107 protein-coding genes (1 of these 107 cut by a window edge) are annotated in these 110,869 nt (G+C 66.9%); 62 read left to right on the top strand and 45 right to left on the bottom strand.

The features are described 5' to 3' along the window. Positions 1–79: 79 nt before the first annotated feature. From ACPEH8_RS06595 to ACPEH8_RS06630, 8 genes are all read right to left on the bottom strand, one after another. Positions 80–409: a polymorphic toxin type 15 domain-containing protein gene (locus tag ACPEH8_RS06595; RefSeq protein WP_423666343.1), complete on the bottom strand. Its 330-nt coding sequence runs from the start codon at positions 407–409 to the stop codon at positions 80–82. Positions 410–604: 195 nt separating this feature from the next. Next, positions 605–904, bottom strand: coding sequence for a PAAR domain-containing protein (locus tag ACPEH8_RS06600; RefSeq protein ID WP_082316333.1), 300 nt, complete (start codon positions 902–904; stop codon positions 605–607). A 283-nt stretch (positions 905–1,187) separates the two neighbouring features. Next, the gene (locus tag ACPEH8_RS06605) at positions 1,188–2,843 is read right to left on the bottom strand and encodes a phosphoethanolamine transferase (RefSeq protein ID WP_423666345.1); all 1,656 of its coding nucleotides are present in this window, start codon (positions 2,841–2,843) and stop codon (positions 1,188–1,190) included. A gap of 93 nt (positions 2,844–2,936) precedes the next feature. After that, the gene (locus tag ACPEH8_RS06610) at positions 2,937–3,347 is read right to left on the bottom strand and encodes a diacylglycerol kinase (RefSeq protein ID WP_313159795.1); all 411 of its coding nucleotides are present in this window, start codon (positions 3,345–3,347) and stop codon (positions 2,937–2,939) included. Positions 3,348–3,458: 111 nt separating this feature from the next. Next, positions 3,459–4,712 (bottom strand): HAMP domain-containing sensor histidine kinase, encoded by a 1,254-nt coding sequence (locus ACPEH8_RS06615; protein ID WP_313159787.1) that lies wholly within the window; start codon positions 4,710–4,712, stop codon positions 3,459–3,461. A gap of 25 nt (positions 4,713–4,737) precedes the next feature. Then, positions 4,738–5,433 carry a response regulator transcription factor gene (locus ACPEH8_RS06620; RefSeq protein ID WP_017354813.1) on the bottom strand — a complete coding sequence of 232 codons (696 nt, stop codon included), beginning with the start codon at positions 5,431–5,433 and terminating at the stop codon, positions 4,738–4,740. A 139-nt stretch (positions 5,434–5,572) separates the two neighbouring features. Further along, positions 5,573–6,520: a hypothetical protein gene (locus ACPEH8_RS06625; RefSeq protein ID WP_153164871.1), complete on the bottom strand. Its 948-nt coding sequence runs from the start codon at positions 6,518–6,520 to the stop codon at positions 5,573–5,575. A gap of 134 nt (positions 6,521–6,654) precedes the next feature. Then, entirely contained in the window at positions 6,655–7,218 is a 564-nt protein-coding gene (locus ACPEH8_RS06630) for a fasciclin domain-containing protein (RefSeq protein WP_423666347.1), read from the bottom strand. A 226-nt stretch (positions 7,219–7,444) separates the two neighbouring features. Here ACPEH8_RS06630 and ACPEH8_RS06635 point away from each other — a divergent pair, with 226 nt between their 5' ends. Beyond that, positions 7,445–7,840, top strand: coding sequence for a hypothetical protein (locus ACPEH8_RS06635; protein ID WP_017354810.1), 396 nt, complete (start codon positions 7,445–7,447; stop codon positions 7,838–7,840). Here ACPEH8_RS06635 and ACPEH8_RS06640 read toward each other — a convergent pair. Further along, positions 7,837–9,252, bottom strand: coding sequence for a PLP-dependent aminotransferase family protein (locus ACPEH8_RS06640; protein WP_423666349.1), 1,416 nt, complete (start codon positions 9,250–9,252; stop codon positions 7,837–7,839). The genes ACPEH8_RS06635 and ACPEH8_RS06640 overlap by 4 nt on opposite strands. Before the next feature lie 121 nt (positions 9,253–9,373). Between ACPEH8_RS06640 and ACPEH8_RS06645 the strand changes: the two genes are divergently transcribed. Beyond that, entirely contained in the window at positions 9,374–10,237 is an 864-nt protein-coding gene (locus ACPEH8_RS06645) for a DMT family transporter (RefSeq protein ID WP_423666351.1), read from the top strand. 4 nt (positions 10,238–10,241) lie between these two features. On the opposite strand, the gene ACPEH8_RS06650 is transcribed toward ACPEH8_RS06645, so the two are convergent. Continuing rightward, complete coding sequence (locus tag ACPEH8_RS06650; RefSeq protein ID WP_017354807.1) at positions 10,242–10,541, bottom strand: putative quinol monooxygenase; 300 nt, start codon at positions 10,539–10,541, stop codon at positions 10,242–10,244. A 249-nt stretch (positions 10,542–10,790) separates the two neighbouring features. On the opposite strand from ACPEH8_RS06650, the gene ACPEH8_RS06655 reads away from it, so the two are divergent. The 3 genes from ACPEH8_RS06655 to arcD all read left to right on the top strand — a co-directional run bounded on the left by ACPEH8_RS06655 (position 10,791) and on the right by arcD (position 16,515). Then, positions 10,791–12,269 (top strand): SulP family inorganic anion transporter, encoded by a 1,479-nt coding sequence (locus ACPEH8_RS06655; RefSeq protein ID WP_423666353.1) that lies wholly within the window; start codon positions 10,791–10,793, stop codon positions 12,267–12,269. Positions 12,270–12,438: 169 nt separating this feature from the next. Next, complete coding sequence (locus ACPEH8_RS06660) at positions 12,439–14,979, top strand: methyl-accepting chemotaxis protein (RefSeq protein ID WP_136005275.1); 2,541 nt, start codon at positions 12,439–12,441, stop codon at positions 14,977–14,979. A 111-nt stretch (positions 14,980–15,090) separates the two neighbouring features. Beyond that, positions 15,091–16,515 (top strand): arginine-ornithine antiporter, encoded by a 1,425-nt coding sequence (gene arcD / locus ACPEH8_RS06665; protein WP_166473475.1) that lies wholly within the window; start codon positions 15,091–15,093, stop codon positions 16,513–16,515. Positions 16,516–16,554: 39 nt separating this feature from the next. Here the strand turns inward: arcD and arsB are convergent, their stop codons facing one another. Together arsB and ACPEH8_RS06675 are read right to left on the bottom strand one after the other, a co-directional pair. Continuing rightward, positions 16,555–17,628 carry an ACR3 family arsenite efflux transporter gene (gene arsB, locus ACPEH8_RS06670; RefSeq protein ID WP_017354803.1) on the bottom strand — a complete coding sequence of 358 codons (1,074 nt, stop codon included), beginning with the start codon at positions 17,626–17,628 and terminating at the stop codon, positions 16,555–16,557. Beyond that, positions 17,625–17,951 carry an ArsR/SmtB family transcription factor gene (locus ACPEH8_RS06675; RefSeq protein ID WP_136005267.1) on the bottom strand — a complete coding sequence of 109 codons (327 nt, stop codon included), beginning with the start codon at positions 17,949–17,951 and terminating at the stop codon, positions 17,625–17,627. Before ACPEH8_RS06675 ends, arsB begins: the two co-directional genes overlap by 4 nt. 42 nt (positions 17,952–17,993) lie before the next feature. Between ACPEH8_RS06675 and arsH the strand changes: the two genes are divergently transcribed. Together arsH and arsC are read left to right on the top strand one after the other, a co-directional pair. After that, positions 17,994–18,734 (top strand): arsenical resistance protein ArsH, encoded by a 741-nt coding sequence (gene arsH / locus ACPEH8_RS06680; RefSeq protein WP_017354801.1) that lies wholly within the window; start codon positions 17,994–17,996, stop codon positions 18,732–18,734. After that, positions 18,731–19,177, top strand: coding sequence for an arsenate reductase (glutaredoxin) (arsC, locus tag ACPEH8_RS06685; protein WP_423666355.1), 447 nt, complete (start codon positions 18,731–18,733; stop codon positions 19,175–19,177). Before arsH ends, arsC begins: the two co-directional genes overlap by 4 nt. 129 nt (positions 19,178–19,306) lie before the next feature. Here arsC and ACPEH8_RS06690 read toward each other — a convergent pair whose 3' ends face one another. Then, complete coding sequence (locus tag ACPEH8_RS06690) at positions 19,307–19,696, bottom strand: DUF2628 domain-containing protein (RefSeq protein WP_017354799.1); 390 nt, start codon at positions 19,694–19,696, stop codon at positions 19,307–19,309. A gap of 192 nt (positions 19,697–19,888) precedes the next feature. Between ACPEH8_RS06690 and ACPEH8_RS06695 the strand changes: the two genes are divergently transcribed. The 6 genes from ACPEH8_RS06695 (at position 19,889) to hemC (ending at position 25,994) form a co-directional block, all read left to right on the top strand. After that, complete coding sequence (locus ACPEH8_RS06695; protein ID WP_153164817.1) at positions 19,889–20,065, top strand: hypothetical protein; 177 nt, start codon at positions 19,889–19,891, stop codon at positions 20,063–20,065. Positions 20,066–20,607: 542 nt separating this feature from the next. Beyond that, positions 20,608–22,515 (top strand): glucans biosynthesis glucosyltransferase MdoH, encoded by a 1,908-nt coding sequence (gene mdoH / locus ACPEH8_RS06700; protein WP_423666357.1) that lies wholly within the window; start codon positions 20,608–20,610, stop codon positions 22,513–22,515. A 41-nt stretch (positions 22,516–22,556) separates the two neighbouring features. Then, a complete protein-coding gene (locus tag ACPEH8_RS06705; RefSeq protein WP_017354796.1) occupies positions 22,557–23,231 on the top strand; it encodes an alpha/beta hydrolase in 675 nt (224 codons plus the stop codon). Between the two features lie 4 nt (positions 23,232–23,235). Beyond that, positions 23,236–24,282 carry a sensor histidine kinase gene (locus tag ACPEH8_RS06710; protein ID WP_017354795.1) on the top strand — a complete coding sequence of 349 codons (1,047 nt, stop codon included), beginning with the start codon at positions 23,236–23,238 and terminating at the stop codon, positions 24,280–24,282. Beyond that, entirely contained in the window at positions 24,251–25,021 is a 771-nt protein-coding gene (locus ACPEH8_RS06715; RefSeq protein WP_192813850.1) for a LytR/AlgR family response regulator transcription factor, read from the top strand. The genes ACPEH8_RS06710 and ACPEH8_RS06715 overlap by 32 nt, the downstream gene beginning before the upstream one ends. A 61-nt stretch (positions 25,022–25,082) precedes the next feature. Further along, positions 25,083–25,994, top strand: a complete 912-nt coding sequence (gene hemC, locus ACPEH8_RS06720; protein ID WP_287253198.1) for a hydroxymethylbilane synthase — start codon at positions 25,083–25,085, stop codon at positions 25,992–25,994. A gap of 141 nt (positions 25,995–26,135) precedes the next feature. On the opposite strand, the gene ACPEH8_RS06725 is transcribed toward hemC, so the two are convergent. Next, entirely contained in the window at positions 26,136–26,912 is a 777-nt protein-coding gene (locus ACPEH8_RS06725; protein WP_017354792.1) for a DUF481 domain-containing protein, read from the bottom strand. Positions 26,913–27,030: 118 nt separating this feature from the next. Beyond that, positions 27,031–27,654 (bottom strand): LolA family protein, encoded by a 624-nt coding sequence (locus ACPEH8_RS06730; RefSeq protein ID WP_017354791.1) that lies wholly within the window; start codon positions 27,652–27,654, stop codon positions 27,031–27,033. An 88-nt stretch (positions 27,655–27,742) separates the two neighbouring features. On the opposite strand from ACPEH8_RS06730, the gene ACPEH8_RS06735 reads away from it, so the two are divergent. Beyond that, positions 27,743–28,708 carry a helix-turn-helix transcriptional regulator gene (locus ACPEH8_RS06735; RefSeq protein WP_017354790.1) on the top strand — a complete coding sequence of 322 codons (966 nt, stop codon included), beginning with the start codon at positions 27,743–27,745 and terminating at the stop codon, positions 28,706–28,708. Between the two features lie 133 nt (positions 28,709–28,841). Further along, positions 28,842–29,636: a MetQ/NlpA family ABC transporter substrate-binding protein gene (locus ACPEH8_RS06740; RefSeq protein WP_166473473.1), complete on the top strand. Its 795-nt coding sequence runs from the start codon at positions 28,842–28,844 to the stop codon at positions 29,634–29,636. 36 nt (positions 29,637–29,672) lie between these two features. Here ACPEH8_RS06740 and glpK read toward each other — a convergent pair whose 3' ends face one another. From glpK to ACPEH8_RS06755, 3 genes are all read right to left on the bottom strand, one after another. Beyond that, a complete protein-coding gene (glpK, locus tag ACPEH8_RS06745; RefSeq protein ID WP_017354788.1) occupies positions 29,673–31,181 on the bottom strand; it encodes a glycerol kinase GlpK in 1,509 nt (502 codons plus the stop codon). A gap of 47 nt (positions 31,182–31,228) precedes the next feature. Next, positions 31,229–32,722, bottom strand: a complete 1,494-nt coding sequence (gene glpD, locus ACPEH8_RS06750; RefSeq protein ID WP_423666359.1) for a glycerol-3-phosphate dehydrogenase — start codon at positions 32,720–32,722, stop codon at positions 31,229–31,231. Between the two features lie 145 nt (positions 32,723–32,867). Further along, positions 32,868–33,503, bottom strand: coding sequence for an OmpW/AlkL family protein (locus ACPEH8_RS06755; protein ID WP_423666361.1), 636 nt, complete (start codon positions 33,501–33,503; stop codon positions 32,868–32,870). Positions 33,504–33,694: 191 nt separating this feature from the next. Between ACPEH8_RS06755 and ACPEH8_RS06760 the strand changes: the two genes are divergently transcribed. The 4 genes from ACPEH8_RS06760 to lpdA all read left to right on the top strand — a co-directional run bounded on the left by ACPEH8_RS06760 (position 33,695) and on the right by lpdA (position 38,326). Further along, positions 33,695–34,216: a DNA-deoxyinosine glycosylase gene (locus ACPEH8_RS06760; RefSeq protein ID WP_153164813.1), complete on the top strand. Its 522-nt coding sequence runs from the start codon at positions 33,695–33,697 to the stop codon at positions 34,214–34,216. 212 nt (positions 34,217–34,428) lie between these two features. Further along, positions 34,429–35,829, top strand: a complete 1,401-nt coding sequence (gene aceF, locus ACPEH8_RS06765) for a dihydrolipoyllysine-residue acetyltransferase (RefSeq protein WP_423666363.1) — start codon at positions 34,429–34,431, stop codon at positions 35,827–35,829. A 44-nt stretch (positions 35,830–35,873) separates the two neighbouring features. Next, complete coding sequence (locus tag ACPEH8_RS06770) at positions 35,874–36,500, top strand: hypothetical protein (protein ID WP_136005238.1); 627 nt, start codon at positions 35,874–35,876, stop codon at positions 36,498–36,500. A gap of 17 nt (positions 36,501–36,517) precedes the next feature. Beyond that, a complete protein-coding gene (lpdA, locus tag ACPEH8_RS06775) occupies positions 36,518–38,326 on the top strand; it encodes a dihydrolipoyl dehydrogenase (protein WP_287251493.1) in 1,809 nt (602 codons plus the stop codon). A gap of 550 nt (positions 38,327–38,876) precedes the next feature. Here the strand turns inward: lpdA and ACPEH8_RS06780 are convergent. After that, positions 38,877–39,686 carry a hypothetical protein gene (locus tag ACPEH8_RS06780; RefSeq protein ID WP_026070584.1) on the bottom strand — a complete coding sequence of 270 codons (810 nt, stop codon included), beginning with the start codon at positions 39,684–39,686 and terminating at the stop codon, positions 38,877–38,879. A gap of 540 nt (positions 39,687–40,226) precedes the next feature. On the opposite strand from ACPEH8_RS06780, the gene ACPEH8_RS06785 reads away from it, so the two are divergent. The 9 genes from ACPEH8_RS06785 to ACPEH8_RS06825 all read left to right on the top strand — a co-directional run bounded on the left by ACPEH8_RS06785 (position 40,227) and on the right by ACPEH8_RS06825 (position 47,452). Further along, positions 40,227–40,595 (top strand): hypothetical protein, encoded by a 369-nt coding sequence (locus tag ACPEH8_RS06785; RefSeq protein WP_026070583.1) that lies wholly within the window; start codon positions 40,227–40,229, stop codon positions 40,593–40,595. Positions 40,596–40,626: 31 nt separating this feature from the next. After that, complete coding sequence (atpB, locus tag ACPEH8_RS06790; protein WP_017354884.1) at positions 40,627–41,457, top strand: F0F1 ATP synthase subunit A; 831 nt, start codon at positions 40,627–40,629, stop codon at positions 41,455–41,457. A gap of 66 nt (positions 41,458–41,523) precedes the next feature. Then, positions 41,524–41,826 (top strand): F0F1 ATP synthase subunit C, encoded by a 303-nt coding sequence (atpE, locus tag ACPEH8_RS06795; protein ID WP_017354883.1) that lies wholly within the window; start codon positions 41,524–41,526, stop codon positions 41,824–41,826. Between the two features lie 111 nt (positions 41,827–41,937). Continuing rightward, the gene (locus tag ACPEH8_RS06800) at positions 41,938–42,408 is read left to right on the top strand and encodes a F0F1 ATP synthase subunit B (RefSeq protein ID WP_017354882.1); all 471 of its coding nucleotides are present in this window, start codon (positions 41,938–41,940) and stop codon (positions 42,406–42,408) included. A 3-nt stretch (positions 42,409–42,411) separates the two neighbouring features. Continuing rightward, a complete protein-coding gene (locus ACPEH8_RS06805) occupies positions 42,412–42,939 on the top strand; it encodes a F0F1 ATP synthase subunit delta (RefSeq protein ID WP_017354881.1) in 528 nt (175 codons plus the stop codon). A gap of 44 nt (positions 42,940–42,983) precedes the next feature. Beyond that, positions 42,984–44,531, top strand: coding sequence for a F0F1 ATP synthase subunit alpha (atpA, locus tag ACPEH8_RS06810; RefSeq protein WP_017354880.1), 1,548 nt, complete (start codon positions 42,984–42,986; stop codon positions 44,529–44,531). Between the two features lie 78 nt (positions 44,532–44,609). Continuing rightward, entirely contained in the window at positions 44,610–45,473 is an 864-nt protein-coding gene (gene atpG / locus ACPEH8_RS06815) for a F0F1 ATP synthase subunit gamma (RefSeq protein WP_017354879.1), read from the top strand. A gap of 38 nt (positions 45,474–45,511) precedes the next feature. Beyond that, the gene (gene atpD, locus ACPEH8_RS06820) at positions 45,512–46,918 is read left to right on the top strand and encodes a F0F1 ATP synthase subunit beta (RefSeq protein WP_423666365.1); all 1,407 of its coding nucleotides are present in this window, start codon (positions 45,512–45,514) and stop codon (positions 46,916–46,918) included. 111 nt (positions 46,919–47,029) lie between these two features. Then, a complete protein-coding gene (locus ACPEH8_RS06825) occupies positions 47,030–47,452 on the top strand; it encodes a F0F1 ATP synthase subunit epsilon (protein WP_017354877.1) in 423 nt (140 codons plus the stop codon). A gap of 63 nt (positions 47,453–47,515) precedes the next feature. Here the strand turns inward: ACPEH8_RS06825 and ACPEH8_RS06830 are convergent, their stop codons facing one another. Further along, positions 47,516–47,899: a GtrA family protein gene (locus ACPEH8_RS06830; protein ID WP_136005233.1), complete on the bottom strand. Its 384-nt coding sequence runs from the start codon at positions 47,897–47,899 to the stop codon at positions 47,516–47,518. An 85-nt stretch (positions 47,900–47,984) separates the two neighbouring features. Here ACPEH8_RS06830 and glmU point away from each other — a divergent pair, with 85 nt between their 5' ends. Further along, positions 47,985–49,349, top strand: coding sequence for a bifunctional UDP-N-acetylglucosamine diphosphorylase/glucosamine-1-phosphate N-acetyltransferase GlmU (glmU, locus tag ACPEH8_RS06835; protein ID WP_423666367.1), 1,365 nt, complete (start codon positions 47,985–47,987; stop codon positions 49,347–49,349). Positions 49,350–49,386: 37 nt separating this feature from the next. On the opposite strand, the gene ACPEH8_RS06840 is transcribed toward glmU, so the two are convergent. From ACPEH8_RS06840 to ACPEH8_RS06870, 7 genes are all read right to left on the bottom strand, one after another. After that, the gene (locus ACPEH8_RS06840) at positions 49,387–50,727 is read right to left on the bottom strand and encodes a sensor histidine kinase (RefSeq protein WP_017354874.1); all 1,341 of its coding nucleotides are present in this window, start codon (positions 50,725–50,727) and stop codon (positions 49,387–49,389) included. Further along, positions 50,724–52,064, bottom strand: a complete 1,341-nt coding sequence (locus ACPEH8_RS06845; protein ID WP_017354873.1) for a sigma-54-dependent transcriptional regulator — start codon at positions 52,062–52,064, stop codon at positions 50,724–50,726. The genes ACPEH8_RS06840 and ACPEH8_RS06845 overlap by 4 nt, the downstream gene beginning before the upstream one ends. A 79-nt stretch (positions 52,065–52,143) precedes the next feature. Next, positions 52,144–52,554 (bottom strand): PDZ domain-containing protein, encoded by a 411-nt coding sequence (locus tag ACPEH8_RS06850; protein WP_153164809.1) that lies wholly within the window; start codon positions 52,552–52,554, stop codon positions 52,144–52,146. 1 nt (position 52,555) lies between these two features. Continuing rightward, the gene (locus tag ACPEH8_RS06855; RefSeq protein ID WP_026070580.1) at positions 52,556–53,776 is read right to left on the bottom strand and encodes an ABC transporter permease; all 1,221 of its coding nucleotides are present in this window, start codon (positions 53,774–53,776) and stop codon (positions 52,556–52,558) included. A 16-nt stretch (positions 53,777–53,792) separates the two neighbouring features. Then, on the bottom strand, positions 53,793–55,094 hold the full coding sequence (locus ACPEH8_RS06860; protein WP_136005227.1) for an ABC transporter permease: 1,302 nt from the start codon (positions 55,092–55,094) through the stop codon (positions 53,793–53,795). A gap of 7 nt (positions 55,095–55,101) precedes the next feature. Further along, positions 55,102–55,821, bottom strand: coding sequence for an ABC transporter ATP-binding protein (locus tag ACPEH8_RS06865; protein ID WP_017354869.1), 720 nt, complete (start codon positions 55,819–55,821; stop codon positions 55,102–55,104). 46 nt (positions 55,822–55,867) lie between these two features. Beyond that, entirely contained in the window at positions 55,868–57,136 is a 1,269-nt protein-coding gene (locus tag ACPEH8_RS06870; RefSeq protein ID WP_017354868.1) for an efflux RND transporter periplasmic adaptor subunit, read from the bottom strand. A 205-nt stretch (positions 57,137–57,341) separates the two neighbouring features. On the opposite strand from ACPEH8_RS06870, the gene glmS reads away from it, so the two are divergent. Next, a complete protein-coding gene (gene glmS, locus ACPEH8_RS06875) occupies positions 57,342–59,183 on the top strand; it encodes a glutamine--fructose-6-phosphate transaminase (isomerizing) (protein ID WP_017354867.1) in 1,842 nt (613 codons plus the stop codon). Positions 59,184–59,217: 34 nt separating this feature from the next. Here glmS and ACPEH8_RS06880 read toward each other — a convergent pair whose 3' ends face one another. Continuing rightward, positions 59,218–60,051 carry a serine aminopeptidase domain-containing protein gene (locus ACPEH8_RS06880; RefSeq protein WP_166473468.1) on the bottom strand — a complete coding sequence of 278 codons (834 nt, stop codon included), beginning with the start codon at positions 60,049–60,051 and terminating at the stop codon, positions 59,218–59,220. A gap of 360 nt (positions 60,052–60,411) precedes the next feature. Between ACPEH8_RS06880 and ACPEH8_RS06885 the strand changes: the two genes are divergently transcribed. After that, positions 60,412–60,843: a CBS domain-containing protein gene (locus ACPEH8_RS06885; protein WP_017354865.1), complete on the top strand. Its 432-nt coding sequence runs from the start codon at positions 60,412–60,414 to the stop codon at positions 60,841–60,843. Positions 60,844–60,902: 59 nt separating this feature from the next. Here ACPEH8_RS06885 and ACPEH8_RS06890 read toward each other — a convergent pair whose 3' ends face one another. The 3 genes from ACPEH8_RS06890 to ACPEH8_RS06900 form a co-directional block, all read right to left on the bottom strand. Further along, positions 60,903–62,336: a UdgX family uracil-DNA binding protein gene (locus tag ACPEH8_RS06890; RefSeq protein ID WP_153164808.1), complete on the bottom strand. Its 1,434-nt coding sequence runs from the start codon at positions 62,334–62,336 to the stop codon at positions 60,903–60,905. Between the two features lies 1 nt (position 62,337). Beyond that, complete coding sequence (locus ACPEH8_RS06895; RefSeq protein ID WP_153164807.1) at positions 62,338–63,654, bottom strand: putative DNA modification/repair radical SAM protein; 1,317 nt, start codon at positions 63,652–63,654, stop codon at positions 62,338–62,340. 87 nt (positions 63,655–63,741) lie between these two features. Continuing rightward, entirely contained in the window at positions 63,742–64,170 is a 429-nt protein-coding gene (locus tag ACPEH8_RS06900; protein WP_017357231.1) for a VOC family protein, read from the bottom strand. Between the two features lie 139 nt (positions 64,171–64,309). On the opposite strand from ACPEH8_RS06900, the gene ACPEH8_RS06905 reads away from it, so the two are divergent. After that, positions 64,310–64,675, top strand: coding sequence for a hypothetical protein (locus ACPEH8_RS06905; RefSeq protein WP_153164806.1), 366 nt, complete (start codon positions 64,310–64,312; stop codon positions 64,673–64,675). A 53-nt stretch (positions 64,676–64,728) separates the two neighbouring features. On the opposite strand, the gene gloA is transcribed toward ACPEH8_RS06905, so the two are convergent. Continuing rightward, the gene (gene gloA, locus ACPEH8_RS06910; protein WP_153164805.1) at positions 64,729–65,256 is read right to left on the bottom strand and encodes a lactoylglutathione lyase; all 528 of its coding nucleotides are present in this window, start codon (positions 65,254–65,256) and stop codon (positions 64,729–64,731) included. 112 nt (positions 65,257–65,368) lie between these two features. Between gloA and ACPEH8_RS06915 the strand changes: the two genes are divergently transcribed. Next, complete coding sequence (locus tag ACPEH8_RS06915) at positions 65,369–66,481, top strand: PLP-dependent cysteine synthase family protein (protein WP_153164804.1); 1,113 nt, start codon at positions 65,369–65,371, stop codon at positions 66,479–66,481. 118 nt (positions 66,482–66,599) lie between these two features. After that, a complete protein-coding gene (locus ACPEH8_RS06920; protein ID WP_153164803.1) occupies positions 66,600–68,633 on the top strand; it encodes a M3 family metallopeptidase in 2,034 nt (677 codons plus the stop codon). Between the two features lie 17 nt (positions 68,634–68,650). Here ACPEH8_RS06920 and ACPEH8_RS06925 read toward each other — a convergent pair whose 3' ends face one another. Together ACPEH8_RS06925 and ACPEH8_RS06930 are read right to left on the bottom strand one after the other, a co-directional pair. Beyond that, complete coding sequence (locus ACPEH8_RS06925; protein ID WP_423666369.1) at positions 68,651–69,463, bottom strand: SDR family oxidoreductase; 813 nt, start codon at positions 69,461–69,463, stop codon at positions 68,651–68,653. Beyond that, positions 69,454–70,047: a DUF1415 domain-containing protein gene (locus tag ACPEH8_RS06930; protein WP_017357237.1), complete on the bottom strand. Its 594-nt coding sequence runs from the start codon at positions 70,045–70,047 to the stop codon at positions 69,454–69,456. Before ACPEH8_RS06930 ends, ACPEH8_RS06925 begins: the two co-directional genes overlap by 10 nt. A gap of 256 nt (positions 70,048–70,303) precedes the next feature. Between ACPEH8_RS06930 and ACPEH8_RS06935 the strand changes: the two genes are divergently transcribed. The 3 genes from ACPEH8_RS06935 to ACPEH8_RS06945 all read left to right on the top strand — a co-directional run bounded on the left by ACPEH8_RS06935 (position 70,304) and on the right by ACPEH8_RS06945 (position 74,102). Then, positions 70,304–71,770, top strand: a complete 1,467-nt coding sequence (locus tag ACPEH8_RS06935) for a benzaldehyde dehydrogenase (protein WP_017357238.1) — start codon at positions 70,304–70,306, stop codon at positions 71,768–71,770. Positions 71,771–71,784: 14 nt separating this feature from the next. Continuing rightward, on the top strand, positions 71,785–72,912 hold the full coding sequence (locus tag ACPEH8_RS06940; RefSeq protein ID WP_136005211.1) for an NAD(P)-dependent alcohol dehydrogenase: 1,128 nt from the start codon (positions 71,785–71,787) through the stop codon (positions 72,910–72,912). A 98-nt stretch (positions 72,913–73,010) separates the two neighbouring features. Next, positions 73,011–74,102: a helix-turn-helix domain-containing protein gene (locus ACPEH8_RS06945; RefSeq protein WP_423666371.1), complete on the top strand. Its 1,092-nt coding sequence runs from the start codon at positions 73,011–73,013 to the stop codon at positions 74,100–74,102. Positions 74,103–74,258: 156 nt separating this feature from the next. Here ACPEH8_RS06945 and ACPEH8_RS06950 read toward each other — a convergent pair whose 3' ends face one another. After that, complete coding sequence (locus ACPEH8_RS06950; RefSeq protein ID WP_017356422.1) at positions 74,259–74,741, bottom strand: YajQ family cyclic di-GMP-binding protein; 483 nt, start codon at positions 74,739–74,741, stop codon at positions 74,259–74,261. 78 nt (positions 74,742–74,819) lie between these two features. On the opposite strand from ACPEH8_RS06950, the gene ACPEH8_RS06955 reads away from it, so the two are divergent. From ACPEH8_RS06955 to ACPEH8_RS06965, 3 genes are all read left to right on the top strand, one after another. Then, positions 74,820–75,716 carry a DMT family transporter gene (locus ACPEH8_RS06955; RefSeq protein ID WP_017356421.1) on the top strand — a complete coding sequence of 299 codons (897 nt, stop codon included), beginning with the start codon at positions 74,820–74,822 and terminating at the stop codon, positions 75,714–75,716. 142 nt (positions 75,717–75,858) lie between these two features. Next, complete coding sequence (locus tag ACPEH8_RS06960) at positions 75,859–76,866, top strand: methionine ABC transporter ATP-binding protein (RefSeq protein WP_026070826.1); 1,008 nt, start codon at positions 75,859–75,861, stop codon at positions 76,864–76,866. Next, positions 76,863–77,552, top strand: coding sequence for a methionine ABC transporter permease (locus ACPEH8_RS06965; RefSeq protein WP_017356419.1), 690 nt, complete (start codon positions 76,863–76,865; stop codon positions 77,550–77,552). Before ACPEH8_RS06960 ends, ACPEH8_RS06965 begins: the two co-directional genes overlap by 4 nt. A gap of 462 nt (positions 77,553–78,014) precedes the next feature. On the opposite strand, the gene ACPEH8_RS06970 is transcribed toward ACPEH8_RS06965, so the two are convergent. Further along, entirely contained in the window at positions 78,015–78,620 is a 606-nt protein-coding gene (locus ACPEH8_RS06970; protein ID WP_136005205.1) for a lipocalin family protein, read from the bottom strand. Positions 78,621–78,786: 166 nt separating this feature from the next. On the opposite strand from ACPEH8_RS06970, the gene ACPEH8_RS06975 reads away from it, so the two are divergent. After that, positions 78,787–79,095: a hypothetical protein gene (locus ACPEH8_RS06975; protein ID WP_136005203.1), complete on the top strand. Its 309-nt coding sequence runs from the start codon at positions 78,787–78,789 to the stop codon at positions 79,093–79,095. Between the two features lie 68 nt (positions 79,096–79,163). After that, positions 79,164–81,260: a prolyl oligopeptidase family serine peptidase gene (locus tag ACPEH8_RS06980; RefSeq protein WP_017356667.1), complete on the top strand. Its 2,097-nt coding sequence runs from the start codon at positions 79,164–79,166 to the stop codon at positions 81,258–81,260. 179 nt (positions 81,261–81,439) lie between these two features. Here the strand turns inward: ACPEH8_RS06980 and ACPEH8_RS06985 are convergent, their stop codons facing one another. Then, positions 81,440–82,633: a pyridoxal phosphate-dependent aminotransferase gene (locus ACPEH8_RS06985; RefSeq protein WP_153164800.1), complete on the bottom strand. Its 1,194-nt coding sequence runs from the start codon at positions 82,631–82,633 to the stop codon at positions 81,440–81,442. 111 nt (positions 82,634–82,744) lie between these two features. On the opposite strand from ACPEH8_RS06985, the gene ACPEH8_RS06990 reads away from it, so the two are divergent. From ACPEH8_RS06990 to ACPEH8_RS07030, 9 genes are all read left to right on the top strand, one after another. Continuing rightward, a complete protein-coding gene (locus ACPEH8_RS06990) occupies positions 82,745–84,865 on the top strand; it encodes a S9 family peptidase (RefSeq protein ID WP_153164799.1) in 2,121 nt (706 codons plus the stop codon). Positions 84,866–84,925: 60 nt separating this feature from the next. Next, positions 84,926–85,357 carry a YbaN family protein gene (locus ACPEH8_RS06995; RefSeq protein WP_017356664.1) on the top strand — a complete coding sequence of 144 codons (432 nt, stop codon included), beginning with the start codon at positions 84,926–84,928 and terminating at the stop codon, positions 85,355–85,357. 64 nt (positions 85,358–85,421) lie between these two features. Beyond that, the gene (gene lptM, locus ACPEH8_RS07000) at positions 85,422–85,670 is read left to right on the top strand and encodes an LPS translocon maturation chaperone LptM (protein WP_153164798.1); all 249 of its coding nucleotides are present in this window, start codon (positions 85,422–85,424) and stop codon (positions 85,668–85,670) included. Next, positions 85,663–86,514: a diaminopimelate epimerase gene (dapF, locus tag ACPEH8_RS07005; protein ID WP_423666373.1), complete on the top strand. Its 852-nt coding sequence runs from the start codon at positions 85,663–85,665 to the stop codon at positions 86,512–86,514. The genes lptM and dapF overlap by 8 nt, the downstream gene beginning before the upstream one ends. Further along, positions 86,511–87,188 (top strand): DUF484 family protein, encoded by a 678-nt coding sequence (locus ACPEH8_RS07010; RefSeq protein WP_026070861.1) that lies wholly within the window; start codon positions 86,511–86,513, stop codon positions 87,186–87,188. The genes dapF and ACPEH8_RS07010 overlap by 4 nt, the downstream gene beginning before the upstream one ends. A gap of 20 nt (positions 87,189–87,208) precedes the next feature. Next, entirely contained in the window at positions 87,209–88,099 is an 891-nt protein-coding gene (gene xerC, locus ACPEH8_RS07015; protein WP_136005182.1) for a tyrosine recombinase XerC, read from the top strand. Positions 88,100–88,190: 91 nt separating this feature from the next. Beyond that, positions 88,191–88,742: an ATP-dependent protease subunit HslV gene (gene hslV, locus ACPEH8_RS07020; RefSeq protein WP_017356659.1), complete on the top strand. Its 552-nt coding sequence runs from the start codon at positions 88,191–88,193 to the stop codon at positions 88,740–88,742. A 110-nt stretch (positions 88,743–88,852) separates the two neighbouring features. Next, positions 88,853–90,229 carry an ATP-dependent protease ATPase subunit HslU gene (gene hslU, locus ACPEH8_RS07025; RefSeq protein WP_423666376.1) on the top strand — a complete coding sequence of 459 codons (1,377 nt, stop codon included), beginning with the start codon at positions 88,853–88,855 and terminating at the stop codon, positions 90,227–90,229. A 352-nt stretch (positions 90,230–90,581) separates the two neighbouring features. Beyond that, complete coding sequence (locus tag ACPEH8_RS07030) at positions 90,582–91,334, top strand: hypothetical protein (RefSeq protein ID WP_229296487.1); 753 nt, start codon at positions 90,582–90,584, stop codon at positions 91,332–91,334. 176 nt (positions 91,335–91,510) lie between these two features. On the opposite strand, the gene ACPEH8_RS07035 is transcribed toward ACPEH8_RS07030, so the two are convergent. After that, positions 91,511–91,729, bottom strand: coding sequence for a hypothetical protein (locus ACPEH8_RS07035; protein WP_423666378.1), 219 nt, complete (start codon positions 91,727–91,729; stop codon positions 91,511–91,513). On the opposite strand from ACPEH8_RS07035, the gene ACPEH8_RS07040 reads away from it, so the two are divergent. Together ACPEH8_RS07040 and ACPEH8_RS07045 are read left to right on the top strand one after the other, a co-directional pair. Beyond that, positions 91,723–92,232: a hypothetical protein gene (locus tag ACPEH8_RS07040; protein WP_423666380.1), complete on the top strand. Its 510-nt coding sequence runs from the start codon at positions 91,723–91,725 to the stop codon at positions 92,230–92,232. The two genes, ACPEH8_RS07035 and ACPEH8_RS07040, sit on opposite strands and share 7 nt — an antisense overlap. A gap of 691 nt (positions 92,233–92,923) precedes the next feature. Then, positions 92,924–93,307, top strand: coding sequence for a hypothetical protein (locus ACPEH8_RS07045; protein WP_423666382.1), 384 nt, complete (start codon positions 92,924–92,926; stop codon positions 93,305–93,307). Between the two features lie 827 nt (positions 93,308–94,134). Here the strand turns inward: ACPEH8_RS07045 and ACPEH8_RS07050 are convergent. Together ACPEH8_RS07050 and ACPEH8_RS07055 are read right to left on the bottom strand one after the other, a co-directional pair. Further along, a complete protein-coding gene (locus tag ACPEH8_RS07050) occupies positions 94,135–94,710 on the bottom strand; it encodes a CPBP family intramembrane glutamic endopeptidase (RefSeq protein ID WP_313218016.1) in 576 nt (191 codons plus the stop codon). A 230-nt stretch (positions 94,711–94,940) separates the two neighbouring features. Beyond that, entirely contained in the window at positions 94,941–95,609 is a 669-nt protein-coding gene (locus ACPEH8_RS07055) for a TetR family transcriptional regulator (protein WP_017356653.1), read from the bottom strand. Positions 95,610–95,843: 234 nt separating this feature from the next. Here ACPEH8_RS07055 and smeD point away from each other — a divergent pair, with 234 nt between their 5' ends. The 3 genes from smeD to ACPEH8_RS07070 all read left to right on the top strand — a co-directional run bounded on the left by smeD (position 95,844) and on the right by ACPEH8_RS07070 (position 101,619). Further along, positions 95,844–97,022, top strand: a complete 1,179-nt coding sequence (smeD, locus tag ACPEH8_RS07060; protein ID WP_017356652.1) for a multidrug efflux RND transporter periplasmic adaptor subunit SmeD — start codon at positions 95,844–95,846, stop codon at positions 97,020–97,022. Between the two features lie 12 nt (positions 97,023–97,034). After that, complete coding sequence (gene smeE, locus ACPEH8_RS07065; RefSeq protein WP_423666384.1) at positions 97,035–100,169, top strand: multidrug efflux RND transporter permease subunit SmeE; 3,135 nt, start codon at positions 97,035–97,037, stop codon at positions 100,167–100,169. 61 nt (positions 100,170–100,230) lie between these two features. Then, positions 100,231–101,619, top strand: coding sequence for an efflux transporter outer membrane subunit (locus ACPEH8_RS07070; protein WP_136005166.1), 1,389 nt, complete (start codon positions 100,231–100,233; stop codon positions 101,617–101,619). A gap of 22 nt (positions 101,620–101,641) precedes the next feature. Here ACPEH8_RS07070 and ACPEH8_RS07075 read toward each other — a convergent pair whose 3' ends face one another. The 4 genes from ACPEH8_RS07075 to ACPEH8_RS07090 form a co-directional block, all read right to left on the bottom strand. After that, on the bottom strand, positions 101,642–102,067 hold the full coding sequence (locus tag ACPEH8_RS07075) for a low affinity iron permease family protein (protein WP_017356649.1): 426 nt from the start codon (positions 102,065–102,067) through the stop codon (positions 101,642–101,644). Positions 102,068–102,159: 92 nt separating this feature from the next. Further along, positions 102,160–102,492: a hypothetical protein gene (locus tag ACPEH8_RS07080; protein ID WP_017356648.1), complete on the bottom strand. Its 333-nt coding sequence runs from the start codon at positions 102,490–102,492 to the stop codon at positions 102,160–102,162. Positions 102,493–102,550: 58 nt separating this feature from the next. Further along, on the bottom strand, positions 102,551–102,841 hold the full coding sequence (locus ACPEH8_RS07085; RefSeq protein WP_017356647.1) for a hypothetical protein: 291 nt from the start codon (positions 102,839–102,841) through the stop codon (positions 102,551–102,553). Between the two features lie 252 nt (positions 102,842–103,093). Further along, positions 103,094–103,546, bottom strand: a complete 453-nt coding sequence (locus tag ACPEH8_RS07090) for a nucleoside deaminase (RefSeq protein WP_017356646.1) — start codon at positions 103,544–103,546, stop codon at positions 103,094–103,096. Between the two features lie 77 nt (positions 103,547–103,623). On the opposite strand from ACPEH8_RS07090, the gene ubiE reads away from it, so the two are divergent. The 5 genes from ubiE (at position 103,624) to ACPEH8_RS07115 (ending at position 108,795) form a co-directional block, all read left to right on the top strand. Next, a complete protein-coding gene (gene ubiE, locus ACPEH8_RS07095; RefSeq protein WP_017356645.1) occupies positions 103,624–104,385 on the top strand; it encodes a bifunctional demethylmenaquinone methyltransferase/2-methoxy-6-polyprenyl-1,4-benzoquinol methylase UbiE in 762 nt (253 codons plus the stop codon). A 68-nt stretch (positions 104,386–104,453) separates the two neighbouring features. Continuing rightward, on the top strand, positions 104,454–105,314 hold the full coding sequence (locus tag ACPEH8_RS07100) for a diguanylate cyclase domain-containing protein (RefSeq protein ID WP_423666386.1): 861 nt from the start codon (positions 104,454–104,456) through the stop codon (positions 105,312–105,314). A 51-nt stretch (positions 105,315–105,365) separates the two neighbouring features. Next, positions 105,366–107,291, top strand: coding sequence for a M1 family metallopeptidase (locus ACPEH8_RS07105; RefSeq protein ID WP_166473459.1), 1,926 nt, complete (start codon positions 105,366–105,368; stop codon positions 107,289–107,291). Between the two features lie 149 nt (positions 107,292–107,440). Then, a complete protein-coding gene (locus ACPEH8_RS07110) occupies positions 107,441–108,169 on the top strand; it encodes a hypothetical protein (protein ID WP_136005157.1) in 729 nt (242 codons plus the stop codon). Then, entirely contained in the window at positions 108,157–108,795 is a 639-nt protein-coding gene (locus ACPEH8_RS07115) for an HAD family hydrolase (protein WP_423666388.1), read from the top strand. The genes ACPEH8_RS07110 and ACPEH8_RS07115 overlap by 13 nt, the downstream gene beginning before the upstream one ends. A 91-nt stretch (positions 108,796–108,886) precedes the next feature. Here ACPEH8_RS07115 and ACPEH8_RS07120 read toward each other — a convergent pair whose 3' ends face one another. Further along, on the bottom strand, positions 108,887–109,825 hold the full coding sequence (locus ACPEH8_RS07120) for a carbohydrate kinase family protein (RefSeq protein WP_017355499.1): 939 nt from the start codon (positions 109,823–109,825) through the stop codon (positions 108,887–108,889). 275 nt (positions 109,826–110,100) lie between these two features. Between ACPEH8_RS07120 and ACPEH8_RS07125 the strand changes: the two genes are divergently transcribed. After that, positions 110,101–110,869: the 5' portion of a rod shape-determining protein gene (locus ACPEH8_RS07125; RefSeq protein WP_017355500.1), read on the top strand. 278 nt of this gene lie beyond the right edge of the window; 769 of the gene's 1,047 nt are visible here — the first part of the coding sequence; the start codon lies at positions 110,101–110,103; the stop codon falls past the right edge of the window.

Below are 110,869 nucleotides of genomic sequence, written 5' to 3' on the forward strand. Positions count from 1 at the left end.
CCGTCCAACGCTTGATCTCTTCTTCCATCACTTCGCTCATCGGTGTCTCTTTCGGGGAAAGTAACACCTGAGCAGGAAATCAGTGGGTCATTACATCAGCATGCTCTTGGGCAAGTCGCTCCGCTTCCTCCAGCGAACTACCCGACGACCTCAACTCCTTGAACGTTTTAGCTTGGGTCTTCTGTTTAAAGCTTGCTCTTGCAGCCTTGGCAGCCTTCTGATCCCGATTCTTCGGATCAAGCGCCTTTCGCGCCTCAAGGTACTCTTCAACGCTCATATCATTGAGCCCTTGCTCCTGACCTTTCCATTGCCGATCCATCTCCTTGGATTTGGACGCTGGCAGCGTCTGCGGACTGAAGCACAGTGAATCCTTGCGTGGCATGCGCTTGGACAGCCGCTTGGTTGCCACCGTCCTGTTGCCCTCAGGCGTTCGGTTCCCATCACGCTGGCGCCGCTTGCGTGCGCGTCATGCCTTCGCCAAGCCCTTGAAGGCGTCTTCCACTTCCTCCATCACGTGCAGCAACCGCTTGCCGATACGGGCGCCGGTGTTGTCGGCCTTCGCGGCTGCATAGCCAAACCCGCCCGCGCGCCCCCAACTCCACGGTCACGGCGGCCAGCAGATGGAGACCACCACCTGTTTGAGCGGGGGCGAGGCTGTGGTTGCCTGCGCGGTCGTGCCCTTCGCCACAAACCCGGCGGGCGAGGCCATGACGGTAGATGCGGCAGCAGAGCCGCTGCGTGCACCACCGCTGCCGCCTGAGTCCACCGAAACTGTGCTCTGCCTGACCGGCAGTACCTGACAGCCGCAGGCCAGGTAGGCACCGTGCCTGGCCAGAGGCTGGCCATCGACAATGAAGGTCGGGTCGCCCGTGACGATGGGGAAGGGGCCCACCAAGAAAATCACGCACCTGGAGTATCCCCGAAGTACCTGATAAGAGCTTGCGGAACACTGGCCGGAACAATCAGCGCCCTCGCGGCGGTTTCACGGCGGGCAGATCGGGGTGGTAATGCCCGGTCGTCGCCGGCGATTGATGGCCGGCGGCGTCCTGCTTGTCGCCCCCGTTCCCGACGGCAGCTGTGACGCCGCGATGCTTCAATCCGTGCAGGGGGAAACGATCCTGCTGCTCGAGCACGCCCAGGCGGTTATCCGCCTGCGGCGAACGTGACGGCGCAGGTGGCAAGGGCGGTCACGCCCCGGAGCGGCAGCCGGCAAACAGATCAACATCAAGCTGGTAGACACTGCTCCTGACATCGAACAGGCCCAGGACGGCGTGGTAGATGTTGTCATGGCTGTACGGGGTTCCCTCGGCATGGTAACGAAGGCAGGCCAGGTTGAGGTTGGCGTGAAGTGCGAATGCCGGCGAGAACCACATCAACATGGGCACGCGCGTCTGCTCCGGCGGCGCAATGACGTACGGCGTGCCGTGCAGATACATGCCGCGCTCGCCGAGCGACTCGCCATGATCGGAAACGTAGATCATGGCCACGTCCCGCTGGTCCGAATAGCTTTCGAGCATCTCGATGGTCCTGCCCAGCATGCGGTCGGTGTAGCGCAGCGTATTGTCGTACGTGTTGATCAGCGCCTCGTTGGTGCACTTCTGGATCTGATTGCTGTTGCAGGTCGGGGTGAAGACGGTCGCGTCCGGCGGGTAGCGTTCAAAGTAGGTGGGGCCGTGGCTGCCCAGCTGGTGAAGCACGATCAGGGCATCGCCCTGCATGGCATCGATGCGCGCATTGAGTTGATGCAGCAGCACCTCGTCGTAGCAGGTGCCGTCCCTGTTGACACAGTGTTCGGCCACCTTGAGCGTGGGCATGTCATCGGTGGGCACGCGTGCGCACACCCCTTTGCAGCCACCGTTGTTGTTGTTGCGCCAGAGGATGTTCACGCCGGTGCGCTGCAGGATATCCAGCAGATTCTCCTCGGTTGCGGCGCGCACGTCGTCGTACTGGCTGCGTGCCATCCGGGAAAACATGCAGGGCACGGAAATGGCGGTGGCGGTGCCGCAGGATGAGACGTTCCTGAAGGCGATGATATCCCCTCGCTCCGACAGTACCGGATTGGTTTCGCGCGGGTAGCCAGTGAGCTGGACGTTCTGTGCGCGCGCGGTCTCGCCCACGACGGCAATCACCAGTCTCGGCCGCCTGCCGGCGACCATCGCTGGCCGGGTAGCGTCCTCGGCAACGGCCTGCAGCGGTCGTGATACCGTGAGATATCTGCGTTTGAGGTAACCATTGGCATTGCGTACGACGTTGACCGGCAACACCTTGTCCCTGAGCTCACGATTGTTGCGCAGCAGGGAGGCGTAGTCCTTGTAGAACAACATGGACACTACGGTCAGGATCACCAGTGTTGCCACTGCATTGATCAGCATCCAGCCGGCGGTCTTTCCCGCCGATGCGCTGCCGATGCGCAGCGACACCATTGCCGCAGCCGGAAGGACACCGAGCACCACGATGGTGAGCAGCAGGGGAACGGAGAAGTAGGACCCGAGCTCGGCCTGGTTGGTCTCGAAGACGTTCTGCACCATGCTGCGGTCGATCAGCACGTTGTAGTGCAGCATGAAGTACGTGCAGGCGGCGCTGATGATCACCAGCAGCGCCAGCAGGGGCTTGCGCAGATACGGAAGCGCGAGCACCGGCATGAGCAGCAGGTTGAACAGGCAGAAGAAGAACACCGGCAGGCTCAGGGCGAACATCACGCCGCGCAGGCCATCCAGCTCCAGGTGGGTCCATAGCGTCTGCCACAGTGCGATGTTGCCGAGGGTGGTGAAGAACAGTGCGGCTACCCATGTCAGTTGTACCGGGTTGAGTCGCACAGAGGTCAGGCGTTGAATCACGCGCATTCGTCCAATGAATGAAGAGTGCGCGCAGTATCAAAATGCTCGTATCAGGAAGTTGTCAGGAATGACGCGGTGCGTCCCGGTGGTCCGTGTGGATCAAAGCGCCGTGGCGTCCTGTCCCAGCAGGATGGCCATCCACACGGCACCCACCATCATCAGTGCGACGGTTTGTGCTGCACTGCCCATGTCCTTGGCATTCTTGGACAAGGGGTGGCGCTCAAGCGAGATGCGGTCAACGACGGCTTCGATGGCCGAGTTGAGAAGCTCCACGATCAGGCTGATGAAGCTGGCGGCCAGCATCAGCGCACGCTCCACCGGGGTGACATCAAGCAGCAGCGTGCCTCCCATCAGTGCGCCATGCAGAGCCAGGAGCTGCCGAAAGGCGGCCTCGCCGCGCACGGTTGCCAGGAAGCCATCCCGCGAATGAATCAACGTGTGGAGAATCCGGTTGAATCCGGTTCTGCCGTGGCGATACTTGCCGGTTCCGACGGGGTCTGGCGCTTGCATCTGCTTCTCATCAAGGACGTGATCGAGGCAGATCATTGAGAAGGCGGCGTCAGGAAGCTGTCAGGACCGGCGCGGCATGGCGCGCTTTCCTGGCCGCGCGTGGACGCGCGGCTATCGGCTCTGCGCTGCTCCGTGCCCGGTGCCGGACATGTCCACGGTAAATCGACAGCCGGTCTGCAAGCTTTCGACCGCCATGTGCCATCCCAGGTGGTCCACGATCCGCTGCACGATCGACAGGCCAAGCCCTTCGCCACTCTCGCGCAGGCTGGGCGCGAAACGCTGGAACTGCTGCGGGTCGATGCTGGGTGGCAGGCCCGGGCCGGTGTCGGCAATGGCCAGTGTGGCACCCTCGACGGCGATGCGTATTTCGCCCTGATCGGTGTACTGGCATGCATTGCGCAGCAGGTTCCAGACCACGCTGCGCGCCAGTTCGGCATTGGTATGGATGGACGGCGCCTGTGGCGCATCCAGCCGCACGGTCACCGGCTTTCCCGCCAGCCAGGGGTGGCAGCGCGTCATGCATTCTTCGATCAGCGGGCGTAGTGGCACGTCTTCCTTGGCAAGGCGCTGCGGGTCGCGCGAGAGCAGCAGCAGGCAGGTGAGCTGGCGCTGCATCTCCTGCGTGGTGCGCACGATGCGCTCGCCACTCGCTTTCAGGTGGCTGTCGTCGGGCAGCTGGTGAACGATGGTCTCCGCTGCCCCGGAGATGACGGCCAGTGGGGTGCGCAGTTCATGGCTCGCATCGCCCACGAAGCAGCGTTCGCGCTGCAGAAACTGCTCCGCCTCGTCGCTGTGCTGGGCAAAGGCGCGTGCCAGCACCCCGATCTCATCGCGCGCATCCTGGAACGGGAAGGGGGTCTGCTTGCGTTGCACCGCATCGGCCAGAAGGGTGATCGGGGCGATGACCCGCGCCGCGGTCAGCCGTCCGATCCAGAACGCGCACAGGATGCACAGCAGAATGACCACCAGCGCATAGCCGTCAATCACGTGCTCCAGGTACTGGTAGCGCTCTGCATCCTGGCGGAGGTAGTAGCGCTGGCCATCGCCGTCGAACACCAGCAGGTGCCAGACGTCGGGCGGGTCGGCGCTGTAGTAGCCCGGTGCAAACCTGCGCAGGTCATCGGGTACGCTGCGGCTGTCATAGAGCTGGCTGCCGGGGGAGAGGGTTGGCGTCGTGCCGTTGGCGAGCTCCGACTGCAGCCGATGCATCTCGTCGTGCAGGCTTCTGGAGATGACGTATGCGCGCAGTTCGTCATAGTCCAGCTGCTCGGCGGCGACCACAAACCCCATGACGGCGACCATCAGCAGCACGAACGACACGATGATGCGCACTCTGAGCGTCATCTGGCGGTAGATCGCTTTCATGGTGGCAACGGGCCTCCCTGCATGGTCATTCCGGGGCGGGCGTCCGGGGCGCGTTCAGACGCCAGCCGATGCCATGCACCGTTTCGATGAGCGGATTCGCAAACTGCTTGTCGGTGTGCTGGCGGAGCTCGTGGATGTGCGTCCGCAACGCACCGCTTTCCGGCGGATGGTCGCCCCAGAGCAGGTATTCCATCTCCTGCTTTCTCACCACGTCAGGCGCGGCACGCATCAGGCACAGCAACAGCTTGTGGGTGCTCGGAGTCAGCGTGATGGTCTGGCCCTGCCGCCACGCCTGAGGCGCCCGGGTGTCCACGCGCAGGTCCTGCCAAGTGAGCGTGCCTTGGACGTTGCGGCCCTGGGCACGGCGGACGAGCGCCTGGATGCGCGCATCGAGCTCCTTCAATGAGAAGGGCTTGACCAGGTAGTCGTCCGCACCCTGCGCCAGGCCCTGCACCCGGTCGTCCACCGGGTCGCGGGCGGTCAGCATGATCACCGGCACGGGATTCTGGAATTCCTCGCGAAGCTTCTGGCACAGCGTCATGCCGTCCAGTCGTGGCAGCATCAGGTCCAGCAGGATGGCATCGTAGTCATTCTGCGTGGCCAGGCGCAGGCCGGTGGCGCCATCCCGTGCATCGTCCAGCACATAGCCCAGTGGCTCCAGGAAGCCGTACAGGTTGGCCACCAGCTCGGGGTTGTCCTCGATGATGAGCAGGCGTGTCATGGGGCATCGGCATCCTGGGGCAGAGGGGAACTGTGCGGGATCGGCGCAGGGTTGCCAAGCGTCGCCGGACCCTGCCGCTGAGGGGACGTCGAACGCGTACCTGTCGACAGGGCGCGCACCGCCGTGGACGTCGTTCGGATCAGCGCAGGTAGCCGGATCGTTCGATCACTGCGTCCACTGCCTGCACATCGTCATAGCGCAGCTCCAGCAACGTCGCGATCGCTGTGGCCTTGTCCGGCTGCGCGGCGTAGTACGCGCTCGCGATGCGGTATCCCACGTAGTACCCCAGGTCGCTCACCCCGAACCGGTTGTTGCTGCTGTTGTACAGCCAGTCGCGGTAGTCGTTCCCGCGCCGGTCGGCCTGGAACCGTGCCTTCAGCTCGGCCTCGTGTGCCGGCCCGTACACGTACAGCGGCAGATCGGGCTTCTTCCCGGTGACCAGCTCGGCCACCAGCTCCGCCACGCCTTCGCGCAGTGCGTACTGGGCGAGGGTATCGCCGGCCTCGGCCTGCTGGGTGTGGATGTACTCATGGATGTTGTTCTGCCCGTTGTTGTGGAACGGCTGAGATGCATAGAAGGTGCGCAGCCGGGTCTGCAGAGGCTCGGGAAGCTCCGAGACATCGACGCTGTCGTCGCCCAGGGCGAGTTCGGCGCCAATCAGCACCTTGTCGTCAAGCGTAGTGCCGCCGGTGCGCAGCACGCCGATGGCGTAGGTGATGCCCGCTGGGCGCAGGGCGGGGTACAGGCGGCTGAGTGTGGCCAGATCGGCCTCGAGTGGGGCGGTGGCGGCGAAGGCGCGACCGGTCAGCGGGCGTACCGACGCCCAGTAACGCGGCCAGGCATCAATCGCTGCGACGTACTGGTCGTCGGTGTAGCCGCGCGCCCGCATCAGGGCATGCAGGCCGGGCGTGCCCTTGCCGATGTAGAGCGTGTTGATCAGCGCCTTCCTGCGCACCGGATCGGTTTCGGCACGGATGGCGTCGTACGCGATCCAGAAATTCGCGATGTCGCGTGTCTCCACCTGCGGCGCGGCGGCCGTGGCTGCCGGCACCGTGCCTGCAGCCAAAAGAGCCACGAGCATCCACATCCATGCCTTCATATCGGTCGCCTTGTGGTGATATCCAAGGTTGGATGCAGAAGGCGGTGAGAAGGTTTACACGTCGGCCCCGGTAACGCCGACCCGCAGCGGGCATTCCCGTGAATGCCCGCCCGGCCGTGCGGTTACTTGGGCATCAGCACGCTGTCCACGACGTGGATGACGCCGTTGGACTGGGTAACGTCGGCGATGCTGATCGCCGCCTTGCCGCCCTTGGCATCCACCACCCAGAGCTTGCCATCATGCAGCTTGATGGTCAGCGGCTCGCCTTGAACGGTCTTGAGCGTTGCCGTGCCGCCGTGCTTTCTGGCGTCGGCGGTGAGCTGCATGGAGGTGTAGGTGCCGGGGACGACGTGATAGGTGAGGATCCTGGTCAGGTCGGCCTTGTGCTCGGGTTTGACCAGGGTATCGACGGTGCCCGCCGGCAGTTTGTCGAAGGCGGCGTTGGTGGGCGCAAAGACGGTGAAGGGGCCTTTGCCGTTGAGGGTGTCGACCAGACCGGCGGCCTTCACGGCGGCGACCAGGGTGGTGTGATCCTTGGAGTTGATGGCGTTCTCAACGATGGTCTTCGTCGGGTACATCGCCGCGCCGCCGACCATGACGGTGTCGGCGGCAATGCTGAGCAGAGGGGTGGTGCCGAGTACGGCGAAGCTGGCGGCGATGGCGATGCGTTGAAGAAGAGCGTGCATGGTGCTTCTCCTGATCTGGTGTGCCCTCGGGATGAGGGGTACTGAAGGTACGCAGCGGGCAGGCAAGCGGATGCACGTGGGAGCGACTGTTTCCAGCGGACCGGTGCCATGTACCCGTTATGCGTATTCAGATTCCTTGGTCGTGGCGTCGCTCTAGAATGGACGAACCGCCCGGTGGCGGGATCAGCCGCATAGGGAGCGTGCGATGCGTGTGGGCAGACGTTCATTGACGCAGTTGCGTGCAGACCGCGATGCGCTTCAATACGCGATCGATGTGGAGGCGGCGCGGTTGGCGGCGCAGCAGACACCGGCCGACCGTTGCGCGGAGGCCTTGATGCCGCTCACGTCGCGACTGGTCGAGATCCGCCATCAGATTCTGCTGAAGACGCCCGCGCGCGAATTGATGGCCCGCTGCCGCGAACTGGAGCGGCTCACGTCGGCGCCCGGAAGGCGCTCGGCGACCGGACACTACGCGCTGGAATCGGAGCTGCGCGACCTGCACCTGCATTTCAGCCATCCCCGGCGCCGGCCGCTGACGCTGAAGGTACTGATGATCTTCGTGGCCGTTGTCGCCGCGATGGTCTTTCTGCCGCGCCTGATCGTGGACTGGCTGGTGGGTTAGTCCCCGGCGACGGCGCGCGCGTCTGCGGGCCGCTCCCGCAGCGCCCGGCGCAGCACGTCGAAGATGCGCGGGTCCTGCGCCTGGGCGGCATTGAAGCGCAGCAGCCCACCCGCGCTCAGCGATGGACTGAACGCATTGCCCGGCGCAAGCACCACGCCGTCGGCCAGGCAGGTGCGCGCCAGGGTGGCCGCATCACGGCCGTCGGGCAGGTGGCACCACAGCAGCATCCCCGCCTGCGGCACCAGCCAGGGGCGGATGCCCAGCGCGGCCAGCCGCGCCAGGGTGTGCGCGCGTGCTACGGCCAGGCGGGTACGGATGGACTCCACATGGCGGCGGTAGCCGCTGTAGGTCAGCGCGGTGTGCAGGATGTCGGCGGCCAGGCGCCCGCCGCCGAAGCTGGTGGCGATCTTCAGGTCGGCCAGCTGCTCGATCCAGTCGCCGCGTGCGGCGATGAAGCCGCAGCGCACCGCCGCCGACAGCGTCTTGGAGAAGCTGCCCACCTGGATCACCCGTGACAGCCCATCAAATGCGGCCAGGCGCGGTGCGGGCGTGTGCTCGAAGTCCGCGAACAGATCGTCCTCGACGATCACCAGGTCGCTGTGCTCGGCCAACGACAGCAGGCGGTGCGCGGTGGCCGGCGACAACACCGCACCGGTCGGGTTGTGGATGCCCGAATTGGTGATGTACAGCCGTGGCGAATGTGCTTCCAGTGCGGCGGCGAAGGCAGCCACGTCCGGCCCGTTGGCGGTATAGGGCACGCCCACCACCTGCACCCGGTGCGCCTTGAGCAGTGCCAGGAAGTTGAAATAGCACGGGTCATCGATGAGCACGGTGTCGCCGGGTTCCAGCAGGAAACGGCAGATCAGGTCGATCGCGTGCGATCCCGATTCGGTCAGCATGATCTGCTCGGGTGCGGCATCGATGCCGTGGCCGGCCAGGCGCCGCGCCAGCAGTTGCCGCAACGGCGGCAGCCCAAGCGGGGTGGCGTAACCGGCCAGTGCCGATGCGCTGCTGCGCGCGGCATGGCGCAGGCCACGGCGGATCCCGTCCACGTACATCCAGTCGTCGGGCAGCCAGCCGCAGCCCGGTTTGAGCACGCTGGCGTCCTGCTCCAGCGACTGCCGCGCCAACCACAGCGGGTCCACCTGGCGATCGCGCGGCGGCCCCATCTCGGCCAGCGCCAGCGGTGCCACCGGCCCGATGACGTAGAAGCCCGAGCCGGGCCGGGCCACGATGAGCCCTTCGGCCGCCAACCGCTCGTAGGCCTCCACGATGGTGGACACCGACAACTGCAGTGCCCGGGCCTGGGCACGCACCGAGGGCAGGCGCATGCCGGGCAGATAGGTGCGCGCGGTGATCTTCGCGCGCACGGCGGTCATCACCGCATCGATGCGGGTGGCGGGCGGCGTCATCGGTGTGTGCATTCCGTAGGGGAGGTCAGGGCATAACAGTTACGTCGAAGTGTACTGGACTGTCTCTGGGGGAAGGCCGGGTCGGCGTGATCCACTGGCCGTCCCCTACAAGGATTGGACGATGGACAACGCGACACGCGGCTGGATGAACGGGTTGATTGGCGTGGTGATCTTTGCCGGCTCGCTGCCGGCCACCCGTGTGGCAGTGGCGGATCTGGACCCGCTGTTCCTGACCGCCGCGCGCGCCAGCATCGCCGCCGTGCTCGGGTGGGCGCTGCTGCACGCGCTGGGCCAGCGGCGACCGGCCGCAGCGGTGTTGCCTGCGCTGGCGGTCGTGGCGTTGGGCGTGGTGGTCGGATTTCCGCTGCTCACCGCCTTGGCGCTGCAGCATGTGTCATCGGCGCACTCGATCGTGTTCCTCGGGCTGCTGCCCCTGAGCACGGCGGTGTTCGGCGTGCTGCGCGGCGGCGAGCGGCTGCGCCCCGCGTTCTGGGGGTTCTCGCTGCTCGGCAGCGTGGTGGTGGTTGGCTACGCGCTCGGCAACGGTATCGAGGCTTCGCTGCAGGGCGACCTGCTGATGCTGGCAGCAGTGGTGGTATGCGGGCTGGGGTACGCCGAAGGGGCGCGGTTGGCGCGCACGCTGGGTGGCTGGCAGGTGATCAGCTGGGCGCTGGTGGTGTCGCTGCCGCTGATGCTGCCGCTGATGCTGCTGCGCTGGCCGGCATCGTTGGCACAGGTGGGCGCGCCCGCCTGGTGGGGGCTGGGCTACGTGTCGGTGTTCAGCATGTTGATCGGTTTCATGTTCTGGTACCGCGGCCTGGCCCAGGGCGGGATCGCCGCCGTCGGCCAGCTGCAGTTGCTGCAGCCGTTCTTCGGCCTGGCCCTGGCCGCGCTGCTGCTGCACGAAACGGTGAGCCCGATGATGCTGGTGGTCACGCTGTGCGCGGTGGCCTGCGTGGCGGGCGCCCGGCGGTTCGCACGCTGAGGCGTCAGCCGCTGACCAGGCCGTGCCCGCCCACCGGGGCGGTCTCGAAGCGCTCGCCGAAGCCGGTGATCATCGGGCGCGCCTGGGCGATGGCCGCCTGTACGGCCGGCAGGGCGAGGGAGGCGCGGTGCAGGTCGGCGCTCTCCCATGCCTCGGTGATCCAGATCGCGTCCGGATCGGCCGGGTCGGTGGCAACCACGTAGCTCAGGCAGCCGGGCATGGCGCCGGTACCGTCGAGAAGAATCGCGATCACCCGATCGCGCTCGCCGGCCGCAGTCTTCATCTTGCCGATCAATCCGTACATGGTGCACTCCTAAACAGGTCCGGCGCCCATGCTGGGCATGCGGGCGGCACAGGTCAACGCCCGCCGCATTGAGGGGCTGGCGGCGCTGCGGTATCCTGCGCGCCGCTTTCGCCTCCGGGCCGGACCTGCTGTGATGACGCCACCCTGACAACGCGCTGACGACGCGCCCGTGCCAGTGCCGGGTCCAGGGAGTGCCTTGTTTCCATCACACAACGCGCCGCGCGCCGCGCCGGTGCGTGGAGTTTTTTCATGTCCGTTTCCTATCCGCTGCGCCAGCAATGGCTCGGCAATATCCGTGGCGACCTGCTGTCCGGCGCCGTCGTGGCACTGGCGCTGATCCCCGAAGCGATCGCCTTCTCGATCATCGCCGGCGTCGACCCCAAGGTCGGTTTGTACGCGTCGTTCTGCATCGCGGTGGTCACCGCCATCGCCGGCGGCCGCCCCGGCATGATTTCGGCGGCCACCGGCGCGATGGCCCTGGTGATGGTCGACCTCGTCCGCGACCACGGCCTGCAGTACCTGCTGGCTGCGACGATCCTGGCCGGCCTGCTGCAGGTGGTGGCCGGCGCATTGAAGCTGGGGGCCCTCATGCGCTTCGTGTCGCGTTCGGTGATCACCGGTTTCGTCAACGCCCTGGCCATCCTGATCTTCCTGGCGCAGATGCCCGAGCTGATCGGACGGTCCTGGCAGGTATGGGCGGTGTGCGCGGCCGGGCTGGCGATCATCTACCTGCTGCCGCGGCTGACCCGTGCGGTGCCGTCGCCGCTGGTGGCGATCGTGGTGCTGACCGTGCTGTCGATCGGATTTGGCTGGGAGGTGCGCACGGTCGGCGACATGGGCGCACTGCCGGACAGCCTGCCGACGTTCCTGTTCCCGGATGTTCCGTTGACCTGGGACACGCTGCGCCTGCTGCTGCCGGTGTCGGCGACGCTGGCGGTCGTGGGTCTGCTGGAGTCGATGATGACCGCGCAGATCGTCGAGGACATGACCGACACCCCCAGCCAGCGCAACCGCGAATGCGCCGGACAGGGCCTGGCCAACATCACTGCCGGGCTGTTCGGCGGCATGGGCGGCTGCGCGATGATCGGGCAGTCGGTGATCAACGTGTCCTCGGGCGGGCGCGGGCGGCTGTCGTGCCTGGTCGCCGGTGTGCTGTTGCTGCTGCTGGTGGTCTATGGCGCCCACTGGGTGCGGCAGATTCCGATGGCCGCGCTGGTGGCGGTGATGATCATGGTCAGCATCGGCACCTTCCATTGGCGCTCGTTCCAGGAACTGCGGCTGCACCCGAAGAGCTCGTCGCTGGTGATGGTGGCCACCGTGGTGGTCACCGTGATCACCCACGACCTGGCCAAGGGAGTGTTGACCGGGGTGCTGCTGTCGGCGCTGTTCTTCGCGCGCAAGGTGGGGCGCATGCTCGATGTCCACGCCGTCGCGCAGGCCGATGGCAGCTGCACCTACACCGTCGCCGGGCAGGTGTTCTTCGCGTCGGCCGGGCAGTTCGCTGCCAGCTTTGATCTGCAGCATGTTCCCGCGCGCGTGGTGATCGACCTGTCGAACGCGCACTTCTGGGACCTCAGCGCGGTGGCTGCGCTGGAACGGGTGGTGGCCAGGCTGCGTGCGCATGGCGCGCAGGTCGAGGTCCGCGGGCTCAATGCGGCCAGCCAGACCCTGGTCGAGCGCCTGGCGCGGACACCGGGCGTGGATGGGCTGCCACCGGGCGGACACTGAACCCGGTCAGGAAACGCGGCTAAACATCGGCGCGGCAAGGCCGTTATCCAGCTCAATGCCCGGTGCGTGAGTGTCACCGTCCCGGGCTGGACCGCAATGGACTGCGCGATGCCGTAGTGGCGCTCGATGGCGTCCGCTGACCCTGTACCCTATTTCCGGAACCGCCCCCATGCCTGCGTCCCGCTCGACCGCTTCCAAGCGCCCCGGCAGCATCGCCAACCGGCTGATGCTCGGTACCGCACTGATTGCCATGCTCTGCTTCGGCGTCACCGCGGCCATCAGCTACCGCGAAGCCAGCCAGGCGCTGGTGGAGTCCTCGCGGCGGACCATGCAGAGCCAGGCCGAGGCCGAGGCGCGCCGGGTCAATACCGACCTGTCCGCTGCGTTCGCCACCAGCCAGGCACTGGCCGACAGCCTGGTGGTGCAGCATGCCGCCGGCACGCTGTCGCGCGGCACCGCCGCACAGATCCTGCAGCAGCAGCTGCGCTCGCACCCGGAGTGGGTGGGCCTAGGCACGCTGTGGGAACCGCAGGCGTTCGACGGCAAGGATGCCGATTTCGTCGATGCCGAGGCCCACGATGCCACCGGCCGCTTCATGAGCTACTGGGCCTGGCAGGACGGCAACCCGGTGCAGGACGTGCTCAAGGGCTACGACGTGCCTGGCGACGGCGACTGGTACCTGCGCCCGCGCGAGCTCAAGCGCCCCACCGTGGCCGAGCCGTACCGCTATGAGATCGGCGGCAAGCCGGTGCTGATGACCACGCTGTCCACGCCGGTGCTGGACAACGGCACCTTCCTCGGTGCGGTGACCGTGGACTTCGGCCTGGCCGCACTGCAGGAGCGCCTGGCCGCGCTGCGTCCGATGGGCGAGGGCCATGTGGAGCTGATTTCGCCGGCCGGCATCGTGCTGGCCGCCGCCGACGCCAAGGAGATCGGCACGCGCCGCGAGGACGCGGCGACCCGCCGCCTGCTGGCGCAGATCGCGGCGGACAAGCCGTACGAGGATTTCCACCAAGACGCCGCCGGCAACGTCAAGGCGTACGTGCCGCTGCGCATCGGCGGCAGCCAGGAGCGCTTCGCGCTCGGCGTGATCGTGCCGCACGACCTGATCACCGCGCAGGCCCGCGCGCTGCTCTGGATCATCCTGGCCGTGGGCCTGGGCGCGGCGCTGGTGCTCAGCGGCAGCGTCTATGTGCTGCTGCGCCGCCAGGCGATCCGTCCGCTGGCCGATGCGGTGCGGCTGTCGGCCGAGGTCGCCGACGGTCGCCTGGATACGCCGTTGCCGGCGGTGCGCGATGACGAAGTGGGCCGCCTGCTGCAGTCGATGCAGCGCATGCGTGACCAGCTGCAGGCGGTGATGACCGCCCAGGCCGAGATGGCACGGCGCCACGAAGCCGGCGAGCTGAGCTACCGCATGGATGCCGAGGGGTTCCCCGGCGCGTACGGCCGCATGGTGCACGACACCAACCACCTGGTGGGTGCCAACATCGGCGTGACCCGGCGCCTGGTCGAGGTGATGCAGCGCTATGCGGTCGGCGACCTCACCCCGGACATGGACCGCCTGCCCGGTGAGCAGGCCGCGTTCACCGCGGCGATGGATACCACCAAGGGCAACCTGCGCGCGATCAACACCCAGATCCAGGATCTGGCCGGCGCGGCGGCCATCGGCGACTTCAGCCAGCGCGGCGACGTGGTGCGGTTCGACCACGACTTCCGCCTGATGGTGGAGAACCTCAACACCATGATGCAGGTGAGCGACGACAACCTGCAGCAGATTTCCGACCTGCTGCAGGCGATCGCGGCGGGCGACCTGACCGCGCGCATGCACGGTGAGTTCCACGGCGTGTTCGCCCGCATGCGCGACGATGCCGATACCACCGTGAGCCAGCTCACCGACATCGTCGGCCGTATCCAGCAGGCCACCGACAGCATCAACCTGGCCGCCGGCGAGATCGCCTCGGGCAACAGCGATCTGTCGCGCCGCACCGAGCAGCAGGCCGCCAGTCTGGAGGAAACCGCGGCATCGATGGAAGAGCTGACCTCCACCGTGCGTCAGAATGCCGACCATGCGGTGCAGGCCAACCAGCTGGCCGCCGGCGCTGCCGAGGTAGCGTCGCAGGGTGGCCTGGTGGTGGGCCAGGTGGTGACGACGATGGCCGGTATCGAAGCGTCCTCCAAGCGCATCGCCGAGATCATCACGGTCATCGACGGGATCGCCTTCCAGACCAACATCCTGGCCCTGAACGCAGCGGTGGAAGCGGCGCGCGCGGGTGAGCAGGGCCGTGGTTTCGCGGTGGTCGCCTCTGAAGTGCGCGCCTTGGCGCAGCGCTCGGCCGGCGCGGCCAAGGAGATCAAGACGCTGATCGACGATTCGGTCGAGCAGGTCAGCCAGGGCTCGGCGCTGGTGCAGACCGCCGGCCGAACGATGGAGGACATCGTCAGCGGCGTGCGCCGGGTCAACGACATCATGGCCGAGATCTCGGCGGCCTCGAAGGAACAGTCGGCCGGCATCGAGCAGGTCAACCAGACCATCACCCAGATGGACGAAACCACGCAGCAGAACGCAGCGCTGGTCGAAGAAGCGACGGCAGCGGCACGTGCGATGGAAGAGCAGGCACAGCAGCTGGGCACCGCAGTGTCGATCTTCCGCCTGCAGGCGCCGGCCGCACCGGTGCAGCGTGCGGGCGGACGCGCACCGGCAACGGTGTGAGCCAGGCGTCCGGCATGCGCGTCGGTGCATGCCGGCACCGGCGCGCTTCACCCTGGAATCATCGGGCGGTCCTAGACTTGCGGGCGTTCCCCTGACCGCGCAGGCACCGTCATGACAGCGCCCTCCGACCGCCTCGGTCTTTCCGCACTGACCGCATTGGTGGTCGGCTCGATGATCGGGGCCGGCATCTTCTCGCTGCCGCAGAACATCGCGCGCAGCGCCGGCCCCGGGGCCGCGTTGATCGGCTGGGCGATCAGCGGGCTGGGCATGCTGATGCTGGCGTTTGTGTTCCAGAACCTGGCCAACCGCAAGCCCGGGTTGGACACCGGCATCTACGCCTACGCCAAGGCTGGATTCGGCGACTACATCGGGTTCTCATCGGCCTGGGGCTACTGGGTCTGCTCGCTGCTGGGCAATGTCAGCTACTTCGTGCTGATCTTCAGCGGCCTGGGCTACTTTGTGCCTGCCTTCGGCGAAGGCAACACCTGGCAGGCGGTGGCATGTGCATCGGTGCTGCTGTGGTCGATGCACGCGATGATCCTGCGCGGCATCCGCGAGGCGGCGCTGGTCAACGCGGTGGTGACGGTGGCCAAGATCGTGCCGATCGTGGTGTTTCTGATCATCGCCGCGATCGGTTTCAGGGCCGACATCTTCACTGGCGATTTCTGGGGTACCGCCACGCTGGGCAGCCTGGGCGAGCAGCTGCGCGGGATGATGCTGATCACCGTCTGGGTGTTCATCGGCATCGAGGGCGCCAGTATCTACTCGCGGCGTGCAGGAAAGCGCGCCGACGTGGGGCGCGCCACCGTGATCGGCTTCCTGTGCGTGCTGGCGTTGCTGATGCTGGTGAATCTGCTGTCGATGGGCGTGCTCGGCCACGAGAAGCTGGCGCACCTGCACAACCCCTCGATGGCGTTCGTGCTGGAGGCCATTGTTGGCCCGTGGGGAGCCACCCTGATCATCATCGGCATGATCGTGTCGGTGCTGGGCGCGCTGCTGGCCTGGGTGCTGCTGTGTGCCGAAGTGCTGTACGCCGCGGCCGGGGACGGCACGATGCCCGCTTTCCTGGCCCGCCAGAACGCCAACGACGTGCCCGCCAACGCGCTGTGGCTCACCAACGGATTGATCCAGCTGTTCCTGGTGATCACCCTGTTCAATGCCGGCACTTACACCAGTCTGGTGTTGCTGGGCGCCTCGATGGCGCTGGTGCCGTACCTGTTCTCGGCCGGTTACGGGGTGCTGATCGCGTGGCGTGGCGAAGGCTACACCGACCCCGCCGCGCCGCGCCGGCGCGACCTGTTCGTGGCGTTGCTGGCCACCGTGTATGCGGTGTGGCTGGTGTATGCCGGCGGCGTGGCGCAGGTGATGCTGTCGGCGCTGCTGTACGCACCGGGCATGCTCATGTTCGCTTTGGCCAAGCGGCAGCACGGGCAGCCGGTGTTCACTCCGGTGGAGTGGGGGATCGCCGGGGGCGTGCTGGGCGTGGCGCTGTGCGGGGTATGGGGGCTGTGGCACGGCAGCCTGACGCTGGCCTGAGCTGCGGCAGCGGTTGCCGGCCCGGTCCGGTCGTCCCGTTCATGCCGCGCTGTCGACGCGGCTGCCGGCAGGGGCGAATCCACGGCGCCCCAGCCACAGCGCCAGGTGGACCAGCAGGATCAGCACCGGTACCTCCACCAGCGGCCCGATCACCGCCGCGAACGCCACCGGCGAGGCCAGGCCGAACGAGGCGATGGCCACCGCGATCGCCAGTTCGAAGTTGTTGCCGGTGGCGGTGAAGGCGATGGCCGTGGTGCGTGGGTAGTCCTTGGCGATCCACCGGCCCATGAAGAAGCTGATCAGGAACTGCAGCAGGAAGTAGAGCGTCAGGGGGAGCGCGATGCGGATCGCATCCAGGGGCAGGCGCAGCACATCACTGCCTTTGAGGCTGAACATCAGCACGATGGTGAACAACAGCGCGGCCAGCGTCAGCGGGCTGATTGCGGGTAGGAAGCGCGTTTCGTACCAGTCCGCACCGCGCATGCGGGTCAGCAGCACCCGCCCCAGCCATGCGGCTGCAAACGGAATGCCCAGATACACCAGCACGGCGCTGGCGATGGTCCAGGGACTGACGTCGATCACGCTGCGCTCCAGGCCGAACAGCGGTGGCAGCACCGACAGGAACAGCCAGGCGTACAGGCTGAAGAACGCGATCTGGAACAGCGAATTGAACGCGACCAGGCCGGCGACATACCGGTTGTCGCCACGCGCGAGCTGATTCCAGACCAGCACCATTGCGATACAGCGCGCCAGCCCGATCAGGATCAGGCCGGTCATGTAATCGGGATGGTCGCGCAGCAGCAGGGCGGCCAGCGCGAACATCAGCACCGGCCCGACCACCCAGTTCTGCACCAGCGACAGCAGCAGCACGCGCTTGTCGGCAAACACGGTGGGCAGGGTATCCATGCGCACTTTCGCCAGCGGGGGATACATCATCAGGATCAGGCCGATCGCGATGGGGATGTTGGTGCTGCCGATACTGAGGGCATCCAGGGCGGCGGGCAGGCCCTCGAACCAGGCGCCCAAGGCAATGCCGAGCGCCATCGCCGCGAAGATCCACAGCGTCAGCCAACGGTCCAGGAAGGACAGGCGGGGGGCGGCGGGAGACGTCATGGCGTCGGCATGCAGCGGGCATCCGGTCCGCAGGCGGCGTCGCCGGCGCAGCAGTTCTCGGTCAGGTAGCCGATCAGTCCGTTCATCGCGTCGAACTCGGCGCGGTAGCAGATGCTGCGGCCCCGCGCTTCGGCCGTCACCAGCCCGGCAGCCGCCAGTTCCTTGAGGTGGAAGGAGAGGGTGGCCCCGGGCAACGACAGTTCAGCGGCGATCTCGCCGGCGAGGCGACCGCTGTGGCCCGCCTGGACCAGCAGGCGGAATACGCTCAGGCGGGTGGCGTGGCCCAGCGCGGCGAGGGCGGTGGTTGCGGTTTTGTGTTCCATGTTTCTAGAATAGTGGAACAATAGCGCCGGAGCAACGCCCTCATGTCCCGCCTTCCCCACCTGACCCCGGCGGCGGCCCCGTCGCCCGATCTGGACGCATTGCGCCAGGAGGGCGGCGACCACCCGCCGCGGATCCTGATTCTGTACGGATCGCTGCGCCCACAGTCCTACAGCCGGCTGCTCGCACGCGAAGTAGAGCACCTGCTGCAGCACTTCGGCGCCGAGGTACGGGTCTTCGATCCGCACGCGCTGCCGATGTGCGATGCCGTCGGGGCCGACCATCCGCAGGTGCAGCAGCTGCGTGCCTGGTCACAGTGGTCCGAAGGGCAGGTCTGGATCAGCCCGGAGCGCCACGGCAGCATGAGCGCGGTGTTCAAGAACCAGATCGACTGGCTGCCGCTGTCCGAGGGCAGCGTGCGCCCGACGCAGGGTCGCACGCTGGCGGTCATGCAGGTCTGTGGCGGCTCGCAGTCGTTCAATGTGGTCAACGCGCTGCGCGTGCTGGGCCGCTGGATGCGCATGGTCACCATCCCGAACCAGTCGTCGGTGCCCAAGGTCTGGCAGGAATTCGACGACGCGGGCCGGATGCGTGCCTCGCCGTACTACGACCGCGTGGTCGATGTGGTGGAGGAGCTGGTCAAGTTCACACTGCTCGTGCGGGGGCGCACCGACTACCTCACCAGCCGTTACAGCGAACGCAAGGACGTCGCGGCGATGCACGCGCTGGCGGTGGCCGCCGGTGCCGTTGCAGCACCATCGCCGACGGCCGGGAGCGCGCCATGAAGGCAACAATTCTCCACAACCCTGCGTGCGCCACCTCGCGCAACGTTCTTGCCTTGATCCGCCATGTCGGCATCCAGCCGGAGGTGATCGAGTACCTGGTGACGCCGCCGACGCGCGAGCGGCTGGTCTCGCTGATCCGGCGCGCGGGCCTGGAGGTGCGCCAGGCGCTGCGGCAGAACGTGCCGCCCTACGCCGCGCTGGGTCTGGATGACCTGCGGCTGGATGACGACCACCTGCTCGATGCGATGCTGGCGCACCCGATCCTGATCAACCGTCCCTTCGTCGAGACGGAGCGTGGTGTCTGCCTGGCGCGGCCATCCGAAGCGGTCCTGGCGCTGTTGCCGCCGCTGCGCACCGATTTCACCAAGGAAGACGGCCAGGTGGTGCCGGCCGTGTCCGTGGCCGATTCGGCCGACGGCGATGTCACCCGACCGCCGCGCTGATCGCCTGCAGACCCGGCGTGCCGGAAAGCCGCATCCTGTTCGGCGCGCGCCGGGCCGCGATGCGGGAGGTGAGCCGCAAAAAAAAAGCCCGGTCGATGACCGGGCCCGAAGGGGAGTGCAGGGCGCCGATTACCAGCGCAGACCTTCAAAGGGGTTCCAGCTGGTGTTGCCCTTCACGCGATCCAGGTAATACGCGTAGTTGGTCGTGATCGCGACCAGCAGCGACCACACCACCAGCAACGTACGGCCGATGAAGCCCGGCAGGATCATCGCCACCACATACAGCGCCACGGTCACGGCGAGGACCACGATCGCCTTGCGCCACAGGCCGAGGATGAACAGGTAGATCCAGGTGAAGAACAGGGCGAAGAAGTTGAAGTTGACCTTCACTTTTTCGCCGAACGGCAGCTTCTGCAGGGCTTCCTTGAAGCCCGGGGCGTTGGGCGCGCCATGCTTCTCGAAGAAGTTGAAACGGAACTGCCACTTGGGGCTGTACTGCGAGGTGTTGAAGGAGTCCATATCCATTTTCTAGTTTGTAAACGATTTCATCATAGCTTTCGTATATGCCAGTACGCCAGTGTATCGACGCGGACGTGTCGAAAAACCGGCGCAACCGGGCCGTCACACATTGCGGTGAATTTTCAGATAGGGTGCGCACTCCCCACGGCGGATGCCGTTGGGAACGACCGCAGGACACAGGACACGGAGACCATGTCGAGTACTTCCTCGCGCCACGGCGCGGGCCCCGCCAATCGCCCGATCGCACCGTGCCCGGTCGCGACCCAGGCCCAGCAGTTGCTGGCCCAGCAGCAGTTGACCCAGGCCGCCTCGCGCGCGCTGGCGATCGCCGCTGCCGCGCTGGTCACGCCCGAGCCCGAGCTGCGCTGATACCCCCCGCTGCCCACGCGCTGCCCGATCGGGACAGCGCACGTCGGGCGTGGCCGTCAGGAAGCGCTTGGACATGCCACGGCGCCCGGTCCCGCGCTTGGCCGGGGCAGACGAGGCGCGCGCGGGCTGCGCACGGAACGACACGGCCCCGGTGGATGGCGCTGCGATGGTCATCGACCGTTCGGGTGATGCTAATGACGCCCGTTTACAAGATGAATGGGAAAAACCCCGTGGCACAAGGGCTGCGACCTCATGTCGCGATCAGCCACCCCGGTGTCGGGGCCGGTTGGCTGAATGGGGAGAAATCACGGGGATTGGCCTTCGCACCCGGCTTACATTTGGCCCCATAGACTGAGCCGCATTTTTCGCCTCAAGCCTGTTGGAGAGTTCGTGGGTTCCGGTAGTGACAGACATCAGCTGCGTACCGGTTGCCGGTCCACGCAGGCAGGACGCAATCGTGCCGCTGGGCGCGCCGGGATCGGGATGATCCACCTGGTACCGGGTTCGCCCGGCTTGGCACGCCCCACCACGGGACGCCGCGCATGACCACGCAGACCCTCAACGCCGTTGTGGACGCCGGGCGGGCAGTGCTGCCGGTCGAAACGCCGATGGCCATGCCCGAACAGTCGTTCCGCGAAGGGCGCCTGCAGGTGCCGCGCCAGCGTACCGCGCCGCGGTTGATGGCGCTGCGCCGCTTCTACATCCTCGGCGGCACCGCAGCGATGACCATCGCCGCCACCACCATGATGTGGAAGGTGCTCGCGGTGAACGGCGTCAGCGTGCTGGAGGCCTGTCTGCTGTGCCTGTTCGTGGCCCTGTTCGCCTGGATCGCGCTGTCCTTTGCCGGGGCCGTCGCCGGCTTTCTGACCGCCGTGTTCGATCGCGGCTACAAGCTGGGCATCGATCCGGATGAGCCGCTGCCGCAGGTGCATACCCGCACCGCGCTGCTGATGCCCACCTACAACGAAGATCCGCGCCGCCTGCTGGCTGGCCTGCAGGCGATCTACGAGTCGGTTGCCGCGACCGGGCAACTGGCGCAGTTCGATTTCTACGTGCTCAGCGACACCCGCCGCGACGACATCGGTGCGGCCGAAGAACAGGCGTTTGAAGCACTGCGCGATGCCGTGCAGGGGCACGAACGGCTGTTCTACCGTCGCCGCGGCGACAACAGCGGACGCAAGGCCGGCAACATCGCCGACTGGGTGCGCCGCTTCGGTGGCGGCTACCCGCAGATGCTGATCCTGGATGCCGACAGCCTGATGACCGGCGACACCATCGTGCGCCTGGTGGCCGGCATGGAACACAATCCGGACGTCGGCCTGATCCAGACACTGCCGGCGGTGATCGGCGGGCGCACGCTGTTCGCACGCATGCAGCAGTTCGGCGGGCGCGTGTACGGGCCGGTGATCGGGCGCGGCGTGGCCTGGTGGCATGGTGCGGAAAGCAACTACTGGGGCCACAACGCGATCATCCGCACCGAGGCCTTTGCCGAGAACGCCGGCCTGCCGCCGCTGCCGGGACGCCAGCCGTTCGGCGGGCACGTGCTCAGCCACGATTTCGTCGAGGCCGCGCTGATGCGCCGTGGCGGCTGGGCCACCCACATGGTGCCCTACCTCAAGGGCAGCTACGAGGAAGGCCCGCCCACGCTGACCGACATGCTCGTGCGCGACCGTCGCTGGTGCCAGGGCAACCTGCAGCACGCCAAGGTGGTCGGCTCCAAGGGCCTGCACTGGGTCAGCCGCATGCACATGATGATCGGCATCGGCCACTATTTCACCGCGCCGATGTGGGCGATGCTGATGCTGATCGGCATCGCGATCCCGCTGTTCCAGGGCGGCATCGATTTCAATGCGCTGCTGCATCTGTCGCCCGGCCAGTACTGGCGGCACCAGGACGAAGAAAAAGTGGTGCGCATGTTCGCCCTCACGATGGTCGTGCTGCTGTCGCCCAAGGTGCTGGGGTACCTGGCCATGCTGCTGGACCCGGTGGAGCGGCGCGGATGCGGCGGTGCCTTCCGTGCGCTGATCTCGATGCTGCTGGAAACCGTGCTGGCCGCGCTGATGGCACCGGTGGTGATGTACGTGCAGTCGCGTGGCGTGGCCGAAGTACTGGCCGGCAAGGACTCGGGCTGGGATGCACAGCAGCGTGACGACGGTGGGATCTCCTGGCCGGCGCTGATCCGCGGCTACGGTGGCCTGAGCGTTTTCGGGCTGTTCATGGGCGCGCTCGCCTACGCGGTGTCGCCGTCACTGGCGGCATGGATGGCGCCGGTGGTGGTCGGCATGGTGCTGGCCGTGCCGGTAGTGGCCCTGACCTCCGGGCGCCGCGCCGGCGACCTGCTGCACCGCTGGGGCCTGATGGACATTCCCGAGGAACTGGCCCCGCCGCCGGTGCTGGTGCGCGCCGCGCAACTGCGTCGGGCCGCGCTGGAGAACGCTGCGCCGCAGTGAGTTGTGCGCATAATGCGGCGCCCCTGTTCTGGAGTCACCGCATGCAGCACCGCTTGGAAACCGTCATCAACGAAACCGGCACCGACCCGCAGTGGGCGGTGCTGTGGCTGCATGGACTGGGCGCTGACGGCCATGATTTCGCTCCGATCGTCCCCGAACTGCTGCGTCCGCACTGGCCGGCGATCCGCTTCGTGTTTCCGCATGCACCGGTGCAGCCGATCACGATCAACAACGGCGTGCCGATGCGCGCCTGGTACGACATCGTCAGCATGGACTTCCGCTCGCGTGCCGACGCCGCCGGCGTGGACGCCTCGGTGCTGGCGCTGGACGGCCTGATCGAGGACGAAATCGCCCGCGGCATTCCGGCCGAACGGATCCTGCTGGCCGGCTTCTCGCAGGGCGGCGCCATCATCCTCAGCGCCGCCTTGCGCCGGACCCGCCCGCTGGCCGGCCTGATCGCGCTGTCGACCTACCTGCCGGATCCGGAGACGGCCGCCGCGCAGCGTGCGCCGGACGGCATCCGGCCCCCGGTGTTCATGGCGCACGGCGCGCAGGACCCGGTCATTCCGCAGCCCATCGCCGCGCATACCGCACAGACGCTCACCGCGCTGGGCTTCCCGCTGGAATGGCATTCCTATCCGATGGCCCACCAGGTCTGTGGCGACGAGCTGCAGGCGCTGGGCGATTGGCTGGACGCGCGGTTCCAGGCCGCTTGAGCCGATGAGCGACCCGCGCCAGCTGCCGTGGCTGCCCGACCTGTGCCGCCTGCCGCGGCTGGCGGCGATGCTGGGGCTGGCCGAGCTGGTGGTGCTGGTGGTGGCCCTGGCGCCGGATGGCAGCCGGCAATGGTTGGTGTCGGACTTTCTCAGCGCCAGTGGCTTTGCCCTGTGGCTGGCGTTGGCCACCACGGTCTGCCTGTGCAGCGCCCGGCAGCAGTTGTCGCGGCTTCCCGAGTTACCCGGCACGCTGCTGGCGGTGGCGATGACTGCGGTGATCGCCAGTGCCTGCGCCGGCATCGTGCATGGGCTTTACAGCGCGCTGGGCGGAAGCAGTTTTGCCAGCGGCGTCGGCTTCTGGCGCTTCACCCTGGGCAGCGCGGCGATCACCGCGCTGATGGTGGCGCTGGCCCTGCGCTATTTCTATGTCAGCGACCGCTGGAGCGCGCAGGTGATGGCCAACGCACGCGCGCAGGCCGATGCGTTGCAGGCGCGGATCCGTCCGCACTTTCTCTTCAACAGCATGAACCTCATCGCCGGCCTGCTGCGCCGCGATCCGGCGGTGGCCGAACGCGCGGTGCTGGATCTGTCCGATCTGTTCCGGGCCGCGCTTGGGGCGGGCGAGGGCGATGCCACCCTGCGCGAGGAATGCGAGCTGGCCGAGCGCTATCTCTCGATTGAATCGCTGCGCCTTGGCGAGCGCCTGCAGGTGCAATGGCAGCGCGAGGAACCGCTGCCGTGGGACCTGCCGATGCCGCGCCTGGTGCTGCAGCCTCTGGTGGAGAACGCGGTGCTGCACGGCATCTCGCGGCTGCCGGCGGGGGGCACGATCGTCATCGGGCTGGGCGTAAAGGACCAGCAGTTGCACATCCGCGTGCACAACCCGGCTCCCGATCCCAGCGCGCGCAGCCTGCCGCTGGCGCACGGTGCCGGCCACGCCCAGCGCAGCATCGCGCACCGCCTGGCCTGGCGTTTCGGGCCGGGCGCGCGGATGACGGGAGGATGGAGCGACGGCTACTATGCTTGCGACATCACGGTCCCGATTCCATGAGGATGCTGTCTTGAAAGTGGTCATCGCCGACGACGAACCGCTGGCCCGCGATCGGCTGCGGTCACTGCTGGCCGACCAGGCCGGGGTCGAGGTCGTGGCTGAGGCGGAGAACGGCGAACAGGCGCTGCACGCCTGCGCCGATCTGCAACCGGACCTGGTGCTGCTGGACATCGCCATGCCGGGCCTGGACGGGCTGGAGGCCGCCCGTCACCTGGCCACCTTCGATCCGCGTCCGGCGGTAGTCTTTTGCACCGCCTACGACGCGCACGCGTTGTCCGCGTTCGAGGCGGCCGCCATTGATTACCTGATGAAGCCGGTGCGTCCCGAGCGGCTGGCCGCCGCGCTGGAGCGCGCGCGGACCTTCCTGGCGGGCCGCGGTGGCCAACCCGTTGCCGCCAGCCAGCAGGCACGCACCCTGCTGTGCGCGCGCCTGCGCGGCAGCCTGCGGCTGATCCCGATCGACGACATTCACTACCTGCAGGCCGAGGAAAAGTACGTGGTGGTCCACCACGCACGCGGCGAGGACCTGATCGAGGAGTCGCTGAAGTCGCTGGAGGAGGAGTTCACCACGCGGTTCGTGCGCATCCACCGCAACTGCCTGGTTGCCCGGCACGAACTGATGGAGCTGCGGCGCAACAGCGCCGGCCAGGTGCAGGCCGTGCTTCGCCACGGCAAGCAGCCGCTGGAGGTGAGCCGGCGCTGCGTGGCCAGCATCAAGCAGGACCTCAAGCACCTGTGAGGGAGCAGCGGCGTACCGGCCGTGGGTCGGTACGCGTGGCCGGCTTTGACATAATGGCGGCATGAAGACCCTGCGCATCGCCACCCGAAAGAGCCCGCTTGCCCTGTGGCAGAGCGAACATGTCGCCGATCGCCTGCGCCAGGCGCATCCTGGCCTGGACGTGGTGCTGGTGCCGATGAGCACGCGTGGCGACGAGGTGCTCGACCGCTCGCTGGCCGCCATCGGCGGCAAGGGCCTGTTCCTCAAGGAGCTGGAACTGGCGATGCTGCGCGGTGAGGCCGACTGCGCGGTGCATTCGCTCAAGGACGTACCGATGGAGCTGGACGCACCGTTCGCGCTGCCGGCGATGCTGACCCGCCACGATCCGGCCGACGGCTTCATTTCCAATCTGTACGCCTCGCTCGATGCGCTGCCGATCGGCGCGCGCGTGGGGACCTCCTCGCTGCGCCGCCAGGCGCAGCTGCGCGCGCTGCGTCCGGACCTGGAGCTGCTGGACCTGCGCGGCAACGTCAATACCCGGCTGGCCAAGCTCGACAACGGCGGTTACGACGCGATCGTGCTGGCCGTGGCCGGGCTGGAGCGGTTGGGCCTGGGCGAGCGGATCGTGTCCCGGCTGGCCGCGCCGGCATGGCTGCCGGCCCCGGCGCAGGGCGCGGTCACGGTGGAATGCAATGGCGAGGATGCGCAGGTGATGGCGCTGTTCGCCGCACTGGATGATGCCCGCACCCGCGCCTGCGTGGAGGCCGAGCGCGCGATGAACCGTGCGCTGCACGGCAGCTGCCATGTGCCGGTGGCCGGCTTCGCGCAGTGGGAGGGAGAAGACCTGTTCCTGCAGGGGCTGGTCGGCGGCGTGGCCGACGGCCGCCTGATCCGCGCCGAGGCGCGGGGGCCCGGAGCGGACCCGGATGCCTTGGGAAAAGCAGTGGCGCAGGGGCTGCTCGACGGCGGCGCCGGCGAATTGCTCGCCGTCTGAGGTGCAGGCCGACCACTCCTCCGGTGTGGAGCCCCCTGACTCAGGGGGTGGCCGCGAAGCCGTGGGGGTCCGGGGGGGAAGTGGCCCACGATTCGCGCAGCGAACCGTGGAGCGTCAGCGCGAATGCGACGGCGCGTACCCTTACTTGAACTTGTAGACCACGTTCATGGTGGTCAACGTGTCGGTCTTGCGCTTGTCTTCGGCGACGTCGCTGTTGTAACGGGCCTGCCAGCCGGCTTTCAACGCCAGGTGCTCGTTCATGCTGACCGACACGCCGAAATCGTTCTGGCCGAAGGTGTTGTACGAGCCCGATTCGACCAGCAGCGTGTTGACCAGGTCGGTATTGGGGGTCAGCGTGTACTTGACGTCGAACAGGCCGCGGCCGATCAGGCCGGTGCGGGTCTCATCGTCCTCGGTATTGTGCGTGCGGCGCACACCGGGGCCGATCTGCGCGTCGATGTAGAAGCGGTCGCTGTCCACCACGCGGGTACCGTAACCGAGACCGAACGAGCTCTGGCGGTCGTAGGTGGCGAAATCGTCGCGCTCGTAACGCACAGTGGCGGTGAGCTGGCGGTGTTCGCCCAGCTGCAGCGCGCTGCCGGCGCTGCCGGTATAGCGGTTCGCGGTGGTGTTGCGGCGGCGCACGGTGCTGCCGTCATCGTTGGTTTCGGTGTACTCCGAGCGCGAGCGCAGGCCGAACAGGTCCATGCTGTGCACCCAGTCGTCATCGGTGTAACGCAGGCGCAGGCGACCGTTGGCGCTCTCGGTGTTGCTGTTGCCGCGGGCCGAGGCAAAGCCCAGTTCGCCGCCGCTGCCGCTCCAGGGCGAGGTCATCGCGGCCAGCTCGGAAACGTCTTCCGCCCAGGCCACCGGGGCGCAGAGCAGCAGGGGAACAAGCAACGAGACGCGCAGGGACATCAACGGTTCTCCGGATCGGACAGGGGGGAGGGACAGGCCGGTGATGATACTTGAAGCGTTCAGCGCGACATCCGCGCCTGTGCCCCGGCTTTAGCAGACGTTCGGCCTTTCCGCCTGTTCAGGGTAGATCGACGCGCAGCGTCGGATCGTCGAAGCGCGCGTACGACACCGTGATGTCGAAGGCCTGTCCCTGGGTCTGTCCCTGCCGACGGATGCGCACGGGCAGCCCCTGCGCGTTGATCCAGTACAGCATGCCGTCCGGCGCCGCGGTGGCATGGCGGACGCGGAACCTGCGCGCGACCTGACCGTCGATGCGGTCGCTGCCCAGCGCTTCCACCTGCAGTTGCGCCGGTGCCAGATCGGGCGGCAGCGGATTGCGCCACTGTGCCAGCAGCCCCGGCGGCACCGGAACCTGGCGGACCTCGCCATCGCGCTGCAGGAAGAAGGTGTCGCCAATGATGGTCTGCGCGCCCTCCCCGGTGGTCAGCCGGTAACGGTCCGGTGCGACGAAGTCCATCCGCGCCTCGAGCGGACGCGGCCCCTGCATCTGCATGTGGGCCTGGAAGCTGCGCAGCTGGCCGAACCGGCGGCTGGCGGCAAGCACCTCACCGGCCGGATCGGCGGCCGGCACCGTCGCGGCCAGTGATGGGCCCGGGGTGGCCGGCTCGGCGCTGCGCTCGCATGCCCCCAGCAGCATGACGAGCAGGGCGGCGGGGAACAGGCGCACGAGGGGCGAGGACATGGCGGGGACGGCCGGGCAGGGGGCACCACGATAGCCGAAGATGCCGCCGATGCCGCCACAACGACGGCGACTCGGACATAATCGGCTCATGGACCGATATGAACGCATCAATGCCCTGCATCGCCTGCTCAAGTCCGCCCGCTACCCGGTGACGGTGGCGACGCTGCAGGAGAAACTGGCGTGTTCCCGCGCCACGGTGTATCGCGACCTGGCCTTCCTGCGCGACGCGCTGATGGCCCCGGTGGAGGGCGACGGCGAGGCCGGCTTCCGCTACCAGGCCGATGAAAGCGACCGCTTCGAGCTGCCGGGGCTGTGGCTCAGCTCGGAGGAGCTGCACGCGCTGCTGGCCTCCCAGCACTTGTTGGCGCGTACTGGCGGTGGCGTGTTGTCCTCCGTGCTTGCGCCGCTGCAGCAACGCATCGAAGGCCTGCTGGCTGCCCAGGCCGGGGTCTCGACCTGGCCGGTGGACCGGGTGCGGGTGATTCCGCACCGCGGCCGTAAATTCGACGAGGCCAGCTTCCGTGCGGTGGCGTCGGCGGTGCTGGAGCGCAAGCAGCTGGCGTTCGAGTACCGTGCCCGCTCCACTGACGAGGCCACCAAGCGCACCGTCTCCCCGCAGCGCATGACCCACTATCGCGACAACTGGTACCTGGATGCCTGGGACCACGGGCGCGAGGGACTGCGCAGTTTTGCGGTGGACCGCATCTACAAGGCGCGGGTGGTCGACACCGTGGCCCGCGACGTGGACGACAGCGAGCTGGACGAACAGCTCGGCGCGAGCTACGGCATCTTTTCCGGCGCGCCCAAGGGCTGGGCCACCATCGTGTTCAGCGCCAAGGCGGCGCGCTGGGTGGCCGACGAACACTGGCATTCCAGGCAGCAGGGTCGGTTCCTGCCGGACGGCCGCTATGAACTGAAGGTGCCGTACAGCGTTTCCCGCGAGCTGCTGATGGACGTGCTCCACTACGGGTCGGATGCCGAGATCATCGAGCCGACCGTGCTGCGCGAACAGGCCAAGGCGCTGCTGGCGCTGGCGCTGAGCAACTACGAGTAGCAACGCCTGCGGTCGCCGCACCCGCCTGCTGCGGCCGCCGCTCATGCCCCACCGTCATGTGGCCCCGGTACCCGGGGGGGCGGTGCCTGCGGTATCGTTGAAGGCTGTCGCAGCCCCCCCGGATTGTCCCCCCATGAAAAAGTACCTGTTGCTCCCGCTGCTGGCCGCGTCGCTGGCCCTGGCCGCCTGCGGTAAGTCCGGCAACGACACGAAGAAGCTGGTGGTCGCCGCCACGGCCGTTCCGCATGCCGAGATCCTGGCCCAGGTCAAGCCGATCCTGGCCAAGGAAGGGCTGGAACTGGACGTGCGCGTGTTCAACGATTACGTGCAGCCCAACGACCAGCTCGTGCAGAAGCAGGTGGACGTCAACTACTTCCAGACCGAGCCGTATCTGGATGCCTACAACCGCGACCGCAAGACCGATCTGGTCAAAGTGATCGGCGTGCACATCGAGCCGTTCGGCGCCTACTCGCGCCGCTTCAAGACGCTCGATGAGGTGCCCACCGGTGCGGACGTGGTGATTCCCAATGACCCGAGCAACAACAGCCGCGCGCTGATCCTGCTGCACAAGGCAGGCCTGATCACCCTCAAGGACCCGACCAATGCGCTGGCCACCCAGCGTGACATCATCGCCAACCCCAAGCAGCTCAAGTTCCGCGAGCTGGATTCGGCGATGCTGCCGCGCGTGCTCGACCAGGTCGATCTGGCCCTGATCAACACCAATTACGCGCTGGATGCCGGGCTCAATCCGACCGAGGACGCGCTGGCGATCGAGAGCCGGGATTCGCCGTACGTGAACTTCCTGGTCGCGCGCCCGGACAACAAGGACGATGCCCGCGTGCAGCAGCTGGCCAAGGCGCTGACCAGCCCCGACGTGAAGGCCTTCATCGCCGAGAAATACAAGGGCGCGGTGCTGCCGGCGTTCTGATGGCGATGGGGGCGCAATGCCGGCCGGCGGCCGGCATTACGCCGGTGATGTGACCCGGAAGCCCATCGTCGCTTCCACGGCCTGCTGCCAGCCGGCATACAGCGCCTCGCGGCGCGCCGCCGCCATCTGCGGTTGGAAACGGCGGTCCACGGCCCATTGTTCGGCGATCTGCGCGCGGCTGGTCCAGAAGCCGGTCGCCAGCCCGGCCAGATAGGCCGCGCCCAGCGCGGTGGTTTCGGCCACCTGCGGGCGAAGCACCGGCACGCCAAGCAGGTCGCTCTGGAACTGCGCCATGAAGTCGTTGGCGATCGCACCGCCGTCGGCGCGCAGCTCCTTCAGCTCGATGCCGGCATCGGCCTGCATCGCGGCCAGCACGTCGCGGGTCTGGTAGGCCATCGACTCCACCGCCGCGCGGATGAAATGTTCCTTGGTGGTGCCACGGGTCAGCCCGAACATCGCCCCGCGCACATCGCTGCGCCAGTACGGCGCGCCCAGCCCGACAAAGGCCGGCACCAGGTACACGCCGCCGTTGTCCTCGGCGCGCTCTGCATACGCCTGGCAGTCGCTGGACTTGCCGAACATGCGCAATCCGTCGCGCAGCCACTGCACCACCGACCCGGCGACGAAGATCGAGCCTTCCAGGGCGTACTCCACCCGGCCGTCGATGCCCCAGGCCAACGTGGTCAGCAGGCCATTGTGCGATTCCACGGCCTTGTCGCCGGTGTTCATCAGCATGAAACAGCCGGTGCCATAGGTGTTCTTGGCCATGCCCGGCTCGAAGCATGCCTGGCCGAACAGCGCGGCCTGCTGGTCGCCGGCGATGCCGGCAATGGGAATGTGCTGATCGAAGAAGAACTGCGACCGCGTGGTCGCGTAGACCTCGCTGGAGCTGCGGACCTCGGGCAGCATCGCGCGTGGAATGTTGAACAGCGCCAGCAGTGCATCATCCCAGCGCCGCGCGTGGATATCGAACAGCAGGGTGCGTGCGGCATTGCTCGGATCAGTGACATGCGCCTGACCGCCGCTGAGGTTCCAGACCAGCCAGGTGTCGATGGTGCCGAACAGCAGTTCGCCGCGCTCGGCCCGCGCCTGCGCACCGGGAACATGGTCGAGGATCCAGCGGATCTTGGTGGCCGAGAAGTACGCGTCGATCACCAGACCGGTGCGCTGCCGGATCAACGGCTCATGGCCGTCGGCTTTGAGTCGTTCGCACAGCGGGTGGCTCTGCCGCGACTGCCACACGACCGCATTGTGGATCGGTTGCCCGGTGGCCTTGTCCCACACCACGGTGGTTTCGCGCTGGTTGGTGATGCCGATGGCGGCGATGTGGCGCGGCTCGACCTGCTGGCGGTTCAACAGCTCGGTGATCGTGGTGTAGACGCTGGTGAGGATCTCGCGTGGATCGTGCTCCACCCAGCCCGGTTCGGGGAACAGCTGGGTGAACTCGCGTTGGGCGCTCCCGGCCATGCGGCCGTCGCGGTCGAACAGGATCGCGCGCGAACTGGTGGTGCCCTGGTCGATCGCGAGCACGTACTGCTTGTCCATCACTGACTCCCTGGCAACCCTGCGCATGTCGCAGCGACCCGCCCAGCCTACGCCATCGCCGCGCGGGCCTGCAGGTGCGCGGCCAATGCCTCGCACTGGGCTGGCTGCATGCGGAGCCCGAGGTGCGTGCGTCGCCACAACACATCATCGGCGGTCCGCGCCCACTCGTGCGCGACCAGATAGTCCAGCTCGCGCTGATACAGCCCGCCGCCGTGGTCGTGGCCCAGCGCATCCAGCGACTGCGCACCGCCCAGCAGGCGTGTGGCGCGGGTGCCATAACTGCTGGCCAGACGCTGCAGCAGGGCCGCCGGCAGCTGCGGATGGGACTGCTGCAGGCATGCGGCGACCGCCGCGCCATCACCGCCATCGCCGCCGGGCAAGACCGCGCCGTGTGCGGTCCACGCCGGCCCGGCGTGGGGCAGGTGGGGGCCGAGCCGGTCCAGCGCTTCCTCGGCCAGGGCGCGATAGGTGGTGAGCTTGCCGCCCAGGACGCTGAGCAGCGGCGCTCCGCTGGTATCCAGGTCCAGCCGATAGTCGCGGGTCACCTTGGACGCATCGCGGTGATGGTCCGCCAGCAGCGGGCGCACCCCGCTGAAGCGCCACACGATGTCCGCGTCCCGCACCGGGACGCGCAGGTAACGGTTGACCGCCGCCAGCAGATAGGCCTGTTCGTCATCGCGTGGACGCACCTGGGCGGGGTCGTCGTCGTAGTCGGTGTCGGTGGTGCCGATCAGCGTGAAGTCGTCCTCGTACGGGATGGCGAACACGATGCGCTGATCCGGTTGCTGGAACACATAGGCGCTGTCGTGCGCGAACAGGCGTGGCACGACCAGGTGGCTGCCCTGCACCAGGCGCAGGCCGATCGGTGCATCCAGGCCGGCACGCTCCAGCAGCTGGCCTGCCCACGGCCCGGCGGCATTGACCACGCACTGCGTGCGCACGCGCTGCACATCGCCGTTGGCGTCGCGCAGCACTGCCCACCAGTGGTCACGGTGGCGGATCAGCTGCTCGCAACGCGTGCGTACCCGGATCCGGGCGCCGCGTTCGTGCGCATCCACCGCATTGAGGACCACCAATCGCGCATCGTCCACGCGCGCATCGGCGTAGCTGAAACCGGTACGGTACTGCGGCTGCAGCGCTGCGCCGGCCGGATCGGTGGCCAGCCGCAGGCGTCGCGACGTCGGGAAATGGGCGTTGGCCTGGCCAAGGTGGTCGTAGAGCCATAAGCCGGCGCGCAGCACCCAGGCCGGTCGCAGCAGCGAGGCATGCGGCAGCACGAACGTGGTGGGGCGGACCAGATGCGGCGCCAGCCGGCGGACGGTTTCGCGTTCGTTGAGCGCCTTGCGCACCAGGGCGAACTCGCCGTTGCGCAGGTAGCGCAGGCCGCCGTGGACGAGCTTGGTACTGGCGCTGGAGGTATGCGCGGCGAGATCGTCCTGCTCGCACAGGCAGACCGACAGCCCGCGCCCGGCGGCATCGCGGGCGATACCGGCGCCGTTGATGCCGCCGCCCACCACCAGTACGTCGAAGGTATCGCTCATCGCTTCCCCGGGGTGGACCCGGATGGGTCCGTGCCGGCAGTGTCGATCACGCGCGGACAAGACCCGATGAAAGTGCACGGTCCGGAAACGACAACGGGCCCCGTTGAGGGGCCCGTCGCGAACGTACCTGGATGCGGGGTGGCGCTTAGAAGCGGGCGCCGATGCCGAAGCCCACGGTCCACGGGTCCAGCTTGGCCTTGTCGCCGGTGCCGTTGCCGTTGACGGTCAGTTCCGGACGCGAATGCATGTAGCGGGCATCGGCGCGGGCAAACCAGGTGCTGTTGATGTTCATGTCCACGCCGACGGTGCCGATGGCGCCCTTGGCGGTTTCCAGGCCGATGTGGCCGACATCGCTGGCCAGCTTCTCATTGCTGAAATTGGACTCGTAGTAGCCCACGCCCACGAACGGACGGAACACGTTGTCGGCCTGGCCGAAGTGATACTGGCCGCTCAGCGCGATCGGCTGCTGCTCGACGGTGCCCAGACGCGCGCCATCGGTACCGCGCACGCGGTGGTCGAACTTGTCGGCGGCGCCCCACAGTTCCACGGCCCAGTTGTCGTTGATGTAGTAGCTGAAGCTCAGCGTGGGGGCCGGGCCGCCATCCACCTTGCGCACGCCGTCGAGCGGGTCGTTCTTCGGCTGCAGCAGCGAGACGCCGCCGACCACGGCAAAATGCTTGCCCGAAGCGGTGTCAGTGGTGGTGGTGTCCTGCGCGAATGCGGCCGGTGCGAAGGCCAGCGCGGTCAGGGTTGCCAGGGTCAGGGTGCGGATGGAGCGCATGGGGGAATCTCCTCGGTGTTTTTTTGTTCTGGACCCCTTGTTCCGGGGTGGGCCAAACGTAGTCCCCGAAACATGAATCGCATCCGACGCGCGTTAAAAATTGGTTTGTTCCGTTCAGCGAACAGCGCGGAACCGCTGCGCAGACGGGTGATCATGCGACGCTGGACATTCATGCAGTTGGACGTGGAGTGATGAACACCATGCAGTGCCAAGGGCTTCCTGCGCAGGTCGATGCGCATGCGCGCGTGCTGGTGCTCGGTTCCATGCCCGGCATCGCCTCGTTGCAGGCGGCGCAGTACTACGCGCATCCGCGCAACCGGTTCTGGCCGCTGATGGCGGCGTTGTGCGATGTCGATGCGACGCTGCCCTACGCCGCGCGCATGGAGGCGCTGCTGGCCGCAGGCGTGGGCGTGTGGGACGTGATCGGCCGCTGCGAGCGCGCCGGCAGCCTGGATGCGTCGATCGTGCGCGGCAGTGAAGAGGCCAATGCACTGCCGGACCTGATTGACACGCTGCCGGCCCTGCGCGCGATCTGCTGCAACGGTGGCACGGCGCACCGTGCGTTCCTGCGGCATATCGCCCCGTCGCTGTCGGCGCGGGCGCAGGCATTGCCGGTGTGGTCGCTGCCGTCGACCAGCCCGGCCAACGCGGCCTGGCCGCTGCCGCGCCTGCAGGTGGCGTGGGCGCCGTTGGCCGCGGCGTTGACCGGTTGAGGGCGGCCTCTGCCGGCAGGGACGCGGGGGACAAGGCGGACAATACGGCACCGACTGGTCACGCGGCCACGGGCGGCGGCCGTGCATGTAACGCGCGCTGAAACAGCCTGTCCCGGGACAGGGGCATTGAAATTGGCACAAGCAGGTTGGCGCTAGCGCCTCCTGCCCCCACAATAGAGGATTCCCTACACCAGATTGCCGGAGTTATCCCCATGGCCGAAATCAAGGAAGCACTTGTCCCCGATATCGGTGACTACAGCGATATCCCGGTAATCGAGGTGCTTGTCGCCGTTGGTGATACCGTCAAGAAGGACCAGGGTCTGGTGACGCTGGAGTCGGACAAGGCCACGATGGAAGTGCCGTCCTCGGTGGCTGGCGTGGTCAAGGAAATCAAGGTCAAGGTCGGCGACAACCTCTCCGAGGGCAAGGTCGTGGCCCTGATCGAAGTGGCCGAAGGCGAGGCCGAGGCCAAGCCGGCCGCTGCTGCTGCCGCTGCCGCACCGGTCGCTGCCGAGACCGCGACCAAGGTCGAGCCGGTCGCCGCCCCGGCGCAGCCGGACAAGCTGGCCGCGCGCGAGATCGAGCAGGCCGCGTCCAAGCCGACCCAGCCCGCCCCGGCCGCCGCCGCGCCGTCGGCCGGCGCCCCGAGCAGCCCGCCGGTGCAGTTCAGCGCCGACAGCGTGCTGCCGCAGAAGGTCCCGTACGCCTCCCCGGCGGTGCGCGTGTTCGCCCGTGAGCTGGGCGTCGATCTGAACCAGCTGACCGGTACCGAGAAGGGTGGCCGCATCACCAAGGGCGACGTGCAGAAGTTCGTCAAGTCCGCGCTGACCGGCGGCGTGCCGGCGGCCGGCGGCACCGTTGCCGCCGGCGGCGGGCTGAACCTGCTGCCCTGGCCGAAGGTCGACTTTGCCAAGTTTGGTGAGGTCGAGGTCCAGCCGCTGTCGCGCATCAAGAAGATTTCCGGCGCCAACCTGGCGCGCAACTGGGCGATGATTCCGCACGTCACCCAGTTCGAGCAGGCCGACATCACCGAGCTGGAAGCCCTGCGCGTGGCGCTGAACAAGGAAAACGAGAAGGCCGGCATCAAGCTGACCATGCTCGCCTTCCTGGTCAAGGCCAGCGCCGCGGCACTGAAGAAGTTCCCCGAGTTCAACGCCTCGCTGGATGCCAGCGGCGAGAATCTGACCCTGAAGAAGTACTTCAACATCGGTTTCGCCGCCGACACCCCGAGCGGGTTGGTGGTGCCGGTGATCCGCGATGTGGACAAGAAGGGTGTGGTGCAGATCGCGCAGGAATCCGGCGAACTGGCCAAGAAGGCTCGCGACGGCAAGCTGGGCCCGGCCGACATGAGCGGTGGCTGCTTCTCGATCAGCTCGCTGGGCGGTATCGGCGGCACGGCGTTCACCCCGATCGTCAATGCGCCGGAAGTGGCCATCCTGGGCGTGTCCAAGTCGTCGATCCAGCCGGTCTGGAACGGCAAGGAATTCGCGCCGAAGCTGATGCTGCCGCTGTCGCTGAGCTATGACCACCGCGTCATCGACGGTGCGCTGGCGGCACGCTTCACCACCTACCTGTCGCAGGTGCTGGCCGACATGCGGCGCGTGCTGCTGTGAGGCAAGGCCTGGCATCGCAGCCGGGCAGAGTCCGGCTCCATGCGATGGCGCTGCTGGCACTCCTGCCGGCGGCACAGGCAGGCGCTGCCGGCTGCAGCATCGACCTCGGTCGTGGCTGGCCGCCGGCCGTAGGCAACTACGGCCAGGCGGTGGAAACCCTGTTCGATGGCAAGGCGCAGCCCGCGCTGTCGCTGGTGACCCTGCCCAAGAGCGGTGTCGAGACTGGCGTGGCGCTGCTGCCCGGCACCGATGAGCAGGAATGGACCCTGCGCTTCAGCCGCGCCGACAAGCGCGTGTACAACTGGAACAACAGTGCGCGCCAGGGGGGCCTGGAGCTGCGCGTGGACCAGGAGCCGGACCAGTACCAGGTGCGGATCCCGGCGGCGCTGGCGCAGCGCCTGATGCGCAGCTGGAAGGCCGCGCTCGACGCCGGCGTCCCCGCCGACCGCAAGGCGCCCGTGCTGGATGGCGAAGTGCTGTCCTTCATGGTCGATGGCGAACGTTACAGCGGCACGCGGCCGGAGTGCGGCGCCGGCAAAGTGATCATGAAACAGGTGGCGCTGCTGATCGAAGCCAGCGACACCAAGGAAAAGAAGCTCGACCGTCGCTGGCAGGATCTGGACGAGTCGCTCGACGAACTGCAGCAACTGCTCGGCGGCAACGCCGGCTGAGCACCAGGAGAACACGAATGGCCGCTATTGAAATCAAGGTTCCCGACATCGGCGATTACAGCGATGTGCCGGTAATCGAACTGCTGGTCGCGGTGGGCGACACAGTGAAGAAGGACCAGGGCCTGGTCACGCTGGAATCGGACAAGGCCACGCTGGAAGTGCCGTCCTCGGCCGCTGGCGTGGTCAAGGAAATCAAGGTCAAGCTGGGTGACTCGCTGTCCGAAGGCGACGTGGTGGTCGTGCTGGAGGCCGAAGGCGCGGCTGCCCCGGCTGCCCCGGCTGCCGCTGCGGCACCCGCCCCGGCTGCACCGGCCAGCAAGCCGCCGGTGACCCCCTCGCACCGCGCCCCGGCCGAACCGGCCGCGCCGCAGCCGGCGCTGTCCTCGGGCAAGCCGGCCGACATCGAATGCAGGATGGTGGTGCTGGGCGCAGGCCCGGGCGGTTACACCGCAGCCTTCCGTTCGGCCGACCTGGGTGTGGACACCGTGCTGGTCGAGCGTTACGCCAGCCTCGGTGGCGTCTGCCTCAACGTGGGCTGCATTCCCTCCAAGGCGCTGCTGCATGCGGCCGCAGTGATCGATGAAGTTGCCCATGCCGGTGATTTCGGCGTTGAATTCGGCAAGCCGACCATCACCCTGGACAAGCTGCGCGGCTACAAGGAAAAAGTGGTCACGCAGCTGACCAAGGGCCTGGCGGGCATGGCCAAGCAGCGCAAGGTGCGCACGGTGCAGGGCCTGGCGAAGTTCGTGTCGGCCAATGAGCTGGAGATCGTCGGCGACGACGGCAAGACCCAGCTGCTGCGCTTCGAGCAGTGCATCATCGCCGCCGGCTCGCAGGCAGTGAAGCTGCCGAACTTCCCGTGGGACGACAAGCGCGTCATGGACTCCACCGATGCGCTGGAACTGGCCGAGGTGCCGGGCAAGCTGCTGGTGGTCGGTGGCGGCATCATCGGCCTGGAAATGGCCACCGTATACGGTGCGCTGGGCAGCGAAGTGACCGTGGTCGAGTTCATGGACCAGCTGATGCCGGGCGCCGACAAGGACCTGGTCAAGCCGCTGGCCGACCGCCTGAAGAAGCAGGGCATCATGGTGCACCTGAAGACCAAGGCGACCGACGTCAAGGCGGACAAGGCCGGCATCACCGTGTCCTTCGAGGCCGCCGTGGAAGGCGAAAAGCCGGGCCTGGAGGCCACCACCTTCGACCGCGTGCTGGTGGCGGTGGGCCGCTCCCCGAACGGAAAGAAGATCGATGCCGAGAAGGCCGGCGTGCAGGTGACCGAGCGCGGTTTCATTCCCGCCGACCGTCAGATGCGCACCAACGTGCCGCACATCTTCGCCATCGGCGACATCGTGGGCAACCCGATGCTGGCCCACAAGGCCACGCACGAAGGCAAACTGGCGGCGGAAGTGGCCGCAGGCGAGAAGAAGGAGTGGGTGGCGCGGGTGATTCCGTCGGTGGCCTACACCAATCCGGAAATCGCGTGGGTCGGCGTGACCGAGACCGAGGCGAAGGCCAAGGGGTTGAAGGTCGGCGTGGCCAAGTTCCCGTGGGCCGCCAGCGGCCGCGCGATCGGCATCGGCCGTACCGAAGGCTTCACCAAGCTGATCTTCGACGAAGAGACCCACCGCATCATCGGCGGCGCGATCGTCGGTGTGCACGCCGGTGACCTGCTGGCCGAAATCGGTCTGGCGATCGAGATGGGTGCGGAGGCCGAAGACATCGGCCACACCATCCACGCGCATCCGACGCTGAGCGAATCGGTGGCGATGGCCGCGGAAATCTACGACGGCACGATCACCGATCTGTACATGCCCAAGAAGAAGTAAGCGCCCGCCATCTGTTGGTGGTGATGCGTGTTCAATGGAAAAACCCGGCGAAAGCCGGGTTTTTCTGTTCAACAGCAACGTCAACTTCAACTGCGTGGCGCCTCCGTTGTCACGTGGACGCGCGCCGGGCAGCCCATGCCGGGGCACGCCGTGAACCTATTACTGGGGGCTCGTGGGCGGCATCCATGCCGCCCAACGGCCCCAGCATGGGCTGCCCGGCGCGCATTTCAGGGTGGGTCGCGACGCGGCCAACGCCATCCAACACGTGCTTCAGGGTGTTACGGCGTGGCGGTCGACCGCCCTTCTGTCCGCCCTCCGCCATCTGTGCAGAGGGCACCGGGCGGCCCATGCCAGGACCGTTGGCGGCATGGATGCCGCCATCGAGCCCCCACGGACGGGTTTACGGCGTGTCCTGGCATGGGCTGCCCGGTGCACTCCCCCCGTACGCCGTGGGCGCCGTGCCTTTGACGTCGCGCGCTTTTGCCGCGCCCAAACGAAAACGCGACAACAGGGCGCCCTGTTGCCGCGTTTGGAGAGCCGTTGTTGCAGGTCAGAAGGTGACGCTGATACCGGCCACCGGGCCCTTGAATTCCTGCTTCAGGCCGATGGTGCCGTCGCTGCCCTTCTTGTCGGCGTCGAGCTTGAACCAGTCGTAGCCGGCGAAGAGGCCGAAGTTCTGGGTGAGGCGGTAATCGACGATGGCATTGGCGCGGCTCAGGTCGCCCTTGTAGTCGTCGAAGTTGCCCCAGTCGGTGTTCAGGTACTGGCCCTGGAAGGTGATCATCCACTTTTCCGACGGGGTGAAGCTCAGGCGTGCGCCGACCACCGGGGCCACGCCGTCGGTCTTCTCATCCAGGAAGCGGCCCTGGTACAGATCGCCAACGTCGGCGTAGGCCTTGGTGCTGACCTTGGCGTATTCGGCACCGATCTGCAGGCCCAGGTCGAACGTGTCGGTGTCCACGACCGAATAGTCGTACACCAGGCTGGCCACCTGATACTTCAGCTCGCCCTTGACGAAGCTGCCTGCCGGGACATTGACGCCGCCGAAGCTGATGCCGTCATCCAGCGTTTCGCGGCGATCCTTGTCGTACTTGAAGTAGTTGAACAGCAGGCGCTGGCGGTCGCTGATGCGGAACATCCCGTCCACGCGCGGTTCCCATTCCTTGCCGCCAAGCTTGAAGTCCTCATCGAAGCCCACGTCCTGGCCCGCCACCGTGGTACTGCCGCGGAGCGTGTTGTCCGAATCGATGTTCATCGCGCCCAGGCGCAGCGCGAAGCGGTCGTCGCCCTCGGCGGCACTGGCGGTCTCTGCATGGGTGATCGCAGCCACGGCCAGTGGCAGGGCGAGGAGGGAAAGCATCAGGCGCATCGGTGTGTGTCCTTGCAGTGATTCATTGATGTGACATCACTCTGCCCAGACCGGCGTCCACCATTCGTGAACGTATGGTGGACGCTGTGTGTACCGTTCATGCGCGCGGAATGACCCCCGGTCCGGCGCGGTGGCCGGTACCGTGGTCCGATGGCGTTATGGCGCGGGTCAGGGCAGGACAAGGGGCGCCACCGCCGCAAAAAAAAGGGTGACCCCGAGAGGGCTTCGGGGTCACCCGGTACTGGCCTGCTCGCGGGACGCCGACGAGGATTCAGGAGCAGGCTGATCGATCAGACCGTGAGGTGCGACCAAAGTTCAATATGCTGCATCGCGTCATCGTCCACCCCTGTCCTGACGGGATTGGACCGTCGGTGGAACAGGCCTCTGGGCGCGTCCAACGGGTTGCTCACATCCGGGATGAACAGGGACCGGTTGTCTCTCAAATTGTCCCATTGCTATAATTTGGCGGCTCGACGAGGCGGTTGCTTGCGGCCTCGGCCTTTCCTACTCACAACCATGCAGGACATTCACGTGCTGAACTCCGTTGACGCGGGTCGGCGACTGATGCTGCGCGCAGCGGTTTACCCGCTCGCTGCAGTGGCTGTCCTGGCTCTGGCCCTGCTTCTGTGGGGTGGCCCGAAGGCAGCCCTGGGGGCGCTGGTCTCCGGCGTGGCGGTCTCGGCGGCCGGTTGGGTGGCGGCGCGGATGGCGCTGGGTGGCGGCGTGCAGGCGGCAGGCTCGGCGATGACCCGCCTGATCCTGGCAGTCGTGGCAAAGTGGGTGCTCGTATTCGGCGTCCTGATGGTGGGGTTCCTGGTCTTCAAGCTGCCTGCATTGGCGCTGTTGGCCGGTATCGCCGTCGGGTTGATGTTCCAGGTCCTGGCTCTGGCCAGGCGCTGATCCAATTTATTTAACTCAAGGTTCCGGACACATGGCAGGCGAGGCGCTAACTCCCACCTCCTACATCCAACATCACCTGCAGAATCTTGTGGTGATGCGTGACAGCCCGTGGGCGTTGCATCTGGATACTCTCGCCACCTCGCTCCTGATGGGCCTGGTCATGGTGTTCGGCTTCTGGCTGGCCACGCGCAAGGCGACCGCCGGCGTTCCGGGCAAGTGGCAGGCGTTCGTCGAGATCTGCCTGGAGTTCGTTGACCGCCAGGCCAAGGACACCTACCACGGCACCAGCAAGCTGGTGACCCCGATCGCGATCACGATCTTCTTCTGGATCCTCCTGATGAACCTCATCAAGATGATCCCGGCCGACTTCATCGGTTTCCCGATGAACGCCTTCACCGAGTGGGCGGCAGGCCAGATGGGCGCTGCCCATCCGCATGATTACGCCTTCTGGAAGCCGGTCCCGACCGCCGACGTCAATGCCACCCTCGGCATGTCGATCAGCGTGTTCTTCCTGATGCTGTTCTTCGGCCTGCGCTCCAAGGGTCTGGGCGGCTTCACCAAGGAATTCCTGACCGCGCCGTTCGGCAAGTGGATGCTGCCGTTCAACCTGATCCTCAACATCGTCGAGTGGCTGAGCAAGCCGATTTCGCTGGCGATGCGACTGTTCGGCAACATGTTCGGCGGCGAGATCGTCTTCCTGCTGATCTGGGTGCTGGGCGGTGCCGGTATCGCCGGTGCCATCGCGGGCGGTGCATTCGGCCTGGGCTGGATGCTGTTCCACCTGCTGGTGATTCCGCTGCAGGCGTTCATCTTCATGATGTTGTCCATCGTGTACCTGAGCCTGTCGGAAGACGCTCACTGAGTTCCGCTTCACCCTTCATCCGTTTGTTTCTAAACCCTTAGCTATTCAAAGTTCCAGGAGAAAACCATGTACTTCGCCGTCCTGACCAACCTCGCCCAAGTCCAGAGCTCCACCGTCCTCGCCGTCGGCATCATGATCGGCCTGGCCGCGCTGGGTGCCGGTCTCGGTCTGGCCATCATGGCCGGTAAGTTCCTGGAATCGGCTGCCCGTCAGCCGGAACTGATTCCGGTTCTGCAGGTCCGCATGTTCATCACCGCCGGCCTGATCGACGCCGCGTTCATCATCTCGGTCGCCGTCGGCCTGCTGCTGGCCTTCGCCAACCCGATGATCGGCGAGTTCGTTGCACGCCTGCCGCAGGTTGCTGGTTAATCCAGCAACAGCGAAACGATCAGGCGCCTTGTGCGCCTGATCGCGGATGAAGGATCGGATGCGCCGCCCAGGCGGCCCATCCACCCCGTCACCCCCGATTGAGCGAACCCCATGGATATCGGTTTTACCCTCGTTGCCCAGGGACTGGCGTTTGCCGGTCTGATCTGGATCATCGCGACCAAGATCTGGCCGCCGTTGATGAACGCCATCGAAGAGCGTCAGCAGAAGATCGCTGAAGGCCTCGCCGCTGCCGACCGCAGTCAGAAAGATCTGGCCCAGGCGCAGGAAAAGGTCAACGATGCCCTGAAGGATGCGCGCACCAAGGCCAACGAGATCATCGATCAGGCCCATGCCCGCGCCAACCAGATCGTTGATGCTGCCAAGAACGAAGCCATCGTCGAAGCCAACCGCCAGAAAGAACTGGCCCACGCCGAGATCGAAGCTGCCGCCAACCGTGCCCGTGAAGATCTGCGCAAGCAGGTGTCCGCGCTGGCCGTGAGCGGTGCCGAAAAGCTGCTCAAGCGCGAAATCGACGCCAACGCCCACAAGGCGCTGCTCGACGAGCTGGCATCGGAGATCTGATCGATGAGCCAGGCCCTCACGCTTGCACGCCCGTATGCCCGCGCCGCGTTCGCGACCGCGCGCGACGAAGGCACGTTCGCGCCGTGGTCGGACGCGCTTGCGTTCTCCGCCCACGTAGCTGCCGACCCGCGCGTGGCGGCCCTGCTGTCGAACCCGGAGCTGGAGCGCGACGACGCCGTCGCGTTGCTGGCGCCGGAATCGGCCGGCGAGACCTTCGGTCGCTTCCTCGCCATCCTGGCCGAGGCGCATCGCCTGCCGCTGCTGCCGGAAATCGCCGGCATGTACGACCAGCTGCGCGCCGAAGCGGAACACGTGGTCAAGGCCACGGTGACGTCCGCCACTGAACTGTCCGCATCGGAACTGGACGCCATCAAGGCCGCGCTGCGCAAGCGCTTCGGCCGCGAAGTGGAGGTGTCGACCGCCGTCGATGCGTCGCTGATCGGTGGTGCCGTGATCGATGCCGGCGACGTGGTGATCGATGGCTCGCTCAAGGGCAAGCTGTCGCGCCTGCAGACCGCGCTCGCTAACTGAATTCATTTAACGTCCGGCGTGACCGCCGGCACTAGGACTTGACGATGGCAACCACGCTCAACCCCTCCGAAATCAGCGAACTGATCAAGAACCGCATCGAGAAGGTCAAGCTGGCCGCGGAATCGCGCAACGAAGGCACCGTGACCAGCGTGTCCGACGGCATCGTGCGCATCTTCGGTCTGGCCGACGTGATGCAGGGCGAAATGATCGAACTGCCGAACAACACCTTCGCCCTGGCCCTGAACCTGGAGCGCGACTCGGTCGGCGCCGTGGTGCTGGGCGGCTACGAGCATCTGCGCGAAGGCGATGTCGCCAAGACCACCGGCCGCATCCTGGAAGTGCCGGTCGGTCCGGAACTGCTGGGCCGCGTCGTGAACGCGCTCGGTGAGCCGATCGACGGCAAGGGTCCGATCGCCGCGCAGGCCACCGCACCGGTGGAACGCGTCGCCCCGGGCGTGATCTGGCGCAAGTCGGTCGACCAGCCGGTGCAGACCGGTTACAAGTCCGTCGACTCGATGATTCCGATCGGCCGCGGCCAGCGCGAGCTGGTCATCGGTGACCGCCAGACCGGCAAGACCGCCCTGGCCATCGATGCGGTGATCAACCAGAAGGACACCGGCATCAAGTGCGTGTACGTCGCGATCGGCCAGAAGGCCTCGACCGTGGCCAACATCGTGCGCAAGCTGGAAGAGAACGGCGCCCTGGCCCACACCGTGGTCGTGGCCGCCACCGCGTCCGAATCGGCCGCCATGCAGTACATCAGCGCCTACTCGGGCTGCACCATGGGTGAGTACTTCATGGACCGCGGCGAAGATGCGCTGATCGTGTACGACGATCTGTCCAAGCAGGCCGTGGCCTACCGCCAGATCTCGCTGCTGCTGAAGCGTCCGCCGGGCCGTGAAGCCTACCCGGGCGACGTGTTCTACCTGCACTCCCGCCTGCTCGAGCGCGCCGCCCGCGTCTCCGAAGAGTACGTGGAGAAGTTCACCAACGGTGCCGTCAAGGGCAAGACCGGCTCGCTGACCGCGCTGCCGATCATTGAAACCCAGGCGGGTGACGTGTCGGCGTTCGTGCCGACCAACGTGATCTCGATCACCGACGGCCAGATCTTCCTGGAAACCGATCTGTTCAACTCCGGCATCCGCCCGGCCGTGAACGCCGGTATCTCGGTGTCGCGCGTCGGTGGTGCGGCCCAGACCAAGATCATCAAGAAGCTGTCCGGCGGCATCCGTATCTCGCTGGCCCAGTACCGTGAGCTCGCAGCCTTCGCGCAGTTCGCCTCGGACCTGGACGAAGCCACCCGCAAGCAGCTGGAGCGCGGTCAGCGCGTCACCGAGCTGATGAAGCAGAAGCAGTACGCCCCGATGTCGATCGCCAACCAGGCGCTGTCGATCTACGCCGTCAACGAGGGTTACCTCGACGACGTGCCGGTCAACAAGCTGCTGGCGTTCGAAGAAGGCCTGCATGCGCACTTCGCCAACACCCAGGGCGAGCTGGTCGGCAAGGTCAACGCCACCGGCGGTTGGGACAATGACATCGAAGCGGCCTTCAAGAAGGGCATCGCCGAGTTCAAGACCACCGGCAGCTGGTAAGACGCACGTGCGGCGGGGCTCTGCCCCGCCTCACCGTTGAATGCAGCGGGGCTGAGCCCCGCTCTACGGGAATCAAAGATGGCAAGCGGACGCGAAATCAAAACCAAGATCAAGAGCGTGCAGAACACCCGCAAGGTGACGCGCGCGCTCGAAATGGTCTCGGCTTCCAAAATCCGCAAGGCGCAGGAGCGGATGAAGACGTCGCGTCCGTACGCGCAGGCGATGAAGCAGGTGATCGGCCACCTGGCGCAGGCCAGCACCGACTACCAGCATCCGTTCCTGGTCCAGCGCGATGACGTGAAGCGCGTTGGCTACATCGTGGTCTCTTCCGACCGCGGCCTGGCCGGCGGCCTGAACAACAACCTGTTCCGCAAAATGCTCGGCGAAGTCCGCGAGTGGCAGGACAAGGGCGCCGAGATCGACGTGGTGACCATCGGCCAGAAGGCATCCACCTTCTTCCGCCGGGTCAAGGTCAACATGGTGGGTACCGTCACCCACATGGGCGACGTGCCGCACCTGGAACAGCTGATCGGCGTGATCAAGGTGATGCTTGATGCATTCACCGAGGGCAAGGTCGACCGCGTGTACCTGGTCTACAACCGCTTCATCAACACGATGACCCAGAAGGCCAGCTTCGACCAGCTGCTGCCGTTGCCGGCCGCTGAAAAGCAGGTCGCGCACCACGACTGGGATTACCTGTACGAACCCGACGCCGCGACCGTGCTGGAGCACGTGATGACGCGTTACGTCGAATCGCTGGTGTACCAGGCTGTACTGGAAAACGTGGCCTCCGAGCATGCGGCACGCATGGTCGCGATGAAGTCGGCCAGCGACAACGCGAACAAGCTGATCGGAACCCTGCAGCTCGTCTACAACAAGGCGCGCCAGGCAGCGATCACCCAGGAAATTTCGGAAATCGTCGGCGGCGCGGCAGCAGTCTGACGCGCGCAGTCAAAGCATTTAATTTAGAGGATGCAGCAATGAGTCAGGGCAAGATCGTTCAGATCATCGGCGCCGTCGTCGACGTGGAATTCCCCCGCGAGTCGGTGCCGAAGGTGTACCACGCGCTGAAGGTGGACAACACCGAAATCACGCTGGAAGTGCAGCAGCAGCTGGGTGACGGCGTGGTCCGCTGCATCGCGCTGGGCTCCACCGACGGCCTGAAGCGCAACCTGGTGGCCACCAACACCGAACGCGCCATCTCGGTGCCGGTCGGTGCAGGCACCCTGGGCCGCATCATGGACGTGCTGGGCCGTCCGATCGACGAAGCCGGCCCGGTGGCCGCCAGCGACAGCTGGGAAATCCACCGCGAGGCCCCGTCGTACGAAGACCAGTCCCCGGCCACCGAGCTGCTGGAAACCGGCATCAAGGTCATCGACCTGATGTGCCCGTTCGCCAAGGGCGGCAAGGTCGGCCTGTTCGGCGGCGCCGGCGTCGGCAAGACCGTCAACATGATGGAACTGATCAACAACATCGCCAAGGCGCACAGCGGTCTGTCCGTGTTTGCCGGCGTGGGCGAGCGTACCCGTGAGGGCAACGACTTCTACCACGAGATGAAGGACTCCAACGTCCTGGACAAGGTCGCGATGGTGTACGGCCAGATGAACGAGCCGCCGGGCAACCGTCTGCGCGTTGCGCTGACCGGCCTGACGATGGCCGAGTACTTCCGCGACGAGAAGGACGAAAACGGCAAGGGCAAGGACGTGCTGCTGTTCGTCGACAACATCTACCGCTACACCCTGGCCGGTACCGAAGTGTCGGCACTGCTGGGTCGTATGCCGTCGGCCGTGGGCTACCAGCCGACCCTGGCCGAGGAAATGGGCGTCCTGCAGGAGCGCATCACCTCGACCAAGAACGGTTCGATCACCTCGATCCAGGCCGTGTACGTGCCCGCGGATGACTTGACCGACCCGAGCCCGGCGACCACCTTCGCCCACCTCGACGCTACCGTCGTACTGTCGCGTGACATCGCCTCCCTGGGTATCTACCCGGCGGTCGATCCGCTCGACTCGACTTCGCGTCAGCTGGATCCGCTGGTCATCGGCCAGGAGCACTACGACACCGCTCGCGGCGTTCAGTACGTGCTGCAGCGCTACAAGGAGCTGAAGGACATCATCGCGATCCTCGGTATGGACGAACTGTCCGAGACCGACAAGCAGCTGGTATCCCGTGCTCGTAAGATCCAGCGCTTCCTGTCCCAGCCGTTCTTCGTGGCCGAAGTCTTCACTGGCTCGCCAGGCAAGTACGTGCCGCTGAAGGAAACCATCCGTGGTTTCTCCGGCATCCTCAATGGCGAATACGACCACCTGCCGGAACAGGCGTTCTACATGGTCGGCAGCATCGAAGAAGCGGTCGAGAAGGCCAAGAAGATGGCCGAGAAGGCCTGATGCGGCAGGAACGGGCATGGCCCGTTCCGACCGTGACACGGGGTGGGCCCAGGCCCACCGCTGCGGAAAACCTGCGGTGGGTTCAACCCGCCCCCTAGCGAAGAGAGTTTCATGAGCACCATCCGTTGCGACATCGTCAGCGCCGAGCAGGAAATCTTCCGTGGCGAGGCTACCCTGGTCGTGGCCACCGGTGAGCTGGGCGAACTGGGCATCGCGCCCAAGCACGCCCCGCTGATCACGCGCCTCAAGCCGGGCAAGGTGGTGGTGACCACGCCGAGCGGCGAGCAGTTGGATTTCGCCATCTCCGGCGGCATCCTCGAAGTGCAGCCGCAGGTGGTGACCGTGCTGGCCGACACCGCGATCCGCGCACAGGACATCGACGAAGCCTCGGTCCGCAAGGCCAAGGAAGAAGCCGAGCGCATCCTGGCCAACCGTGGCGAAGCGATGGAAGTGGCCGAAGCCCAGCAGCGTCTGGCCGAAGTCACCGCCCAGCTGCAGGCCCTCGAGCGCCTGCGCAAGAATCTGAAGCACTAAGCGGTAGGGCGCGACGGCGCCCGCTGCGAAGGGAGAACGCCGGCTTGCCGGCGTTTTTTTTTGTCAGCGGTAGACCACGTGCCGCAGCAGCACGAAGGACACCGCCGCCAGTGCCGCTTCGACCAGCGGCTTGGCCAGCCACGCGTTGTGCAGGCCCAGGTGGGTGGCCACCAGCGCCACCAGCACCGTACTGATCGCCGTCAGCAGCAGCCAGACGGCCAGGAAGCGCGCGAAGCGGCGCCAGCCGAGCCGCTGGCGACCCTGCTCGGCAAAGGTGTAGCGGCCATTGAGCCAGAAGCCGAGCAGCATCCCGCCGACGCGGCCGATCAGATTGCCCGGTACCGCGGGCACGCCCAGCGCGGTGGCGCCCACGAACAGCGCCCAGTCCAGTGCCAGCTGGAGCAGGCCGATGGCGAGATAGCTGCTGCCCTGGCGGATCAGGCTCACGGAGTGTTCCGCGCGGAAGGAGTCCACATGTTAACGAGCGTGGCACTAGAATTCGCTTCTACGATTCCCTGGAACGCGATCGACCATGACCCAGCCCCTGCACGTGATCATCCTGGCCGCCGGTGCCGGCAAGCGCATGAAGTCGGCGCTGCCCAAAGTGCTGCAGCCGATTGCCGGGCAACCGATGCTCGCCCACGTGATCGAGGCGGCGCGTGACCTGCAGCCGGCCGCCATCCATGTCGTCTACGGGCACGGCGGTGACGCCGTGCAGCGTGCATTCGCCGACCAGCCCGACCTGCGCTGGGCCGAGCAGTCCCGACAACTCGGTACCGGACATGCGGTGTTGCAGGCGATGCCCGACGTGCCTGACGCCGCCACGGTGCTGGTGCTGTACGGCGACGTGCCGCTGATCCGCGCCGACACCCTGCGCCATCTGCTGTCCCAGCCTGGACGGCTGGCGGTGCTGGTGGCTGAAGTCGCCAATCCCACCGGGTATGGCCGCATCGTGCGCAACGCCGAAGGCAAGGTCGCCGCGATCGTCGAACAGAAGGACGCCAACGACGAGCAGCGCGCCATCCGCACCATCAATACCGGCATCATCACCGCCGAGTCGACCGCGCTGCGTCGGTGGCTGTCCCAGCTCTCCAACGCCAACGCGCAGGGCGAGTACTACCTCACCGACGTGTTCGCAGCGGCCGCCGGCGACTACACCCCGGCGGAGATGGCGTTCGTGCACGACGCGCAGGAGGCCGAAGGCGCCAACGACCCGTGGCAGCTGTCCCAGCTCGAACGTGCCTGGCAGCTGCGCGCGGTGCGTGCGCTGTGCGCGCAGGGCGCACGCGTGCTGGACCCGGCGCGCCTGGACATCCGTGGCACGGTGCGCGTGGGCAGCGATGTGCAGATCGACGTCAACGTGATCCTGGAAGGCGACGTGGTGCTGGGTGACGGCGTCAGCATCGGCGCGTTCACCCGGCTCAAGGACGTCACGCTCGCAGCCGGCACCGTGGTCAAACCGCATTGCGACCTGGACGGGGTGGTCAGCGAGGGCGCGGCCGACATCGGCCCGTTCGCGCGCCTGCGTCCCGGCACGGTGCTCGCCGAAGGCACGCACGTGGGCAATTTCGTGGAGACCAAGAAGGTGGTGCTGGGCGCGGGCAGCAAGGCCAACCACCTCACCTATCTGGGCGATGCGGTGATCGGCAGCAAGGTCAACATCGGTGCCGGCACCATCACCTGCAACTACGATGGGGTGAACAAGTCGCAGACCACCATCGGCGACCACGCCTTCATCGGCTCCAACAGTTCGCTGGTGGCGCCGGTGGAGATCGGACAGGGCGCGACCATCGCGGCCGGTTCGGTGATCACCCGGACCGCGCCCGAGGGCAAGCTGACCGTGGCGCGTGCGCGCCAGGAGACGATCGATGGGTGGAAGCGGCCGGTGAAGCGGTAAGGCGCGACGCCCAACGCGCGTCTCCGCCTGCCGGCGATTACACCGGCAGGAAAACCGCCACGCACAGACCGCCTTCGCGGCGGTTCTGCAGCGAGATGCGGCCGCCGTGTGCCTCGACGATCTCGCGCGTGAGCGCCAGGCCCAGGCCGGTGCCGTTGCGCTTGGTCGAGTAGAACGGCATCAGCGCGTTCTGCAGCACCGCCTCGTTCATGCCCTTGCCGCGGTCCAGGACTTCCAGCCGCACCCACTGCGGCAGGCGGGTCAGCCGCAGCTCGACATCGTCGTTGGGCGGTTCGGCTTCGCTGCAGGCTTCGTGCGCGTTCTTGAGCAGGTTGAGCAGCGCCTGGCCCAACTGGGCGATGTCCACCCGGCTGTGCAGATCGTCGGCAATGGCCTCCATGCGGAACGGAATCTGGTGTTGGAGGCTGGTCAGGAACTGCAGCCACTGCACGTTCTGCAACTGCGGTTGCGGCAGCTTGGCGAAGCGTGCGTAGCCCCGGATGAACCCCTCCAGATGCCGGGCGCGCTCTTCGATGGTGGCGAACACTTCTTCCAGCCGTTCGGTCTTGCCACGCCGGACCAGTTCGCCGCCGGAGTGCGCCAACGAGGCGATCGGTGCCAGCGAGTTGTTGAGCTCGTGGCTGATGACGCGGATCACCTTCTTCCAGGTCTGCACTTCCTGCCGGCGCAGCTCGGCGGTGAGCAGGCGGATCAGCAGAAGATCGTGCGGACGGCCGTTGAGATGGAAGTTGCGCCGCGACAGGTGATAGACCTGCTCGTCGTCCTCGTCGCCTTCCTCTTCGCGGACCGCAAACAGGCTGTCGCCGCCACGCTGGATGGCGTCGCGCAGTTCCACCGGCATGGTCTCCAGCACGTCCTGCATGCGCTGGCCTTCCAGTTTCCAGCCGTGGTGCAGCAGCTTGCGTGCGGCCAGGTTGGAGAACACCACGCGCTGCACGCCGTCGCCGCCATTGGCCAGCAGCAGCATCGATACGGGGGTGTTCTGCACCATCGTGTCCAGCAGCAGCTCGCGCTGGACCAGGCCCTGGCGCTGCTCACGCAGCACGTCGCCCAGGTCGCGGTGCGCCTGCACCAGGTCCCCCAGCTCGTCGTTGCCGGGCCAGTACACGCTGAAGTTGTACTCGCCGTCGCGGTAGCTGCTGGTGGTGCCGGACAGCGCGCGCAGCAGCGAACGCACCGGTGCGGTCGCGCGGCGCAGGCTCCACCACATCAGCGACAACAGCACCACGATGGAAATCGCGGTGACCGCCCAGCCGTGGTCCAGCCAGAACGCCAGGTACCACGGGAATGCGGCAGCCAGGGCAAGCACCGGCAGCAGGCGCAGGAACAGCCGTAAGGTGAATGAGCGCCGCTTCATTCGCGCGGGATGCCGTAACGGTCCATGCGCCGGTACAGCGCCTGGCGGCTGAGCCCGAGTTCGGCAGCGGTCTGGGCGATGATGCCGTGGTTGTGGGCCAATGCCGCTTCGATCCGGCTGCGATCCGGATCCACCGTTGGACTGGCGGCGCGGGGCGCTGCGGCGCGTGGCAGATTGAGATCACCCACCTCGATACGTGGGCCCATTGCCAGCAGGCCGGCGCGTTGCAGCACGTTGCGCAGCTCACGCACGTTGCCCGGCCAGCCGTGCCGCTGCAGCGCGGTGGCTGCCGCCGTGGACAACGGCTTGCCACTGTCCAGGAAACGCTCGGCCAGGGGCAGGATGTCGCCGGGTCGCTCGGCCAACGGCGGCAGCGCCAGCTCGACGGTATTGAGGCGGTAGTACAGATCCTCGCGGAACTGGCCGTCGCGGATCATGGCCGGCAGGTCGGCGTTGGTGGCGCTGATCACACGCACCTTGACCTGGCGTTCGCGGTTGGAGCCCAGTCGCTCGAAGCGCCCGGTCTCAAGCACGCGCAGCAGCTTCATCTGCCCGCCCAGTGACAGGTTGCCGATCTCGTCCAGGAACAACGTGCCGCCGTCGGCGGCCTCGAACTTGCCTTCACGCGCTTTGTTGGCGCCGGTGTAGGCACCCGCTTCGGCACCGAACAGTTCGGCCTCGATCAGCTCGGACGGAATCGCGCCGCAGTTGAGCGCGACGAACGGGCCCTTGGCGACCAGCGAATTGGCCTGGATGATCTCGGCAATCTTCTCTTTGCCGGCGCCGTTCGGGCCGGTGATCAGCACCGGCAGTGCCGAGCGGGCCACCTGGCAGGCCAGATTGACCACGCGCTCGCTGGCCGGGTCGGCCACCACCGCTCCGCGCAGGTCATAACGGGCTTCCAGCGCCGAGCGGTCGCGCAGTTCACGCTCGCGGCGGCGGTCCAGCTCGCGCCGGGTCTCGGACAGCTCCAGCAGATTGTTGACCGTGGTCAGCAGCTTGCGGTCGTCCCACGGCTTGGCCAGGTAGTCGGCCGCGCCGGCCTTGACCAGGTCCACCGCACTGCTGAGGTGCGTCCAGGCAGTGAGCAGGATCACCGGCAGATCCGGATGGCGGGCGCGTATCTGCTCGAACAGCGCTTCGCCTTCCTCACCGGAGGTGGTGTCCTCGGTGAAGTTCATGTCCTGGATCACCAGGTCGACCGGCTGCTGTTCCAGCAGGGCCAACCCGGCCTCGGGCGACAGCGCATGCAGCGCATCGATGTCGTGCAGGGAGAACAGCACCTCCAGCGCGGTGCCGACGCTGGCGTTGTCGTCAATGATCAGAATCGAAGGCATGCGTCATCGGGGGCCGGTAAGTGGGATCAAGAGTACCGGAGCGCCGGGCCAACGTGCAGACGGCCCGGCGCGGGCCACCTCAGCCGCGCGGGCTGGGCGGCGGAGGCGGTGCCGGCGGTGCCGGCGCATCGACAGGCACCACGTTGCGCCACGCGGCGGTATTGACCTCCACGGTGGCCTCGCTGCCGCGGCGCAGCACCGTCACCGGCAACCGGGTGCGGCTGCTGCGGGCCAGCACCTCGCTCACATCGTCGATCCGCCGCACCGGCCTGCCGTCCACACGCAGAATCCGGTCGCCGCTGCGGACGCCGAAGTAGCCGTCCGGTTCGGTGGTGGTGACGCGCACGATGCCGTTGCTGGCATCCACCACCAGATGGTGGTCGGTATCGCGCCACTCCAGGCGCGCGGTCTCGGTCTGGGCGGCGGCCACCGCCGGGGCGCTGGCCAGCAGAAGGCTCAGCAGCAGGGGCGCGATTCGGGTCTGGCGCATCTCAGGCACTCCGGGTGGCAACGGCAGGGGGAACGGCGGCGGCGCGGCGTGCCGGGCCGAAGACGGCGATCTGGCCCAGCAGCCACAGCAGCACCGCGCCGATCGGCAGGTAGCTGAGGGGCATGCGCGGCAGCTCGTAGTTGTTCATCAGGTACAGATTGATCGTGTAGGCCATCAGCATGCCGAGCACGATGCCCACCGTGGCCAGCAGGAAGTTCTCCGTCTGGAAGTAGCGCAGGATCTGGCTGCGGGTCGCGCCCAGGGCACGACGGATGCCGATCTGCTTGGTGCGCTGCTGCACCCAGAAGCTGGCCAGACCGACGATGCCCAGGGCGGTCACCACCAGCAGCGCGACGCACACGGTGATGAGCAGGCCCACCATCGCACGGTCGTTGGCGAAATACTTTTCGCGCTGCTCCTGATAGGTGACCTTGGCCCGCACCAGTCGGCTCGAATCGACCCGTTCCAGTGCGGCGACGGCAGCCTTGATCACTTCGTCGCGTCGTGCCGGGTCGGTGACGCGGATCAGGTAGAAGCCCATGTCGTAGGACATGCGCACCGGCAGCAGCATCGAGTCATGCGTATCGCCGTTGACCCGGGTCGGGCGGCCGAGCTCCTTGACCACGCCGGTAACGCGCAGCGGGGAGCGGCCGCTGTAGATCGTCTTGCCGAGCGCATCGCCATCCGGATACAGCTTGTCGGCGGCAGACTTGGTCAGAATCACTGAGCTGCCCGTGGTTTCTGTGGTCGGATCGCTGACCACGTCCTGGTACTCGCGATACTCGCCGGGCTGGAAATCGGTGCCGGCGATCAGTTCCAGGCCAAGCGTGTCGACCGTCCCTTCCCGGGCAAAGTACTGCGACGCGTTGAGCGTGGGGCGCTCCTGGTCGGGAACGCGCGACAGGCTGGTGTTCCAGGAGTTGTTCCGGAACGGCAGCTGGTTGATGGCCACTACGCTCTTGACGCCCGGCACGCTCTGCAGCGCGGCCAGGTCTTCGCGGGTACGCGCCTCGACGTTGACCTGCTTGCCGATGCCGCCGAGGCGCACTTCCACCAGTTCATCCTCGGCGATGCCGCTGGGTTGGTTGATGGTCTCGATGCGTTGCCCGATCAGGAACAGCGCGTTGCAGACAATCGCGCAGGTCAGCGCGATCTCCAGCACGATCAGGGCGGCGGCGGTCTTGTGCCGGCGCAGTGTGGTGAGAATGGGGCGGATATCCATCATGTGCTCCGGATCCTTACTGCGTTTTGAGTTGGATGGCGGGGGCGACCTGCATGGCGCGCAGCGCAGGCAGGAAGCCGGCCAGCAGGCTGGCCACCAGGGTCAGCGCGAAGGTCAGCAGCAGCATCTGTCCATCCAGCGTGGCCAGCTTGGCGTACTCCACCGGCTGCTGGCGTACCGCATACAGGCCGAGCGCGGCCAGCCCGAGGCCGAGCACACCGCCGGCCAGGCCAACCGTGCCGGCTTCGACCAGCGACTGCAGGAAGATCTGCGCGCGGCTGGCACCCAGAGCACGGCGCACGCCGATCTCGCCGCTGCGACGCAGGAACTTGGCCAGCAGCAGGCCGACGGTATTGATCAGGCAGACCAGCAGGAAGCCCATCGCAAGCCAAAGCTGCAGCCGCACATCGCTGGGGACCACCTGCTTGTAGTCCAGCCATTCCATGACGTTGCGCAGGCGGACGTTCGGCGGGCGCTGGAAGCGACCGGCGGCCTTCTGCTGCGCGGAATAGTTGTTCAGGTAGGCCCGGTAGTCATCGGCATCACCGGCGGAGGGCAGCTCGACCCAGTACTGCAGCCACGTGCACGGCGCATTGATCCCGGTCTCATCGCCATTGGAGTTGCCCCAGCAGTTCATGTTGCCGTTGCGACCGAGCTTGAGATCCATCGCCGTGGAGAACGGCAGATAGACGTCTTCGCTGCCGCCATACCGGCCGGTCTCCAGATCGTAGAAATGCGGGTTCGGATTCCATTCGTCGAGCACGCCGACCACGGTGAAGGCCGTGGCATCCATGCGGATGGTCCTGCCGATGCTGTCGGCCCCGTCGAACAGCTTCTGGTTGAGCGTGCGGGAAATCACCGCCACGCGGCCACGGCCCTCATCCTCATTGGCCGACCATGCGCGGCCATACAGGAAGGGCGTGTCAAACATCGCAAAGAAGTCGTTGGAGGTGTAGCGCGCATCGGTATCGAAGGGACGCAGCGCGGCCTTGTCCGGTTCGATCGTGACCCCGCCGCCGGTCATCACCGCCTGGTGCTTGGCCTGGCGTTCGCGCAGCAGTGCTTCGGCATCGAAGCGCGTCATCTGGTCTTCGGGCTCTTCGCCGGGCTGGTAGCCCAGCATCGTCCGCGGATCGACCTGCACCGAGAACAGGCGGTCGCTCTTGTGCGGAATCGGGTCGCCGGACAGGACATGGAACACCGTCAACGTGGTCATCGAGGCGCCGATGCCGAGCGCGATGGCGAGCACCATGAGCGCGGTCAGCACGCGGTTGCGCCGGAAGCTGCGCAGTGCCAGTCGGAAGTAGTAGGCGAGCATGGTGGCCTCAGTCGTTGGCGGTAGCGACGGCGACGCGCGGGGTGGCCAGCACCGGATCGCGCAGCAGATCGGTGGCCTGGCCGTCCACGATGTGCACGTTGCGCTGCGCGCGCGCGGCCAGCTCGGGGTCGTGGGTCACCATGACGATGGTGGTGCCGGCTGCATTGATCTCTTCCAGCAGCTCCATCACGCCGCGTGCCATCTGGCTGTCGAGGTTGCCGGTCGGTTCGTCGGCCAGCAGCAGGCGGGGGCTGCCGGCCAGCGCGCGCGCGATGGCCGCACGCTGCTGCTGGCCGCCGGACAGTTCGGCCGGGTAGTGCTTCATGCGCGAGCCCAGACCCACCTGCGTCAGGGCATGCTCGATGCGCTGCCTGCGCTCGGCGGCCGGCATGCCGCGGTAGCGCAGCGGCACGTCCACGTTGTCGAACAGGTTGAGGTCGGAGATCAGGTTGAAGCCCTGGAAGATGAAGCCGATCTTCTGGTTGCGCAGGCGGCTGCGCGCGTCATCGCCCAGCGTGCTCACGTCCTGGCCGTCGAGCAGGTAGGTGCCGCTGGTGAAGGTCTCCAGCAGGCCGGCGATGTTGAGGAACGTGGTCTTGCCCGACCCCGAGGGCCCGGTCACGGCGACAAACTCGCCTTCGCGGACGTGCAGGTCCAGCGACCGCAGGGCATGGGTTTCCACCTGTTCGGTGCGGAACACTTTGGCGACCGAGCGCATCTCGAGCATGACTGTTTTCCTTTGCGGTTCGTTGAGGGTGGCGTGTGTTGGGGAATCAGTTGATGGAGACCTTTTCGGCATCGCCGAACAGATCGCTGCCGGACACCACGACGCGATCGCCGGGCTGCAGGCCAGAGAGGACTTCCACTTCACCCAGGCTGCTCACACCGAGCTTGACCGGGCGGCGGACGGCGGTGCTGCCGTCCATGACGTAAGCATTGCCGTTGCCCTGTTCGACGAACGGGCCGCGTTCCACCTTGACCACGTTGCGGCGGGTATCGAGCATCACCCGCGCCTGCATCCGCTGGCTCTGGCGCAGGCCCTGCGGCTGCTTGTCGGAGAAACGGATGCGGGCGTTGACTTCGCCGGCCACCACCTCCGGCGACACCGCGCTGATCTCGCCCGGGAACGGCTGGCCGTTGCCGCTGGTCAGCTGCGCCGGGATGCCGATCGCCAGGTCGCGGGCGAAGCTCTCCGGCACCTTGATCTCGATCTCGAAGCGCGACAGGTCGACCACGCCCAGGATCGGGGCATTGGCAATCACATTGGTGTGCTGGGTCGCCTGGACCTGGCCGACCTGGCCATCGAACGGTGCGCGCAGGGTCAGGGCATCGACCTGCCGCTGGACTTCGGCCACCACCGCCTTCTGGCGTTCGGCCAGCAGGTGCTTGTTGCGGGCGTCGAGGTCGGCGCCCTGGCTCTGCAGGCGCGCATCGGTCTGCGCGTTGGCCAGCTGGATGTCGGCCTTCTTGAGGGTGTCGTTGGCCTTGGCCAGGTCGATCTGCGGCACCGCGCCGCCGTCAAAACCGCGCTGGTAGCGCTGCAGGTCGCGGTCGGCGGCCTGGCGCTCGATGGCGGCCTGGTCGGTTTCCTTGCGGGCCTTGGCGCGGGCCAGGGTGGCGTCGAGCGTGGCGCGGCTGGCTTCGGCTTCCAGGCCGGCCAGCGTGGCCTGTTCCTGGGCCAGTTTGCTGCGCAGTTCGGGGCTGTCGATCACGGCCAGTTCCTGGCCCTTCTTGACCACGTCGCCGGCGACCACCTTCAGATTCACCGTACCGGCCGAGATCGCGTACAGCACCGGGCTGTTGGCGGCGATCACACGGCCGTCGGCGGCGATGTCACGGACCAGGTCGCCGCGCTTGACCTCGGCGATGCGCACCCGCGCGCTGTCGAAGGAGCGGCTGGCACCCAGCCAGGCCCGTGCGGCAAAGCCGATGGCCAGCAGCACCACCAGTGCGGCCAGCCCCGGCCACAGCCAGCGCTTCCAGGGGGCAGGGGTGCCGGCAACGGAGAGAGTCTGGTCCTGGGCGGAAGTGTCGCGGATCATCGGGCTCGTTCGCGGTTGGGTTGCCCAAGAGAGAGCAGACTCCGTGCCAACTTTTAACCCAATAAAAACAATGGCTTGAACTTCTGGTCGGGCTGTCCGCCTGTCCGCGGACACCGGCGCGGACACTTTCGTTAAGCGGACAGCGGCGTGGCGGACGCGGACGCCACGCTAGAATGCGAGGCTCAACGGCAGGGATCAGAATCATATGTGCGGCATTGTGGGAGCGATCGCCAATCGCGACGTGGTACCGGTACTCATCGAGGGACTGAAGCGGCTGGAGTACCGCGGCTACGATTCCTCCGGCATTGCCGTCATCGACGGTCGTGGCGCCCAGCCGGACGTACGCCGCGTGCGCCGCACCGGGCGCGTGGCGGAGATGGAGAAGGCAGCAGCCAGCGAGGGCTTCGATGCCATGCTGGGCATCGGCCACACCCGGTGGGCCACGCACGGCGGTGTGACCGAAGCCAACGCGCATCCGCACATCAGCCACGGGGTGGCGCTGGTCCACAACGGCATCATCGAAAATCATGAAGCACAGCGCGAGAAACTGATCGCGCTGGGTTACACCTTCGAGTCGCAGACCGATACCGAAGTCATTGCGCACCTGATGCACCATCACCTCAAGGACGGCGACACCCTGCTGTCGGCGTTGCAGCGCACGGTCAAGGAACTGACCGGTGCCTACGCGCTGGCGGTGATGAGCCGCGCCGAGCCGGAGCACTTCGTATGTGCACGCATGGGCTGCCCGCTGCTGGTTGGCCTGGGGGAGGACGAGAACTTCGTCGCCTCCGACGTGTCGGCGGTCATCTCGGCCACGCGCCGGGTGATCTTCCTGGAAGAAGGTGACACCGCCGATATCCGCCGCGATGGCGTGCAGGTGTACGACGACCGCGACCAGCCGGTCGCGCGCGAGGTGCACCTGTCGGACGTGTCGCTGGCCTCGCTGGAGCTCGGCCCGTACCGTCACTTCATGCAGAAGGAAATCCACGAGCAGCCGCGTGCATTGGGCGACACCATCGAGGCGGCGATCGACGCCGGTGGTTTCCCGGCCGAGCTGTTCGGCAAGAACGCCGAGGCCGTGCTGTCGGGTATCGAAGGCGTGCAGATCATCGCCTGCGGCACCAGCTACTACGCCGGCCTGACGGCGCGCTACTGGATCGAGGCCATCTCCGGCCTGCCGTGCAGCGTGGAGATCGCCAGTGAGTACCGTTACCGCGCCGCGTACGCCAATCCCAAGCACCTGATCGTCACCATTTCCCAGTCCGGCGAAACGCTGGACACGATGGAGGCGCTCAAGTACGCCAAGTCGCTGGGGCACCTGCATACGCTGTCGATCTGCAACGTGCCGGAAAGCGCGATTCCGCGTGCCAGCGAACTGGTCTGCTATACCCGCGCCGGCGCCGAGATCGGCGTGGCCTCGACCAAGGCCTTCACCACCCAGTTGGCGGCGCTGTTCCAGCTGACCGTGGTGCTGGGCAAGCTGCACGGTCGCGTGGATGCCGCGCAGGAAGCGGACTACCTCGAACAGCTGCGTTTCCTGCCGGGCAGCGTGCAGCATGCGTTGAACCTGGAGCCGCAGATCGCGGCCTGGGCCGAGCGCTTCGCGCGCAAGCCCAATGCGCTGTTCCTGGGCCGTGGCCTGCACTATCCGATCGCGCTCGAAGGCGCGCTCAAGCTCAAGGAAATCTCCTACATCCACGCCGAGGCCTATCCGGCGGGCGAGCTCAAGCACGGGCCGCTGGCGCTGGTGGACGAAGACATGCCGGTGGTGGTGATCGCGCCGAACGACAGCCTGCTGGAGAAGGTCAAATCCAACATGCAGGAAGTGCGCGCCCGCGGTGGCGAGCTGTTCGTGTTCGCCGACCAGGACAGCAACTTCGTCGAGTCCGAAGGCGTGCACGTGATCCGCACGCCGCGCCATGCCGGTGTGCTCAGCCCGATCGTGCATACCCTGCCGGTGCAGTTGCTGGCGTACCACACCGCGCTGGCGCGCGGCACCGACGTGGACAAGCCGCGCAATCTGGCCAAGAGCGTGACGGTGGAATAAGCGGTCGACTGTGGTGGCCCGCCGACGACGCGCCTCAGCGGCGCAGCCACTGCTCGCCGTCGCGCGGCGGCGCCGCCAGCAGCTGCGTCGCCTGATCGTCGGCCAGTACCCGGGACTGCAGGAACGCGGTGCCGAGGGCGCGGGCACGAAGCACCTGGGTGCCGTCCTGTGCGCCGATCAGATTGTGGTCGCCGCCTGACAGCACCAGCGCGGTCTTGTCGCCCGCCGGTGCGGTCTGCACCGGATACAGGTGATCCACCGGATCGGTGACGAAGCCCGGCACCCGGTCCTGGTCGCCGGTGATCAGCAGCAGTGGCACCGCCAGTGTGGCATAGGCATCCGGGCCGATCAGGCCCGGAATACGGCCCGGCGAGGAGTAGCCCAGCACCGCCACCACGGTGGGATCGCGCAGGGGGCCAAGGTCGGCGAGCGCGCCCCCGAGTATCGCCGAAATCAACGTCCCCAGGCTGTGGCCGGCAGCCACCACCGGCACCTGCGGCCAGCGCGCCGCGGCATAGGCGCTGGCCGCATGCATGTCCACGAGGCGTTCGCTGAAGCCCTGCTGCAGGGAGAACTGCGCCCGGTCCGGGTGCCTGACCGAATCGACGTGCAGCGGTGCCACCACGGCAAAGCCTGCGTCCGACCAGGATTGCAGCAACGCGTCATAGCGTGCCGGCCATGCGCCGTGGCCGCTGGAGAACAGCACCACGCCGCGGACCTCTGCCGGGACCCAGACATCCATCGTGGTGGCGCGCTCGGCGGACACCTGCAACGGCAGTGTGGCGGAAGGAGCCGCCGAGGCGCTGGCCAGGCACGTCAGTGACAGCAGGGCGGCGATCAGGCCGCGGAAGAACAGGGAGCGGGTCATGCCGGGCATCCATCTGAAGAAGACAGCGCCACTGTAGAAAGCGGGCCCAACCGGGGCAGGTGCCGGCGGTCACCGGATCGACATGCCGGAAGTCACTTTGTCCGCCGGCCCACCCATCCCCCCGGTCGCGGTGGGGTGAACTTTAGCGGTGGCCGACGATGGCATTCAGCGACGGTTTTCCCGGCGGTGCCATTCTCGGGTCGTCAGTCGTTTTCAGCGACGAACTGTCCCGGATATGCAAACTCCCGGGCCAACGTGCGGCCGTAGAATCGAATGACCGAGGACCGGGCGCACACGCCGCCTCCCTCGCTGCAACCAGGCGCATCTCTCGACTTCAGTAACCTGCAACAGGAAACAAGAATGAACGTCCGCGAACTCCTGCAGTCCAAGAAACAGACCATCGTCACCATCGACGTGGACGACACCATCGGTGCCGCCGCACACAAGATGAGCGCGCACAAGATCGCCGCCCTGGTGGTGATGAAGGACGATGCACCGGTAAGGATCATTTCCGAGAAGGACATCGTGCGCTGCCTGGCCGATGACGGCCCGCAGGCGGGGCGCCGGGTCATCGCGACGTTGCCGTCGGCAGGTCTGGAAGGCATCGCGCCGGATGCAACGCTGAAGCAGGCGATGGCGTTGATGACCTACTCGCGGCACCGCCATCTGATGGTGACCGAAGACGCCAGGCTGGTCGGCATCCTGAGCCTGGGCGACATCGTCAAGAACCTGCTCAGCGAACTGGAGCTGGAGAAGGCGGTGCTGCAGGACATCTACATGGCGGCGCACTGACGCCAGCGGGCAGCCACGCGGGAAGGTGCCGACCGCTGGCCGGCATCGCTCCGGGCGCGTCACCGGGCGGGATGGTCGTCGACCAACCCTTGCAGGTCCTCCAGCAACAGCCGATAGGCCGCCTCCCGCGCCTCTCCCTCGCCCTGTCGCAGCACCCACGCCGGGTGCACCGTGGCGAAGGCGCGCGTGCCATCGTCCAATGAATGCCAGCGGCCGCGGTGCTCCTTCAGTGTGAAGCCGGCATCGAATACGGCGCTTGCTGCGGTCGCGCCCAGGCACACGATCACCTGGGGGCGGACGTTCTCGATCTCGCCCATCAGCCAGTCGCGGCAGGCGGTGATGTGCGTGACCTGCGGAGGGGTGTGGATGCGCCGCTTGCCGCGCCGCTCGAAACGGAAATGCTTGACCGCGTTGGTCAGGTACAGCGTGCGGCGGTCGATGCCCACCTCGCGCAGCGCGCGGTCGAGCAGCTGACCGGCCGGCCCCACGAACGGATGCCCGCTCAGGTCTTCGGCGTCCCCGGGCTGCTCGCCCACCAGCATGATCCGGGCGTTCGCGGGGCCCTGACCGAACACGGTCCGGGTGGCCGGCTCCCATAGCGGGCAGCGTCGACAATGCGTGGCCGCCTCGCGCAGCCCCTCCAGGCCGGTTGGCGCGGAGGGTGCCGCCGGGGCCCGCTGCGGGATGCGGCGTGTCGGCGCCTGCGCCTGGCGGTCATGCATTTCCTGCACCCGGTCGCCGGCGTCGCGCACCAGGCCGGGCAGCAGCGCCGCTTCGGGCAGATGCTTCCAGTACCGCGCCGGCATCTCCTGCTGCATCATCCGCGTGTTGAGCCGGGCCGGGTTGAAGATGTTGGCGTAGTAGGTACGCCACAGCGCTTCGCGCGCATCCTCGCGCGGTGCATCCTGCTGCCGTGCGCCGGGGCCGAAGGCGAGTACGTGGCCATCCCACTGCACGCTGCGTGCCGGGGTCAGGATCGCCCAGCGCATACCGGCGAAGCGTCGCGCGAAAAACGGCGCAACGCGGTCCACGATGTGGTGCTCCGGTTCGAACCAGGCAATGAACGCATTGTCTTCGCCCGGCACTTCGCGAAAGCGCACGAAGGCCTTCATCTTGTGGCTGTCGCGGCGCACCGCCTGGGCCAGCGCCATCGCGCGGAGCACATCCGGGTCGGCCGGGTTGGTGAGCAGCCCGCGCTCGCCGTGCACGATGCGCCACAGCATGCGGTACAGCAGCGGGAGCCGCTGCGGGTCGCGGTGGCACAGGCAGGTGGACGCCAGGTCGACGAACGCCTGCGGCACGGCAATGGCGGCGCTGTCGGCGGCCGGCGCGGGCAGGCTGGCCACCGCCGGCGCATCCAGCAGCGAGGCCTCGCCGGCCTCCAGCCAGTCGAGCTGTGCCGGTGCAACGCGGTGCTGCAGTGCCCGCCGCGCGGTGTCGCGCCAGGCCGGCAGCGACCACACCGGATCCACCCGCGCACTCCAGCGCGTCATCTCACTGCGTGGCCGCGTCGGGGAACAGCGACGCCTGCCGCGGCGGCGGTGCCAGGCGCGCGCGCAGGGCGGCCGGGTTGTCCAGTGCGCGTCGCGGGTGATGGTCGGCCAGTTGAACGAACGGCAGCAGCGTGCGCATCGGCGCGCGCAGACGCGCCACGTCGGCCACACGCAGGCGGCCGTGACGCCGTGCCATCAGCACCCGTTTCACGTTGCGTACGCCCAGCCCGGGCACGCGCAGCAGCATGTCCTTGGAGGCCACGTTGAGATCGACCGGGAAGCGCTCGGGGTGGCGGATCGCCCAGGCCATCTTGGGGTCGATATCCAGATCCAGCATGCCGCCCTGGGTGGTGTCGGTGATCTCCTCCACCGCGTAGCCGTAGAAGCGCAGCAGCCAGTCGGCCTGGTACAGGCGGTGTTCGCGGGCCAGTGGTGGTGCCTGCAGCGGCAGCAGGCGGCTGGCATCGGGAATCGGGCTGAAGGCGGAGTAGTACACCCGGCGCATCCGGTAGTTGCCATACAGGTTGTCGGCAGCGCTGAGAATCTGCTGGTCGCTGGCACCGTCGGCACCGACGATCATCTGCGTGCTCTGCCCGGCCGGGGCGAAGCGCGGTGGGCGGGCGCGCCTGGCCCCGGCACGCTTGAGCGGCGTGGCCGCAAGCGGCGACGACACCGTGGCGCTGCCGGCATCGCTGTCGGCCTTGGCCTGCTTGGCTTCGTCGATGCGCCAGCGCAGTTCGCCCATTGCCCCGCGGATGGACGGGAGTGATTTTTCCGGGGCGAAACTGGCCAGTCCGGTTTCGGTCGGCAGCTCGATGTTGATCGACAGGCGGTCGGCATGCCGGCCGGCCGCGGCCAGCAGTTCCGGCGACGCCTCGGGAATGGTCTTGAGGTGGATGTAGCCGGCAAAGCGGTGCTCCTCGCGCAGCACGCGTGCCACCTCCACCATCTGTTCCATCGTGTAGTCGGCATTGCGGATGATGCCGCTGGAGAGGAACAGGCCTTCGATGTAGTTGCGCTTGTAGAAGTCCATCGTCAACGCCACCACTTCAGCCACGCTGAAGCGTGCGCGCGGCACGTTGCTGGACACACGGTTCACGCAGTACGCGCAGTCGTAGATGCAGAAGTTGGTGAGCAGGATCTTCAGCAGCGAGACGCAGCGGCCATCCGGCGTGTAGCTGTGGCAGATGCCGGCACCTTCGGTGCTGCCGATGCCGCCGGACGTGCGCGAGTCGCGCCTGCCTGCGCCACTGGAGGCACAGGAGGCGTCGTACTTGGCGGCATCGGCCAGGATCGCCAGCTTGCGTATCGTTTCCATGCCGACACGGTAGGCAGCAGCGGTCTCATCCCATGAGACGCGGCCGCTCCGACGCTGAAGCGTTCAGGGCGGCAGCGGGCGCGCAGGTCAGAAGGTGACTTTCACCGAATCGGCGCTGTAGGTCGCTTCGCCGTGGTACACGACTTCGATGTTGTTGCCATCCGGATCGATCACGAACGCGCCGTAGTAGCCCGGGTGGTACGGCCGTTCGCCGGGCGCGCCGTTGTCCTTGCCGCCGGCCGCCAGCGCGGCGACGTGGAAGGCATCCACGGTGGCGCGATCGCGTGCCTGGAAGGCCAGGTGGTGGCGGCCGGTCAGTTCACCGGCCGCGGCTTCGCTGTCGGCGGTGGAGATGAACAGTTCGTCGGCCCAGAAATACGTGTCGCCTTCGCCGGCGATGGGAATGCCGATCGTGTCGAACACCGCCTGGTAGAAGCGACGGCTGGCGGCGAGGTCGCGGACCACGAGCTGTAGATGATCGATCAGGCGGCCGCGATGCAGTTGCATGGTTTCCATGCCGACTCCCTTTGGATGGACAGGCCGGCAGATATACCACCGGGGGCGGCTGGCTGCACTACCGTGGCGCGCACGCTTCCGCCCGCGCCCGCGCTGCCCTAGGCTGCGCACTGGCGCCATCGTGGCATGGCGGGGAGAAATGACGATGCTGTGGTGGATGCTGCTGGCCCAGTCGGCCGTGGGAACCGGATACGACCAGGTGCGCGCGTTGGCGCACAGCGATGAGGGCAGTCTGGAGCCGGTGGCCTATGCCGCCATGATCGATGGCATGAGCCGGGTGGGGGGCGATGGCTTCGCACGCTGCCTGCCTACGCCCGCACCGGAGACGCTGGCTGCATTCACCGTGGTGCTGCAGTTGGACGCGCAGGGCAGGGTGGTGCGGACCTGGCGCGAGGGCGACGGTGCAGTCGCGCGCTGCATCGAGGCCGGATTCGCCGGCACCACCGTCTTCGTGCCGCCCAAGGCGCCGTTCCACGCGGCCTTTGAATTCCAGGGCCAGCCCTAGGCGGTGCCACGCACGCGCCGGGGTGGCCGGCGCGTGCGTGAATCGCGGCTGGATCAGGCGACCGGGGTGTTGGAGATGATCTCCACCCAGTAGCCGTCCGGGTCCTTGATGAAGGCCAGGTGCTTCATGCGGCCGTCCTCCAGGCGCTTCTGGTACGGCACCTGCAGGTCGTCGAAGCGCTTGCACGCGGCCTGGATGTCCGGCACCGACACGCAGATGTGGCCGAAGCCGCGCGGGTCGCTGTTGCCGTCGTGGTAGACCGGGCCGTCCTGGATTTCCGTGCCGTGGTTGTGGGTCAGTTCCAGCACGCCGGGAATGCCGGCCATCCACAGGCGGCGGGCAGCGTCACCTTCGGGAATCTGCGTGCCCTCCGGCAGCAGGGCCAGGAAGTACAGGCTGAACGCGGCCTCGGCGAAGTCGCGCTGGTCGATCAGGCGGAAGCCGAGCACGCGGGTGTAGAAGTCCAGCGACGCGGTGATGTCCTTCACGCGCAGCATGGTGTGGTTGAACACGAAACCGCTGGTTTCGACCGGCGGCTGGGCGGCAACGCCGGGCGGGGACGGCAACGGGGCAAGGGTCATGGGGTTTCCTCTGGGGGAGGCCGCGCGCGGCGGCGAGACCCCCCATTCTAACGGCGCCCGCGTGGTCGGGCCGCGACGGTAGAATGGGGCGTCTCCTTGTGCAGCTTTCGTCATGTCGCAGCGTGAATGGGTGGCCGCCGCCATCCGCAAGATCGAAGCCGATTTCAACCGGTCGGCCGATACCCATCTGATTCCGATGGACCTGCCCGGGTACGCCGGCATCGACCTGTACTTCAAGGACGAATCCAGCCACCCCACCGGCAGCCTGAAGCACCGGCTGGCACGCTCGCTGTTCCTGTACGCGCTGACCAACGGCTGGCTGCGCGAGGGCCGCCCGGTGATCGAGGCGTCCAGCGGCTCCACCGCTGTGTCCGAGGCCTACTTTGCCCGTCTGCTGGGTCTGCCCTTCATCGCGGTGATTCCGGCCACGACCTCGCCGGAGAAGATTGCCGCGATCGAGTTCCAGGGTGGCAGCTGCCACCTGGTGGAACGCGCCTGCGACCTGAACTGCGATTCGGAAAAGCTCGCCCGCGACACCGGCGGCCATTTCATGGACCAGTTCACCTACGCCGAGCGCGCCACCGACTGGCGCGCCAACAACAACATCGCCGAATCCATTTTCAAGCAGATGGCCGAAGAGCCGCATCCGGTTCCGGAGTGGATCGTGTGCAGCCCCGGTACGGGCGGCACCGCCGCCACGCTGGGACGCTACGTGAGCTACCGTCGCCATGACACCCGCATCCTCTGTGCGGACCCGGAAGTGTCGGTGTTCTACGACGGCTACTGCGCGGCTCTGGCCGGGCAGCCGTGGCGCGAGCTGACCTGCAGCGGGGGCTCGCGGGTGGAGGGGATCGGCCGGCCACGGGTGGAGTCCAGCTTCATTCCGACCAGCGTGGATGCGATGGTGAAGGTGCCCGATGCGCTGAGCCTGGCCGCGATGCGGCATGTCAGCCGGCAGTTGGGCCGCCGTGTCGGCGGCTCGACCGGCACCAACTTCATCGGCGTTCTGCAGGCTGCCGAATGGATGCGCCAGGCTGGCCGCAGCGGATCGATCGTGACCATTCTGTGCGACAGCGGCGAACGTTATGCGCACAGCTACTACAACCCCGAGTGGTATCCGCGTCAGGGCATCGAGGTGGATGAGCCCGATGCGTGGGTTGCGGCCGCCGTGAACGGCCAGGGGTTGGCGCCCCTGCCGCACGCCGCGCTGGAAACGCTGTACTGATCCAGCCACCGGGCGGCAGCGCCGGCCAGGCAGGAACGTTGGCTAGCGCCCCTTGTGCGCGGAGCGGAGCAGTGCCATATCGAGGGTGATGCCGCGCGTGCGGCCCTGTTGTCTGGAGATGCCCGTGACCCCCACCAATCCCCTGCTCGATTTTTCCGGCCTGCCGCGCTTCGACGCGATCCAGCCCGACCATGTCGGTCCGGCCGTCGAGGCGCTGCTGGCCGAGGCCGAGGCTGCCGTGAAGGTGGCCGAGACCGTCACCCCCGTGACCTGGGCAACGTTCGTGGAGCCGCTTGACGACGCCACCGATCGGCTGTGGCGCGCCTGGGGCCAGGTGACCCACCTGCAGGGGGTGGTCAATACCCCGGCGCTGCGTGAGGCCTACAACGCCAACCTGCCCAAGGTGACGCGTTTTGGCAGCGCGATGAGCCAGAACCTGGCGCTGTATGCGCAGTACCGCGCGTTGGCCGAGGCACCGGAAGCGGCGCAGTACGCGCCGGCCCGGCGCAAGGTGCTGGACAACGCGCTGCGTGATTTCCGCCTCGGTGGCGCAGAGCTGGACGACGCCGGCAAGTCGCGTTTCAGCGCGATCCAGGAGGAACTGGCGGCCTTGTCGGCGACCTTCTCGCAGAATGTGCTGGATGCCACCGACGCGTGGTCGCTGCACGTGGAAGACCGCATCGCACTGGCGGGTCTGCCCGCCGACGTGGTGTCCGCCGCGCGCGAAGCGGCGGAGAAGGTCGGGCTGTCCGGGTGGAAGTTGACGCTGCAGATGCCGTGCTACCTGCCGGTGCAGACCTACGCCGATCATCGTCCACTGCGTGAAACGCTGTACCGCGCCAATGCCGAACGGGCCTCCGAATTCGGCGATGCCGCGCTCGACAACAGCGCCAACATCGCACGCATCCTGGCGCTTCGCGCCGAGCTGGCCGCGCTGCTTGGCTTCCCCAATTACGCCGAGTACTCCATCGCCACCAAGATGGCGCAGGATGCCCCGCAGGTACTGGGCTTCCTGCGTGACCTGGCTGCCCGTGCCAAGCCCTACGCGCAGCGCGACCGCGCCGAGCTGGAGGCCTTTGCACGCGACGAACTGCAGCTGGACACGCTGCAGGCGTGGGACCTCGCCTACGTCGGCGAGAAGCTCAAACAGGCGCGCTACAGCTACTCCGAGCAGGAGGTGAAACCGTACTTCACCGAGCCGACCGTGCTGGAGGGGTTGTTCAACCTCATCCACGAGCTGTATGGCCTGCAGGTGCTGCCCGACAGCGCGCCGGTATGGCACCCGGATGTGCGCTTCTTCCGCCTGGTGGATGCGCAGGGCGCACTCGTCGGGCAGTTCTACCTGGACCTGTACGCCCGCGAAGGCAAGCGGGGTGGGGCGTGGATGGACGACTGCCGCAACCGGCGCGCGACCGCGGCCGGGGTGCAGACACCGCTGGTGTACCTGGTCTGCAACTTCGGCCGTGGCAGTGATGGCCGCCCGGCGACCTTCACCCACAGCGATGTCACCACGCTGTTCCACGAAATGGGCCACGGGCTGCACCAGTTGCTGACCCGCGTCGATGAGCTTGCCGTGGCCGGCATCAACGGCGTGGAGTGGGATGCGGTGGAACTGCCCAGCCAGTTCATGGAGAACTTCTGCTGGGAATGGAACCGGGTGCAGGCGATGACCGCGCACGTCGACACGGGCGAGCCGCTGCCGCGCGCGTTGTTCGACCGCATGCTGGCCGCGCGCAATTTCCAGAGCGGCATGTTCACTGTGCGCCAGTTGGAATTCGCGCTGTTCGACATGCAGCTGCACAGCGAGTTCGATCCCACCCAGGACAGCGTCATCGCGCTGCTGGAGCGGGTGCGCGACGAAGTGGCCGTCAACCGGCCGCCCGCATGGAGCCGCTTCCCGCATCAGTTCAGCCACATCTTCGCCGGCGGGTATGCGGCCGGCTATTACAGTTACAAGTGGGCCGAAGTGCTCAGCGCCGATGCGTATGCCGCCTTCGAGGAAGCGCCGGACCGGACCGCCGAAACCGGCCGGCGGTTCCTTGAGGAAGTGCTGTCGCGCGGTGGCAGCCGCAGCGCGGCGGAGAATTTCGCCGCCTTCCGCGGGCGCGCGCCGGATGTGGCGGCGTTGCTGCGGCACAACGGCATGGCGTAACCGTGATGTGCCGGGCCTTACGTGTAAAGCATGGTCCGGGTCATGCCGCCATCGACGATGTGGTCCTGTCCGGTGATGAAGCCGGACAGTGATGACAGCAGAAACACGGCCAACGCACCGATGTCGTCGGGTTGGCCGACGCGGCCGACCGCGTGCTGGGCATGGTCCCGGCGCGACAGCTTGGGCACACGGCGTCGGGCCGGTGCCTGCCACGCCTCGGTGGTGATCCAGCCGGGGCTGATGCTGTTCACGCGCACCTGCGGGCCTTCACTGATGGCAAGCGCATGGGTGAAGGCGACCAGCCCACCTTTGGCGGCCGCATAGGCCTCGCTGTCCGCCTCGGACTGCCAGGCGCGGGTGGACGCAATGTTGATGATGGCGCCGGTCTGCGTATCCGTCGACGACGCGCGCAGCGCGGGCAGCGCATGCTTGCTGCACAGGAACGCGCCATGCAGGCTGGACAGCCGGCGCTGCCACTCGGTGAGCGTCATCGCGTCCAACGGCGTGCCATGCGCGCTGGCGATGCCGGCATTGTTGACCAGCCCGTCGAGGCGGCCGAAGCGTTTGAGCGTGGCGTTGATCAGCGCCTGCACGCTGCGCTCGCGGGCAACGTCGGTGCGTTGGAACGCGGCGCGTCCGGGCAGCGCCCATTCCTTCAGGCAGGCCTTGCCGGCGTCGGCGTCGAGGTCGGCGATCATCACGCTGCCGCCAGCCCCGAGCACGGCCTGCGCGATGCCGCGGCCTACCCCCTGCGCGCCACCGGTCACCACCACCACGCGGTCGCGCAGCGGCAGTGCAGGCCAATCGGCAATTGCCGGGGTCAGTGGCACGGCGGGGTGTCCTTGCGCCCGAGCAGGCGGGTCCAGCCTTCCACGCCGAGCTTGTCGAGGGTCTCGATGTTGCGCTCGACGATCACGTCCGGATCGGGGAACGCCGCCACTGCACGCTCCACGCTGTCCTCGCGGAGCAGGTGCAGGGTCGGGTAGGGCGCGCGGTTGGTGTAGTTGCTCACATCGTCCGGGGCGACACCGGCGAACTGGTACTGCGGATGGAAACTGGCCACCTGCAGGATGCCCTGCAGATCGAGCGCCTCGATGGCCGCATCGGCGTTGTCGAGGAAGTCGTTGTAGTCCAGGAAGTCGGTGAGGACGTCCGGGTGCACGATCAGCGTGGTGTCGATCTGCTCGGCGGGCGTATCGCGCAGCAGCACCAGTTCCTCGGCCAGCTGCTCGACCAGCGCCTCGGGCGTGGTCGCGTCGCTGAGCACGAAGCGCACCTGGTTCTTCACGTACACGGCCTTGGCGAAGGGGCACAGGTTCAGGCCGATGACGATCTGCTCCAGCCAGGTGCGGGTTTCGGCGATGACGTCGGGGCCGTCCGGGGCGGTGGCGTCGGTGAAGGAGTCATCGTTCATGGCGGGCGGTGTCGCTGGCTGGGCAGGCGATTGTACGGCCCCGGCCCGGTGGCGGGCGTGTGGTGCGCGCGTCGGCACCGACACCACTGTCCATTGACTGGACAGTGTGCATGCTGGAAATCCCTTTGCAGGCAGTGGGTTGCCGATTTCCCGCCGATGGCCGATAGGCAGTACGCGATGGCGGGTATCCAATGCCTGGGTGAACCATGTGCAGAAGGCGGCCCTGGGGTCGTTCTTCGTCAAAAGGAGTCAACAGATGAGCGATACACCGCAGTTCCTGCCCACCTCCCTGTGGTCCGGCACGCTGTTCGACGGCACCTGGCGTGCCGGTGCCAGCACCCAGGACGTGATCGAACCGGCCACCGGAGCCCCCCTGGGATCGATCGGAATGACCGACCCGGCCGGCATTGCCGCCGCCGCCGCCACAGCGGCCCAGGCGCAGCGTGACTGGGCCAGCGCCCCGTATGAGACGCGTGCGCAGGTCCTGCGGCGCGCCGCGCAGCTGGCCGAGCAGCACACCGACGCGATTGTGGACTGGCTGGTCCGCGAAAGCGGATCGACCCGGCTGAAAGCCGGCTTCGAGGCCAAGGTCAACGTCAAGGCGCTGCACGAAGCGGCCGCGCTGCCCTCGCGCAGCATCGGCGAGGTGCTGCCGTCCGAACCGGGCCGGCTGAACCTGGCCCGCCGCCGCCCGCTCGGCGTGGTGGGCGTGATCGCGCCGTTCAATTTTCCGTTGTACCTGGCGATGCGCGCGGTGGCGCCGGCCCTCGCGCTGGGCAATGCGGTGGTCCTCAAACCCGACCCGCGCACGGCGGTCTGCGGCGGCTTCGTGATTGCGCGGCTGTTCGAACTGGCCGGATTGCCGGCGGGCCTGCTGCATGTACTGCCCGGGGATGGTGCGGCCGGTGCGGCGCTGACCCGCGATCCCAACATCGCCATGATCCAGTTCACCGGGTCCACCGGCGCCGGGCGCAAGGTCGGCGAAGCGGCCGGCCGGCATCTGAAGAAAGTGTCGCTGGAGCTGGGCGGCAAGAACTCGCTGATCGTGCTCGACGATGCCGACATCGACCTGGCCATCGCCAACACCGCCTGGGGCGTGTACCTGCACCAGGGACAGATCTGCATGGCCACCGGACGGGTGCTGGTCCAGCGCAGCATCCATGCCCGGTTCCTGGAAAAGCTGGTGGCCAAGGCACGCTCGCTGAAGGTGGGCGATCCGGCCACCGGCGACGTGGCGATCGGGCCGCTGATCAGCGCGCAGCAGCGCGACCATGCCGCGCGCGTGGTCGCCGAGGCGCAGGCGGCCGGCGCCACGCTGGCCACCGGTGGCGGTTACCGCGACCTGTTCTTCGAACCGACTGTCCTCAGCGATGTGGGCCGCGACAACCCGGCGTTCCACGAGGAGATCTTCGCGCCGGTGGCGGTGGTGGTGCCGTTCGATACCGACGAGGAAGCGGTGGAGCTGGCCAACGACAGCGAGTACGGCCTGTCGATGGCGGTTCTGTCGAGCAACGTCGGCCGCGCGCTGAAGCTGGGCGAGCGGCTGCGTACCGGCCTGCTGCACATCAACGACCAGACCGTGAACGATGAGGTGATCAATCCGTTCGGTGGCGTCGGTGCGTCCGGCAACGGCACCAGCATCGGCGGGCCGTCCAACATCGACGAGTTCACCCAGTGGCAGTGGCTGACCGTCAAGGGCGAAGCGCCCGCCTATCCGATCTGAACGAGGACAATGTCATGACCGCAACAGCAGAACTGCGCGACATCACCGTGGCCGTGGTGCGCGAAAAAGAACAGCCTTTCACGATCGAGAAGGCGCGCATCCGCGGGCCGCAGGACGACGAGGTGCTGGTCCGCGTGGTCGCCACCGGCCTGTGTCATACCGACCTGATCGTGCGTGACCAGTACTACCCGGTACCGCTGCCGGCCGTGCTCGGCCATGAAGGAGCGGGCGTGGTCGAAGCGCTGGGTCCCGGGGTCAAGGAGCTCAAGGTTGGCGACCACGTGGTGCTGACCTACGGCGCATGTGGCCACTGCAATCCGTGCACTGGCGGCCACGGCGCCTACTGCCGCGACTTCTTCGGCCTGAACTTCGGCGGCGGTGCGCTGGATGGCAGCACCGCGATCCAGGATCCCGACGGCAACCCGCTGCACGACCACTTCTTCGCGCAGTCCTCGTTTGCCACCTATGCATTGAGCCGCGAGAACAATGCGATCAAGGTGCCCGACGATGCACCGATCGAACTGCTCGGGCCGCTGGGCTGCGGCATCCAGACCGGTGCCGGCGCGGTGATCAATTCGCTCCGGGTCGGCGCGGGCAGCAGCTTCGCCAGCTTCGGTGCCGGGGCGGTGGGCCTGAGTGCGGTGATGGCCGCGCGCGTTGCCGGCGCGACCACCATCATCGCCATCGATGTGGTGCCTTCGCGGCTGGCGCTGGCCACGGAACTGGGCGCCACCCATGTCATCAACAGCCGCGAGGTGGACGTGGTCGAGGCCGTGCGTGCGATCACCGGCGGTGGCGCCGACTTCGCGCTCGAATCCACCGGCCGTCCCGAGGTGCTCGCGCAGGGCATCGAGGCACTCGGCAGCCTCGGCGTGATCGGGGTGGTGGGCGCGCCTAAGCTGGGCACCAAGGCCGAGTTCGACGTCAACAATCTGCTGCTCGGCGGCCGCAGCATCCGCGGCATCGTGGAGGGCGACAGCGTGCCGAAGGTGTTCATCCCGCAACTGGTGCAGTTGTACCAGCAGGGGCGGTTTCCGTTCGACAGGCTGGTGAGGTTCTATCCCCTGGATCAGATCAATCAGGCCGCCGAAGACAGCACCCGCGGCATCACGCTCAAGCCGATCCTGACCCTCGGTGGATGAAACGGTCCGTCGCGGCCGCCAGGGGCCGCGACGGCGGTGTCAGTCAGCGTGGCGGGTGTACGCTCACGGTCCGGGTAGGAGATCGACCGATGGGCGGCATGCAGCGGGAACAGCAACAGGCATTGGCGGCGGCGCGCCAGCGCTTCGCAGACGGCGGTGCACTGGCCGGCGCCCTGCTGGCACCGCCGGTCGAGCGTTCCTGGGAGCGCTCGCGGCTGGCAGGCGTACAGCCGCGGCAGGAACCGCATTACGCGCCGCTGGCCCGCCACGCCGGGCGCCTGGATGCCCCGGCCGATCGCCGCCTGGCGCGCTGCGTGCGCGAGGAGCTGGATCGTCTCTGGGCCGCGTTCGGCGGACGGCAGTGGACACTGTTCTGCGTCAATGCCGAGGGCAGGGTGATCGCCCAGCGCGAGCATGGCCTGGCCGACGTGCCGGTCCTGCGGCCCATCCAGGTGGGGCGCCAGCTTCGCGAGTGCGACATTGGCACCACCGCGCCGTCATGCAGCCTGGCCGAGGATGCGCCGGCGCTGGTGCGCGGCAATGAACACTATCTGGACCGCTTTGCCGCCGTGTTCTGTCTGAGCGTGCCGTTGCACGGACTCGACGGCGAAGTGCTGGGCGCGCTGGACATCACCGGGACCGGCGAGCGCGACGCGGAGCTGCTGCATGGTTACTTCCGCCAGGCAGCGTTGTCGGCCGAGAACCGGCTGATGCAGGCACAGCGCGCCTGCCATCTGCTGGCCGTGCAGCACGACGCACGCTGGTTGCATTCGCCGCTGCAGGGGCTGTTGGCCGTACAGGAGGATGGACGGATCCGGGCCGCCAACCGCGTGGCACGGCGTCTGTTCGGGCTGCCCCGGCGCGGCCCGTTGCCGCTGCTGACGCTGGAGGGTCTGTTTGCCGGCGCCAGCGTGCACCAGCGGCGTCGACTGCTGCAGGCGGGCGCGCCGTACCGGGTACGCCTGGACGAGGACACTGCGGTGCATGTGCAGTACCTGCGCGCGCCGCTGGCGGCACGCGCCAGCCTGCGCGTGGAGGCAGACATCCATCCGGCGGGCGACCGCACGCTGCGCGCCCACAGCATCCAGGCCATGCGCGAGGCGGTGGCGACCCACCACGGCAACGTCAGCGCGGCGGCGCGCCAGTTGGGCGTATCGCGCACCACCCTCTACAAACACCTGCGACCGTAGCGCCGGGGTCTGCCCGGGCGGGTGTCAGGGTGCATGCATCCGGGCGAACGGCAGCCGGGTAGAACCCGGCTCTACGGGGCTGCCGGCGCGCATGGGCGTTGCAGCTTGGCAGCGCCGGGCTCTGCCGGGCGGGGGGCAGGGCCCGGCGGCCGGGGATCAGTCGCGGAAGTTGTCGAACTGCAGCGGCACTTCGAAGGTTTCCTTCTTCAGCAGCGCGATGGCGTCCTGCAGGTCGTCGCGCTTCTTGCCGTTGACGCGCAGCTTGTCGCCATTGATCTGGCTGTCGACCTTGAGCTTGGCTTCCTTGAGCTTGGCCGCGATCTGCTTGGCCACCTTCTGCTCGATGCCCTGCTTGACGGTGATCTTCTGGCGCGCGCCGGCCAGGTTGGTTTCGATGTCGCCGAACTCCAGGCAGCGGGTGTCGATGCTGCGGGCGATCAGGCGTGCGCGCAGGATGTCGGTCATCTGCTGGAGCTGGAAGTCGCTGGGAGCCGACTGGCTGATCACGCTGTCTTCGAGCACGAACTTCGCGTCCACGCCCTTGAAATCGAAGCGGGTGGACAGCTCGCGGTTGGCCTGGTCGACCGCGTTGGTCAGCTCGTGGGTGTTGACTTCGGACACAACGTCGAAGGAGGGCATGGGAATACTCCAGCAGGTGAAGCCCCCATTCTAACCAACCGGACGTGGACGGCCCGGCCGTGGCGGCGATAATGGGCCATGAACATGCAACGCTCTCCCTCCCGCGCGGTCGCCTGGATGCTCCTGGCGGTCGCCTGTTTCTCGCTGATGGATGCGGGCATGAAGCAGCTCTCGGCCAGCTATCCGACCCTGCAGGTGACCTTCCTGCGCGGTGCCGCCTCGCTGCCGTTCGTGCTGGTCTGGGTGCTGGTCACGGCCGGTCCGCGCTCTCTGGTGCCGGTGCGCTGGGGTCTGCACCTGCTGCGCGGCCTGCTGGGCATGGCCATGATCGGCTGCTTCGTGTTCGCCCTGCGCAGCCTGCCGCTGTCCACCGCCTACACCATCTATTTCGTCGCGCCGCTGCTGATTGCCGCGCTGTCGGTGCCGCTGTTGGGCGAGCACGTTGGCCCGCGCCGCTGGATCGCCATCGGCATCGGCCTGGTCGGCGTGCTGGTGGTGCTGCGGCCGGGCGGGGATGGCTTCATCTCGATCCCCGGGTTGATGGTGCTCCTGGCAGCGACCGCCTACGCCGTGGCCGCGATCACGGTCAGCATGCTGACCCGCACCGACACCCCGCAATCGATGGTGGTCTGGTTCCTGGTGATCATGGCGGTGGGCGCCGGCCTGCTGGCGCTGCCGGACTGGCAGCCGCTGCAGTGGGGGCATGCGGCCCTGATCGGCGGCATGGGCCTGGCCGGGGCCGCCGGGCAGGTTGCGCTGACCCGCGCTTTCCAGCTCGGCGAAGCGTCGCTGATCGCCCCGCTGGAGTACACCGGACTGGTCTGGGTGATCGGCTGGGATCTGCTGTTCTGGAGCGTGCTGCCCGACCAGGTGACCTGGCTGGGCGCGGCGATCATCGTCGCCTCGGGCCTGTACCTGCTGCACCGCGAGCGGGTCCGCCAGGTCCAGCCGCCGGCGCCGCTGGACCACCCCTGACCGGCCCCGGGCGCCTGTGGCGCCCGATCACGCCGGCTTAGAACCAAACGGAATATCATTCCGCGCATCCGCACGGGCGAGGGCCGTCCCGCGCTGGTAGGCTGCACGCCCCCTCCCGTCGATGCCCCGGTTGACCGCGAACGTGATCGAGTTCCAGCGCCTGCACAAATCCTATGCCGTCGGCGGCCGCGCGATCGCCGCGCTGCAGCCGCTGGACCTGACCATCGAGGCCGGCGAGGTGTTCGGCATCATCGGGCACTCCGGTGCGGGCAAATCGACCCTGATCCGGCTGATCAACCGCCTGGAGGAGCCCACCGGTGGGCGCCTGCTGATCAATGGTGAAGACGTCACCGCGCTGGACGCCGATGGCCTGCGCACGCTGCGCCGGCGCATCGGCATGATCTTCCAGCACTTCAACCTGCTGTCCTCGCGCACGGTGGCGGCCAATGTCGCCTTCCCGCTGGAGCTGGCCGGCACGCCGCGGGCGGAGATCGATGCGCGGGTTGATGAGCTGCTGCACACGGTGGGCCTGGAGGCGCACGCCACCAAGTACCCGGCGCAGTTGTCCGGCGGCCAGAAGCAGCGCGTCGGCATCGCCCGCGCGCTCGCCACGCGCCCGCAGATCCTGCTGTGCGACGAGGCCACCAGTGCGCTGGACCCGCAGACCACCGCGTCCGTGCTGAAGCTGCTGGGCAGGATCAACCGCGAACTGGGCCTGACCATCGTGCTGATCACGCACGAGATGGATGTGATCCGCCGCGTCTGCGACCGCGTGGCCGTGCTCGATGCCGGCGCACTGGTTGAAACCGGGCCGGTCACCGAGGTCTTCCTGCACCCGCAGCACCCGACCACACGCCGCTTCGTGACCGAATCGGAGCAGGTGGACGAGGGCGAGCTGCACAAGGATTTCGACGCGGTCGCCGGGCGCATCGTCCGCCTGACCTTCCTCGGCGCGGACACCTACGAGCCATTGCTCGGGCGCATCGCGCGCGACACCGGCGTGGACTACAACATCCTGTCCGGCCGCATCGACCGGATCAAGGACACCCCTTATGGCCAGCTGACGGTGTCGCTGGTCGGAGGCGACGTACAGGCCGCGCAGGCGGGCTTTGTCGCTGCCGGTGTCCACCTTGAGGAGCTGCGCCGATGATGTTCGCCACCGCCGGCGGATTCTTCCGCCATCTCGATGCCGGAAAGTGGGCCGACATCGGCCAGGCGACCGTCGACACCCTGCTGATGCTGGGCGGCTCGCTGCCGCTGACGCTGGCCATCGGCCTGCCTCTGGGTGTCCTCCTGTTCCTGACCGGCTCGCCGCAGCTGCACCGCAAGCCGGTGGTGTATGGCGCGCTGGCGCTGCTGGTGAACCTGCTGCGCTCGGTGCCCTTCATCATCCTGATGATCGTGCTGATTCCGCTCACGCTGTGGATGATGGGCACATCGCTGGGGGTGCGCGGTGCCATCGTGCCGCTGGTGATCGGCGCGGCGCCGTTCTACGCGCGTCTGGTCGAAACCGCGCTGCGTGAAGTGGATCGCGGCGTGATCGAAGCCACCCAGGCGATGGGTGCGACCACGTGGCAGCTGGTGACGCGGGTGTTGTTGCCCGAAGCACGGCCCGGTCTGATTGCCGGTGCGACGGTCACCGTCATCGCCCTGATCGGCTTCACCGCGATGGGCGGTGCGATCGGTTCCGGCGGCCTGGGCGACCTCGCCTTCCGCGACGGCTACCAGCGCTCGCACACCGATGTGGCCCTGGTCACCGTGGTGCTGCTGCTGATCCTGGTCCAGGTGCTGCAGATGCTCGGCGATCGCCTCGTCGCGCATTACAGCCGCCGATAACGCCATCCCGGCGCCATAGACCCATCGCGGTCATGCGTACGTAGAGCCGCCCTCTGGTCGGCTGCTCTCCGATCCGGTGCCGATACCCCCGCGCTGCGCGCGACAGCCGACGTAGAGCCGCCCTCTGGTCGGCTGCTCTCCGTTCCGGTGCCAATACCCTGCGCTGCGCGCGACAGCCGACGTAGAGCCGCCCTCTGGTCGGCTGCTCTCCGATCCGGTGCCGATATCCCCGCGCTGCGCGCGATAGCCGATGTAGAGCCGCCCTCTGGTCGGCTGCTCTCCGTTCCGATGCCGATACCCCCGCGCTGCGCGCTACAGCCGACCAGAGGTCGGCTCTACGGTGCGATGCCGATACCCCGCGCTGTGCGCTACAGCCGACCAGAGGTCGGCTCTACGGGTGCGATGCCGATACCCCGCGTTGCGCGCGACAGCCGACCAGAGGTCGGCGCTACGGGTTCACGCTCAGCGGACGTTCGGGACTTCGTAGCCCAGGCGGTCCACCTGTTCGCGGTGCTGCGGCACGCGCTTGAGCTTGTCGGTGTTGACGCCGTACTCGTCACGCAGGCGCGTGGCCAGCTCTTTGTACAGGTCCTTGTCCATGTCCGGCTGGCGCGCGAAGATCCACGCCATTTCACGGCCTGGATAGCCCACCAGCGCCCACGAATAGTCCGGTGCCACTTCCAGCACGCGGGTGTGGGTGGGCACGATCTTGTAGAACCAGGTACGCCAATTGTGGTTGCCGCTGTCCTCGTCCACCGACGCGCGCACCGTGAGTTCTTCCTGCGGTTCGGAGAAACCGTTGCGGTAGCGATAGGTGATGGCGACCTTCTGGTCGCCGCGCAGGCGGTACTCGTTGACGCTGGCCACATGGCCGCGCTCGACCGGATTCGGAACGCGTCCGATCACATACCAGGTGCCCATGAAACGCTGCAGATCGATCGCCGGACCTGCACGCTCGGCCGTCGTCGGCGCCGGCGACGGCTTGGCCTCATGGCGGAAGGCGCAGGCCGGCAACAGCGACAGCGTGGACAGCAACAGGACAGCGCGAAGCGGGCGGTTCACAGACATGCGGCGGGTGGCTCCAGGGGCTGGCAGGGGCATGGTGGGTGGGACGGCGAAGAACGTCAATGGTGGCGCATCGGCGGCGTGACCGGTTCACGCTGCGGCACGAGGTCGCAGCCGGTGAGATGGTGGCACGGCAAGGTGACGCCTCACTTTCGCATGGAGCGGTGTCATGTCCCTGTCTTCTTCGCATCGTTCGTCCCGTTCCGCCGAGCTACCCGACCCGCGGGTGTTGCGTTGCGTCAGGCAGGCGGCCCTTGCCGGGCTGGCGCTGGTGCTGGTCTGGCCGGCGGCACGCGGTTACAGCAGCTGGTTGGGGTGGGGGCCGTTGTGGCTGGTCGGGATGCCCTGGCTGGCCTGGTGGGCGCTGTACCGCTTCCGGCTGCCGTTGCGCTGGTGGGCCCAGCGCCGGGCCGGCGCCCGCCGGCGCGCACCGCAGGCCCGCCGGCGTCGGCCGGCGCGGCGCCTGCGCGCGGCCTGACCTTCGACACGGGAGGGGCAGCGGTCGCCTGTGATAGCGTCCGGGGTCTATGACTGCCTGGAGCTGCAATGTCCCGAATCGCTTCCGCCTGCCTGATGGCAGGCTTGATGTCCGCCGCCACGGCCGCCACCGCCGTGGCCGCTGAAACGCCGGCCGATCCGTACGCGTGGCTGGAGGACGTGACCGGCGACAAGCCGCTGTCCTGGGTCAAGGAACAGAACGCCAAGTCCGAGGGACGCCTGGCGCAGACCCCGGCCTTCAAGGCGATGGAAGCGAGCATCCGCGAGGTGCTCGATTCGGACGCCAAGATTCCCGGCGTGCAGAAGATCGGCGACTACTACTACAACTTCTGGAAGGACAAGCAGCACGAGCGCGGCGTGTGGCGCCGCACTACGCTGGAGGAGTACCGCAAGGCCTCGCCGCGTTGGGAAACCGTGTTGGATCTGGATGCACTGAACAAGGCCGAAGGCGAGAACTGGGTCTGGCACGGCGCCGACTGCCTGCGCCCGGACTACGCCCGCTGCCTTGTCGCGCTCTCGCGCGGTGGCGCCGATGCCGACGTCACCCGTGAGTTCGACCTGGCCAACAAGACCTGGATCAAGGACGGTTTCTTCCGTCCCGAGTCCAAGGGCGGCCTGAACTGGATCGATCGTGACACCGTGTTCGTCTACACCGACTTCGGCGCCGGCACGATGACCACCTCGGGTTATCCGCGCGTGGCCAAGCTGTGGAAGCGCGGTACGCCGATGACCTCGGCCAGCGTGGTGTACGAAGGCAAGCCGGATGACATGTACATTTCGGCGATGCACGACGACACCCCGGGATACGAGCGCAACCTGGTCAGCCGTACGCTGGCCTTCTACAACAACGAGCTCTACCTGCGCGCCAACGACGGCACGCTGACCCGGATCGACGCGCCCAACTCGGCCGAGAAGGGCCTGCGCAAGCAGTGGCTGACCCTGGAACTGCGCGAGCCGTGGACCGTAGGCGGCAAGACCTACGCAGCCGGTTCGCTGCTGGCCACCAAGCTGGACGATTACCTGGCCGGCAAGCGTGAGTTCGAGGTGCTGTTCGCGCCGACCGAGACCACCTCGCTGGCAGGCGCCAGCTGGACCCGCTCGCACCTGGTCCTCAACGTGCTCGACGACGTGAAGAGCCGCCTGAGCGTGCTGACCCCGACCGACAGCGGCTGGAAGAAGAGCGCGTTCACCGGGGCGCCGTCATTCGGCACCGTGGCCGTGAGTGCGGTCGATGCCGACGAAAGCGACGCGGTGTGGATGACCGTCACCGACTACCTGACCCCGACCACGCTGGCCCTGGCCGAGATCGGCAAGCAGCCGGAAGTGCTCAAGACCATGCCGGCGTTCTTCAATGCCGACGGCAAGGTGATCGAGCAGCACTTCGCCACCAGCAAGGACGGTACCCGTGTGCCGTACTTCGTCGTGCATGGCAAGGACATGAAGCTGGACGGGTCCAACCCGACGCTGCTGTACGGCTACGGCGGCTTTGAAATCTCGCTGACCCCGTCGTACTCCGGTGCGATGGGCCGTGCATGGCTGGACAAGGGCGGCGTGTACGTGGTCGCCAACATCCGCGGCGGTGGCGAGTATGGCCCGCGCTGGCACCAGGCGGCGCTCAAGCAGAACCGTCACAAGGCATACGAAGACATGGCCGCGGTCGCCCGCGACCTGGTCAGCCGCAAGATCACCTCGGCCAAGCACCTGGGCGTGCAGGGCGGCAGCAACGGTGGCCTGCTCACCGGCAACATGCTGACCCAGTACCCCGAGCTGTTCGGTGCCGTGGTCGTGCAGGTTCCGCTGCTGGACATGAAGCGCTACAACCACCTGCTGGCCGGTGCGTCCTGGATGGCTGAATACGGCAACCCGGACACGGCCGACTGGTCGTTCATCAAGACCTTCTCGCCGTACCACCTGTTCGACGCCAGCAAGACCTACCCGCCGGTGCTGTTCACCACCTCCACCCGCGACGACCGCGTCCATCCGGCCCATGCCCGCAAGATGGCGGCCAAGATGATCGAGGCCGGCAAGGACGTGACCTACTACGAGAACATCGAAGGCGGACACGGCGGTGCGGCCAACAACGCGCAGGCCGCGCACATGTCGGCACTGGCCTACAGCTTCCTCTGGGAGCAGCTGAGCAAGTAAGGTCGGGTATGCTCGACGGCCAGGGGCGGTCGAGCATCCCGCGGGGCATCGGCCCGATGCGGACCCATCGCCCCGTGAACTCCGGGTGGTGGGGCGTCAGGTTGGCTCCACCCCAGCTTCAGCGCCACGCAGCGATGCGTGGCGTTTTTTTTGGAGTCGTTCCGCGCCGCGCGGCGGGGTCAACGCACCCACGTTTCCAGGCCGCGGCGGATACGCGCCACGGCTTCTTCCAGCCGCGGCACCTGCTGGGTGTACGCCAGCCGCACGTGTTGGCTGGCCCGGTGGTGACCGAAATCCAGACCCGGGGTGAACGCCACGTGCTGGGTCTCCAGGAAATGCGCGCAGAACGCCTGCGCGTCATCGGTGAAGGCACTCACATCGCAGTACAGGTAGAACGCGCCTTCCGGCTCGACGTCGATGCGGAAGCCGAGCGCGCGCAGCGCCGGCAGCAGGTAGTCGCGGCGTTCGCGGAAGGCGGCGCGGCGCTGTTCGAAGATGGCCAGGGCTTCCGGTTCGAAGCAGGCCAGCGCGGCGTGCTGGGCGATGCTGGACGCGCTGATGTACAGGTTCTGCGCCAGCTTTTCCAGGTCGGGTACGGCCTTCGGGGGGGCCACCAGCCAGCCGAGACGCCAGCCGGTCATGCCGAAATACTTGGAGAAGCTGTTCAGCACGAACGCATCGTCGTCCACCTGCAGCACGCTCTGCGCGTCCATGCCGTAGGTCAGGCCGTGGTAGATCTCATCGACCACCAGGTGACCGCCACGCGCCTTCAGCGCCTGCGACAGCGCCGCCAGGTCCGCGGCCGACAGCACCGTGCCGGTGGGATTGGCCGGCGAGGCCACCAGCGCGCCGACGCTGTCCGCGTTCCAGTGCTGTTCCACCAGGGACGGCGTCAGCTGGTAGGCGGTCTCCGGCCCGACCGGCACCAGCTGCGCGGCCCCTTCGACCAGGCGCAGGAAATGCCGGTTGCACGGATAGCCCGGGTCGGCCAGCAGCCAATGCCGGCCTGGATCGACCAGCAGGCTGCTGGCCAGCAGCAGCGCGCCGGAACCGCCGGGGGTGATCAGGATCCGCTCGGGATCGACCTGCACCTGGTAGCGGTCCCGGTAGAAACCGGCGATGGCCTGGCGCAGGGCCGGCAGGCCGCGCGCGGCGGTGTACCGGGTATGCCCGGCCGCCAGGGCCGCCTGGCCGGCCTGCACGATCGGGGCGGCGGTAGTGAAGTCCGGCTCGCCGATCTCCAGGTGGATGACGTCGTGGCCGGCCTGTTCCAGCGCCTGCGCGCGGGCCAGCAGCGACATGACGTGGAAGGGGGCGATGTCCTGGCTGCGGCGGCTGTAGCCGGCCGCGGAGGGAGTGGGGGGCGTGATCATGTCCCGATGATAGGCGCAGTGACCAACGACACGCTTGCCGCCGGCCCAACGACCGCCGCAGACTGCATGGACACGGACGCCATTGCATTCCCCCGCCAGGAGCCTTATCTCGTGAAACCCGTCCTTTGTTTACTGGTTGCCAGCCTGATGACCACTTCCGCGCATGCCGCTCCCGCGCCCACCGCGCCTGATGCCGAAAAGCACCCGCATACGGTCAAGGCCCCGTTCGGCGCCACCCGCAGCGACGATTACTACTGGCTGCGCGACGACAAGCGCGAGAACCCGGCGATGCTGGCGTACCTGAACGCGGAAAATGCGTACACCGATACGGTGATGGCGCCGCTCAAGCCGCTGGAGGACACCCTCTACAAGGAGATCGTGGCGCGCATCAAGCAGGACGATGCCAGCGTGCCCGCGCGCGAGCGCGGCTACTGGTACTACACCCGCTTCGAGACCGGCAAGGATTACCCGATCCAGGCCCGGCGCAAGGGCAGCATGGAATCGCCCGAAGAGATCCTGCTGGACATCAACGCGATGGCTGCCGGCAAGGGCTACTTCAGCGTCGGCGATATGGACGTCAGCCAGGACAACCACCTGCTGGCCTGGGCCGAGGACGACGTCGGCCGCCGCCAGTACGTGATCCGCTTCAAGGACCTGCGCACCGGTGAGGTGCTGCCGGACCGGATCGAGAACGTGTCGCCGAACGTGGTCTGGGCCGATGACAACCGCACCCTGTTCTACGTCGAGAACGATCCGGAAACGCTGCTCACGGTGCGGGTGAAGAAGCACGTGCTGGGCACGCCGGTCGCCAGCGACGTGCTGGTCTACGAAGAGAAGGACGACAGCTTCTACATGGGCGTCGGCCGCAGCCGCGACGACCGGTTCCTGACCATCGACCTGCACAGCACGGTCAGTTCGGAAACGCGCTACGCGCCGGCCGCCGATCCGCAGGCCTTCACCGTGCTCGCCCCGCGGGCGCGCGACGTCGAGTACGACGCCGACCACTTCAATGGCCGCTGGGTGATCCGTACCAATGACGCCGGTGCGACCAACTTCAAGATCGTCACCGCGCCCTCGGATGCCACCACACGCAGCCAGTGGAAGGACTGGGTGGCGCACGACGAGGCGGTGCTGATCGAAGGCGTCGAGCTGTTCGATGGCTACAGCGCCATCGCCGAGCGCTCCAACGGGCTGGAGCGCATCCGCCTGCTGTTCGCCGACGGTCGCCAGGAGTACGTCAAGGCCGATGAACCGGCCTACTCGATGGGTCTGGCCGCCAATCCGGAACACGACACCCCGTGGCTGCGCTACGCCTACACCTCGCTGACCACGCCCACCACCACCTATGAACTGAACACCGTCACCGGCGAACGCCGCCAGCTCAAGCAGCAGCCGGTGATCGGCTACGACCCGGCCAACTACACCACCGAGCGGGTGTGGGTCACCGCCCGCGATGGCGTCAAGGTGCCGGTCTCGCTGGTGTACCGCAATGGCTTCAGGAAGGACGGCACCGGTGCGCTGTACCAGTACGCGTACGGCAGCTACGGCATGTCGATGGACCCGGGCTTCAATCAGACCGTGGTCAGCCTGCTCGACCGCGGCGTGGTCTATGCCATCGCGCACATCCGCGGTGGCCAGGAAATGGGCCGGGCCTGGTACGAGAACGGCAAGCTGCTGCACAAGCAGAACACCTTCAACGACTTCGTCGATGTCACCCGCGAGCTGGTCCGCCAGGGCTACGCCGCCAAGGACCGCGTGGCCGCGTCCGGCGGCAGCGCCGGTGGTCTGCTGATGGGGGCGGTGGCCAACCAGGCACCGCAGGACTACCGCGTGATGGTGGCGCAGGTGCCGTTCGTGGACGTGGTCACCACCATGCTCGATGCCAGCATCCCGTTGACCACCAACGAGTACGACGAGTGGGGCAATCCCGAGCAGCGCGAGTACTACGACTACATGCTCACCTACTCGCCGTATGACAACGTGCGCCGGCAGGCGTACCCGGCGTTGTTCGTGGGCACCGGGCTGTGGGATTCGCAGGTGCAGTACTGGGAGCCGGCCAAGTGGGTGGCCAAGCTGCGCGACGACAACACCGGCACCCATCCGATCGTGTTCCGTACCAACATGGAAGCCGGCCACGGTGGCAAGTCCGGGCGCTTCCAGCGCTACCACGAGCTGGCCGAGTCCTACGCGTTCGTGCTGGATCAGCTCGGCGTCACGCCCGCAACGAACTGATCCACGGCCAAGCGGAAGGCGACCATCGCGGTCGCCTTCCCGGCTCGTTATGCTGGCTGCATGAGCCTGCCAGAACGCCCTGACGTTGCCGATGCCGCACCCGCACCCGTGCGGCGGCCGGTACGTTTCCGCTGGGCGTGGTGGCTGCTGGCGTATGTCAGCCTGGGTACCGGCATCGTCGGCATCTTCGTGCCGGGCCTGCCGACCACCGTGTTCATCCTCATTTCGGCCTGGGCCGCCTCGCGCGGCTCCGAGCGCCTGCACAACCGGTTGATGCAGCATCCGCGGTTCGGTCCGGCCATACGCAACTGGCAGGCGCACGGCGCGGTCAGCCGTTACGCGAAGTGGATGGCCACGCTGACCATGACGGTCTGCGCCGGGATCATGCTGTGGTGCGTGCCCATCGCCTGGGTCAAATGGCTGTCGATCGGCTGCATGACCGCCGTCGCGCTGTGGCTGTGGAGCCGGCCGCTGCCGCCGCGGTCATCCTGAGGCGCTGCTGAGGTGGCCGGCCAGCGGTCGGCACTACCGTGGAGGGCATGGCTATACTTGGGGCATGAAGACATCCCCCCGTACCCTCATCTCCCTGACGCTGGCCGCCTCGGCGCTGCTGGTGCTGTCGGCCTGTGGCAACAAGGGCCCTCTGGTCATGCCGCAGAAGCCTGTTCCGGTCGAAGAAGTGGTCGAGCCGGCCGCCGAACCGGCCGCCACCCCGCCGGCGTCCGATGCCGACGTCGGTGCCACCCCGGTCGCGCCCGATCCGGTCGACGCGCCGGCACTCAAGGCCGATGACGGGAATGAATAAGGCGGCACCCGGGGCACTGCGCTTCAGCAAGATGCACGGTGCCGGCAACGACTTCATCGTGCTGGATCTGCGCGACGGCAGCCCGCCGCCGGATCCGGCGCTGGCGGCCCGCCTGGCCGATCGCCATACCGGCGTCGGTTGCGACCAGATCCTGACCATCGAGCCGCCCAGGGCCGACGGATCGGTCGCCTCGTACCGGATCTGGAACGCCGACGGCTCCAGTTCACAGCAGTGCGGCAACGGCGCGCGCTGCGTGGCGGCCTGGCTGGTCCGCGACGGTGCCGCCAGCGGCGATGCCTTTGCGATCGACAGCCCGGTCACCACCCACGCGGTGGAGCGCCTGGGCGAGCATGAGTACGCCGTGGCAATGGGCGTGCCGCGCTTCGAGCCCGACCAGGTCCCGTTGATCGGTTTCGCACACGCCCGCGAGGAGTATCTGCTGCCGCTGCAGGGGGACACCGTGCGCTTCGGCGCGGTCTCGATGGGCAATCCGCACGCCGTGATTGAAGTCGGGCTGGTGGATGCAGCACCGGTCGAGCGCCTCGGCCCGCTGCTGCAGCAGCACGCCACCTTCCCGCAGTCGGTGAACGTCGGCTTCGTGCAGGTCATGGACCCACGCCACGCCCGCCTGCGCGTCTACGAGCGCGGCGTTGGCGAGACCCTGGCGTGCGGTAGCGGTGCCTGTGCGGCGGCGGTGGTGATGATGCACCGCGGCCGGCTGGAACGTGACGCCATCATGTCGCTGCCCGGTGGCGACCTGCGCATCCGCTGGCCGGACCCGACCGCCCAGATCGTGATGTCCGGGCCGGCTGCCTTCGTCTTCGAGGGGGAATGGAACGCATGAGCGAGACCGTCGAGAAAATCGGAGCGCACGAAGTCGCCGCCTGGCTGCGGCGTCACCCGACCTTCCTGAAGCAGTTCCCGGACCTGGCCCTGACCCTGGTGGTGCCGCGCGATGACGGCCCGACCGCGTCGCTGGCCAGCTACCAGCTGGAGGTGCTGCGCGACAAGAACCGCGAGCTGCAGCGTCGGCTGGCCGACCTGGCCGCCAACGCGCAGATCAACGAGCGCCTGGCCGTGCGCACGCACCAGCTCACCTTGGCGCTGATGAAGCAGTCCAGCGCCGGTGACACGCTGCGCGCGATGGCGGCCTCGCTGGAAGAGGATTTCGCCGGCGACCTGGTCCGCCTGGTGCTGCTGAAGCCGGTCGCCGGACTGGAACAGGCGCCGTGGTTGCAGATAGTGGCCGCCGACAGCCCGGCGCTGTCGTCGTTCCGCGATTGCCTTGGCGACGGCGAGCCCATCTGCGGGCGGCTGCAGCCGGAAAAGAACGCGCTGCTGTACGGCGACCGCGTGGATGATGTGCAGTCCAGCGCGCTGCTGCCGCTGCCGGGCGTGGGCCTGATCGCGGTCGGCAGCCGCGACGGCAACCGCTTCTATCCCGGCATGGGCACGCTGTTCCTGCGCATGATGGGGGAAGCGCTGGTGGTCGCGCTGGCGCGCTTCGACCCGGCCTGACCCGCCACGGCGCCGTGCCCATGACCGCCGTCGCCGCGTTTCTCGCCCACCTGCAGGTGGAGCGCCGCATGTCGGCGCACACGCTGGATGCCTACCGCCGTGACCTGGAGGCGGTATCGGCATGGGCGCAGGCGCAGGGCGCGGCGATCGAGACCCTGGACAGCGAGCAGCTGCGCCAGTTCATCGCTGCCGAGCACCGTCGCGGCCTGTCGCCGACCTCACTGCAGCGCCGGCTGTCGGCTTGCCGCAGTTTCTATGGCTGGCTGCTGCGGCACCGTCGCATCGAGGTCAGCCCTGCCGCCACCCTGAAGGCGCCCAAGGCGCCACGCAAACTGCCACAGGTGCTGGACGCCGACGAAGCGGTGCGTCTGGTCGAACTGCCGACCGATGCGCCCCTCGGCATGCGCGATCGCGCACTGCTGGAATTGTTCTATTCCTCGGGCCTGCGCCTGAGCGAGCTGTGCGCGCTGATCTGGCGCGACCTGGATTTCGCGACCGGCCTGGTCAACGTGCTGGGCAAGGGCAACCGCCAGCGACGCGTCCCGTTCGGTTCGCACGCACGCGCTGCCCTGCAGGCGTGGCACGCCGAATGTGGTGGCGCTGCCGACGCACCGGTGTTTCCGGGGCGCAACGGCGGTCCGATCACCCAGCGTGCGGTGCAGATCCGCATCCGCCAGCTCGCCCAGCGCCAAGGCCTGTTCAAGCACGTGCATCCGCACATGCTGCGGCACAGCTTTGCCAGCCACATTCTGGAATCGTCCGGTGACCTGCGCGGCGTGCAGGAGCTGCTTGGCCATGCCGATATCGCCACGACGCAGATCTACACCCATCTGGATTTCCAGCACCTGGCCAAGGTCTATGACGCGGCCCACCCGCGCGCGAAACGGCGGCGAAGCAGCAACGAAAGCTGAATCGATCCGGTGCGTCAGCGGGGCGCAGGGCAGGGTGGCTTGAAGCCCGGGGCAACGACCCCACCTCAGTCTCTGTCACCCCGGAGGCCACATGGACCCCAGTCAGAACCCCAACGTTTTTCACGCCACCACCATCATTTCGGTGCGCCGCAACGGTCACGTCGCCGTCGCCGGCGATGGCCAGGTCACGCTCGGCCACACGGTGATGAAGGGCAACGCCCGCAAGGTGCGCCGTCTGGGCCGTGAGGGCCAGGTACTGGCCGGTTTCGCCGGTGCCGCCGCCGATGCCTTCACCCTGTTCGAGCTGTTCGAAGCCAAGCTGGAAAAACACGGGCAGCTGCAGCGCGCCGCCGTCGAGCTGGCCAAAGATTGGCGCACCGAGCGCCGCCTTGGCAAGCTGGAGGCCCTGCTCGCGGTAGCCGACAAGGACACCTCGCTGATCATCAGCGGCACCGGTGACGTGATCGAGCCGGAGGACGGCATCATCGCCATCGGCTCGGGCGGCTCCTACGCGTTGTCGGCCGCGCGCGCGCTGCTGGCGCACACCGAACTGGACGCCCGCACCATCGCCACCGAATCGATCAACATCGCCGGCGACATCTGTATCTACACCAATCGCAATGTGGTGGTTGAAGAGCTGTAACGGAGCGCCGGCCAGCGGCCGGCACTGCCACGGCGCCGACCCGATACATGGCGTAGTGCCGGCCGCTGGCCGGCAATCTCGATCAACCACATTCACTCGTGAGCACACCCATGCCGCACAAGATTGAAGTTTCTTCCGCCACCATGACCCCGCGCGAGATCGTGCAGGAACTGGATCGGCACATCGTCGGCCAGCATGATGCCAAGCGCGCGGTCGCCATCGCGCTGCGCAACCGCTGGCGCCGCATGCAGTTGCCGGCCGAGCTGCGCAACGAAGTCATGCCCAAGAACATCCTGATGATCGGCCCGACCGGCGTCGGCAAGACCGAAATCGCGCGCCGCCTGGCCACGCTGGCCAACGCGCCGTTCGTAAAGGTCGAAGCGACCCGCTTCACCGAGGTCGGCTACGTCGGCAAGGATGTGGAGCAGATCATCCGCGACCTCGCCGACACGGCGGTCAAGCTGTATCGCGAGCAGGCCAAGGTGCGCGTGCGCAATCAGGCCGAAGAGCGCGCCGAGGACCGCATCCTCGATGCGCTGCTGCCGCGCCGCAGCACCGGTATCGGCTTCGATGCCGAGGCCGCACGCAATGAGCCGTCCGCGCAGGACAATGAAACGCGGATCAAGTTCCGCCGCATGCTGCGCAATGGCGAACTGGACGCGCGCGAGATCGAGCTGGAAGTCTCGGCCAATGTTGGCGTGGACATCATGACCCCGCCGGGCATGGAGGAAATGGGCCAGCAGCTGCGCCAGATGTTCTCCAGCATGGGCGGCGCCAAGGCGCAGAAGCGCACGCTGAGCATCAAGGCCGCGCGCCCGCTGCTGATCGAGGAAGAGGCCGGCAAGCTGGTCAACGAAGACGACATCCGCAGCGCGGCGATCGAAGCGTGCGAGCAGCACGGCATCGTGTTCATCGACGAGATCGACAAAGTCGCCAAGCGCGGCGAAGCTGGTGCGTCCGGTGGCGACGTGTCGCGCGAAGGCGTGCAGCGCGACCTGCTGCCGCTGGTGGAAGGCTCCAACGTGTCCACCAAGTACGGCACGGTCAAGACCGACCACATCCTGTTCATCGCCTCCGGTGCGTTTCACCTGGCCAAGCCCAGCGACCTGATCCCCGAGCTGCAGGGCCGCTTCCCGATCCGGGTGGAACTGGGCGCGCTCAGCAAGAACGACTTCGTGCGCATCCTGACCGAGCCGAAGGCCGCGCTGACCAAGCAGTACGAAGCGCTGCTGCTCACCGAGGGCGTGTCGGTGGCGTTCACCGCCGATGCGGTCGACCGCTTGGCCGAGATCGCGTTCCAGGTCAACGAGCGGCAGGAAAACATCGGTGCCCGCCGCCTCCACACGGTGCTCGAGCGACTGCTCGATTCGCTCAGCTACGAGGCCCCGGACCGCGACGGCGAGACGATCAGCATCGACCACGCCTACGTGGACGCCCATCTTGGCGAGCTGGTGCAGGATCCGGATCTGAGCCGCTACATCCTGTAAGGGGAGGGTGGCATGAATTGAAAGGGCGGCACTTCGGTGCCGCCTTTTTTTCGTTGGCTCGGCTTTGGCGGGACGGTGCGGGTTTGCGGGGGCAAGGTCAACGGCGTATTCGATTGGGGGCCATGCGTTGAACGGGCGATTGGGGTAATCGGCAGTCGTCGCGCGACCGACGCTACCTACGTTCGTCCGGCATCCACGGAATCGCCCCGTGCCCTTCATGCGACCCGTCTCGGCGGATCCATGCGCTGCGCACCATGCGCCACGGCGATCAGAAAACTCTGACATCGGTGCAGGGAAACCGCGCGTCGCGCTCCCGGTTTGCCATTTTGCCAAATTTGGCAACTCCAACCCATTGGCGCGCCTCTCACGTTTCATTACCTCCGGCGATGAGCAGCTGATCGCCGACGGCTGGAACATGACGCCCATCTACCGGGATGCCATGTCGCTGGTCACCAAGACCATCAGTGGCCCGGGCATGCCCACCGCGCAATGGACATACCAGTACACCAACCTGGGGTGGGAATACGACCGGAACCTGACTCAGCAAGGGTGGCCCATGATTCCTGCAGGTCAGTCGGAACCCAAGATAACGATCGAACCCTTACCCGATGGCGTGATCAAGACCTACGAGTTCGGCAAGGAAGTCGCCTACAACGACGGCCTGCTGCTGGGCACTACCACCACCAGCGGCGGCAACGTGGTTCGCGTGGACCGGAACAGCTACTACCCCAACGCGCAGTTGCCCAGCGCGCCGTTCCCGCAGGCCGCCGGCCGCAACCTGAAGTATGGAGCCACCGAACTGGGCGAGCACCTCAATCGCCCGGTACAGAGCACCACCGTGCAGCAGGACGGCGTGTTGTTCACCCGTCAGGTGCAGACGTTTGATGCGTCCATCCGCGAAGTCGCCGTGGTGGAATCCAACAACGCCGGCTTCAGCCGCAGCAGCAGCACGGAGTACTACGACAATGCGCAGCTGTGGGTGCGCGGGCAGACCGCCCGCGGCATCGTCAACGGCATCGAGCAGTCGCGTACCGAGTTCGACGGCAACACCGCCCAGCCGCTGCGCGCCCAAACTAGCCCAGCAATCTCACAGCGCGAGGCGTAAGAGCAGGCGGAAGCCCCGCTGAAATTGGAAACCTGAAGAACTGGAAGGTAAAAATAGACACTACGGCCGCCGCAGCTCCATCCACGGGTGCCGCAGGTGAAACGACAGCTAGACTCGTAGACGGTAAAGTGGATCAAGTTCAGACTACGCTAAGCAATAAGATTCAGGCTCTAGAGTTACCGGGCGAACTGAAAATGAACGGTGGCTTGGTTGCCCAGGGCGGAGACACTGCCAAGGCCGCATTTGGCGTCCATGAATTCGCTGGTCATGGAAACGCAGAAAACCTTAGGATGGACTCCGCCGCAGGTGCCGAGAACATGGCAAGTGATCGTGCCGTAGAGATACTTTCCAAAGACGAAGAACTGCTGGTCAAGCCCAGGATTGAAAGATGACATTTCCTACAGTGCTCGCAACCCTCTTCGCGGTGGCTAACGCCCAGTCCGCTCTTCCACAGTATGGTGGGGACGCAGGACAGTATCGCTATGAAAGCGTCTCAGATCTATCCTTCGAAACCTCCGCGATCACAATTGATCTGGACAAGAAGACGCTTGTTTACCCTGCGACAGTGACCAAAATTGAAGCGTGCCCTGCCAATCGCAGCCGGTGCTTCAAGACAACGCGGATGAGTTTCTGCGCACCGACCGATCCGGAGATGCGCGCGAAGGAATGGGAATGTGGAGATGGGGATCTCATTTTCAAGCTAGAGGGCGAGCGCACGTTGCGCATACTCGGCGACGAGATCCACACCTTCGTGATTTCACGTCATGGGACCGAGTACTTCTACAGCCCTGAACGTGGGCTCGTGATGTTCAGGTTCGTCAACCAGCCTATCTCCGAGGTGTACTGGTCTGTAGATGGGCGAGGATTTGGAACTGACGAATCCGCGGCCTCGAGGTAGGTGTCTTGATCGGGGTCGATTGCAGACCGGGCACAAACGGCAGCCACGCGACTCTGATCCAGTACTCCAATATTCGCTCGGGGAGCACGAGCCAACAACGTACCCGTAGCTCGACTACCGCGCGCCGGTCAGCAGTTCGGCCGGCTGCACGGGCTACAGCGCCACCGCCACCACCGCCGTGACATACCCGCTGACGGCCGCCCCCAGTCCAAGTGCCCCCACCCGTGTGGGTCCGGGCAGCATCGGCATTGGCTGGAACCCCGTCGCCGGCGCGACCCGCTACACCCTGCAGGAAAGCGCCAACGGTGCGGGCTGGGTCACGCTGTTGTCTGATGGCCCCACGTCGGTCGGGGTCAGCCGAGGCAATGGCAGCTATGCCTACCGGGTGCAGGCTTGCAACTTCGTCAATTGTGGGGCTTGGTCGGGGTTTGCCACGGTCAATGTGGCACTGCCGCCCCCGGCCACTTCCCAGGGCAGCAACCTACAAGGACGGCTACACTGACGATCACGTCATGGCGAATCGCTCGGGCACTAGGCTTCGAGCTTCCAATGAAAATGGAATCACTCGCAACGACACTACACAGAAGCTTAAGCTCAGCGACTTCAAGGGCGTGTTCCGAGCGGAAGGAAGGCTGGACGCAAAACGATTGGATCGACAATTCTCCTGAAAGTGATGGCAGGAGCACCAAACGTGACCGCGCACAACTCGCTACGAATTTCAGGCATCACTGTGGTTGTCGTTGCAGCTTTGAGCGCAACGTCATGCAGCAGCCCGCAAGGCTGCAACTATTCCGTGATCAACCACGAATCCCATAGCAGTCTCGCACAGCACTACGAAGTTAATGTGCAAGGTGCATTGGCAAAGGATAGCGTCCCTGAAGGACCAGCCATTGAACTACAGCTGATAACTGTACAAGTAGAGTTTCCGAAGCCGAGCACAAGAGCGTGGAGAGTATTCTACGCGCTGACCGATTCTGGGGGGCGCTATTTGTCGTCTGGGACTTGCGCACTTGGCCTGCAGGAATGCAGCAAGGTGATGATTGATGCAGCACGCGCCGCGTGCCATGTAAAATGAACGTAGTGACATACCGCGCGTTGGCGCTCACGTTGATTGGCGGCTTGATGCAGGGATGCGGAAGCGAGGAGGCCGTTTCGGAGAAATCCATCAACGATCAACCAGACAGTTCTTTAGCTGCTGAATACATGTCGGCGATAGCTGGAGTGGCCGAGGGCCGCCTTTCGCCGCTTTCAAAGCTGAACTGCAGCGCTCGAGTTGTTTCGGCCGTAAGTGGATATGACATCGGCACTGGAGAGCGTGTGCGCACGCGTGTCTACTACGTACTTTTGCGCGAAGATGGAAAGCTGTTGCACGCTGACAGCTGTGGAGGATCACCATCTGAATGCACAAGCATAATCGAGGCACGTGCGCGCTCGACCTGTCCTGTGCAGTAGAGGGAAGTGTCGTGAGAGGCCTTCACAACTACAGCGCGGTACTTCCGAGTGTTACCGCTTGAGGCCCGGGAGCGGATCGAATCCGGGAGTATGGACAGCATCTGGAAAGCCCCTTGGGCGATCCATGCTTTCGCGGAAGCAGTCAGGGTTCAGCACGACCACATCGCCTTTGTTGAACCATTGCAGGACGTCAAAGTGCTTGGAGCTCTCCGCCCAGCCACACGCGTGTAGAAGACTGTTTCGCATACGGCGCATGTCGGAGAACGGTGGGGAGCGCACAGCGTTCAAATCCAGGCCCAACGCCCTGGCAATCTCTCCCCGGGTTCTATGCTCCCAGTGAGCATGGATCGACACAATGTCCAGCGATGACGGGGTGCGGATGTTGAACCCATCCGGCGCAGGCCTGGAGACGAGCGCCCAGAGTGGACACATGCCGCCCGGGCAGTGACGTTACCTGTTGGTCGGCGAGAAGTTCTGAGCCCCGCGCGTCTTTCGCCACTGGATGCACGCGATCGCGGCAACGAAGAAGACGCTGCACAGGTAACTGCCTTCCGGCCCTTGCGCGCCACCGGTCAGGGTGTCGAGGCCTTGCGGGCGCAGCGCCACCAGCAGCGCCGGCAAGTGCGCATCGATGCCGGTGACGGGCAGTTCGAAGCCGGTCGCGAGCAACCAGTTCCACCCCGTGTGCCAGCCCATCACGACCCAGATACTACCGGTCCGCAACGTCCAGGCGCAGGCGAGCAGCGAGAACAGGAACGTGCTGAGTATGACCAGGGGCGGCTGGTGCGGACTGAAATGCAGGAAGCAGAAAACGAGCGACACCAGCAGCACGGCCACCGCGACATTGGTCTTGCGCGCCACCGCCGACAGCATCCAGCCGCGGAAGATGACTTCCTCCACGCTCGCCTGGAACATGAAGCTCAGTAGCAGCAAACCGATGTGCAGCAGACTGAGAACGCTGTTTGGCACAACTACGCCAGCATCCGCTACCGCTGCAATGCGGTGCCTTTGATCTTCGGTGGTCATCGGCCACCTGCCGAAGGCCGGCCGGGGCGGGTTTGCGGGACCGTCTAGATCAGGGGTGTGTTTGACGAGCCTCCAGGGACGGATTCACGGGGTGTCCCGCAAACCCGCGCCGGACGGCCAAACCCACGGAACCGATGCCCACCGGCTGTCCGCCTGACTGCATGAGGCCGCCCGGCGGAGCCGGCACCCAGGGAACCCATGCAATCCGAGGAGCCGGCCAGCGGCCGGCACTACGCCTCGTCGTCGGTCGGCAGCGCCGTCGGCGCGGCACCCGGGGTGAACACACCCGGCTTCACGAACGCGCTGAGGATCGCGTCCAGGGTCTCCGCCCCGTCGCGTTTGATCTCGAACAGCTCCGGTTCCAGCATCGCGCTGTACAGCACGCCGGTCAGGCTGGTGCTGACGATGCGGGCCACCGTGTCCACGTCCACGCCGTCACGCAGCTGCCCGAGGTCGCGTGCGCGCTGGAAGGCGGCCGCGAAGATGGCCAGCTCCTCGCGCGAGGCCTCCAGCTGCAGCTGCTGCATTGCCTGGCTCTCCACCGACAGATCGTTGCGCAGCATGATCTCCATCATGTTGCGCAGGCGTTCGTCGTCGGCCAGTTCCTGGAAGGACACCAGCAGCGCCGAGCGCAGGTCCAGTACGGGTGTGGAGCGCTTGGAGGAGGTCGTGCGGCGCAGGCGTTCGATGAACGGGATGCGCTCGCGGTCGATCATGGCCGTCAGCACTTCGGTCTTGTTCTTGAAGTGCCAGTACACCGCACCGCGGGTAAAGCCCGCCCGCGCGCCGATCATCGCCAGGCTGGTGCCGGCGACCCCGTATTCATGGAAACAGGCCTGGGCGGCATCAAGGATGCCTTCGCGGGTGGCCTGCGCCTCTTCTTTGGTTTTTCTGGCCATTGCGCTACGCAGGTGCTGGATGAAACCGGCCTGAATTGTACCGCTTTACAAACAAACATGCATGTATGTATATTTGCGCCCCACTGATCCTCGCCAAGCACCGCCTGCCTTGCGCCGGCAGGCACTCAGCCAGGTTTTGTCTGCATTTGTCGCCCTGTTGGCCGTGATTCGCTGCTTTATTGGTGGAGTTCGTGGCGGGGTGCCCCTTATTCGTACCTGTGAGCCCACGCTGCCATGTCCCGATCCCCCTATCGCTTCCTCGCGCTGTCCCTCGCGATCGCCCTGACCGTGTCCGCCTGCGGCGGCGGTGCCCCGGAGGGGCCGCAGGGCGGTCCCGGCCAGGTCACCGTGGCCACCCTGAAAGCCGAGCAGGTCGGGCTGACCCGTGAACTGCCGGGCCGCACCACTGCCTTCCTGGTGGCCGAAGTGCGCCCGCAGGTCAGCGGCATCGTGGCCAAGCGCCTGTTCACCGAAGGTGGGCTGGTCAACGCCGGGCAGGCGCTGTACCAGATCGACGACGCCAGCTACCGCGCCCAGGCCAACAGCGCCCGCGCCCAGCTGGCCCGCGCCGAAGCCACCGCCAATGCGGCCCGCCTGAGCGCGCGGCGCATTGCCGAGCTGGCCAAGGTCGATGCGGTCAGCACCCAGGACAACGAAAACGCGATCGCGGCGCTGAAGCAGGCCGAGGCCGACGTCGGCGCCGCCCGCGCCGCGCTGGATGCGGCCAATGTCACCCTCGGCTATGCGCGCATCACCGCGCCGATCAGCGGCCGCATCGGCAAGTCCTCGGTCACCCAGGGCGCGCTGGTCAGCGCCGGCCAGGCCGAGGCGCTGGCCACCGTGCAGCAGCTCGACCCGATCTACGTCGACCTGACCCAGTCGGCCAGCGAACTGCTGCAGATGCGTCGCGAACTGGCCACCGGCCGCCTGCAGGACAACCAGAGCCTGCCGGTGACCATCCTGCTCGATGACGGCACCGAGTTCGCCCACAAGGGCACGCTGGAATTCTCCGAAGTCAGCGTCGATCCCACCACCGGCAGCTACGCGATGCGGGTCAAGGTCGACAACCCCGACCAGATCCTGATGCCGGGCATGTACGTGCGTGCGCAGGTCGGCAGCGGCGTGCGCGAGAACGGCCTGCTGGTGCCGATGCAGGGCGTGGCGCGCGATCCCAAGGGCGATACCACCGCGATGGTGGTCGGCAAGGACAACAAGGTCGAAGTGCGGCCGGTCAAGGTCAGCCGTGCGGTCGGCAGCAAGTGGCTGGTCGAGGACGGCCTGAAGGCCGGCGACAAGGTCATTGTCGAAGGGCTGCAGAAGATCCAGCCGGGCATGCCCGTGCAGGCCACCGAGATGGGCGCTGCGCCGGCCAAGCCGGCCGCTGCGCCGGCGGCTCCGGCCGACAAGCAGTAAGCGGAGAATCCAATGGCACGTTATTTCATTGATCGCCCCATCTTTGCATGGGTGATCGCGATCATCATCATGCTTGCCGGTGCGCTGGCCGTGGTGAAGCTGCCGGTCTCGATGTACCCGGAAGTGGCACCGCCGGCCGTCGAGATCAGCGCCACCTACCCGGGTGCATCGGCCAAGGTGGTCGAGGACTCGGTGACCCAGATCATCGAACAGAACATGAAAGGCATCGATGGCCTGATCTACTTCTCGTCCAACAGCTCGGCCAACGGCCAGGCGACCATCACCCTGACCTTCGAGAGCGGGACCAACCCGGACATCGCGCAGGTGCAGGTGCAGAACAAGCTGCAGCTGGCCATGCCGCTGCTGCCGCAGGAAGTGCAGCGGCAGGGCATCAACGTGGCCAAGTCGAGCAGCGGCTTCCTGCAGGTGATCGGCTTTGTGTCCAACGACGGCAGCATGGATGCCAACGACATCTCCGACTACGTCGGCTCCAATGTCGTCGATCCGCTCAGCCGCGTGCCGGGCGTGGGCAACATCCAGGTGTTCGGCGGCAAGTACGCCATGCGCATCTGGCTGGACCCCAACAAGCTGCACACCTACAAGCTGTCGGTGGATGAAGTCACTGCGGCGATCACCGCGCAGAACGCACAGGTGGCCATCGGCCAGCTTGGCGGTGCGCCCTCGGTGAAGGGCCAGCAGCTCAACGCCACCATCAACGCGCAGGACCGCCTGCAGACCCCGGAGCAGTTCCGCAACATCCTGGTCCGCGGTGGCACCGACGGCAGCGAGCTGCGCCTGGGCGATGTGGCCCGGGTCGAACTCGGTGCGGAAAGCTACGACTTCGTCACCCGCTACAACGGAAAGCCCTCTACCGGTATCGCCATCACCCTGGCCACCGGCGCCAACGCGCTGGACACCGCCAACGGCGTCCGCGCGGCGCTGGAGGACATGAAGGCCAACTTCCCGGCGGGCCTGGAATCGGTGGTGCCCTACGACACCACGCCGTTCGTACAGGTCTCGATCAAGGGCGTGATCAAGACCCTGATCGAAGCGATCGTGCTGGTATTCGTGGTGATGTATCTGTTCCTGCAGAACTTCCGTGCCACCCTGATCCCCACCATCGCCGTGCCGGTGGTGCTGCTGGGTACGTTCGGCATCCTGGCCGCGCTGGGCTTCTCGATCAACATGCTCACCATGTTCGCGATGGTGCTGGCGATCGGCCTGCTGGTCGATGACGCCATCGTGGTGGTGGAGAACGTCGAGCGCATCATGTCAGAAGAGGGCCTGTCACCGCTGGAGGCCACCCGCAAGTCGATGGGCCAGATCACCGGCGCGCTGGTCGGCATCGGCCTGGTGTTGTCGGCGGTGTTCGTGCCGATGGCCTTCATGAGCGGCTCCACGGGCGTGATCTACCGGCAGTTCTCGGCGACGATCGTCTCGGCGATGGCGCTGTCGGTGCTGGTCGCCATCGTGCTGACCCCGGCGCTGTGCGCCACCATGCTCAAGCCGCTGAAGAAGGGCGAGCACCACGTGGCGCACCGTGGCCTGGCCGGTCGGTTCTTCAACGGCTTCAACCGTGGCTTCGACCGTTCCAGCGAAACCTACCAGCGTGGCGTCAAGGGCATCCTGGCGCGGCCGTGGCGCTTCATGTCCATCTTCGCCGCGCTGGCGGTGGTGATGGGCCTGCTGTTCGCGCGCCTGCCCAGCTCGTTCCTGCCCAATGAAGACCAGGGCATCTTGATGGCGCTGGTGCAGACCCCGGTCGGCGCCACCCAGGAGCGCACCCTGGAGGCGATGTACAAGCTGGAAGACCACTTCCTGAAGAACGAGTCCGAGGCGGTCGAATCGGTGTTCATGGTGCAGGGCTTCAGCTTCGCCGGCATGGGCCAGAACGCGGGCATGGCCTTCATCAAGCTCAAGGACTGGAAGGACCGGAATGCCGACCAGGGCGTCGGCCCGATCACCGGCCGCGCGATGGGCGCGCTGGGCCAGATCAAGGACGCCTTCATCTTCGCCTTCCCGCCGCCGGCGATGCCGGAGCTGGGCATCGGCTCGGGCTACACCTTCTTCCTGAAGGACAACAGCGGCCAGGGCCACGAGGCCCTGCTCAACGCGCGCAACCAGCTGCTGGGCGGTGCCGGTGAGAGCAAGCTGCTGGCCAACGTGCGCCCGAACGGGCAGGAAGACACCCCGCAGCTGCGCATCGACGTGGATGTGGAGAAGGCCAACGCGCTGGGCCTGGCGGTGGCCTCGATCAACAACACGCTGGCCACCGCGTGGGGCAGCAGCTACATCGACGACTTCATCGACCGTGGCCGGGTCAAGCGCGTGTACGTGCAGTCCGATGCGGACTTCCGCATGAATCCGGACGACTTCAACGTCTGGTCGGTGAAGAACGCCAAGGGCGAGATGGTGCCGTTCAGTGCCTTCGCAACCAAGCGCTGGGACTACGGTTCGCCGCGCCTGGAACGCTACAACGGCGTATCGGCGATGGAGATCCAGGGCGAACCCGCCCCGGGCGTGGCCTCGGGCGATGCAATGGCCGAGATCGAGCGCATCGCCAAGGACCTGCCGCCGGGCTTCGAGATCGAGTGGACCGCGTTGTCCTACCAGGAGCGCCAGGCCGGTTCGCAGACGCCGCTGCTGTACACGCTGTCGCTGCTGATCGTGTTCCTGTGCCTGGCCGCGCTGTACGAGAGCTGGAGCGTGCCGACCTCGGTGCTGCTGGTGGCGCCGCTGGGCATTCTCGGTGCCGTGCTGGCCAATACCATGCGCGGCATGGAACGCGACATCTACTTCCAGGTCGCGATGCTGACCACCGTCGGCCTGACCAGCAAGAACGCGATCCTGATCGTGGAGTTCGCCAAGGAGAACCTCGAGAAGGGCGCCGGGTTGATCGAAGCCACCATGCATGCCGTGCGCGACCGTCTGCGCCCGATCATCATGACCTCGCTGGCCTTCGGCCTGGGCGTGCTGCCGCTGGCGATCGCCTCCGGTGCCGGTTCCGGCGCGCAGCGTGCGATCGGTACCGGCGTGCTCGGCGGCATGGTGGTAGGCACGCTGCTGGGCGTGTTCTTCATCCCGCTGTTCTTCGTGGTGGTGCAGCGCGTGTTCAACCGCAAAACGCGCAGGACCGGCGATGCCTGATGCGCTCGATCCATGCTCTGCTTGGCGCCGGCCGTCGGCCGGCACTACCCGGGAAATCGTTATGAAACACGCTTCTTTGATTCTCTCCGTCGCAGTTGCGCTCTCGCTTGCCGGCTGTGCCACCCTTGAACCACGGAGCACCGAGGTCGCCCCTGCGATTCCCGCGCAGTGGCCCGTCAGCACGGTGGCCGATGCGTCGGCCACCCCGGTCGCCGATATCGGCTGGCGCGACTTCTTCGTCGACCCGCGCCTGCAGGCGGTGATTGGCCAGTCGCTGGACAACAACCGCGACCTGCGCGTGGCCGTGCTCAACGTCGAGCGCGCCCGTGCGCAGTACCGCATCCAGCGCGCCGACCGCGTGCCGGCGATCGCCGCCCAGGGCCAGATGACCCGCAGCGGCGGCGACGTGCCGGTGACCGAGCAGTTCAGCGCCAATCTGGGCGTGGTCGAGTTCGAGCTGGATCTGTTCGGCCGCGTGCGCAATCTCAGCCAAGCGGCGCTGCAGCAGTATTTCGCCGAGGCGGCCAACCGCCGCAGCGCGCAGTTGTCGCTGGTGGCCGAGGTTGCCAATGCCTGGCTGACACTCGGCGCCGATGCCGAGCAGCTACGCATCGCCCAGGCCACGCTGGCCACCTATGAAGACTCGCTGCGCCTGACCGAAGCGCGGCACCGTCTGGGCGGTGCCTCGGCGCTGGAGCTGAGCCAGACCCGCACGCTGGTGGAAACCGCCCGCACCGATGTCGCGCGCTTCGGAGGACAGGTCGCGCAGGACCGCAATGCGCTGGTGCTGCTGGCAGGCGGTCCGATCGACGAGGCACTGCTGCCGCAGGGTGAAATCACCGAGGTCGCGGCCGTGCAGCCGCTGCCGGCCGGCGTACCGGGTGATGTGCTGCTGCGGCGCCCGGATGTGATGGCCGCCGAGCACACGTTGATGTCGGCCAATGCCAACATCGGCGCGGCGCGCGCGGCGTTCTTCCCGTCGATCAGCCTGACCGGCAGTGTCGGTTCAGCCTCGTCGGAACTGTCCGGCCTGTTCGACAGTGGTACGCGTGTGTGGAGCTTCATTCCGAAGCTGAACCTGCCGATCTTCCAGGGGGGCAAGCTGCGCGCGAACCTGGGCATGGCCACTGCCGATCGCGATATCGCGTTGGCGCAGTATGAAAAGGCCATCCAGTCCGGCTTCCGCGAGGCAGCCGACGGACTGGCGTTGAACCGCAGCCTGGCCGAGCAGCTGCAGTCCCAGCAGGCACTGGTGGCAGCGGCCGATCAGGCGCAGCAGCTGTCGCAGGCCCGCTACGATGCCGGCCTGGACAGCTTCCTGACCCTGCTCGATGCGCGCCGCACCGCCTACAGTGCGCGCCAGTCGCTGGTCACCACGCAGCTGGCGCAGCAGTCCAATCAGGTGGCGCTGTACAAGGTGCTGGGCGGCGGCTGGCACGAGCGCGGCTGAGCACGCCGGTACGACGGGGCGGTTACACCGCCTCGTCGTCCCGCCGCATCGGATGGCCGGATGCGCGCACGCGCTCCAGCGCATCGCCGGCTTCGCGCGCCATGCGCTCGTATTCGCGGCGGATCTCTTCCAGCCGTTCCTCGTCCAGTTCTTCCAGATCGAGAAGTTCGTTGTTCGCCTCGGCGTTGGCGCGGATCAGCTCATCGAGCTTGATCTGGATCGCGGCGGTGTCCGCGTTCTGGCTGTGCTGGATCAGGAACACCATCAGGAAGGTGATGATCGTGGTGCCGGTGTTGATCACCAGCTGCCAGGTGTCGTTGAACTTGAAGATCGGGCCGCTGGCGCCCCAGATCACCACAATGGCCAGCGCGCCGAGGAACGTCCACGGCGTTCCTGCGGCATAGGCCGCCTTTTTGGCGACCAGGTTGAACACGCGTCGGAGTGTCATGCGGCACGGCAGGGTGGTTGCGGTGCCCCATCATGGCCAGGCGCGCTGTGCAGGCGGCGTGCAGCGCACGCGACGTGTTCGCGCGACGTGGATCAGGCGCGCGCGCCCAGGCGCGGTCGCGAGGCCAGGTCCTGGCGACCTGCACGGTAGACGTGTTCCCAGCACTGCTCGACGAAGTCGCGGGCCTGGTCTTCGCTAAGGCGCGGCATGATCTGCAGTGCGTAGTGGGTCTGGAAGGATTCGTCGCGCTGTTCGTCGCTGGCCCGGGGCTGGGTGATCAACGAATCGCAGGCGAATTTGATCCACGGTACGTAGTGCCCGAAGGAACCGGAGCCCAGCGTGCCGTCGGCGTGGCGCTGACGCCAATGGCCGACTTCGGCGTCGACGTCGATCACGGCGGGGATGGAAAGCGAGGCGGATGACATGGTTGCGTCGATATGGAAGGAGGGAGTCAAGAGTGCGTAATACCGGGTGCATGCGACGTCATGGCGATGTCGAGCCGGTGTGGCGGCCATCGCTGAAAGATTCAGGGCACGCGCTGCCGAGCAGTTGCGCGTGGGCAACGACGCCAAGGCGCTCGGCCAGCGTGGCGAGCTGGTTGCATACGTCGATGCAGCGCTTGGGGTGGGAAAGCATCAGCTCGTTCTGGATGGCCTGGTAGGCACTCCAGAAGGGCGCGGAGTTGCGGTGGCGGGTGTAGGACGCCTGCAGTTGTTCCCAGGCGAGTGTCATGTCCGGTTCGACGGCGGCGGTGCGGGATATTCGGGCGTTCATGGCGTCTCCTCGACGATGCAGCCCCCTGTGCATCCACCATAGGCGGTCAACGATGCCCATTTGTTACTGCCGCGTGTTCAGGGGGTGCGGCACATGTGCGCACCGTGTCGCGTTCTGCCGCGCAGACGCTGCTGGCACAACGCGTTTGCCCCGCCGCCGGCAACTGAAGCGTTCATAACGCCGTTCCGCGGCGGGGCGCCGACGGAGCACGGGCGCGCCCGAATGCCGCAGCGCGCCGTGGATCGGACGCTGTTACTCGCCGATGTCTTCGTTCCAGACCTCGGGATGGGCCGAGATGAATCCGCCGAGCAGGTCGATGCAGGTCTGGCTCTGCATGTCGATCACCTTCACGCCATTCTCGCGCAGCCACTCGATGCCGCCCTGGAAGGTGACCGATTCGCCCACCACCACGGTGCCGATGTTGAACTGGCGCACCAGGCCGCTGCAGTACCAGCAGGGGGCCAGGGTGGTGACCATGATGGTGTCCTGGTAGCGGCGCTGGCGGCCGGCCTTGCGGAACGCGTCGGTTTCGCCGTGAACCGAGGGGTCGCCTTCCTGCACCCGTCGGTTGTGGCCGCAGCCGAGCAGGCGGCCGTCGTTGTGGTACAGGGCCGCGCCGATCGGGATGCCGCCTTCGGCCAGGCCCTGGCGGGCTTCGGCGATGGCGGTTTCGAGCAGGGCGGCGTAGTCGGGGGTGGTGATCATGGTCGGTCCGGTAAACAGGAGTGGCCATGATAGGCGGTGGGTGCCGCAGCGTGGCCAGCGGTGCGATAATCGGGGCCATGAGCGAATCCCCCTACAAGACCGGTACCACCCATTTCGGCTTCCGCGATGTCGCCGCCAAGGACAAGCAGAAGCTGGTGGGCGAAGTGTTCACCTCGGTCGCGCGCAGCTACGACCTGATGAACGACCTGATGAGCCTGGGCATCCACCGGGCCTGGAAGCGCTACTACGTGGCCACCGCGCAGGTGAAACCGGGCGACCGGGTGCTCGACCTGGCCGGGGGCACCGGCGACATCGCCGCGCTGATCAAGGAGCGCGTGGGTGAGGACGGTGAAGTGGTGCTCGGCGACATCAACGCCGGCATGCTCTCGGTGGGCCGCGACCGGCTGACCAACCGGGGCCTGGTGTCGGGCCTGCAGTACGTCCAGTGCAACGCCGAGGCGCTGCCGTTCCCGGATGCCAGCTTCGATCTGGTCACCATCGCCTTCGGGCTGCGCAACGTGACCGACAAGGACGCCGGCCTGCGCGAGATGTACCGCGTGCTCAAGGTCGGCGGTCAGGCGCGGGTGCTGGAGTTCTCCGAGGTCACCGCCGACTGGTTCAAGCCGATCTACGACTTCCACTCGTTCAAGATCCTGCCCAAGCTGGGCCAGCTGTTCGCGCGCGACGGCGACAGCTACCAGTACCTGGCCGAGAGCATCCGCAAGCACCCGCCGCAGGAACAGCTCAAGACCATGATGGGCGAGGCGGGTTTCGCACGCTGCCACTACAAGAACCTGACCGGCGGCATCGTCTCGATCCACTCCGGCTACAAGGTTTGAGACCCAGTTCCGGTTCCCGCTGAGGGAGCTCGGCGACACTGCGGGCAGGCTGTCGGAGAGGGCCTGCCATGCGTCTTTACCGCGGGCTGACCCGCGTGTTCCGCCGTTCGTTCAGCGCCAAGCTGATGGCGGTGGTGTTCGTTGGCGTACACGTGCCATTGCTGGTGCTGCTGCTGTGGATGGCCGTCAGCGGCCACGACGCGCACGCCACCCTGTGGCCGGTGGTGGGGGTGGTGCTGGGCGCCACCGTGGTCGGTACGGCGATGGCGATGCTGGCGCTGTACCGGCTGATGGCGCCGCTGCGCCAGGCAGCGGACGCGCTGGAGGCCTACTACGACGAGCAGCGCCTGCCGCACCTGCCCGACCTGGGCCACGATGAGATCGGTCGCCTCCTGCGCAGCATCAACCGCAACCTGCACGGCGTCGATGCCGGCCTGCGCGATCTTCGCCGCAACGTGCTGCTGGACCCGCTGACCCTTGCCTTCAACCGCCGCGGCTGCGAGCAGGCGCTGGCCGATACGGCGCGGTTGGCGCAGTCGCGGAGGCAGCCGTTGACGCTGTTCGTGGTCGATCTGGACAACCTCAAGCCGATCAACGATGCGCACGGCCACCTGGCCGGCGACCAGGTGCTGGTGCGGCTGGTGGACTCGGCGCGGGCCTGGTTGCAGCCCGGCGAGTGGATCGGCCGCTGGGGCGGCGACGAGTTCCTGCTGGCGGTGCAGGGCCAGCACGAGGCGGCATGCGGACGGCTGCGGCAGTGGCTGGCCGGGCTGGCGGCCGAGGGCGCGGCGATGCCGCTGCGGGCCAGCGCGGGCGGAGCGGCCTACCGGCCGGGCGAGGATCTGCGCGAGCTGTACCGGCGCGCCGATGCGGCAATGTACCGGGCCAAGTGCGCAGGCGGAGCACGGCTGCTCTGCGAGGGCGACTGAATAGGGGAGGTGGGGGGTAAACTGGTGGTTTCACCCCGATCGGTCCCGTACATGCGATCTCCGTTCCTGCTGATTCCCCTGGCCGTCGCGCTCGCCGCCGGCTGTTCCAAAGAGCCTGCCGCGCCCACCGCCGACCCCGCCGCCCAGACGCCGAGCGCCACCGCCGTGAAAGCCGACAACCGCAGCCACGACGAAAGCTCCTACGCCGAGCCGGACAAGGTCGTCATCAAGGACCTGGCGCTGGATCTGAAGCTGGATTTCGACAGCAGGCAGATTGGCGGCACCGCCACCTACACCTTGGAGTGGAAAGACAAGGCGGCCAAGCAGCTGGTGCTGGATACCCGCGAGCTGACCGTGGAAAAGGTCGAGGCGCTGGGTGCCGACGGCAAGGCGTCGCCGCTGGCCTTCGTGCTGGCGCCGGCAGACAAGGTGTTCGGCAGCAAGCTGAGCATCGAGGCGCCGGAGCAGCCGGCCAAGGTGCAGATCACCTACCACACCGCGCCGACCGCCTCGGGCCTGCAGTGGTTGGAGCCGTCGATGACCGAGGGCAAGCAGCTGCCCTTCATGTTCAGCCAGTCGCAGGCCATCCACGCGCGTTCGTGGGTGCCGCTGCAGGACACCCCGAGCGTGCGTTTCACCTACACCGCGCACGTGGTGTCGCGCCCGGACGTGATGGTGCTGATGAGCGCCGACAACGATCCCAAGGCCGCGCGTGACGGTGACTACACCTTCAAGATGCCGCAGCCGATCCCGTCCTACCTGCTGGCCATCGCCGCCGGTGACCTGGTGTTCGAGCCGATTTCCGGCCGCTCCGGCGTCTGGGCCGAACCGACGATGGTCGGCAAGGCGGTCAAGGAGTTCGAGGACACCGAGAAGATGATCGGTGCCGCCGAGAAGCTGTACGGCGAGTACCGTTGGGGCCGCTACGACATGCTCGTGCTGCCGCCGTCGTTCCCGTTCGGCGGCATGGAGAACCCGCGTCTGACCTTCGCCACCCCGACGGTGATCGTGGGCGACAAGTCGCTGGTGTCGCTGGTGGCCCATGAGCTGGCGCACAGCTGGTCCGGCAACCTGGTGACCAATGCGAGCTGGAAGGACATCTGGCTCAATGAAGGTTTCACCACCTACGTGCAGGGCCGCATCACCGAAGCGCTGTATGGCCAGGAAATGGCCGAAATGGAGCGTGAGATCGACCAGAACGACCTGCTCGCCGAGGTCAAGGACATGAGTCCGGCCGACCAGGCGCTGGCGCTGCCGCCGCTGACCGAACGCGATCCGGACGAAGCGCTGAGCAACGTGGCCTACGTCAAGGGCTCGTGGTTCCTGCAGTTCCTGGAGCAGCGCTTCGGCCGCGAAACCTTCGATCCGTTCCTGCGTGGCTGGTTCGATGACCATGCCTTCCAGAGTGCGAACACGGACCAGTTCGTTGCGTACCTGAAGAAGAACCTGCTGCCGAAGAAGCCGGGCGCCGTCACCGACGCCGAACTGAAGGCGTGGCTGGACGAGCCGGGCATCCCGTCGTTCGCGACCAAGGCCCGCTCGCGCAACTTCTCCATCGTCGACACCGCGCGCATTGCCTGGGATGGCAGTGGCACGCTGCCGACCCAGCAGATCACCGGCGAGTGGGGTACCCAGGAATGGGTCCACTTCATCGACGGCCTGGGCAAGACCCTGCCGGTGGAAAAGCTGGCCGCGCTGGACAAGGCCTACCACTTCACCGGCACGGCCAATGGCGAAATCGCCATGCGCTGGTACCCGCTGGCGATCCGCAGCGGGTATGCCGAGGCCAATGAGGCCGCCGCAGCGTTCATCGAGCGCGTCGGCCGTCGCAAGCTGATCCTGCCGATCTACGCCGAACTGGTGAAGACCCCCGAAGGCCTGGTGCTGGCCAAGGCCGCCTTCGAGAAGGCCAAGCCGGGCTACCACCCGATCACCACCGCCTCGGTGCAGGACATGCTGGACAAGGCAGGCAAGTAATCCCGATGGCCGGCCGGCGAGGTCGGCCCATCGGCGTCACGCGATGCAACGCCTGAAAACGACGGGGAAACCCGTCGTTTTCGTTTGTTCGGCAGCGGTGGGCGCAACCTCGGTAAACTCGGGGAAAACTCCCGAACCGGACGTCTGCAATGAAACGACTGATCCTCATCGCGGCCTGCACGCTGGCCCTGGCTGCCTGCAGCAATCCCGAAGAAGAGCGCAAGGCACAGGCCGCCGCCGCTGCCGCTGCCAAGGCGCAGCAGGAAGCGAAGGCCGAAGGCGTGGCCAAGCAGTACGACATGGCGGTGGCCGCGCAGGACTGGGAGCGGGCACGCATCCACGGCGGATCGCTGCTGGACCAGTACAAGGACACCGACGTGGCGGCACGGATCGAACCGGGCTATGCCGAGGTGAAGGCCAAGGCCGAGGCCGCGCGCGAGCTGCGCCGCATGCAGGCCCTGTGGCAGTACAACCAGATTCCGGTGGGCAAGGGCACGCAGTTCTCGGCGCAGATCTACAGCAAGGAGCGCGTGGACGTGGACGGCAGCGGCGCCAAGACGGTGCAGCTGGTGTTCCGCGACCACCCCAAGTGGGAACGGCATGCCTACCTGGTGCTGCAGGCCGGCGACTTCCGCTGCCCGCAATGCAAGGTGCAGGTCAGCGTGGACGGCGGCAAGCCGATCGCGATGGCGGCCTGGCGCCCGCGGACCGACGAGGCCATTGCGATGTTCATCACCGATCAGAAGGCGCTGTGGAAGCTGGCGCGCAAGGCCAAGGTGATCAGCATCGAGTTCCCGGTCAAGGCCGGCGGCACCCGCACGGCGGTGTTCGAAACCGGCGGGCTGGATACCGCCCGCATGCCCAAATGGTGGGAGTGACCGTGGGCGATGCCACGCGGCCGGTAGCGGCGTCCCTGTCGGCGATCCGCCATTGGGTGTTCGATATGGACGGCACTCTGACCGTGGCGATGCACGACTTCGACCGGATCAAGCGCGCGCTGGGCATTCCGATCGAGGAGGACATACTGGTCCACCTGGCCGGGCTGCCGGCCGAGCAGGCCACCGCCCGGCATGCCTGGCTGCTGGAGCACGAGCGGGCGCTGGCCGAGGTCGCGCAGCCCGCCCCGGGCGCGGTGGCACTGGTGCGTGCGCTGCAGTCACAGGGCTGCCGGCTCGGCATCCTGACCCGCAATGCGCGCGCGCTGGCCGAGGTGACGCTGCAGGCGATCGGGCTGGGCGACGCGTTCGGTGTGGACGACATCATCGGCCGCGACGAGGCCGAGCCGAAGCCGTCGCCGGCCGGACTGCTGCACTTCGTGCGGCGGTGGCAGGTGGACCCCGCGCAGGTGGTGATGGTGGGTGACTACCGCTTCGACCTCGAATGCGGTCGCGCGGCGGGCACCCGCACCCTGCTGGTCAATGCCCCCGACAACCCGTGGCCAGGCATGGCCTGCTGGCACCTGGCCGATTGCCGCCAGGTACTGGAAACCTGGCAACGCCCGTAGAGCCGGGGTCTACCCGGCTGCCGTCGGTACGATGGCCGCTCCACCCGGTGCCGCGCAGCGCACGGCCATCGGGCGGATGCGGCGTCTGCCGTTACGCGTTCAGGGCGTAACCGAACTGCTGCTTGAACTGCTCGTTGAACTCATCGAAGGTGAAACGCTGGTTCTGCGTGCCCGGGTGTTCGACCTTCAGCGCGCCCATCAGGTTGCCCATGCGGCCGATGGTCAGCCAGTCGTAGCCCTTCTCGATGCCGTAGATCAGGCCGGCGCGGAAGGCGTCGCCACAACCGGTCGGGTCGACCACGCGGCGCTCGTGCGCCGGCGGGATGTCGTAGGTCTTCTCCGGGGTGTGGATGACCGCACCCTTCGGGCCGCGGGTGGTGATGTAGGCCTTGACCCGGCTCACGATCTGCTTTTCATCCCAGCCGGTGCGCTCCTGCAGCAGGTTGGACTCGTAGTCGTTGACCACCACGTAGTCGGCCTGCTCGATGAACGTGCGCAGTTCCGGGCCGTTGAACAGCGGCATGGCCTGGCCCGGGTCGAAGATGAACGGAACGCCACCGTCGAAGAATTCCTGCGAGTTCTGGATCATGCCTTCGCGGCCGTCCGGGCCGACCAGGCCCAGGGTCACGCCCGGCACGTCCTTCACGTGGTTCTCGTAGGACCGCATCATCGCGCCCGGGTGGAAGGCGGTGATCTGGTTGTTGTCGTGGTCGGTGGTGATGAACGCCTGCGGGGTGAACAGCTCGTCGATCACCTTGACCCGGCTCAGGTCGATGCCCAAGCCTTGGAAATATTCGCGGTAGGGGCCGAAGTCCGAGCCCACGGTGCCCATCGGGATCGGCTCGCCGCCCAGCAGGTGCAGGTTGTAGGCGATGTTGCCGGCGCAGCCGCCGAACTCGCGGCGCATGCGCGGGACCAGGAACGACACGTTCAGGATGTGGACCTTGTCCGGCAGGATGTGATTCTTGAACTGGTCCGGGAACACCATGATGGTGTCGAAGGCAAGAGAACCACAGATCAAAGCGGACATCGATTAAGGCCTATGCGGAAAGGGTGTTGAGGCCCGTCGGGCGGGCAACGAAACGGCGCCCTCGGGCGCCCTGCGGCGCAAAGGTTAACGGGTGAGACGCCACAGGGCCAGAACCCGGGCTGTCCGGATTGGGCTGAATGGCCGTGAAGGCTGGCTTTGCACCAGATTTGTCCTTGCTCGCGCACAGGCGGATTGCTAGGCTTGTCGGCCTCGAATTCTGCCCATTTTTTCGCCATCCCGCGTTGGGCGCGACACCCCTCAGGATCAACTCCCAGATGTTCAAGAAACTGCGTGGCATGTTCTCCAATGACCTGTCCATCGACCTGGGCACGGCCAACACCCTCATTTACGTACGTGGGCAGGGGATCGTGCTGAACGAGCCGTCGGTCGTGGCCGTGCGCCAGGACCGCGCCATCGGTGGCACCCGTTCGGTTGCCGCGGTCGGCGCCGAGGCCAAGCAGATGCTGGGCCGTACCCCGGGCCATATCACCACCATCCGCCCGATGAAGGACGGCGTCATCGCCGACTTCACCTACACCGAGGCGATGCTCAAGCACTTCATCAAGAAAGTGCACAAGTCGCGCTTCCTGCGCCCGAGCCCGCGCGTGCTGGTCTGTGTCCCGGCCGGTTCGACCCAGGTCGAGCGCCGCGCGATCAAGGAATCGGCTGAAGAGGCCGGGGCGCGCGACGTGTTCCTGATCGAGGAGCCGATGGCCGCCGCGATCGGTGCCGGCATGCCGGTGACCGAGGCGCGCGGTTCGATGGTCATCGACATCGGCGGCGGCACCACCGAGGTGGCCGTGATCTCGCTGAACGGCATCGTCTATTCGGCGTCGGTGCGCATCGGCGGCGACCGTTTCGACGAGTCGATCACCAACTACGTGCGCCGCAACCACGGCATGCTGATCGGTGAAGCCACCGCCGAGCGCATCAAGGTCGAGCTGGGCTGCGCCTACCCGCAGGCCGAAGTGATCGAAATGGAGATCTCCGGGCGCAACCTCGCCGAGGGTGTGCCGAAGATGATCAAGATCAGCTCCAACGAGG

The organism is Stenotrophomonas sp. NPDC077461 (genome assembly GCF_049545475.1).
In the GTDB taxonomy this organism is placed as follows: domain Bacteria; phylum Pseudomonadota; class Gammaproteobacteria; order Xanthomonadales; family Xanthomonadaceae; genus Stenotrophomonas; species Stenotrophomonas nematodicola.

Excerpts from the sequence above, each read along its gene's own strand:
- ubiE (WP_017356645.1), top strand. The coding sequence starts at position 103,624 with ATGAGCGAATCCCCCTACAAGACCGGTACCACCCATTTCGGCTTCCGC.
- ACPEH8_RS06695 (WP_153164817.1), top strand. The coding sequence starts at position 19,889 with ATGTCGAGTACTTCCTCGCGCCACGGCGCGGGCCCCGCCAATCGCCCG.
- arcD (WP_166473475.1), top strand. The coding sequence starts at position 15,091 with ATGACAGCGCCCTCCGACCGCCTCGGTCTTTCCGCACTGACCGCATTG.
- ACPEH8_RS06940 (WP_136005211.1), top strand. The coding sequence starts at position 71,785 with ATGACCGCAACAGCAGAACTGCGCGACATCACCGTGGCCGTGGTGCGC.
- glmS (WP_017354867.1), top strand. The coding sequence starts at position 57,342 with ATGTGCGGCATTGTGGGAGCGATCGCCAATCGCGACGTGGTACCGGTA.
- ACPEH8_RS06970 (WP_136005205.1), bottom strand. The coding sequence starts at position 78,620 with ATGTCTGTGAACCGCCCGCTTCGCGCTGTCCTGTTGCTGTCCACGCTG.
- ACPEH8_RS06725 (WP_017354792.1), bottom strand. The coding sequence starts at position 26,912 with ATGTCCCTGCGCGTCTCGTTGCTTGTTCCCCTGCTGCTCTGCGCCCCG.
- ACPEH8_RS06760 (WP_153164813.1), top strand. The coding sequence starts at position 33,695 with ATGAACACCATGCAGTGCCAAGGGCTTCCTGCGCAGGTCGATGCGCAT.
- ACPEH8_RS06770 (WP_136005238.1), top strand. The coding sequence starts at position 35,874 with ATGGCGCTGCTGGCACTCCTGCCGGCGGCACAGGCAGGCGCTGCCGGC.
- ACPEH8_RS07100 (WP_423666386.1), top strand. The coding sequence starts at position 104,454 with ATGCGTCTTTACCGCGGGCTGACCCGCGTGTTCCGCCGTTCGTTCAGC.
- dapF (WP_423666373.1), top strand. The coding sequence starts at position 85,663 with ATGAATAAGGCGGCACCCGGGGCACTGCGCTTCAGCAAGATGCACGGT.
- ACPEH8_RS06690 (WP_017354799.1), bottom strand. The coding sequence starts at position 19,696 with ATGGACTCCTTCAACACCTCGCAGTACAGCCCCAAGTGGCAGTTCCGT.
- ACPEH8_RS06870 (WP_017354868.1), bottom strand. The coding sequence starts at position 57,136 with ATGATCCGCGACACTTCCGCCCAGGACCAGACTCTCTCCGTTGCCGGC.
- ACPEH8_RS06800 (WP_017354882.1), top strand. The coding sequence starts at position 41,938 with ATGGATATCGGTTTTACCCTCGTTGCCCAGGGACTGGCGTTTGCCGGT.
- ACPEH8_RS06660 (WP_136005275.1), top strand. The coding sequence starts at position 12,439 with ATGCCTGCGTCCCGCTCGACCGCTTCCAAGCGCCCCGGCAGCATCGCC.
- ACPEH8_RS06905 (WP_153164806.1), top strand. The coding sequence starts at position 64,310 with ATGACGATGCTGTGGTGGATGCTGCTGGCCCAGTCGGCCGTGGGAACC.
- ACPEH8_RS06930 (WP_017357237.1), bottom strand. The coding sequence starts at position 70,047 with ATGAACGATGACTCCTTCACCGACGCCACCGCCCCGGACGGCCCCGAC.
- ACPEH8_RS06840 (WP_017354874.1), bottom strand. The coding sequence starts at position 50,727 with ATGAAGCGGCGCTCATTCACCTTACGGCTGTTCCTGCGCCTGCTGCCG.
- ACPEH8_RS06890 (WP_153164808.1), bottom strand. The coding sequence starts at position 62,336 with ATGACGCGCTGGAGTGCGCGGGTGGATCCGGTGTGGTCGCTGCCGGCC.
- atpD (WP_423666365.1), top strand. The coding sequence starts at position 45,512 with ATGAGTCAGGGCAAGATCGTTCAGATCATCGGCGCCGTCGTCGACGTG.
- ACPEH8_RS06985 (WP_153164800.1), bottom strand. The coding sequence starts at position 82,633 with ATGATCACGCCCCCCACTCCCTCCGCGGCCGGCTACAGCCGCCGCAGC.
- ACPEH8_RS06650 (WP_017354807.1), bottom strand. The coding sequence starts at position 10,541 with ATGTACGGATTGATCGGCAAGATGAAGACTGCGGCCGGCGAGCGCGAT.
- atpA (WP_017354880.1), top strand. The coding sequence starts at position 42,984 with ATGGCAACCACGCTCAACCCCTCCGAAATCAGCGAACTGATCAAGAAC.
- ACPEH8_RS06755 (WP_423666361.1), bottom strand. The coding sequence starts at position 33,503 with ATGCGCTCCATCCGCACCCTGACCCTGGCAACCCTGACCGCGCTGGCC.
- ACPEH8_RS06710 (WP_017354795.1), top strand. The coding sequence starts at position 23,236 with ATGAGCGACCCGCGCCAGCTGCCGTGGCTGCCCGACCTGTGCCGCCTG.
- ACPEH8_RS06885 (WP_017354865.1), top strand. The coding sequence starts at position 60,412 with ATGAACGTCCGCGAACTCCTGCAGTCCAAGAAACAGACCATCGTCACC.
- ACPEH8_RS06825 (WP_017354877.1), top strand. The coding sequence starts at position 47,030 with ATGAGCACCATCCGTTGCGACATCGTCAGCGCCGAGCAGGAAATCTTC.
- ACPEH8_RS07080 (WP_017356648.1), bottom strand. The coding sequence starts at position 102,492 with ATGTCATCCGCCTCGCTTTCCATCCCCGCCGTGATCGACGTCGACGCC.
- ACPEH8_RS07075 (WP_017356649.1), bottom strand. The coding sequence starts at position 102,067 with ATGACACTCCGACGCGTGTTCAACCTGGTCGCCAAAAAGGCGGCCTAT.
- ACPEH8_RS06920 (WP_153164803.1), top strand. The coding sequence starts at position 66,600 with ATGCCCGTGACCCCCACCAATCCCCTGCTCGATTTTTCCGGCCTGCCG.
- ACPEH8_RS07115 (WP_423666388.1), top strand. The coding sequence starts at position 108,157 with ATGGTGGGAGTGACCGTGGGCGATGCCACGCGGCCGGTAGCGGCGTCC.
- ACPEH8_RS06995 (WP_017356664.1), top strand. The coding sequence starts at position 84,926 with ATGAGCCTGCCAGAACGCCCTGACGTTGCCGATGCCGCACCCGCACCC.
- lptM (WP_153164798.1), top strand. The coding sequence starts at position 85,422 with ATGAAGACATCCCCCCGTACCCTCATCTCCCTGACGCTGGCCGCCTCG.
- ACPEH8_RS06860 (WP_136005227.1), bottom strand. The coding sequence starts at position 55,094 with ATGCTCGCCTACTACTTCCGACTGGCACTGCGCAGCTTCCGGCGCAAC.
- ACPEH8_RS06780 (WP_026070584.1), bottom strand. The coding sequence starts at position 39,686 with ATGCTTTCCCTCCTCGCCCTGCCACTGGCCGTGGCTGCGATCACCCAT.
- ACPEH8_RS07070 (WP_136005166.1), top strand. The coding sequence starts at position 100,231 with ATGAAACACGCTTCTTTGATTCTCTCCGTCGCAGTTGCGCTCTCGCTT.
- ACPEH8_RS06705 (WP_017354796.1), top strand. The coding sequence starts at position 22,557 with ATGCAGCACCGCTTGGAAACCGTCATCAACGAAACCGGCACCGACCCG.
- ACPEH8_RS06620 (WP_017354813.1), bottom strand. The coding sequence starts at position 5,433 with ATGACACGCCTGCTCATCATCGAGGACAACCCCGAGCTGGTGGCCAAC.
- ACPEH8_RS06615 (WP_313159787.1), bottom strand. The coding sequence starts at position 4,712 with ATGAAAGCGATCTACCGCCAGATGACGCTCAGAGTGCGCATCATCGTG.
- arsH (WP_017354801.1), top strand. The coding sequence starts at position 17,994 with ATGTCCCGCCTTCCCCACCTGACCCCGGCGGCGGCCCCGTCGCCCGAT.
- ACPEH8_RS06865 (WP_017354869.1), bottom strand. The coding sequence starts at position 55,821 with ATGCTCGAGATGCGCTCGGTCGCCAAAGTGTTCCGCACCGAACAGGTG.
- glpD (WP_423666359.1), bottom strand. The coding sequence starts at position 32,722 with ATGAGCGATACCTTCGACGTACTGGTGGTGGGCGGCGGCATCAACGGC.
- ACPEH8_RS06740 (WP_166473473.1), top strand. The coding sequence starts at position 28,842 with ATGAAAAAGTACCTGTTGCTCCCGCTGCTGGCCGCGTCGCTGGCCCTG.
- atpG (WP_017354879.1), top strand. The coding sequence starts at position 44,610 with ATGGCAAGCGGACGCGAAATCAAAACCAAGATCAAGAGCGTGCAGAAC.
- ACPEH8_RS06955 (WP_017356421.1), top strand. The coding sequence starts at position 74,820 with ATGAACATGCAACGCTCTCCCTCCCGCGCGGTCGCCTGGATGCTCCTG.
- ACPEH8_RS06855 (WP_026070580.1), bottom strand. The coding sequence starts at position 53,776 with ATGGATATCCGCCCCATTCTCACCACACTGCGCCGGCACAAGACCGCC.
- ACPEH8_RS06900 (WP_017357231.1), bottom strand. The coding sequence starts at position 64,170 with ATGGAAACCATGCAACTGCATCGCGGCCGCCTGATCGATCATCTACAG.
- ACPEH8_RS07105 (WP_166473459.1), top strand. The coding sequence starts at position 105,366 with ATGCGATCTCCGTTCCTGCTGATTCCCCTGGCCGTCGCGCTCGCCGCC.
- ACPEH8_RS06915 (WP_153164804.1), top strand. The coding sequence starts at position 65,369 with ATGTCGCAGCGTGAATGGGTGGCCGCCGCCATCCGCAAGATCGAAGCC.
- ACPEH8_RS06850 (WP_153164809.1), bottom strand. The coding sequence starts at position 52,554 with ATGCGCCAGACCCGAATCGCGCCCCTGCTGCTGAGCCTTCTGCTGGCC.
- ACPEH8_RS06950 (WP_017356422.1), bottom strand. The coding sequence starts at position 74,741 with ATGCCCTCCTTCGACGTTGTGTCCGAAGTCAACACCCACGAGCTGACC.
- ACPEH8_RS06645 (WP_423666351.1), top strand. The coding sequence starts at position 9,374 with ATGGACAACGCGACACGCGGCTGGATGAACGGGTTGATTGGCGTGGTG.
- ACPEH8_RS07120 (WP_017355499.1), bottom strand. The coding sequence starts at position 109,825 with ATGTCCGCTTTGATCTGTGGTTCTCTTGCCTTCGACACCATCATGGTG.
- ACPEH8_RS07055 (WP_017356653.1), bottom strand. The coding sequence starts at position 95,609 with ATGGCCAGAAAAACCAAAGAAGAGGCGCAGGCCACCCGCGAAGGCATC.
- ACPEH8_RS07040 (WP_423666380.1), top strand. The coding sequence starts at position 91,723 with ATGACATTTCCTACAGTGCTCGCAACCCTCTTCGCGGTGGCTAACGCC.
- ACPEH8_RS07010 (WP_026070861.1), top strand. The coding sequence starts at position 86,511 with ATGAGCGAGACCGTCGAGAAAATCGGAGCGCACGAAGTCGCCGCCTGG.
- ACPEH8_RS06610 (WP_313159795.1), bottom strand. The coding sequence starts at position 3,347 with ATGCAAGCGCCAGACCCCGTCGGAACCGGCAAGTATCGCCACGGCAGA.
- ACPEH8_RS06980 (WP_017356667.1), top strand. The coding sequence starts at position 79,164 with ATGTCCCGAATCGCTTCCGCCTGCCTGATGGCAGGCTTGATGTCCGCC.
- lpdA (WP_287251493.1), top strand. The coding sequence starts at position 36,518 with ATGGCCGCTATTGAAATCAAGGTTCCCGACATCGGCGATTACAGCGAT.
- smeD (WP_017356652.1), top strand. The coding sequence starts at position 95,844 with ATGTCCCGATCCCCCTATCGCTTCCTCGCGCTGTCCCTCGCGATCGCC.
- ACPEH8_RS06730 (WP_017354791.1), bottom strand. The coding sequence starts at position 27,654 with ATGTCCTCGCCCCTCGTGCGCCTGTTCCCCGCCGCCCTGCTCGTCATG.
- ACPEH8_RS06735 (WP_017354790.1), top strand. The coding sequence starts at position 27,743 with ATGGACCGATATGAACGCATCAATGCCCTGCATCGCCTGCTCAAGTCC.
- ACPEH8_RS06715 (WP_192813850.1), top strand. The coding sequence starts at position 24,251 with ATGCTTGCGACATCACGGTCCCGATTCCATGAGGATGCTGTCTTGAAA.
- smeE (WP_423666384.1), top strand. The coding sequence starts at position 97,035 with ATGGCACGTTATTTCATTGATCGCCCCATCTTTGCATGGGTGATCGCG.
- ACPEH8_RS07050 (WP_313218016.1), bottom strand. The coding sequence starts at position 94,710 with ATGACCACCGAAGATCAAAGGCACCGCATTGCAGCGGTAGCGGATGCT.
- ACPEH8_RS06975 (WP_136005203.1), top strand. The coding sequence starts at position 78,787 with ATGTCCCTGTCTTCTTCGCATCGTTCGTCCCGTTCCGCCGAGCTACCC.
- hslU (WP_423666376.1), top strand. The coding sequence starts at position 88,853 with ATGCCGCACAAGATTGAAGTTTCTTCCGCCACCATGACCCCGCGCGAG.
- arsB (WP_017354803.1), bottom strand. The coding sequence starts at position 17,628 with ATGACGTCTCCCGCCGCCCCCCGCCTGTCCTTCCTGGACCGTTGGCTG.
- arsC (WP_423666355.1), top strand. The coding sequence starts at position 18,731 with ATGAAGGCAACAATTCTCCACAACCCTGCGTGCGCCACCTCGCGCAAC.
- hslV (WP_017356659.1), top strand. The coding sequence starts at position 88,191 with ATGGACCCCAGTCAGAACCCCAACGTTTTTCACGCCACCACCATCATT.
- ACPEH8_RS07110 (WP_136005157.1), top strand. The coding sequence starts at position 107,441 with ATGAAACGACTGATCCTCATCGCGGCCTGCACGCTGGCCCTGGCTGCC.
- ACPEH8_RS06640 (WP_423666349.1), bottom strand. The coding sequence starts at position 9,252 with ATGACGCCGCCCGCCACCCGCATCGATGCGGTGATGACCGCCGTGCGC.
- mdoH (WP_423666357.1), top strand. The coding sequence starts at position 20,608 with ATGACCACGCAGACCCTCAACGCCGTTGTGGACGCCGGGCGGGCAGTG.
- ACPEH8_RS06605 (WP_423666345.1), bottom strand. The coding sequence starts at position 2,843 with ATGCGCGTGATTCAACGCCTGACCTCTGTGCGACTCAACCCGGTACAA.
- ACPEH8_RS07085 (WP_017356647.1), bottom strand. The coding sequence starts at position 102,841 with ATGAACGCCCGAATATCCCGCACCGCCGCCGTCGAACCGGACATGACA.
- ACPEH8_RS06845 (WP_017354873.1), bottom strand. The coding sequence starts at position 52,064 with ATGCCTTCGATTCTGATCATTGACGACAACGCCAGCGTCGGCACCGCG.
- ACPEH8_RS07035 (WP_423666378.1), bottom strand. The coding sequence starts at position 91,729 with ATGTCATCTTTCAATCCTGGGCTTGACCAGCAGTTCTTCGTCTTTGGA.
- aceF (WP_423666363.1), top strand. The coding sequence starts at position 34,429 with ATGGCCGAAATCAAGGAAGCACTTGTCCCCGATATCGGTGACTACAGC.
- gloA (WP_153164805.1), bottom strand. The coding sequence starts at position 65,256 with ATGACCCTTGCCCCGTTGCCGTCCCCGCCCGGCGTTGCCGCCCAGCCG.
- xerC (WP_136005182.1), top strand. The coding sequence starts at position 87,209 with ATGACCGCCGTCGCCGCGTTTCTCGCCCACCTGCAGGTGGAGCGCCGC.
- ACPEH8_RS06965 (WP_017356419.1), top strand. The coding sequence starts at position 76,863 with ATGATGTTCGCCACCGCCGGCGGATTCTTCCGCCATCTCGATGCCGGA.
- atpB (WP_017354884.1), top strand. The coding sequence starts at position 40,627 with ATGGCAGGCGAGGCGCTAACTCCCACCTCCTACATCCAACATCACCTG.
- ACPEH8_RS06630 (WP_423666347.1), bottom strand. The coding sequence starts at position 7,218 with ATGCACGCTCTTCTTCAACGCATCGCCATCGCCGCCAGCTTCGCCGTA.
- glmU (WP_423666367.1), top strand. The coding sequence starts at position 47,985 with ATGACCCAGCCCCTGCACGTGATCATCCTGGCCGCCGGTGCCGGCAAG.
- ACPEH8_RS06625 (WP_153164871.1), bottom strand. The coding sequence starts at position 6,520 with ATGTGGATGCTCGTGGCTCTTTTGGCTGCAGGCACGGTGCCGGCAGCC.
- ACPEH8_RS07090 (WP_017356646.1), bottom strand. The coding sequence starts at position 103,546 with ATGATCACCACCCCCGACTACGCCGCCCTGCTCGAAACCGCCATCGCC.
- ACPEH8_RS06945 (WP_423666371.1), top strand. The coding sequence starts at position 73,011 with ATGCAGCGGGAACAGCAACAGGCATTGGCGGCGGCGCGCCAGCGCTTC.
- ACPEH8_RS06935 (WP_017357238.1), top strand. The coding sequence starts at position 70,304 with ATGAGCGATACACCGCAGTTCCTGCCCACCTCCCTGTGGTCCGGCACG.
- ACPEH8_RS06895 (WP_153164807.1), bottom strand. The coding sequence starts at position 63,654 with ATGGAAACGATACGCAAGCTGGCGATCCTGGCCGATGCCGCCAAGTAC.
- ACPEH8_RS06655 (WP_423666353.1), top strand. The coding sequence starts at position 10,791 with ATGTCCGTTTCCTATCCGCTGCGCCAGCAATGGCTCGGCAATATCCGT.
- ACPEH8_RS06880 (WP_166473468.1), bottom strand. The coding sequence starts at position 60,051 with ATGACCCGCTCCCTGTTCTTCCGCGGCCTGATCGCCGCCCTGCTGTCA.
- ACPEH8_RS06805 (WP_017354881.1), top strand. The coding sequence starts at position 42,412 with ATGAGCCAGGCCCTCACGCTTGCACGCCCGTATGCCCGCGCCGCGTTC.
- glpK (WP_017354788.1), bottom strand. The coding sequence starts at position 31,181 with ATGGACAAGCAGTACGTGCTCGCGATCGACCAGGGCACCACCAGTTCG.
- atpE (WP_017354883.1), top strand. The coding sequence starts at position 41,524 with ATGTACTTCGCCGTCCTGACCAACCTCGCCCAAGTCCAGAGCTCCACC.
- ACPEH8_RS06675 (WP_136005267.1), bottom strand. The coding sequence starts at position 17,951 with ATGGAACACAAAACCGCAACCACCGCCCTCGCCGCGCTGGGCCACGCC.
- hemC (WP_287253198.1), top strand. The coding sequence starts at position 25,083 with ATGAAGACCCTGCGCATCGCCACCCGAAAGAGCCCGCTTGCCCTGTGG.